We start from the raw sequence: 115,343 nt of genomic DNA, 5'->3' as shown, positions 1-115,343 counted from the left end.
TTTACTTTTGACATTATTTTCAAAAACAAGTTTTAAAGTTTTTTCTCTTGGAATTGACTTAATTTGTTCGATTGAAGGTAATTCCTTAATTGAATTTATTGAAATTATGTTTGTTTTTCTAATCAAAGTTATCGGGTTTGTATATGACGAGCAACATTTTATGTGTATGTTTTTTTTTGCAGTTTTTCTGTAAATTTAATAAAAAGCTTTGAGTTTGAAATAAGATGATTTAGTTTAAAATATTTAGTATTCGGTAACTAAATATACATGATGTTATACCTATTTTATATCTTCTTTTAGTAATTCTTTTAAAAGTTTTTCTAGATGTACTCCATAGTTTACATCTACTTCTTGTTCATTGTTTTCATCATTCAAATTAGAAGAATATATTTTCATTCGATTATTACCCAAAAAAAATATACCTATATGTGGAGTATTATCATTTATGATGTGTCTTCGTGTTCTAGATAAAATCAACCAAGACAATCGAGTACCTATTCTTAATGATTCATTAAGTCCTTTCTCTCTCATTTCGTTAATTAATTTTATTGCTTCTTTGTCAGAAGGATATTTAATTGGATTAAAATGAGTTTCTTGAGTATCATTCCAACTCTCAATGAACTCGCCTTTTATCCCATTTCCATTTTCATAATATTTTGCGAGTTTGTTCAATTCTATTTCAGGAAACTGAATTTGTATTTCTGAAGGCATGCTTCTGCTTAATATCCAGCTTTTTATAATCTCAACTTGCCTTTTAACATCATTACTTGATATTTTAAAAAGAGGACAGTCATCCCATTCGAACTCATATTTAGGTATTTCGCTTAAATGGTATGGGTATATTCTGCAACCTCTGTCTTTGTCTTTTAGTTCAATATGGTTTTCAAAGTTAAAATCAGGTATAATGTTTATTTTTTTAGTACCTATTTTTAGTAATTCATCACAATTATTAAAGATTTCTGATTGCAATAGTTCTAATTCCTTAATCATTTCAATCTTGATTTTTCTTAATTATGTATAACATTTTATGTGTGTGTTTTTTTTGCAGTTTTTCTGTAAATTTAATAAAAAGCTTTGAGTTTGAAATAAGATGATTTAGTTTAAAATATTTAGTATTCCGTAACTAATCTTATACTTTGTTCTATGGTGTTTTTCATTTATTGATTATAGTCAATGAAAAGTTTTTATTTCATTGTGACCTTTGCCTTAAAATTAAAAATTATGCTTACAAAAAATGATTCTATAAAAATCACATTATCATTATTATGGACAGTTGTAATGTTCTTTATGGTGTTTGCTGATATTTTCTCCATAATAGTTGAGATAGAATTAGGAAATACAATTCAAATTCCCATTGAGGTAAAATCTGCAATGCTTATAGCTGCTTTTATGGTGGCGATTCCGATTTTAATGATAATTATGTCTTGGGTTCTAACTTATAAATTTAGTCGTATATCAAATATTATTACTGGAATATTTACAATACTTTTTGTGATTGGAGGAGGTAGTATAATGCCCTATTATTTGGTTATTGCAAGTTTTGAAGTCTTGTTGCTTATTACAATAATTATTATTTCTTATAAGTGGTCCGAAAAATCATAATTAATCTGATAGTTTGTTAGCTATTCGGTTGCGAATTCTACTTAATGCTTCTGGTGTTATCCCAAGATAACTTGCTATTTGATATTGGGGTACTCTATTTAGTAGTTTTGGGTTTTCTTGCTGTAATTTTTCATAGCGTTTTTCAGGCTTTAGTATTATGAATTCATTTAATTGATTCTGTTTAACTCCCATCATTTTTTCCATCCCTATCCTACAAAACGTCTCAAATCTAGGATGCTTATTGTATAATTCCTTTTCTTTTTCGGTATTTAGAACAGCCAGAGTTGTCCGTTCCCCACAAACGAAATTTATTTTTGATGAAGTTTGATTGGCAAGACTATTAAAATTGATAGCAGATTGATTTTCGAAGTAAAATGCGGTAGTTTTTTCTTCTCCATCAACGATTTCATATTCGCGTATAAATCCCTGAATCACATAATAAGCATTTCGAACAATTTGTCCTTCTCGTATCAAAAATGTTCCTTTTTCATAAGTTTCAATTGGAAAGCTACTTTCAATATCCATTTTTTCATTTTCAGAAAGAGGAGTCAATTCAGACATTAATTTTACAAGAATATGATTCATTTATTTTCAGTGTTTATAAAATTTACCAACGTTTTGTATATTGTTATTTGCGCTTTTTGTTTTAAAGTTAATTGAATATGATGAGCTTTTTGTTTTGCGAGATTTATTCCGCAGGATTAAATCCGCAACGCAAGCAATTAACTATACATTATGTTATACACTTTACTTCACTCTATTTATTAAAATCAATCATTCGAATAAAGAATCGAATTCATCTTCTTCATAATTATACTCATTAAAAATTATTTTTTGAGCTAATAATTCATTCGTAACTTTTTCAAGGTATCCGTCGTATTCTACTTTTAATTCATGAGTGGTTTCGATTTCATTTATACTTGATTTAACACTCATTTTATTTTCTCCTAAGAAAACTATTTTCAAATGAGGTTCTTTATCAATCCCATGAAACCTGTTTCTTGAGAGTAATAAAAACCATAAAGATTGTCCTGCTCTTAATTCTTCATCAAGTCCTAAACGTCTCATTTTTTTAATCAATTTTAGAGCGTCCTTTGTGAATGGTTCTTCTTTGTCCGGATATCTACGATAAAACTGTTCTATTAAATCCCAGCTTTCAATAAAGTCGTTTTTGTAATCATTCTCTATTTTCATTTTTTTGAAATTAATTAAAAACTATAAAAGGTATTGTGTACAATGTTTTGGTGTATGTTTCAGTTGCGTGGTTTAAGCACTAAATTTAGCAAATAATCACTGAATGGAAAATCCGAGAGGATTTTCCAAAGTAGGCTAGAAGCTAGCAATTATTTTTACACTTTGTTAGGCAACGCTTTTTATTTAAATAGATTTTTAATTCCGTTCCAAAGTCCTTTTTTCTTAGGGAGAACTTTTGTTTCTGCATTCTGATTTTGTTCCGCGTACTTTTTTTGTTTTTCCAGTTCTTTTATAAAATCAGGTGTGTCTGCTAATAACATTTCTTTTGAGTAAGCTATTTCGTCATCCAAATAATAAATTAGTGCATTACACTTTTCAATTAACGCAACAGAAATAAGCCCGATTGACGCTCCAGCCGCAAAGTCCGCACCCCAAATAAAAGAAACAACAGTGTCTTGCTCAGTTAAATCCCTTTTGATAAAGTCAAAATCTGTTGTTATTTCGTTCGGTTCTTCAAAATAGATTTCAAAAAAGGTTTTCTGTCCATTTATTTTGCATTCAAGTCCGTCAATTCCATAAAAATTTTCAAAATCGTCAAGAATTTCGAATTCATATCCGAGTTCACGAATAGTTTTCTCTATTTCAATTTTGTTTGGTAGATCAGCTTTCTTTAAAAAAGCTGCTTGTGTCATTGACATATGCGTTCTGTTTAAATGTTGCCTAACGTTTTGTGTATGATTTTTTGCGGGAAAGGACGCGAGTTCTTTTCCGTTGATGTGGAAAGATAATTAATAAGATTGAATTTCTGGTGAGGAAATTCAGCCGCAATTAATTATATACGTTGTTACCCAACGTTTTTTATTCGGTTTCTGTATTTCCATTTCAATTGGATTCTGTTCCAAAATGAGTTCCATTCGTGTCTTATTCCGCCAAGTTCCCAATTCACGTCATATTTTTTTGACTTGTCACTTGCATAAGGTGGAATTCCAACTTTGCAATGTAGCATTGGCTCATTATTTTTTACTTTTTCGTAATAGTCAGATTTAAGTGCTGATTTCGGATAATATCTAATGTCAACAATAGTTTTGTTTTTTCGACTTTTATAAATTTCCAGATTGATGTCGTACAGGTTTTCGTAAATCGATTTTAATTCAGTTGTTGCGTTTTCCAGTGTTATAGGTTTCTTTTTCTGATTCGATTTGTTCCTCTCAAGTTTTTGGATTTTAAAATTTCGAGAGTCATTTTTGATTTCCGAAATTATGTAGCTCGTATTTTCCGAAATGTTATTCCAACAAGAGCTTCTTGCCATTTCTAATAGAGTAGAAGTAGCCTCTTTTAAATTCAATTCAAGATTATTTCTCGTGACGTTCTTCAAAATGTTGGGTAACAAAATGTATTGTTATTTGCGATTTTTTGATTGTAAAGTTAATTAAAAGTGATGAACTTTTGGTATTGCGAGATTTGTCCGAAGGATAAATCCGTAAGCAATTAATAATACATTTTGTTACCCAATGTTTTTATTCAGATTCAGTTAATTTATAAAAATCAGTTTCTTTTTGAATATCAGATATAGATTTGTTGAATTTCTTTTTTAGATGTTTATCTATTAGTTTATTATAACATTCCATTTCTGACCTTAAAATGCAACCCATTGAATAGTATTCAATATCATATTTCGATCCCAAAATTTCATCCATTCCTATAATAGAGCCAATACCAAAATGAAAGTATTTTAATTCACCCTTTTTTAAGTCAATAGAGAATCTATTTTCCATTTTTTCACAAGTATCTAATTCATAATATTCAGTAAGTCTCTTTTGTTTTTGTAAAGATTTATAATATTCAGTCCATAAATGTAAATTTAAAACAAAACAGATTCCAAATGTGCCAATCATTGTTTTTGTCAAGAAATTCCGCCAATCTTTAGCGAGGGAATAAAGTCCAACACTTATAAAACCTATAAAAAATAAAACTTTTGAAATTGTCAATTCCAACTTTACATTGTACCAATATTGCATTTTTACTGAATTAAAAATTAATAAAGTAAATGTGATAATTGATAAAATTAGAAGGATGTATTTTGTTCTTGTTTTCAATTTATTGTAAATGTTGGGTAACGTTTAGTATATGAAAAGTAGGCGGTTACGAAGCACGAAATTTTCAGCTATGCACCAAGTTTGATACGTGCGAAAAGCCATGATTTTACTACTATTTCGCCTATTTTTTATATACATTGTTAGCATTTCGTTTTTATTTTTCAGGGTCAACATCTTCATATTTTATCGAATTGGTGCATAATTCTTTATCATTCAGATATCCCCAAAAGGTTTCATTTCTGTTTTTGTCAGTTATGTATTCCAAATAGTTCACACAGTCCGATGGATTAAATTCGAACCATACTTTTCCCTTCGTGTAGAGTTTTAAGTCGCAAGCACCATAAGGAAAGTAAATTGAAGTGTCCAACCAATATTTCAAGCATTCATCATCTATCTTGTCAATATTCCATTCCCTTTTAAAAGTCTGATTTTCTCCATTTTTGAGTTTCACGAAACTACCTTTGTCATAAGGTGAAATCTCAATCTTACCCGCAACAACATTTTCAAAAGTGATAGTTGAAAATCCTTTGATTGTGAATCGTCCAGATTTGGTATCAAGAGCTTTAATTAAGTTTGGAAAGTCACTAAGATTCAAATACTGATTCCAGTCAAACTCTCTATCTATATCGGCACCCCAGATCTTAAATGAAACCGTTTCAGGCAATTCGTTTGTTGGTTCGAAGAATATTGTTTTGCTATCGTAAAAATCAACGATATCGCTATCTACAATATCTACTCCTGATATGTCTAATTTTAGTTTCATCAAATGAATGCTAACGTTTGGGGTATGGTTTGTTGTGGTGTTTGGCTCTAAATTAATAAATAAAACCTTAACTCTGATTAATCCATTTCATTTCTAAAAATAACTTATAACACAATAAACTATAACCTTTGTTGGTAGTAGTTAAATTTCATCATTTTGTTAGTTTGTTTAAAAAAACATCTAACGTCCCTTCATTTTTTAGTTCACAAAAAAAACAATCTTCATTTGTGCTATAAACAAGAGGATTTTCAATATTTTTATCGGATGTACACAAGTAATAATAAATACCTTCAGTATAATTTTCTTTATTTGTATAACAAGAATAAAATATTTCTATAAAGTCTGGATATGGTTACCTGTCGCATTAATTACTTCTTTCAAACATTCTTCATCAAAGCTATCACTCCAATACATCTGCTCGTAGTCTTTAGTAAATTCGTTCATTGGGGTAAATAAGTTACCTACCCATTTTAATTGTCCACAACATTCATTATCAATAAAATAATTTGCAGACTTTGATTCAATAGCTGACCATGGGAAATATTCAGGTCTGTAAAATAGCTCATTGTCAAGCTTAATCGACAAAGTAAAATCTTCTATATTTTTACTTTTAGGATTACTAATTATTCCTCCAAAAGACTCAATTTTTTCTATAATTGTCTTTTTAAACATTTAACTTTATCATTATTGTCTAATTACTACCAACGTTTTGTGTATGTTTCAGGTGCGTGGTTCAAACTCTAATTTAGCAAATAATTACTGAATTGAAAATTCGCGAGGATTTTTCCAAGTAGGAAAGAAACAAGCAATTGAATATACACGTTGTTAGCACCTGTTATTTTTCATAATATTCAATTTTCCTTTCTTTTCTAATCTTGTCACTTTCAGATTTCACCCAATTTTTTTCTAAATCTAGTTCGTACTTATAATTTTCAGTTTCTGTTATTTTTCCTTCGTAATATTTTTCCTTTTTAATAATATTTCCTTCGCTATTATGATACAAGATTTCTCCAAATTCAGTTTTTGGAAAATGACTTTTTTTAAATACTCTCTTTTTATTTTGTTTAGGATAAATTTTTATTTCAGTTGTTATATCTGGATTTCCTCTTAAAAACTCCTTTGTTATTGTTGTTAAACTATCAGGATAATAGAATTTAAAAGTTCTCAAACCGTCAGAATTCACATACTTAAAATTTTTTTCAATGATTTTTCCAGAAGAATCTATTTTAAAATTAGTTAAGCAATGAAGTTTGTTCTCATAATATTCTTCTTTTTTTAATAAACCAAGATTATTATAAATGTACAAATTCGTATTAGTTGTATCTCCGTCTGAAATTATTATTTCTTTTTCTAACTTATTTTTCTTGTTGTATTCATAAATTGTTTCTCCATATGATAAATTTGGCTCAAAACGGAATTTACTTTTTTCTATAAATCCGTCTTTTCTATAGGTTTTCAATTCTACTGATTTTAGCGTGTCATTTTTAAAAGTTTTTATCTCAACACTTTTTACTTTTCCAAATAATTTATTTTCAATAAATCCCGAATTCGTATTTTCAGTTTTTTTATTGCAAGAGTATAATACCCCAAATAAAAGTAGAAACTTTATTAAAAAACTCGATTTCATAATTGGTGCTAACGTTTTATGTGTATGTTTTTTTGCGCTTTTTCTGTAAATTTAATAAAAAAGCTTTGAGTTGGGAATAATATGATTTAGTTTAAAAAAGTTAGTATTCCGCAACTAAATATACACACTGTTATTTGCTGGCTCTTTATTAGTTGAAAAATAAGGACTACATATTTTCAATAGCGATTATTTAAAGATGTTCTTTTATGTCGAGGTTTGTCTAAGCGCGGACTTTACTAAATAAATTGACTGTTTTGTATTTAAGTCGCCATTATGATAAATAATGCTGCTTGCATATAACGGTTAGTATAAGAATAGTAGCCGATTCCGTAGCACTTTCTTTTCAAACTGCACAAAAGTTGAAGCGGGCTACGGCTATTGAATTTACTACTGACTCAGCTATTATTTTTATACATTGTTAGGTGCTTTTATTAAATTTTCCAATTGATTCACAATAGCTTCTTGTAGATATTTTTCAACGTCCTGTCTTATTAAGAGCAACTTCTTTAAATCGCCTTGATTTACTAAATCACCATATAGAGAACCTACAAGTAAATTACTTTCTTCCTTTTCTTGCTTAATCAACCTTTCAACAGTCTCTAAATACGTTTGGCTAAACAATGGCTTTGCTTTAAAGTAAACACTAATCAACCTATGGTATCTGTCAGTTTGTTCTGAAACGACTTTAGCAAGTAATTCTTGACTCTGCACATATTTACCACCCTCTTCTTGCTCTAAGTAATTATAACTAATAGCTGGCAATTCATTCAACTCAATATTTATATTATATAGACTCGTATATCTAAATGCTTGAATTGAATTATTTACTTTAAATTCTTCTATTGATTTTAACCTTTTATTTGTGTTATTAGAAGTTATCAATCCGAAAACAGACGTAAAGATTGAAGCAACAACTCCAGAAGTCAATATTATAGTCAATGTACTTGTTTCCATAACCTCTAATTTAATTCTTATCAATCGTTCTAATTGCACCTAACGTTTGTATATACTTAAATGCAGTATATCTGTATTTATATTGTTTTTGTTTAAATCTCTGTTTTTTAGTGTTTTATATGTGTTTTTTTGACTGGATTACTTCTTTGTTTTTGCAAGGAAAATATTTTATATTTCTTTATAGATTTCATTAAAAGGAATTCTAAATCGTTTTCCGTAAACGCCTTCTGGTTTTCTTATTCCACAAGAAATAATCATATTTATTTCAGCTCCTAAAGGTAATCCTAAAACTTTTTTAACACGCCAAGTGTCTGATCCTTCCATTGGACAAGTGTCGTATCCTTCTCCTGCCATACTTAGCATAAATGTTTGTGCTGCTAATCCAGCACTTTTATGAGCTATCAAGCGTATGTCTTTACTTCTTACTTCTCTATAAATAGGTTTAAATAATCCAGTTATTAAAACAGTCAAATACTTAAAGAAACCAAAAATACCTAAAAAGTCATTGTAAACAAAAGGGATGAGTTTTTTGTAGTAGTTTTTTGCGAATTTTTCTCTGCTAGATTGTTCTGCCTTAGGTTTTGAAGGATATACTTTGTCTAAATATTCCAAATTAGCTTTAGCTCTTTTTTTCCATAAGTCTTTGCGTACTGTTACAATAACAAGTTGCTGAGCTGTTTTGGCTGCGTTTTGATTAAAACATAAAGGAATCATTTTATCAATTATAGATTGAGATGTAACATGGTAAAATTCCCATAATTGCATATTGCTGCTATTTGGTGCTAAAACTGCATGTTCAATACATTTTTTTACAATTTCAGTTTCAATTTTTTGCTCGTTATCATAAACACGAACAGATCTTCGGTACTTAATAGCTTCATTAACGGTTTTCTTGCTCATGCTTTTATCCGAATTTTAGTAAGGTTTTTAATTGTTTTAATTTTCCTTTATATGGAGCATATCTAGTAGGTACATCTAGCCAATTTCCTCTAGTAACAACTCCTTTTTTATGGCAAAAAGTTTCAAATGTGCGTTTTCCATGGTATCCGCCAATTCCACTTTCACCTACACCTCCAAAAGGTAAATTATGATTGGCAAAATGAACGGTAGTATCATTAATTGTCCCTCCACCAAATGAATATTGTTGAATTAGTTTCTTAGCAAAGGATTTTTTGTTGGTAAATACATAAAATGCAAGTGGCTTATCATAACTGCTAATAATTTGATCTAATTCTTTTTCGTTCTCATAAGAAATAAGTGGTAAAATCGGGCCAAAAATTTCACTTTGCATTACTTCACTATCTAATTTCGGTTCGTCAATTAGAGTAGGAGCTATATATCTGTCATCTCGATTTGTTTTTCCTCCTGTTAAGAAAACTTCACCCTGAAGCATTTGGTTTAATCGATCAAAATTTTTGGTATTTACAATTCTTGGGAAATCTTCTGAAAGTTCTGGGTTTTCTCCATATGCTTTTTTAATTTCTTCTTTAAATTCTTTTACAAATTGCTCTTTTACTTTTTTCTGGATTAATAAGTAATCTGGAGCAATACATGTTTGTCCTCCATTTAAAAACTTTCCCCAAACTATTCGTTTTGCAGCAAGTTTTATTTTTGCAGTTTCATCTACTATACATGGACTTTTTCCTCCAAGTTCTAAAGTAACTGGAGTTATATATTCGGCAGCAGCTTTTGCAACAATTTTTCCTACAGGTACGCTTCCTGTAAAGAAAATATAATCCCAACGTTGAGCTAAAAGTTCCTGAGATTCAGGAATTCCTCCTTCAATTACAGCTACATGTTTTTTATCAAACACAGTTTCTATAATTTCTTTACAAATTGTGCTTGTATGTGGTGTGAGTTCAGATGGTTTTAAAACAACAGTGTTTCCCGCTGCAATTGCACCAACTAAAGGAGCAAAAGCTAATTGATATGGGTAATTCCATGGAGCTATAATTAATACAGTTCCATAAGGTTCTGAATGAATTTTTGCTGATGAAGGGAAATTTAAAATCGAAGGAAAAACACGTTTGGGTTTTGCCCAAGATTTTATGTTTTTTATCATCATTTTTAATTCGGAAATAACAATACTAGTTTCTGTCATTACACCTTCATATTCCGATTTTTTAAAATCATTATATAAAGCTTTTAAGATGTCATTTTCACGTTTCGTGATTTCCTTAAGTAACTTTTGTAAACTCTTTTTTCTGAAAGAAATATCTTTTGTTTGTTGAGTTGCAAAAAAACGACGTTGTTTCTGAATAATTTCAGGAATTGCTTCAGTAGTTACTGTATCGATCATAAATTATATTTCTTGTAGTTTTTTATTCATTAATTTGAACCAAATTGGCGGAATAAGTGATAAAAGCATCATTCCTGGGTAGCCTGTTGGCATTTGTGGACTTTCTGGAAGTGATTTTAAAATTTGATAATGTTTACTTCCGTTATAATGATGGTCTGAGTGTCTTGATAAATTAAATAAAACTAGTTTTCCAATAACGTGATTAGAATTCCATGAATGTGTATGCTTAACACGTTCATATCGACCAAATTTATTTTTCTCGCGTAATAATCCGTAATGTTCTATGTAATTTACAGTTTCTAATAATAAAATTCCAATTGTGGCTGCTGCTAAAAAATACAGCATTACTATAAATCCAAAGAAAAAATAAATAGAACAGAGTAGAATTATATGTGCAGCTGTATAAATAATCATTCTGTTTTGGTAATGAAACCAAGTTCTGTCAGATGTTTTTAAGCGTCTGTTTTCAATTTTCCAAGCTTCTATGTAGCTCATAATTTGAGATCTTACCCAAAAAACATATAATAATTCATTTTTTTTAGCTGTAGCAGCATCTTCAGGTGTAGCTACGTTGAAATGATGACCAGCATTGTGGTAAGGGAGAAAGTGAGTTTCTAATGAAGTCAACAATAAAATTTCACCTAATAACTGTTCTAAACGATTCTTTCTATGTCCTAATTCATGTCCAACATTAACTCCTACAACGCCACACATTATTCCCATAGCAGAGATTCTGCCAATTAAATCAATTGTATCTGAAGTGTCTTGGATTACGAATAAAAACCACACTAAAAAAAAGATTTGTGTTGGTAGTGTTAAGTATAAAATTAAAGAATAAAGCTTATTATTTTTTTCTATTTCTTCTTGTTCTTTGCTAAAATTTACAGCATCAACCTTTAAGAAAAAATCAGCAAGAGGTACAATTCCAAAAACATAAATTAATGTCAGAAAAGTAATCCATCCAGTAGATGTGAAAGAGATATAAACAGTTAAAGGAACTGAGAATACCATTAAATATTTTAAAGATTTCATGATGTATAGAGGAATTTGTACTAAATATACAAATTAGTTACAAGCATCCCAAATGCTATCATTGGTTGGGGTAGGGGCGTTAATTGTAATTTCTTCTTTGTTTACAGGATGTGTAAACTGAATTTTTTTAGCGTGTAAATGGATGCTTCCGTTTTTGTTGCTTCTTGGGAATCCGTATTTTAAGTCGCCTTTTATAGGGTGTCCGATATTGGAAAGTTGACATCTAATTTGATGATGCCTACCAGTTTCTAAATCAATTTCTAATAAAGAATAACGATCGAGTTTTCTTAACACAGTATAATGTAAAACAGCTTTTTTACTTCCAGAAATTTCATTTTTGTATGCTTTAGATTTGTTGTTTTTAGGGTTTTTCTTCAGGAAGTTTATTAAGGTGTTTTGATTGTTGGTTAGATGTCCTTTTACAACTGCCCAATATGTTTTTTGGATTTGCTTTTCTCGAAGCATTTTATTTAAACGCTCTAAAGCTTTAGAAGTTCGGGCAAAAATTACAATTCCAGAAGTGGGTCTATCAAGTCTATGAACAGTTCCTAAGAATACATTTCCTGGTTTGCTGTATTTTTCTTTGATATATTCTTTTACAACATCACTTAAAGGTTTGTCTCCAGTTTTGTCACCTTGTACAATGTCACCAGATCTTTTATTGATAATAATGATATGGTTGTCTTCGTGAAGAACTTGAAGATTGTCTTTTGTAGAATGCATCAGATTATTTTATTTAAAATCGTCAGCTACATCTTTGTTTACTTGATCAATAAAATTTAAAACTTCCTCTCTTCCAAGTTTACTACTTGATGAAGTTAAAAAATTGACAGGTAAACTTTCCCAATGTTGAAGTAATTTTCTTTTATAAGAAAGTAGTTGCTTGTTTAATTTAGAACTAGGTAATTTATCTGCTTTGGTGAAGATAATAGCAAAAGGAATACTGTTTTCTCCAAGGAAACGCATGAATTCTAAATCTATTTTTTGAGGGTCATGTCTGCTATCAACTAATACAAAAGCACAAACTAACTGTTCTCTTTCTTTAAAGTAGTTTTCAATAAAATATTGAAAAATTGTTCTTTTTTTCTTTGAAACTTTAGCGTAACCATAACCTGGTAGATCAACTAAAAACCATTCGTCGTTTATTTTGAAGTGGTTTATAAGTTGGGTTTTTCCTGGTGTTCCAGAGGTTTTGGCTAATTTTTTTCGCTCCATTAACATGTTAATTAATGAAGATTTACCAACATTAGAACGGCCAATAAAAGCGTATTCTGGGATGCTGTCTTTTGGTGCATTTGTAACATTACTGTTACTCATTACAAACTCAGCAGATTTTATTTTCATCGCTTATATATTTCGTTCTTTAAACCAGTTTTCTAAAATTTCATTAAACTCTTCTGGGTGTTCCATCATGGCTGCATGTCCACATTTATCAACCCAAAATAAATCACTATCAGGTAAAAGTCTATGGAAGTCTTCTGCTACGTCTGGTGGAGTAACGGTGTCGTTTTTTCCCCAAATCAAACAAGTTGGCTGTTCCATGTTTGGTAAGTCGTTAGCCATATTATGACGAACTGCACTTTTTGCAATTGCTAATGTTTTAACAAGAGTATTTCTATCGTTAATAACATCATAAACTTGATCAACTAATTCTTCTGTTGCGATAGATTTATCGTAAAAAACTTCTTGTGTTTTTGTTCTAACAAAGCCCTTGTCGCCTCTTCTAGGGTAATTATTACCTAGAGAGTTTTCATACAATCCAGAACTACCTGTTAAAACTAAAGCAGTAACATCTTGTGGGTAATGTTTTATATAGTATAAAGCAATGTGTCCACCAAGAGAATTACCTAACAATACAACGTCCTTTAAGTTTTTATACTCAATAAAATCGTGTAAAAATTTCGCTAAATTTTTAACATTAGTTTTTATAATAGGTAATGTGTATAGAGGTAATTCAGGAATTAAAACCTTGTAACCTCTTTCGGAAAAATGATTAAAAGTATGATTAAAATTACTTAGAGCACCCATTAAACCATGCAAAACAATGATAGGCCTTCCTTCACCGGCTTCTGCATAAGTAAATTTATCTTCTTTCTTTAAAAAATCAGTCATTAGCGAACATTTGGCTAATCGCAAAAATAAACCTTTTTTGTTACAAGTCAATTTTCTTTTTTCTGAGTGGTTATTAATGCAGCTGTATTCTTAAAATGTGTATGGTTTTATTTAAAGTGGTATAAGTTATTAACAATGTGGTAAAATGTGGTAAAATGTGGTAAAAAATTTATATTTTTGAATATTACTTTATAAATAAATGTGGTAAATCTTATTGGAACATATGAGTGTAAAGCTGATGCTAAAGGTCGGCTTATGTTGGCTTCTGGTTTAAAAAAGCAGTTGTCGCCTGTGTTGCAAGAAGGTTTTGTGATTAAGCGTTCTGTGTTTCAGGCTTGTTTGGAGTTGTATCCAATGCAAGAATGGAATGTAATGATGAATAAAATCAATAAGCTAAATCGATTTGTGAAAAAAAATAATGATTTCATAAGAAGATTTACAGCTGGTGTAAAGATTGTGGAAGTTGATGCTACGGGTAGGGTTTTAATTCCGAAAGATTTGTTAGTGTTTGCGGGTATTAAAAAAGAAGTGGTTTTTTCTAGTGCGGTGAACATTATTGAGATTTGGGATAAAGAGAAGTATGAGAGTGTGATTGAGGATTCAGTCTTGGATTTTGGAGATTTAGCGGAAGAAGTAATGGGAAATATAGATATAGATGAATAGTTATCACGAGTCGGTGTTGTTGAAAGAGAGTGTTGATGCTCTTAATATAAAGGAAGATGGTGTTTATGTGGATGTCACTTTTGGTGGAGGTGGGCATTCTAAAGAGATATTAAAACGCTTAGGTGAGAATGGGAGGTTGTTTGGTTTTGATCAGGATGCTGATGCGACTAGGAATTTAATAGATGATGATAGGTTTGTTTTGATTGAAGAGAACTTCAGGTATATAAGTCGTTTTTTAAGGTTTTATGGAGTGAAGAAAGTGGATGGTGTTTTGGCAGATCTTGGTGTTTCGTCTCATCAGTTTGATGAAGCTGAAAGAGGTTTTTCTACGAGGTATGATGGGGAATTGGATATGAGGATGGATCAAACTGCGAAAATTTCAGCGAAGGAGGTTGTGAATGATTACGAGGAGTCTAAGCTTGCGGATGTTTTGTATTATTATGGTGAGTTGAGGAATGCTAGGGCTATTGCAAAAACTTTGGTAGCTTCTAGAGTTAGTAAAAAGATAGAAACTAGTTTTGAGTTGAAAGAGGTGTTGAAGCGTTTTTTGCCTAAAATGAAAGAGCATAAGATTTTGGCTCAGATTTATCAGGCAATAAGAATTGAGGTCAATGAAGAATTGGAGGTTTTGAAAGAGTTTTTGAATCAGATCCCTGATTTGCTGAATGATGATGGTAGGTTGAGTGTGATTTCATATCATTCTTTAGAGGATCGTTTAGTGAAGCGTTTTATTAGAACAGGGTTGTTTGAGGGAGAACCGGAGAAAGATTTTTATGGGAATATTAGTGTTCCGTTAAAGAAAGTTGGAAAGTTGATTGTGCCAACAAATGAGGAGATAGCTCAGAATAATAGAGCTAGAAGTGCGAAACTTAGAATAGCAACAAAAGTATAATTATGGCAGAAAGTTCAGGTGGGATATATGATGTGTTACGTGGTAGTTTTTTGACTGATGATTCAGCGGCGAAAAATTGGAAGATTATCATATTTATTGTAGGGCTTTTGTTGGTAATGATATGGAGTGCGCATTCGATAGATGAAAAGGTGGTGAAGATAGCGGAGTTAAATAAGAAGAAAAGGGAGCTTCGGGCGGAATATGTAGATACAAGTAAAATTCTAATGAGAATGAAGTTGGAGAGTGCAATTAGAAAAAAGGTGATTCCTGCAGGTTTAGAGCCTGCGCAAGAGCCACCGCAGAAGATTAAGGTAATAGTAAAGTAAAATATTAAGATTTGTCAGTAGTTAAAAAAAGCATATTAAACAAGTTGTACGTGGTTGCGGTGTTGATGTCGCTTTTTTTGTTGGTTATAGGGGGTAAGGTTTTTGAACTTCAATATGTGAAGGGTGAGCGTTACAAAAAGATGGCGATAGAGAAGAATATTAAAAATGATACTATTGCTGCTAATAGAGGTAATGTTTATGCTTCGGATGGAAATCTTTTAGCGACTTCAGTGTCTAGTTATACAGTTCGAATGGATCCTGTTTCGGTCAGGAAAGGGGATTTCGAAAAGTATATTGCTGCTTTAACTCAAGAACTTTCTAAAATGTTAGGCAAAACTCCTCAGTATTATGAGAAGAAAATCCGTGATGCTAGAAATAGAAAAAATAAATATTTATTGATAGCAAGGGGTTTAGGTTATAATGATTATGCTAAAATGAGGGGTTTTCCAATGTTTAGATTGGGGGTTTATCGTGGTGGTTTTATAGCGGAACAAAAAACGGTGAGGGAACATCCTATTGGTAAGATAGCGGAACGTACAATTGGTTATAATGATCATAGAGGTGGTGCGGGAATAGAAGGTGCGTTTTCTGAATATATGAAAGGAGAGGATGGATGGAGAGTGAAGCAGAAAATAGCTAAGGGACAATGGAAGCCGTTAAGAGATATTAATGAAAAAGAGCCAGAAGATGGTAAGGATGTGATTACTACGATTGATGTTAATATTCAGGATATAACGCATTATGCTTTGTTGAAGCAGTTAGAGTATTTTGAAGCAGATCATGGTTGTGCTGTTGTAATGGAAACTGCAACTGGAGAGATAAAAGCAATATCAAACCTAGGAAGGACTTCTAGTGGGAAGTATTATGAAAGAAGGAATTATGCGGTTTGGGAAAGTCATGAGCCTGGTTCAACTTTTAAGTTGGCGAGTTTAATGGCGGCTTTAGAGGATAATGTTGTAGATACTGCTGATGTTATAGATACCGAAAAAGGAAGGATTTATATAAATAATAGAAAAGTTGAGGATAGTAATTGGGAAGGTTACGGGAAAATTTCTTTAGCTAGAGTTTTTGAAGTTTCTTCAAATGTTGGTATTGTAAAAGCTATTCAGAAAAACTACGACCATAATCCAAATAAATTTATTAAACGAATTAAGCAATTTGGTTTAGATCAGAAGACGGGTGTGCGAATAGTTGGTGAGGGGAAGCCAATAATTCCGTTGCCAAAAACAGATCGTTGGAATCCGATTGCCTTAGAGTGGATGGCTTGGGGTTATGGTGTTTCTTTGACACCTTTGCAAGTATTAATGTTTTATAATGGCGTGGCGAATAATGGAGAGTTGGTTAAGCCAAGGTTTGTTAAGGAGTTGAAAGTTGGTGGAGAAACTGTAGAGGAATTTGGTAAAATTGTCTTAAAGAAAAGAATTGCAAAACAATCTACTATAAATAAGGTGAAGAAGATTATGGAGAATGTAGTTAAAAAAGGGACTGCAGAAGAGATTTATTCTCCAAATTTTTCAATGGCAGGTAAAACAGGTACGGCAAAAAAATGGATTCCGAGAAAAAAGAATAAAGAAGGGAAATATGAAGGTGGTTATTATTCGAATAAAAAATATGTTGCTTCTTTTGCTGGTTTCTTTCCTGTAGATAAACCTAAATATTCTTGTATAGTTGTTGTGCATGAGCCCGATCCTTTAAAAGGTTATTATGGGGCTAAAGTTGCAGCGCCTGTTTTTAAAGAAATAGCACATAAAATTTATACGTCAACACCTTCAAGTGTGCAAAAGGTAACGGATTCTGTTGTGACGGCTTCTATAAGTAAAGATTACAATAAGTATTATGATGTTATAAACAGGTATAAAACAATTATGCCTAAAGTAGTAGGGATGTCGGCTATGGATGCGATTTCAATTTTAGAAAATATGGGTTTAAAAGTAAATGTTTCTGGAGTTGGAAAAGTAAAAGAACAGTCGATAAACAAGGGAGTAAAAGTTCGAAAAGGAGCAACAGTATATTTAAAACTATCATAATTGAAAATAGTTAAAGACATATTATATAAAGTAGGAGTGAATTCAGTATTTGGAGACACAAATATTGAAATCTCTAATGTGGTTTTTGATAGTAGGAAGGTTGTTGAAAACGATTTATTTGTGGCGCAGCGTGGAGTAAATGTTGATGGTCATAAATTTATAGACAAGGCAATTAATTTAGGTGCAAAAGTTATTGTTTGTGAGGTTTTACCGGAAAATAAAAAAGAGGGAGTTGTTTATGTTGAGGTTGATGACGCAAACAAGGCGTTGGCAAACATTGCGGCAAATTATTATGATAATCCTTCAGGTAAAATTAAATTAATAGGAGTTACAGGAACTAATGGAAAAACCACAGTTACAACGCTGTTGTATCAGTTGTTTAAAAAGTTAGGGTATTGTGCAGGATTGCTTTCTACGGTTAAGATAATGGTAGATGAGGTGGCGTATAAAGCTACACACACAACTCCAGATTCATTAACGATTAACAAATATTTGTCGGAAATGGTGAATCAAGGTGTTGAGTTCTGTTTTATGGAAGTGAGTTCACATGGGATTCATCAGCAGAGAATAGAAGGATTAACTTTTGAGGGAGCTGTGTTTACAAATTTATCTCACGATCATTTAGATTATCATAATTCGTTTGCGGAATACAGAGATGTGAAAAAATCTTTTTTTGACGGTTTGTCTAAAAACGCTTTCGCGCTAACAAATATAGATGACAAGAATGGTAATGTCATGCTTCAGAATACTAAGGCAAGTAAGAAGTCGTATGCGCTTAAAACACTAGCTGATTTTAAGGCGAAGATTTTAGAGAAAAGTTTTTCTGGTTCACTAGTTACTATTAATGGAATTGAAGTTTGGTCAAAACTTATAGGTGATTTTAATACATATAATCTTCTGGCAATTTATGGAGTTAGTGAGTTGTTAGGTTTAGATAAAATAGAGGTTTTACGAGCGATTAGTGAGCTTCAAAGTGTGAGTGGTCGATTTGAATATATCGTATCTAACGATAAAATCACGGCGATAGTAGATTATGCGCATACGCCTGATGCTTTAAAAAATGTCTTAGAAACGATTAATAATATAAGAACGGGTAATGAGCAAGTAATTACTGTTGTGGGTTGTGGTGGAGACAGAGATAAAACAAAGCGCCCTAAAATGGCAAACATTGCTTCTTTATTGAGTAGTCAAGCGATTTTTACTTCAGATAATCCTAGAACAGAAGATCCTCAGGTGATTATAGATGAAATGGAAGTGGGGGTAACTCCAGAAAATTATAGAAAAACAATAGCTATTGTAGATAGAAAGCAAGCGATAAAAACCGCTTGTAAGTTAGCGCAGTCAGGAGATATAATCTTGATCGCAGGAAAAGGACATGAAAATTATCAAGAAGTGAATGGTGAGCGTCATCATTTCGATGATTTGGAAGAAGTGAAACAATGTTTTAATCAACTAAAAAATATATAAAGAATGTTGTATTACCTATTTGAGTATTTAGAAAGTGAATTCAATCTAACGGGAGCAAGTGTGTTTCAATTTATCACATTTCGTTCGGCTGCAGCATTTATATTGTCATTGTTGATTTCTACAATTTTTGGTAAAAGAATTATCAATTTCTTGAGAAGACAGCAGGTTGGTGAAAGTATTAGAGATTTAGGTTTAGATGGGCAAATGCAAAAAAGCGGAACGCCTACAATGGGTGGTGTAATCATCATTATGGCGACGTTAATTCCAGTATTATTGTTAGCTAAGCTTGAAAATATTTATATAATCATTTTACTCATAACAACTGTTTGGATGGGATTCATTGGATTTGCTGATGATTATATAAAAGTCTTCAAAAAAGACAAAGCTGGATTGAAAGGAGTTTTCAAGGTTGTTGGTCAAGTTGGATTAGGACTTATTGTCGGAGCGATTTTATACTTCAATGATGATGTAACTATAAAAGAACAATTGCCACAAGAGCAACAAATAGTTATGGAGAATGGTAAGAAGAAAGTTTTTAGTGATGCACATAAGTCAACTAAAACAACTGTTCCATTCTTAAAAGATAACGAATTAGACTATGCGAAAGCTTTAAGTTTTTTGGGTGAAGGTTATGAAAAATACGCATGGTTAATTTTTATTCCAATTGTTGTTTTTATTGTAACAGGTGTGTCTAACGGAGCAAATTTAACAGATGGTATAGATGGTTTAGCTGCAGGTTCTTCTGCAATTATGGTCGTTACTTTAGCTGTTTTCACATGGGTTTCAGGAAATATAATTTTTGCTGATTATCTAGATGTAATGTATATACCAAATTCTGGTGAAATGACGGTTTTTGTTGCTGCTTTTGCTGGGGCGCTAATAGGTTTTTTATGGTATAATACTTATCCAGCTCAGGTTTTTATGGGTGATACTGGGAGTTTAACAATTGGTGGAATCATAGCGGTGATAGCAATTGCAATTCGTAAAGAACTATTGTTGCCAGTTTTAGCAGGGATTTTTGTTGCTGAAAATCTATCAGTGATTTTACAGGTTTCATATTTCAAATACACGAAGAAAAAATATGGTGAAGGAAGACGAATTTTTAAAATGTCGCCTTTACATCATCACTACCAAAAGTTAAACTATCACGAAAGTAAAATTGTAACTCGATTTTGGATTGTTGGGATTTTACTAGCTGTGTTTACAATAGTAACATTGAAATTAAGATAATGAAAAGATTGGTTGTCTTAGGAGGAGGGGAAAGTGGCGTAGGAACGGCTATTCTAGGGAAGAAAAAAGGTTTTGATGTTTTTGTTTCAGATAAAGGAACAATAGCAAAGAAATATAAAGAAGTTCTTGAATATAATGAGATAGATTTTGAGGAAAATCAGCATACAGAGAGTAAAATTTTTAATGCTGATGTGGTTATGAAAAGTCCTGGTATTCCAGATAAAGTGGCTCTAATTCAAGAGTTATTATCAAAAGGAATTAAAGTGATTTCAGAGATAGAATTTGCAGTAAAATATACAGATGCAACTATAGTTGGAATTACAGGTTCAAATGGAAAAACAACCACAACAATGTTAACGCATCATATTTTAAAAAATGGTGGTTTAAATGTTGGAATGGGAGGAAATATCGGAGACAGTTTTGCAAAGCAAGTTGCAGAGCAAAATTATGAGAATTACGTGTTAGAGTTAAGTAGTTTTCAATTGGATGGAATCGATTCATTCCGTTGTCATATTGCAATGATTACTAACATTACTCCAGATCATCTCGATAGATATGAATATGATTTTAATAAATATATAGCTTCAAAGTTCAGAATAGCAATGAATCAAACGAAAGATGATTTTTTGATTTATGATTCTGATGACGAAGTAATAGTGAATTGGTTGGATAAACATCCTGTTCAATCAAAATTAGTTCCATTTTCAATCACCAAAGAATTGAAATATGGAGCATTTATTAAGGGTGATACAATAATAATTAGAATAAACGAAGAAGAATTTATAATGGATAAATCTTATTTAACGATACAAGGAAAGCACAATACCAAAAACGCAATGGCATCTATGTTGGCATCTAAATTATTACAAGTGCGTAATAATAGGGTTTCAGAAAGTATGTCAAGTTTTGAAGGGGCTGAGCATCGTTTGGAAAAAGTAGTTAAAATTGAAGGAGTTACTTATGTTAATGATAGTAAAGCAACAAATGTAAATGCAACATTTTATGCTCTAGAATGTATGGATGCTCCAACAGTTTGGATTGTAGGAGGTGTAGATAAAGGAAATGATTATACAGACTTATTACCTTTAGTTAGAGAAAAGGTAAAAGGGATTGTGTGTTTAGGTCTAGATAATCACAAGATTATTGAGACATTTCAAAATGTTGTGGATATTATTGTGGAAACAGCGGGAGCTCAAGAAGCAGTAAAAGTGGCTCATAAAATAGCGCAAAAAGGTGATACAGTTTTATTATCTCCAGCATGTGCAAGTTTCGATTTGTTCGAAAATTATGAAGATAGAGGTCGTCAATTTAAAAGTGCAGTAAGAAGTTTGTAAAATATTGAAAACAATATTTAAACATATAAAAGGAGATAGAGCCATTTGGGCTATAGTTGCAGTTTTAGCAATTCTTTCTTTCATGCCTGTATATAGTGCAAGTACAAACTTGGTGTATGTGGTTGGTAATGGATCAACAACAGGACATTTAATTAAACACATTGTACTGCTGCTTATGGGGTTTGGTATTTTATACGGAGTTCATAAAATTCCGTATCGATATTTTAGTGGAGGTTCTGTATTGATGTTACCTATAGTTTTGCTCTTGTTAATAGTTACAATAGCTCAAGGAACAACAATTGGTGGCGCAAATGCAAGTAGGTGGATTCAAATTCCTTTTGTAGGAGTTGGTTTTCAAACTTCAACTCTTGCAGGTCTTGTGGTGTTAGTTTATGTTGCACGTTATTTAGCAAAGAATAAGGAAAAGAAGATTGTTTTTAAAGAAAGTTTATTGCAGTTGTGGTTGCCAATAGGTTTAATATTAATGTTAATATTACCTGCAAACTTTTCTACTACAGCTATTATATTTTCAATGGTAATTATGCTAACTTTTATTGGGGGATATCCAATAAAATATATAGCAAATATTTTAGGGATTGGTGTTGTAGCATTAGGGCTCTTTATTTTGGTGATAAAAGCTTTTCCAGAAGCCATGCCAAACCGACTAGCAACTTGGGAAAGTAGAATTGATGGTTTTTTTAATTCAGAAAATCAACCTGAAAATTATCAAGTTGAAAAAGCTAAAATAGCCATTGCAACAGGAGGTCCTTTTGGGAAAGGAGCTGGTAAAAGTGTGCAGAAAAATTTCTTACCACAGTCTTCTTCGGATTTTATTTATGCAATTATTGTCGAAGAATATGGAATGATGGGAGCATTATTGGTCATTTTTATGTATTTCTTGCTGTTATTCAGGATAATAATAGCTGCAAAAAAAGCGACAACAATTTTTGCAACTTTATTGGTAATTGGCGTAGGTTTGCCGATCATTTTTCAGGCCATTATTAATATGGCTGTAGCAGTAAATTTATTTCCAGTTACTGGGCAAACTTTACCACTAATTAGTAGTGGAGGAACTTCAATTTGGATGACTTGTTTTGCTCTAGGAATGGTCTTAAGTGTTAGTGCTTCGAAGAATGATACAGAAGAATCAATTTTAGATGATAATCCGTTAGATATTTTACATGAAACCATATAAATTTAAGTGACAATGGAAAAATCAATAAATGTAATAATAAGTGGAGGTGGAACAGGAGGTCATATCTATCCTGCAATTGCCATAGCTAACGAAATAAAGTTACGCTATCCAACTGCGCATATTCTATTTATTGGTGCCAAAGGTAAAATGGAAATGGAAAAAGTACCCAAAGCTGGTTATGAAATTAAAGGGTTGTGGATTTCGGGTATTCAAAGAAAATTAACATTACAAAACTTAATGTTTCCATTAAAGCTAATAAGTAGTTTATGGAACGCAAGTAAAATTATAAGAAAATTTAAACCAGATGTTGCAATCGGAACAGGCGGTTTTGCAAGCGGGCCAGCTTTAATGATGGCAAATAGAAAAGGAATTCCTACTGTGATTCAAGAGCAAAATTCTTATCCAGGAATTACCAATAAATTATTAAGTAAAAAAGCAAAAAAAATTTGTGTTGCTTACGATAATTTAGAGCGATTCTTTCCGTTAGATAAAATCGTGAAAACGGGTAATCCTGTACGACAAGATTTGTTGTTGATACATACAAAAAGGGAAGAAGCACAAGAGTTTTTTGGTTTAAATACGGCTAAAAAAACAATCTTAGTTATTGGAGGGAGTTTAGGTGCAAGAAGAATTAATCAATTAATAGCTACTGAACTTGATTTCTTTAAAAAGCAAGAAGTACAAGTAATCTGGCAGTGCGGAAAACTGTATTACGAAGAGTACAAAGAGTACGGAAATGATAGTGTTCAGATTCATCAGTTTTTAAATCGAATGGATTTAGCTTATGCAGCAGCTGATTTTGTAATATCTAGAGCAGGAGCAAGTTCAGTATCTGAATTGTGTATTGTTGGAAAACCTGTATTGTTTATTCCTTCACCAAATGTGGCAGAAGATCATCAAACTAAAAATGCAAAGTCTATTGTAGATAAGCATGGGGCAATAATGTTGCGTGAGAGTGAATTACATACTTTTCCCGTAGTTTTTGAAACATTACTTAGAGATAAAGGCAAGCAAGAAAGTTTAAGTGAAAATATAAAAGAGTTAGCATTACCAAATGCTACAAATCATATAGTAAACGAAATCGAAAGATTAATAAATTAGTGAATTTAAAAGATATACATATTATCTATTTTATAGGAATTGGAGGTATTGGAATGAGTGCCTTGGCTCGCTATTTTCATGCAAATGGAAAACAAGTTGCAGGCTATGATAAAACTCCTTCTCCTATTACTGAGGATTTACAATCTTTAGGAATAGAAATTCATTTTGAAGATGATATCAATCTAATTCCAAAAGAAGTTTTTGTAAAAGAAAATTCACTTGTGGTTTACACACCTGCTATTCCAAAAATACATACAGAGTTGAATTATTTTAAAGATAATGACTTCGAAGTATTGAAAAGAGCAGAGATTTTAGGTAGAATTACGAATGATACTTATTGTTTAGCGGTAGCAGGAACTCATGGGAAAACCACAACTTCTTCAATACTTGGTCATATCATGCAACCTGAAGAAGCTACAGCTTTTTTAGGAGGAATTGCTGAGAATTATAGTTCAAATTTAATTCTAGGAAAAGATAAAATTTCTGTTGTTGAGGCAGATGAGTTTGATCGTTCTTTTTTACACTTATCTCCAAATATTGCGTGTATTACATCTATGGACGCAGATCATTTAGATATATATGGAGAATATCAGGCACTTTTAGATTCTTTTAAAGCATTTTCTAATAAAGTTTCTGAGCAGTTAATCGTTGCAAAAGGATTACCTATTGAAGGTTTAACATATGCTATTGAAGAGGATGCTGATTATGTTGCTTCTAATTTAAGAATAGTAAATGGAGTGTACGTTTTTGATGTTAAAACTCCTAAAAATAATATAAATGATATTGAGTTTTCTTTACCAGGAAGACACAATATTATGAATGCTCTTGCAGCATTAGCTTTAGCTGATGTTTATGGAGTGAGTTTAGATAAAATTAAAGAACAATTAGCTAGTTTTTCTGGAGTACAGCGTCGTTTTGCTTATAAAGTAAGATCAGAAAATTTAGTGCTAATTGATGATTATGCGCATCATCCAACTGAGATCAATGCAGTAGAAAGTGCAGTTCGAGAAATGTATCCAAGTGAAGAAGTTTTAGTGGTTTTTCAGCCGCATTTATTCACTAGAACAAGAGATTTTGTAGATGATTTTGCATTATCGTTATCTAAATTCGATCAAGTCATGTTGCTAGATATTTATCCAGCAAGAGAATTACCAATTGAAGGTGTTACTTCAAAATGGTTATTAGATAAAATTACAGCTGAAAAAAAACAGTTGTTGTCTAAAGAAGAGATGATTAAGCAAATTAAACTGACTAATGCTAAAGTGATAGTAATGTTAGGAGCAGGTGATATTGGTTTAATGGTAAATGAAGTAAAAGATGAGTTAATAAAGGAATACAATTTGTAGTGATTAAAAAAGTAACAAAATATTTTGTATTCATAGGTTTAGTAGCAGGTTTACTAGTCCTGTATAGTTTTACAAAAAAGCGAAATCAACAAAAAGTTGTTGACGCAATTGTTGTAGAATTTAACGAAGGATCTAATCCTTTTTTAACTCACGAGTCGGTTAATAAATTGTTAATACAAAGTCAAGTGACAGTTAAAAACCAACCCAAAAGTATATTAGATTTACATCATCTAGAAAATAGGGTAGCGTCAAATCCATATGTAGAAAAAGCGAGAGTTTTTATAACGCTTGGGGGAGTGTTAAAAACTCATATCACACAAAAAGAGCCTATCGCTAGAGTTATTTCTGATGGCGAGATTTATTATATTGATAAAGAAGGGGTTAAAATTCCGTTGTCGTCAAATTTTTCAGCTCGTGTACCTGTAATAAATGGGAGTAATCTATCTGGTATGTTAGAAGAAATAACGCAGTTAGTACTGTTTATTTCCAAGGATGAATTTCTTCACAAAGAAGTCACAGGAATTCAAGTATTAAACACAAATGAATATAATTTTACAGTCAGAAGTGGAAATTATAGAGTAGAGTTTGGTAAATATGAAGATGTAAATTTGAAATTTAAAAAATTGAAAGCTTTTTATAACAAAGCAATCAAAGATAAAACAATAAATAAGTATAAAACTATAAACCTTAAGTATCACAACCAAGTGGTATGTACAAAAGAAAATCAAGATGGAGAACAATAAAATCGCAGTTGGTTTAGATATTGGTACAACCAAGATTGTTGCCATGATTGGTCGTAAGAACGAATATGATAAAATTGAAGTTCTTGGCATTGGTAAAGCAAAAAGCTTGGGAGTGAAAAGAGGAGTGGTAAATAATATTACACAAACAATTCAGTCGATACAGCAAGCTGTAGATGAAGCAGAAAGTGTGTCAGGACAAAGAATTGATAATGTAGTAGTAGGAATTGCAGGTCAACATATCAGAAGTTTACATCATAGTGATTATATCACCAGAGATAATGCAGATGAAGTTATAAAAGATGAAGATATAGATAATTTAGTTAACCAAGTACATAAATTGGTGATGTTGCCTGGAGAAGAGATTATTCATGTTTTGCCACAAGAATTTAAAGTAGATAGTCAGCCAGATATAAAAGAGCCAATAGGAATGTATGGAGGAAGGCTTGAAGCTAATTTTCACGTTGTTGTAGGACAAGTTTCTTCTATTAGAAATATTGGAAGATGTGTGAAAAGTGCAGGTTTAAACTTATCTGATATCACGTTAGAGCCTTTAGCTTCGGCTTCTGCAGTTTTAAGTCAAGAAGAGAAAGAAGCAGGAGTTGCTTTAATTGATATAGGAGGTGGTACAACAGATTTAGCCATTTTTAAAGATGGGATTATTCGTCATACTGCTGTTATTCCTTTTGGAGGAAATGTAATTACAGAAGATATTAAAGAAGGATGTTCAATAATTGAAAAGCAAGCAGAATTATTAAAAATAAAGTTTGGTTCAGCTTGGCCAGGAGAAAATAAAGAAACTGAAATTGTTTCTATTCCTGGTTTAAGAGGAAGAGAACCTAAAGAAATTACTTTAAAGAATCTTTCAAAAATAATTCACGCTAGAGTTCAAGAAATTATAGAACATGTGTATTTAGAAATTAAAAATTACGGACACGAAACTCAAAAAGGAAAACTAATTGCTGGGATTGTTTTAACAGGTGGCGGATCACAATTAAAACATTTAAGACAATTAGTAGAATATATTACAGGAATGGATACTCGTATTGGATATCCAAATGAACATTTAGCTGGAGGAAGTGATGATGTTTTGTCAAGTCCTTCTTATGCAACAGCTGTTGGATTATTAATGGAAGGTTTAGATAAGTATAATAAAGAGGAACCAGTAGTAGTTGTAAATGAAGAAGAGCCTGAAGTAATTAATGATGAGGGAAATTTGTCTGAACAAGAACCAGAAATTGTTCAACGAGAAGAACTTAAACAAAAAACTAAAGGAAAATCGTTTTTAGAAAAATTTACAGAACGATTTAAAGAGTTTTTAGATAACGCAGAGTAAGGAAAGATAAAGAATATATAGGGATTAATTAACAAAAAGAAGAGTTATTATGAGCGCAGAATTTGATAACATTTCATTTGATATGCCAAAAACACAATCGAATACGATTAAAGTGATTGGTGTAGGTGGGGGAGGAAGCAATGCTGTAAATCACATGTACAGTGAGCAAATTCACGGAGTAGATTTCGTAATTTGTAATACAGATGCACAAGCATTGGAAAACAGTCCAATACCAAATAAAATTCAACTAGGAGCACATTTAACTTCTGGTTTAGGAGCTGGTGCTAACCCAGAAATTGGAGCACAAGCAGCAGCAGAAAGTATACAAGAAATTCAGCAGATGTTAAACACTCAAACAAAAATGGTGTTTATTACTGCTGGTATGGGTGGAGGTACTGGTACTGGTGCTGCACCAATTATAGCAAAAATTGCTAAAGATATGGATATATTAACGGTTGGTATCGTTACTATGCCATTTCAGTTTGAAGGTAGAATGCGCTCAAAGCAAGCTCAAAAAGGAATCGATGAGCTTCGTAAAAATGTAGATTCATTAATAGTAATTAATAATAATAAACTTCGAGAAGTTTACGGAAATTTAGGGTTTAAATCAGGTTTCTCAAAAGCAGACGAAGTATTAGCAACTGCTGCTAAAGGGATAGCAGAAGTAATTACACATCACTATAAACAAAATATCGATTTACATGATGCTAAAACAGTATTAGCGAATAGTGGTACAGCAATAATGGGATCTGCAAAAGAATCAGGAACAAATAGAGCTAAAAATGCGATTGTTAAGGCGTTAGATTCGCCATTATTAAATGATAATAAAATTACAGGAGCTAAAAATGTATTGTTATTAATCGTTTCTGGTACTAATGAAGTTACTTTAGATGAAATTGGAGAAATCAATGATTATATCCAAACAGAAGCAGGTTACGATGCTAACATTATTATGGGAATAGGAGAAGACGAGAGTATAGAAGAAGGTATTTCTGTTACTGTGGTAGCTACAGGATTTGCTCAAGACCAACAAAATACCATTAATAATACAGAAACAAAAAAGATTGTTCATACTTTAGAAGATGAACAGAAAGCCACTTATGAGTTTGATAACAGATCAGTGGTTAAATCTACTCCAATAGATGAGCCTATTGCCTCAACAAATCAAAAAGTAGTTCATGTTTTAGATTTAGAAGATAAAGAAGAACCAAAAAATCAATTAATTCAAACAACAGAAACTATTAATAGTATAGATGTTACTTTTGAGGAGGTGAGTTATAATGCTATCGCAGAAGAAGAGTTTGTAATTACAAATATGACACAAACTCATGTTGAAGAAAAAATAGAAGAAGCGCCAATTCAACAAAATTTATTGTTTGATTTACCATTAAATTCATATGAAGAAGTTAAACCGACTTCAACAATAAAAAATGACTTAATTGAAACTACAAATTCAATTAGGAATATTGAAGTTGAATTTGAGGAAGTTAAACCTAGAATTGAAAAACGTTTTGTATTAGAAGATTTTGATATAAAACCAACTATAGGTAAAAGTTCTACACCTGCTATTGAAGTTGAGGAAGAAGAAGCTTTAAGATTTGAAGTAAGAACTAAGACTGAAAAAGAAGTTGTTGAAGATGATAGTGATGCTTCTCCTTTAAGTTTAACAATTTCTGAGTTACAAAAAAGAGCTCAAGAAAGAAGAGATAAGATGAAAGGTTTTAATTATAAGTTCTCTGACAAAGTGAATAAAAATATTGACGAAATTGAAAAACAACCTGCATATAAAAGGTTAGGAGTAGATTTAGATGTTAATACTAAGATTAGTGAAAAGAAAACACCTTTAAATACAAATAACGATGAATTTTTACGTTCTAATAATTCATTTCTACATGATAATGTAGATTAGTATCTGTAAAATAACAACTAAAAAAAATCCTGAGAAATCAGGATTTTTTTATTATTATATTTGAAAAAAGAAAACTCATGAGTGTACAACAAGAAGTAATGAACAAAATGAAAGAAGCTATGAAATCTAAAGATACTGTAGCTTTAACTGCTTTAAGAGCTTTAAAATCGGCTTTTATGTTAGCTAATACAGAAGCTGGAGCTGGAGAATTATCAGAAGAACAAGAATTAAAAATTATTCAGAAGCAAGTAAAGCAAAGAAAAGATAGTGCAGAAGTTTTTATTAGTCAAAACAGACAAGATTTAGCGGATCCTGAATTAGCAGAAGCTAAAGTTTTAGAGCAATTTTTACCTGAAGCTTTAAGTGAAGATGAAATTGTAAAAGTAGTTGTAGAAGTAATAGTACAAGTAGGAGCAGAAGGAATGAAAGATATGGGGAAAGTAATGGGAGTAGTTTCTAAAAAATTAGCTGGTAAAGCTGATGGAAAAACGATTTCTACAATTGTAAAGCAAAAATTAGCTTAATCAAATAAAGACTTGGATTTCTTTTCAAACGATTTTAAATATCCGTTTTTAAAAATAAATTTTATTGATATCACAATACCATAAATGAAATCATTTTACATTTTAAAGCTAACCTTTTATTTGGTTAGCTTTCTTGCTTTTTTATTAAATGTAGTTGAACGTGTTTTTGTTTTTTTGTTTAATAAACCTGTTCTAATTCATACTTATTTAGTAAAAAAGAAATTACCAAAGCATAAGAAAGAATTTTTAGAATCAAGTGTTCTTTTTTATCAGAAATTAAACGACAAGCAAAAGGTGTATTTTGAGCATAGATTGGTGAGATTCTTCAGAAACTATGATTTTATAGAAAGAGATGGTTTTAAAATGACATCTGAAGCTAAAATTTTAATGGCTTCTTCTTATATAAAATTAACCTTTGGAATGAGAAAGTATTTAACATCAACATTCAATAAAATTATAGTTTATCCTACTTCGTATTATTCTTTAATTACAAAACAATACCATAAAGGAGAATTTAATCCAGGATTAAAATTGATTATATTTTCTTGGGAAGACTTTTTACTTGGGGAAATGGTATTAAATGATAATTTAAACCTAGGAATTCATGAGTTTACACATGCTTTAACTTTTCACGGGAAACAATCAAAAGATGTTAGCGCAAGGATTTTTTATAGAACATACTTAGAAATTGTCAAGTTTATGAGAAATCCAGATAATTCAACAGAAGTTATCGAATCAGGATATTTTAGAGATTATGCAAATACAAATGCATTAGAATTTGTTTCTGTAATTATGGAACATTTTTTTGAAACTCCTGAAGATCTAAAACAGAAGTTTCCTAAATTATATTTTAAAATAGAGCGTATGCTGAATTATAAAAAAGTGATGTTTTAAAACATCACTTCTAGTCTAAATAATTCTTTTAATGACTTAATGTGTTTTATTTAAGTTGTTTATAGCTCCAATGATTGTAGTTGAAATTTTATTCTGACCTTTTTCAGTAGTTAATAAATCATAATCTTTTTTATTCGTTAAATACCCTAATTCAATTAACATTCCTGGACATTCAATATGTTTTAATAAATGAGAGTTCATGTTTTGAATTGTATTTACCTTTAGTTTTTTAGAAATACTTTTCACAAATTTTTCAGTAATAGTAGTAGATTCTTTCTTTAATTTATTTTTGTTATTCGTAAAGAAATTAAAGCCATTCATATCTTCTAATCCACTACTCGCAATATGTAATGAAATAACATAATCAGGTTTTAATGCATTTATAAACTCGACTCTTTTATTTAATGTGATAAATTCATCTGAAGATCGTGTTAAAAAGATTTCGATATCTTCATTTCCTTTTGAAAGTGTTTTTATTTTATTAGCAATTTGAAGTGTGATTTCTTTCTCTTGAAAACCTTTAGAGAAACTACCATCATCTCTTCCACCATGACCGACATCTAAAACTATAGTTTTTCTTAGACTTCCCGTTCCGAAAGGAGAAGAAGAGTTAATGTCATAATCGCGATAGAAACCATATTTTCTACTGCCGTTTAAATAATTTGTGAAAAAATAACCATTAAATCCATCATTACAATCTACAAAACAACCAATAGCTTGGAGTTTATTGTTTTTATCAAATTCTATTTTTTTATATTCAACAGTAATTCCTTTGTCTAGTAAATCTTTTTTTATTTGAGTTAAATCCTCAAAAGTTAAATCGTTAGTAAAGGCAATTTTTACTGGTGTTATTAATTCACTTTCACTAGTTATTTTTAGTTTGCGTTCGAACTGCTTTGAACTTTGAGCATTGCTTTTATAAGTAAATAGAAATATAGAAGTGGCAATAAGAAAGCAAAAACTACTAAGGATAGATACTTTTTTCATTGTATTTGTTTTTAAATTGAATAAATCTTTTACAAATCCAATAGAAGTTAGAAAGTTGTTTTTAGTTTTTTCTTCTGTATAAGTATCCGGATCATCATATACTTTAAAAAAATCAAAACCTAGTGCTTCAGAAATTTGTTTGATAGTATATGCTCTTGGAGTCACTGTTCCTGATTCTATTCTTTGAATAGTGCGTAATGAGATATTACATAAGTTAGCAACTTCAGTTTGCGTTAAACCTCTAGAGGTTCTTACTTCAATTAATTTTTCTCTGAAACTTGTTTTTTTCATTCCATTGAATTTTCTACAAGATTAAATTCATTTGAAAACAACTCAAAGTTTTTGCGTTGTATTTTGTGCGACATTCATATGTCACTTTGTTGTAATTATTTGTTAGTTAGTGTTTTGTTGAAAATGAAAAACACATAATTAATAATTGATATTCAACTATTAATTATGTGTTTTAAATATAATTATAAAAGAAGTTAGTTACAAATTCCTTTTAAATCTGTTATTGTATTTGTTGGATTTTCACTTTTAAAAACAAAACTTCCTGCAACTAAAACATCTGCGCCAGCTTCTGTTAGTTGTTTTGCATTTTTACTTGTAACTCCACCATCAATTTCAATTAAAGTGTTAGCATTAGTTTCAACAATTAATTGTTTTAATTGCTTTACTTTTTTGTAAGTGTTTTCAATAAAAGATTGCCCGCCAAACCCAGGATTTACACTCATAATACAAACTAAATCTAAATCTGTAATGATATCTTCTAAAACAGTAATTGGAGTGTGAGGATTTAAAGCAACACCTGCTTTCATTCCATTTGCTTTGATTGCCTGAATTGTTCTATGTAAATGAGTACAAGCTTCATAGTGTACAGTTAAAACATCAGCGCCTAAATCGGCAAAAGTTTTGATGTATCTATCAGGATCAACAATCATTAAATGTACATCGATTGTTTTTTTAGCATGAGAAGCAATTGCTTTTAAAACTGGCATTCCAAAAGAAATATTTGGAACAAATACACCATCCATAATATCTATATGAAACCAATCTGCTTTACTTTCGTTTACCATCTCTATATCACGTTGCAGATTTCCAAAATCTGCAGCTAGAATAGAAGGAGCTATTAATTTATTCATTTTGTTGTGTTGTGTTTGTAATTGGCTGCAAAAGTAGGTAATAAAAAAGAAAACTCTCTTTAAATAAGAGAGTTTTCGATATATATGTAGTCAGTTTATTACTAATTACCCTAAGTACGTCATAAGAATTTTACTTCTAGAAGTGTGTTTTAATCTTCTAATAGCTTTCTCTTTAATTTGACGAACACGTTCTCTTGTTAAATCGAAAGTTTCTCCAATTTCTTCAAGAGTCATCGGTTGGTGCTCACCTAAACCAAAATATAATCTAACAACATCAGCTTCACGTGGAGTTAATGTTTCTAAAGCTCTATTGATTTCTATGCGTAAAGATTCATGTAATAATGTTTTGTCTGGATTTGGTGATTCACCAGAGTTTAATACATCATATAAGTTAGAATCCTCACCTTCAATTAAAGGAGCATCCATAGAAACATGACGGCCAGAATTCTTCATAGATTCTTTAACGTCACTTACGGTCATATCTAATTTCTTTGCAATCTCTTCAGCACTTGGAGGTCTTTCATTCTCTTGCTCAAGGAAAGCATACATTTTATTGATCTTGTTTATAGAACCAATTTTGTTAAGCGGTAAACGAACAATACGCGATTGTTCTGCTAAAGCTTGTAAAATTGATTGACGAATCCACCATACTGCATAAGAAATGAATTTAAAACCTCTTGTTTCATCAAATCGCTTAGCGGCTTTAATTAAACCTAAGTTTCCTTCATTAATTAAATCAGGTAAAGTTAATCCTTGGTTTTGGTATTGTTTAGCAACCGACACCACAAAACGTAAGTTTGCTTTAGTTAATTTTTCTAAAGCTCTTTGGTCACCAGCTTTAATACGCTGCGCTAACTCTACTTCTTCATCAGCAGTAATTAAATCTACCTTACCAATTTCTTGTAAGTATTTATCTAAAGACGCAGTTTCTCTGTTGGTTACCTGTTTTGTAATTTTAAGTTGTCTCATACACGTTTAATTTTACTTTATCTATTCGTTCCATATACTTATACGCATGATTTCAAATAAATGTTACAAAAAGTTTATTTTTTTTTCGAAAAAAGTTTTCAATTGAATTTGAAGTGTTAATTTTATATTTGAATTGATTAAAATGTGACCTTACTTTCTTTTTTGTGTCTCAACATAATAGACCCAAACTTTTAGTAAGAAATAAAACTATTGAAGACTAACAACGTTAATAAATTAAGCGACGAAGAGCTCGTAAAAAAAATCGTAGAGAAAAACGATACGCACTTGTTTGCTATCTTGTATGATCGATATGCAGGATTAGTATACAATAAGTGTTACGGTTTCTCTAAGAGTAAAGAAGAGGCTCAAGATTTAACACATGATGTGTTTGTTCGCTTGTTTGTTAAATTGAGAAGTTTCAAAGGACGATCTAAATTTTCAACATGGTTATATTCTTTTACTTATAATTTCTGTGTGAATTATGTACAAAGGAATACAGCCAAGAAGAATGAAAAAGTAACTGTAGTAACAGATGTAATAAAAGATGAAGATGCTGATGTAGATGAAATTGATGATGCATCTTTATTTGAACTAAAATCTGATAAGCTAGCGAAAGCTCTAGAAATCATAGATGTTTCTGATAAAATGATTTTATTAATGAAATATCAAGACGATATGAGTATTAAAGATATTCAATTGGCCTTAGATTTAGGAGCAAGCGCAGTAAAAATGCGATTAAAGCGTGCAAAGGAAAAAGTAATTAAAGCGTATAACGATTTATAATAATTAATGGATAATCCGTTTAAGAAAATATTGACCCATGAAGAGTTGCCTGAGGTACTTAAAAAGAAAGTACTGAATGATGTAGCTATGATAAAGCTGTCTATAGATATGGCGGATTTATTCGTGGTGAAATATCCTAGCGCTATCGGAGATTTATTATCAGGTGGAGGAGTAGATGAAGTTGCAGAAAATAAGAAGGAAAAGAAAAAAACAAAAGAAGACAACCAAAACGATAAAGAATAAATACACTAACTAAAACTAAAGTTATGCAAGAACAAGTTGAAGATGTAATTACTGAGGAAGTAACGAAAAAAGCTGAAGCAGGTATAGATTTATTAAAACCTTTTCAAGATATTTTTGAAGATTTAGTACAATCTTTGCCTAAAGTAGCAGGCTTTATTGGCTATGTGATTTTTGTATGGATTTTTATTAAAATCTTCTTGTATGTTATAAGAAAAATTCTTGCTAAAACTAACATAGATCAATGGTCTGAAAAATTAAGTGAAACAAAAATATTTGGAGACAGTACAATAAATATTGTTTTAACTAATGTAATATTAGGTGTTTTAAAATGGTTTTTGATACTTGTCTTTATAATGGCAGGAGCCAGTATTTTTGGTTTAGATGGTGTGTCTAGAGGGATTGCTAGTTTCTTCTCGTATTTACCAAACTTAATAACTGCTCTAGCTATTTTTGCTGCGGGTGCTTATTTAGGGACTATGGTAAAGAAAGCTATCCAGGGAATGTTTAAATCTCTTGAGATTAGTGGAGGAAATTTAGTAGGAAATATCGCTTTTTATCTAATTGTAGTGTTTCTTTCTATAACGGCTTTAGATCAGGCTGGCGTAGATACTTCAGTAATAAAAAGTAACTTAACCTTGGTGATTGGTTCTGTACTATTAGCATTTACAATTGCTTTTGGTTTAGGGGCAAGAGATGCTGTTAGTAGATTACTGTTCGGATATTACACAAGAAGAAATATAGCAATTGGATCTTCAGTTAAAGTTGGAGATGTAGAAGGGGTTGTAATAGCAATAGATAATATTTGCGCTACTATTACTACAGAAGCTGGTAATGTAATTTTACCAATTAAAGAAATAGTTGATAATAAAATAATTATTAAGAAATAATTATTTTTTAAACAATTTTAAATATATTTGCTAAGTTAAGTTTATAATACTTTCTTAATAGAGCTTATCTCTATAAGAAAATTTGATATAAATTATTTGGTAGATTTCGGGGGACTTCTATCTACAGATTTGCGTAGTGAGCAAATCGTTAAAAGGACTAGTTTATCTAGTCCTTTTTTGTTTTGTAAAAAAATATTTTAATAAATTAAAAATATAAATCCCTGTAAACTAGGGTTTAATTAAAAAATAACTCTAAAAAGAGTTCTTTTTTAATTTTTTTTGTGACTTATAAATTAAATATGTGTCTTACTAATATGTAGGATGAGGTATCGGGGGGCACCTATTCCTAATTATCAAATGAGAGTTGCGAAAGCAACTCTTTTTTTATTCAAATGATAAGTGAAGAAAAATACCTCTAGTTCCAAAGAAATCTATCGGGTCTGTCCATTGACTTGGTCCTCTATTATCGTATTTGATTTCGTTATTAATGGCAAAAATACCACGGATAGATGGAGAAAATTTGAAATATGGTAAATAAAAATCCATACCTATACCAACTTCGTACATAAATACACTTGAATTTTGTCTAAATTGACCTGAAAAGTTATCGTCTTGATTCTTTTCGTTACTTGAAAAATTGTAATCGAAAGAAGCTCCAGCTAAAACATAAGGACGAACATTGTTAAGCCTATTAGTGCTAAACTTAAATATTAAAGGTAAATGTAAATAAGTGTTACCAACTTCTCTAGTTCCTTGGGTTTCATTAGCTACGTGTGTAAAACGAAGTGTTTTAGTGTTAGAAATAAGACCTGGCTCGAATCGAAGATTTACATTGTTATGTAATTTCATATCTCCAATTAAACCAACGTTAAAACCTACATCAGAAACTACGTCGACTTGAGCATTTGGAAAAGCACTAGGTTTGTAGGAAATTTTAAATCCATTTGTGTTTAAACCAAGGTAAAATCCATAATGAATAAAACGTTTATCAAAATTTGGTAAATTTTCGATACGTTCTCTTTGAGCTAAAGCATTAAAAGTTACAATTAATAGTAAACTAGAAACTAAAAGTCTTCTTAACATATTACTTTGTTGATGTATAAATTGAAGCTACCCCAAATGTAACAGGTAAACTATTCACATTCTTAAACCCATTTTTTCTCAAAATATTGTTGAATGCTTCACCGTAAGGAAAAGAATTTGCACTTTCCGATAAATAAGAGTAAGCAACTTTGTCTTTTGAAAATAATTTTCCAATAATTGGTAAAAAAACTTGAGTATGTAACTTATAAAGTTGTTTAAAAGGAAACTTAGTTGGATTAGAAGTTTCGAGAATAACAAATTTTCCATTTGGTTTTAAAACACGTAAGATTTCTTTTAAACCTTTGTCTAAATTTTCAAAATTGCGTACACCAAAAGATACAGTGATAGCATCAAAAGTATTGTCTTCAAAAGGGATGTTTTCACTATCTCCGATAACCATATCAATTTTGTTATCAAAGCCAGCTTTTTTTATTTTTTGCTTCCCTACTTCTAACATTCCAGCAGAAATATCTAAACCAACAATTTTTTCAGGATTTAATTTAGTCATCATCATAGCTAAATCTCCAGTACCAGTTGCGATATCTAAAATTGTTTTAGGATTATTTTCTCCAATTAATTTTACAACTTTTTTTCGCCAACTAACATCTATACCAAAAGAAATTACACGATTCAACCCATCATAATTGTTTGAAATATTATCGAACATTTGGGCAACTTGTTCTTTTTTGCCTAATTCTGAACCTTTATATGGTGTTACTTGTTTATCCATTTATAGCGATTACTTCATTAATTTGATTTGGAAGCATTTCTTTTAAAAGAGCTTCAATACCGTTTTTTAGTGTAATTGTAGATGATGGACAACCGCTACAAGCTCCTTGTAAAATAACATTTACTTGTTTGTTTTCTGGATTATAGCTTTTAAAAGCTATATTTCCTCCGTCTGATGCTACTGCAGGTTTAATATGTTCCTCTAAAATTTCTACAATTTTAGTTGAAGTTTCATCTAGGTTTTCTACTTGGATTTGATTTTCTTCTTGAGCTTTTTTCTGAGGAATTTCAGATAGAATTACTTTGTTGTCCTGTAAATAAGTTCTAATAAAAGTTCGCACTTCCTGATATACTTCATTCCATTCTACAACGTCATATTTTGTGATTGAAATATAATTTTCTGAAACGAAAATTTCTTTTACAAAAGGAAAGTTAAATAAGGCTTTTGCTAATGGAGAATATAAGCTAGCTTCTTCTATATTTTTTAATTCAATATCAGATTGAGTTAAAGCTTTATTTGTTCCAAACTTCATTACAGAAGGATTTGGAGTTACTTCAGCATAAACTTCAATAGCTTCCTTCTTTGTGTCGTTGTTTTCTTCTATTACTTTTTTACCAGTATTTATATAAGCTTCGATTTGTGATCTAACTTCTTCTTGAACATCTTCCCATTCTACGATATCGAATCGTTGAATAGCAATGAAGTTAGCTCCAACAAAAACTTTTTTTACAAAAGGTAAGTAGAATAATTGTTGAATAAAAGGCGCTCCTTTTGCTTCGTCTATATTGTTGTACTCATAGCTTCCTCTGTTTACTATAAGTGTGTCACTAACAAACTTAATTATAGTATTGTTAGTAGTGTTTTCTATTTTAATATTGATATTTTCCATACTAAGAAATGAGAATACAAAATTACAGTAAAAAACTGATTAAATAAAAAGACCTCTTAGTTCAGTTTTAATTAACTTTACTAAGAGGTTCTTTTAAAAATCCCCAATAAAAATTTTATAAGCTGAAAGTTATACTGGCAGCTATTCTTGAAGTAGTATTATTTATATTAATGTCTCCTACATTATAAAGAGAATAAAATTCATCGTTTAAAGAACGTAAGTATGAAAGTCCGATTTGAGTATTTCCAAAATTATACCCTAAACCAGCAGTAAAGCCTCTGTAGTTATCTTCATTTGTATTTCCTCCTTCTCTTAAATTTGGATTCTGTTCATAGAAGTATCCTCCTCTTAAACTAACTCTATCGAATCTCCATTCTCCACCTAAATTAAATGCATGTGTAGCTCTAAAGTCTCTAGAGAAAAACTGATTAGCATCTTGTAAAAGAGGATCACCGTCGTTATATCTGAAGTTTGAGAAATCTCTATAGGTATAGTCTAAACTAATTAATCCTTGTTTTCCAAAAACTAAAGCTCCACTTGCTGTAAGTTTACTTGGAGTTCTGAATCGTAGAGAAAATGGTCCTTGTGCAACTCTGTCTTCAAATAATAGGGCAGGAGTTGTATTATCAGTTGTGTCAAAAACAGCAAAATCATTTAAGTTCTCTTCAAATACTTCTCTGTACCAAGTAGGAGATTCATAAGAAGCGCCAATTCGGATAAATTTATTTAATTTGTAAATAAATCCAAGGTTAAAAGAAAATCCGGTTCCATCAACAAAACGCTCGTCAATTTCATCAAAAACAATTGGAGATCCATTAAATTCATTATTGTCTTCAATGTTAAGAGTTCTTTCTCTGTACTCTATGCTGTGAAATTTTAAAGAAGCACCAATAAATAACTTGTTGTCATGTACTGCTGAAAAGCCCATGTTAAATACACTATTTAAACCACTAGTTTCTTTTGAGAATTCTTGTTCAAAAGGAGTGTAAAAAGTGTTGTTAGGTCGTTCTGTGCGATTAAAATTATCGTCATAAAAAGTTAAACTACTATTCCCTTTACCATTATAAAAATTATCGAAATCAGCCTTTACTTTATAATTGAAAGTAACAGCAAATCTATTCCAATTCGAGTTATTACTTCCATCGAACACAAAAATGGCCCCAGCTTGACTTAAGTTTATTCTTTCATCCTTAATATTATTACTATTTCCATAATAATTCAAGTCAAAATTAGTACTCGTTCCTTCAAAAGTAACTGCAACTTTACTGTTTCTAGCAACAGCAGCACCTGCTGGGTTAATATCGGTTGAAGAAATATCGCTTCCTAATGCCCCAAAAGCTCCAGCCATTGCGTTAAATCTTGCCGTACCTGTTCTCTGATCTCTAGAGAATAAAATTCCAAGATCATTATAATCTGTAAATTGGGCATAAGAGGTACTTATTGTAGCTATTGTTGCTACAAGTAATATAATTTTTTTCATACTTTCAAAATTATAGCTAATTGTAAATACTATAGATTTTTTTTAGTGTTTTATCTTCTAACTCTTGAAGAGCTTCTACTTGAACTTCTAGATGACGACCCGCTTGATCTACTTGACGATGATCTAGAGGGTGAGTAGCTTCTTGACCTTGAGGATGATGATCTTGTAGAATAGCTTCTTCTTGATGATGAACTTCTATTAGCTGAACTTCTTCTTGATGAATTTCTATTAGGAGAGTAAGATCTATTGTTTCTTCTTGAGGAATTATTATTGTAACTTCTAGATCTAATGCTTCTAGAATTTCTATTTATACTTCTTGAATTAGAATTTCTTCTTATTGTGGAGTTGTTTCTGTTTCTGGAAATACTTCTATTGCTTCTGTTTATAGATCTATTATTTCTTCTATATACATTTGATGAACGTCTTGATGTTGCTCTAGTATTGTTTCTAGCATATCTTCTATTGGTAGAGGCAAAAGCACCTCTTCTATTGTATATTCCTGAGCGATAAGCTGTTCTGTAAATACCTCTATTATTACGGAATCTGAAATTTCTATATGCTCCATAACCTCTATAAGCTCTGTTTCTACCGTATCTATAATATCCAGGAGGGCAAAAAGGATCGTAAATTCCACCAAAGCCTAAATATATCCCGGCATTCCAATTGTAAGGTCCATGGAAAGGATGCCAGTAAGGATCATAATACCCCCAACGATTACCGAAACGACCACGCCATGGATAAGACCAAAAAGGATCGCCCCAAAATGAATTCCAATAAGGACCGTATACGCCCCAGTTATAACCATTACCAAAAGTATTGATGTTTATTACTACATCCGAATTTTTATCAAATCCCCATGGTTCTCTATTTGATAAAATTTGATTTTCATTGACTAATTCATCTTCAGAATCATTATCAAAAGAGTAATCTTCAGAACTATAACTTTCAATATCCGTTATTATGTCTGTACCATTTAAATTATCTAAACGTTCAACTTCTTTTGTAAAGTAATTTTCATTGTAATCGTTATAATCTCTTTCATTCATTTGAACCACTTTTCGTTGTGGTTTTTCAGTATCATCTGCATAAATGCCATCATCATTACCAGAAACCGTTTGAGCAGCTCCACAGGAAAGTAGAGTAGTTACCACGATTAATGACAAGAAATATTGTGGAAGTTTGGTTTTTGTGTAATATGATTTCATATTCTTATCTTTTTATTAAAATTAAATAATTTTTAAAATTATAAGCAAAAAAAAACAAGTTTATTGCGGTAATTACGAATTTAACGTAGTTTTGTTGCTGTAATTTACATTAAAAAATAGCAATTTTTGTGCCAAACTATCAATTATGAGTAAACATTTAACAAAACGAGCTGAGAATTATTCACAATGGTATAATGAGCTTATTGTTAAAGCTGATTTAGCTGAAAATTCAGCCGTGCGAGGGTGTATGGTTATTAAACCTTATGGGTTTGCAATTTGGGAAAAAATGCAAGCAGAATTAGATAGAATGTTTAAAGAGACAGGACATCAGAATGCTTACTTTCCTCTTTTAGTACCCAAAAGTTTATTTGAAGCTGAAGAGAAAAATGCAGAAGGATTTGCTAAAGAATGTGCAGTTGTAACACATTATAGATTGGAAACTGATCCAGATAACGAGGGGAAATTACGTGTAGATCCTAATGCAAGATTGCAAGAGGAATTAATTATACGACCAACTTCTGAAGCTATAATATGGAATACATATAAAGGCTGGATACAATCTCATAGAGATTTACCATTGTTAATCAACCAATGGGCTAATGTTATGCGTTGGGAAATGCGAACTAGACCTTTTTTAAGAACTGCTGAATTTTTATGGCAAGAAGGTCATACAGCTCATGCTACTATGGAGGAAGCATTAGCTGAAGCAAGGCAAATGCAAGAAGTTTATGCAACTTTTGCAGAAGATTTTATGGCTATGCCTGTAATTAAAGGAGCTAAATCTGAAAGTGAACGTTTTGCTGGAGCCGATGATACTTATACTATTGAGGCCTTAATGCAAGATGGAAAAGCTTTACAAGCAGGTACATCTCATTTCTTAGGACAAAACTTTGCTAAAGCTTTTGATGTTAAGTATACTTCAAGAGATGGTAAGCAAGAATATGTATGGGCTACTTCTTGGGGAGTTTCAACTCGTTTAATTGGAGGTTTAATAATGACGCATTCAGATGATGCAGGTTTAGTATTACCACCTAAATTAGCTCCTATACAAGTTGTAATTGTACCTATATATAAAGGAGAAGAACAATTGAATTTAATCTTTGATAAACTGAAGCCTATAATTGAAGAATTAAAATCAAGCGGTGTTTCTGTAAAATTTGATGATAGAGATACAATGAGACCAGGAGCAAAGTTCGCAGAATATGAATTGAAAGGAGTACCTGTTAGAGTAGCTATTGGAAAAAGGGATTTAGAAAATGGTACAGCTGAGGTAGCAAGAAGAGATACTTTTGAAAAGAAAACTGTTGAACAAGATAATTTAGTAACGTTTATTAAAGAGTTATTAGATGAGATTCAGAAGAATTTATTTACAAAAGCATTAAATTTCAGAGAGACACATTTAATTAAAGTTGATACTTTCGAAGAGTTTAAAGATATAATAGAAAATAAAGGAGGATTTGTATCTGCACACTGGGATGGAACAGAAGAGACTGAAGATAAAATAAAAGAGTTAACTAAAGCAACAATACGTTGTATACCTAATGATGCTGAGAATGAAGAGGGTAAATGTGTGTTAACAGGAAGAAAATCTTCAAAAAGAGTACTTTTCGCAAAAGCATATTAAAAATAATCTAAAAAAGTTTGGTGTATTTCAAAAAGAGTTATATATTTGCACCCGCAAACTAAAAGATTGTTTTGCTCCGTTCGTCTAGGGGTTAGGACGCCAGGTTTTCATCCTGGTAACACGGGTTCGAATCCCGTACGGAGTACAAAGCTTCGAATTTAATTCGAAGCTTTTTTTATCGAAATTTTGAGATAAAAAAAGTTGTAAGTATAGAAAAATAAATTTATATTTGCACCCGCAATCAAGAAAAGATTGTTACTGCTCCGTTCGTCTAGGGGTTAGGACGCCAGGTTTTCATCCTGGTAACACGGGTTCGAATCCCGTACGGAGTACAACGTTTTTATAACAATATAAGATTTTATAAAATGGCAAATCATAAGTCAGCATTAAAAAGAATAAGAAGTAACGAGACTAAGCGCTTAAGAAATAAATATCAGCATAAAACTACACGTAACGCTGTAAAAAAATTAAGAGCTACTACAGATAAGAAAGAAGCAGAAGGAATGTTATCTACTGTTGCTTCAATGCTAGATAAATTAGCTAAGAATAATATTATTCACAAGAATAAAGCAGCTAATTTAAAATCAAAACTAGCTAAGCACGTTGCAGCTTTATAAAAAAAACTTTAAAGTTAGTTAATATTTAACACTTCGATTATATCGAGGTGTTTTTTTGTTTTAAGAAAAGAAAAGTATTTATATGAAAAAAGGAGATATCGGATCATTCTCAATTGTTGTGGTTATGCAAAAATCTGAGTTAATCTGTATAAGAAGAATTCTACATTTCTTACGCCTCTAAATTGTGCTCTAAAGGCTTTTATTTTTGCATTAAAAGATTCCGCTGATGCGTTTGTACTCCTGTTATCAAAATAATTAAGAATTGATTTATAGTTTATCCTAATGGAGTTTGCTACAATATTAAACGCTTTAAAGCCTGAGTCCTTTACTTCTTTAAACCACTTCGCTAATTTTGTATAAGCAATTCCTTTAGTTATGGTTTTGTTATTAAAAAGGTTTCTGAGTTTTTGACATATTCCATATGCTTTTTTAATATCTGGATATTGTTCAAACAATATATCTGCTCTTTGTTGTTGTTTTTGTGTCCAATCTACTTTTGTTTTATAAAGTAAGTACCTACTTCTAGCCAATAATTGTTTTAAAGAATCGCCATTTGCAAAAGTTTCGGGCTGATATATTTTGTTATTATTCTTAGCTTCTTTGATTTGATTATTCTCTTTATCAATAGCGTCCCAACGATGTTTTATTCGAATATCTTGTAAAGCATCCAGAGCTAGTTTTTGCACATGAAACCTATCTGTTACTTGTATTGCTTTAGGAAAACATCTTTTAACAATTAGCTTCATTGAGTTAGCCATGTCTAAAGTAATTTCCTTAACCTTATTTCGTTTTGAGCTTGGGATTTTAAGCAGTCTATCTATTACATGTTCAGCTTTAGTCCCTGCGATTATAGCTACAATACTTCCTGCTTTTCCTTTGGCTTTCTTATTAGTGACAATGGTATATAGCTCTCCTTTAGACAAAGTAACTTCATCTATAGAAAGTCGCTTTCCTATATTTTCAGGAAAAAGTAACCAGTCTTTAGCATGTGACTTTTCTTTCCACTGTTTAAAATCACTTAAATAGTCTTTAAATTGGCGTTGCAACTTTTTACCATTTAAACCATAAAAACTAGCTATGGTATGACAGTCATTGGCTTTAGTACTGATCAAGTGATTTTAAAAAAACAGCAAACTCAACGGTCATTCGAGTTCCCTGTGCTACTAAATTCCAGTTTCTATAAACAACTTTATTACTTGTTTTATTCAACCATCTTCTGCGTTTAATATGAAGTAGCACAACTTTACCTCTTAAAGGAAAATCTTCTACCATAATTTCTTTATGAAAACCGTGAGATATCACGATATCTTTAGAAAACTCTTCTGGAATACCTTTCTTCTCTTCAAAGTAAAGATGCAAGTCTTTTCCTTTTAATTCATGTTTGGTTAAATCAAAATGAGTAATTAATAACTCTGGTAATATAAATTTTAAAAACTCTAGTGATAAGTCCAAGTAATCTCTTTTTTTGCAAAAATCAACATTCTATTTCAATTAACACACAACTTTTGGGATTGCCCCATTAAAAGAACAATTATCGAATTAGATAAACAAGATCAATTATATGAAATGACAAAAAAGTTGTAGTTTCAGAAAAGCTTTACAATAAATGACACTAATAGTCATATTTTTTATGAGCATCTAATCTTATAAAGATAAAAATAAGTAAAGTAAACCCCCATAGAGATGATCCTCCGTAACTAAAAAAGGGTAGAGGTATACCAATTGTTGGCAAAATACCTATAACCATTCCTATATTTACTACAACATGGAAAAACAGTATTGAAGCTATTCCGTATCCATAAATTCTTGCAAATTTATTTGTTTGGCGTTCTGCTAAAAATATTATTCTATACAATAAAGCCATAAATAATAGTATAACGATGGAAGTACCTAAAAATCCCCATTCTTCTCCAACAGTACAAAATATATAATCTGTGTCCTGTTCAGGTACAAAATTACCTTGAGTACGATCTCCTTGTAAAAAACCTTTTCCGAAAAAATTTCCAGATTTAATAGTTAATTCTGCTTGGTGTGTATTATAGCCCAAGCCTTTTTTGTCTTCTATTTTGCCTAATAAGATATCAAATCTGTTTTTCTGATGTTGTTCTAATATATTAGTGTATGTGTAACCTGCTGCAGAAATAAATAAAGCAGAAATAATATATGTAACTAGTATCACTGGCCAGTTAAATCTAAAAAATTGGTTATTTCTATAAATAATGTAAGTAAATACGAAGGTTAAAGCTATAAGTGTTCCAATAAGAACTTTAGAAGTACCATAATTAACTGTTAGTAGAAATAAAACGACAGTAATAACGCCAAGAATAAAATACTTTAAAGTTAATCCTTCTCTATTCAGCACAAAAAAGAATGAAAAGTAAATTAAAACGGATCCCATGTCTGGTTGCAAAGCAATAAAAAAAGCAGGTAAAAAAATAATGACAAAAGCTTTAATTTGGTTTTTAAGCAAGTCTAAATTGTATTGTCGATCACTCATTAATTTAGCTAAAGCTAAAGCAGTAAAAGCTTTGGAAAACTCTGAGGGTTGTAGTCCGATTCCGCCAAAGTTATACCAAGATGTAGCTCCATTAATTTTTTTTCCAAAAACTAAAACACCAGCTAAAAGAAGAAGAGAGAATAAATAAATTAAACTCGAGAATTGTTCATAAAATTTAGAATTCAGAAATAAAATAAAAACTATTAAAGGGAAACTTAAAGCTATAAAAATTAATTGCTTACCATATCTAGTGCTAAAATCGAAAAGTTCTTTTTCTGTTCCAGTAGAGGAAGCAGCATAAATGTTAACCCATCCGAATGCCACTAATAATAGAAATATAATTATAGTTATCCAATCGATATTTTTAAATATGTTATTTTCTAACTGTCTCAATACTGTCTTTTTTTACAATTAATTTGTCGTATTCTTCTTGTAAACTTAAATTAATCATTCTTTCCTCTAAGTCTTTTCTTAATACTTCACCATTTAGGTATTTTTCAATCATTAAACTAGTGATTGGAGCTGCTATAGATGAACCAAAACCTCCATTTTCAACAAAAATAGCCATGGCTATTTTAGGATTTTCTTTTGGAGCAAAGGCAATAAGTATAGAGTGATCTTCTAATTGAACTTTTTCTCCATTAATTCTTGTAAAGTTTTCTACAGTTCCGGTTTTACCGCAAATATCTATGCCTTTTACTCGGCTATATTTTCCAGTTCCTGTTTTGAATACTTCATGCATAGCATCTATAACTACAGGGAAATGTTCTTCGTTTATCAGTGTTTGCTTTTTAGTTGTAAACTTTGGATTTTTTATGTTTTTTCCATCAATTTGCTTAACAATATGAGGAGTGTAATAAAAACCTCTATTAGCAATTGCAGCAGTTGCATTAGCTAATTGAATAGGGGTTGTTTGAATTTCTCCTTGTCCAATAGCATTAGAAATATTTGTGGTAGCTCCCCATCTAAAATCATAACGATCATCATAATATTTAGCATTTGGTATTAACCCAGGTAAACCAACATTTAAATCATAGCCTAAGAAATTTCCTAATCCAAAGCTTTTGATTTGATTACTCCAGTTATCAAATCCAACTTTGGTATTTTTAGGTTTGTCTATAATTTTACGATAAACATCAGAGAAATAACTATTACATGAATTAGCGATCGCTTTTTTTAATCGAATTGGTCTACCATAAATACCACAGTGACATTTCATAAATTCGTTTTTTCTTTTTCCATAGCGATATCCTCCGTAGCAATAAACATAAGATTTCTCATTAATAACACCTTCTTGTAACCCCACTAAACCATTTAAAATTTTAAAAGGAGATCCTGGCGGATAAACTCCTTGCAAACCTCTATCATAAGTAGGGTTATTTATACTGTCATTAAAGAGTATGGTAGAATGCTTGTATCGTTTTCTTCCTACCAAAACATTAGGATCATAAGATGGAGCAGTAACTAATGCTAGTATTTCTCCAGACGATGGTTCAAGAACAACTATACCACCTCTTTTACCAGTCATTAATTTCTCTCCATACTTTTGTAAATCTAAATCTATTGTTAATAATAAATCTTTTCCTGGAACAGCTAAAGTATCATATATGCCATCTTTATAGTTACCAGTAATTCTCATTAAGTTGTCTCGGTTAAAGTGTTTTTTACCTTTATTCCCTCTTAAGGCTTTTTCATAATAATACTCTACTCCAGATTTACCTATAAGTTCTCCGTTTTCATAATCAGGATTATTTTTAGCTTGCAATTCATTTACTTCAGATAAATAACCTAAAACATTTGCAGCAACTGGTTCGGGGTAATTTCTAATAGTTCTTTTTTGAATGTAGAAACCTTTAAATTTATGAAGTTTTTCTTGTAAGAAGGCGTAATCTTTTTTTGCGAGATGTTTTATAAAAACAGCTGGAAGCCAAGGAGCAAATTTTCTTGGGTTTTTAATTTTTTTAACCTTTTTGATGTAATCTTCTTTGGAAATTTTAACTAACTCGCAAAATTCTAGCGTATCTATAGTTTTTAATTCCTTAGGAATAGCCATTACATCATAAGATACTTCATTTGCAACCATTAGTTTATTGTTACGATCATATATATAACCACGTTCTGGATAATCGTATTCGATTTTTATAGTTGCACTACTTGTTGGACTTGATTCATGTCCTTCAATAACCTGTAGTTGGAATAACCTACCTATATAGATTAATCCAACAAGAGTAATTAAAAAAATTAATAAAAAACTTCGCTTCACAATTATTGTTGTTTTCTAGTTAAAATAAAGTTTCCTAGAAAATATAAAATTAACGAAAATATAGCCGATAAAATTGTGTTAATTAATACTGAAATTAAATTACTAAAACTAAAGTTTACCAGTAGAAAAACGACAAAATGATGAATAATTGTTAAAGATGCTACAAAGTTAAATATTTTCCCAAACGACTCTTGATTCATTTGGAAGAACTCGTAGTCAACTTCAGTTTTTTGAAAAAATGTTCTAAAGAAACTAGGTCTAAGATAAGCAATTAAAGTAGTTGCCATTGCATGTATACCTCCAGAGTCTGCAAACATATCCACCAATAATCCAAGTAAAAAAGCTAAAGATATTATTGGAAAACGATTGGTTTTATAAGGGTAAACAAAAATAAAAGCAATGTAAATGTAAGGGTTTACATAACCTAAAAATCTAATATTATTTAAAACTAATACTTGTATTAGAATTAAACTCACAAAAACTATAGCTAGATAGAAAGGTTTTCTACTCATTATTTACGTTTTCTAAAGCTTTGATTTCTTTTTGATGAAAGTTTTTAATGATATATACATTTTCAAGATTACTCATATCATTAAAAAGTTTGATGTTTATTCCATTGGTTTTGTCAATAACAGTTCCTATTAAAATTCCTTTCGGGAAAATAGTTGAATTACCTCCAGTCATTATTGTGTCACCTAAATTTATCTTGGCTTCCCTAGGAATATCATGTAATTGAACAATGTTGTAATCTTTTCCATCCCAACTTAAAGATCCAAAATAAGGACTACTTTTTAGCCGTGCATTAACTTTACTATTCCTATTTAGTATTGATCGAATTCTAGAGTAACTATTTGAAGCAGCGTCAGTAATACCAATAATACCTTTATTGTTAATTACTGCCATTTCCTTTTCTACGCCATGTTTTAAACCACGATTAATAGTAAGGTAATTATAAGGTTTATGGAATTCGTTTTTACTAATTTTACCATCAATAAATTTAAATTGCTGATTAAAATTATTAGTGTCAATAACAGTCTTCGCATAAACACTATCTAAAAAATATTCTAACTTAGATAATTTGTTTTTTAATGCTAAATTTTCTTCAATTAAAATCTGGTTTTCGTCTTTTAAGTTTAAGTAGTTTCTAAGATTACTTTTTTTCTCATAAACACCACCAGTAATAGTATTTGCAGAACTAATAAATTTACTTCTATGATAGCTATGATTATTGATTGTTAAAGTGAAACCAATAATTTGTAACAGCAAAAGAAACAGAAAGTATTTGTATTTCTGAATAAAATAAATAAGCTGTTGCATAACTTTTTAGCTAACTAATACGCTCTTGTATTTATTTAAATTCTTTAAAGCAATACCTGTTCCTCTTACTACAGCTCTTAAAGGATCTTCAGCTACATAAACAGGTAAATCAGTTTTTCTTGACAATCTTTTATCTAATCCTCTTAACATAGATCCACCACCAGCTAAGTAAATACCAGTATTGTAAATATCAGCAGCTAATTCAGGTGGAGTTTTCGAAAGAGTTTCCATTACAGCGTCTTCTATTCTTAAAATAGATTTATCTAATGCTTTTGCTATTTCTCTGTATGAAACTTGTACTTGTTTCGGCTTTCCACTTAATAAATCACGACCTTGAACCATCATATCTTCTGGTGTTTCGTCTAAATCTTCAGTGGCTGCACCTATTTGAATTTTCATTTTTTCAGCAGTAGTTTCTCCTACATATAAGTTATGCTGAGTTCTCATGTAGTACATGATATCACTAGTAAATAAATCACCAGCAACTTTTACAGATTGATCACATACAATACCAGCTAAAGCTATGACAGCGATTTCTGTAGTACCACCTCCTATATCAATGATCATGTTACCTTTTGGTTCCATAATATCTACCCCAACACCAATTGCAGCAGCCATTGGTTCATAGATTAGATAAATTTCTTTGGCATTCATATGACGAGCAGAATCAATTACAGCTCTCTTTTCTACCTCAGTGATTCCAGAAGGAATACAAATAACCATTCTTAGAGAAGGTGGGAATATTTTTTTTCTAATTGCAGGAATTTGTTTTACAAATTCCTTAATCATTTCTTCAGAAGCTTGAAAGTCGGCAATCACACCGTCCTTTAATGGACGAATTGTCTTAATATTTTCATGGGTTTTACCTTGCATTTGTTGGGCTTCTTTACCCGTAGCAATAATTTTTCCATTAACTCTATTTCTCGCAACAATCGAAGGACTATCGATAACTACCTTGCCATCATGTATGATAAGTGTATTCGCAGTGCCTAAATCGATTGCGATATCCTCCGTCATAAAGTCAAAAAATCCCATAAAAAATATTTAAAAGTGTAACCCGTTTATGTATTCTCACAAATCTAATAAAAAAAACGTTAGAAAATACACCTTAAACATTAATGTTTAAAGTGTCTTGTTCCTGTAAACACCATCGACAATCCATTGTCGTTACAGTAGTTTATACTTAATTCGTCTTTTATAGAACCTCCAGGTTGTATAACTGATTTAATTCCAGCGTTATCTGCGATTTCTACACAGTCAGGGAACGGGAAAAAAGCATCACTTGCCATCACAGCATTTTCTAAATCAAAACCAAAACTTTTTGCTTTTTCAATTGCTTGTCTTAATGCGTCAACACGACTTGTTTGTCCAGTTCCACTAGCACATAATTGCTTGTTTTTAGCTAAAACTATAGTGTTTGATTTCGTATGCTTACATATTTTAGAAGCAAATAATAAATCTTCTATTTGTTCTGATGAAGGTTTAGAAGAAGTAGGGTATGATAAATCTTCTATGCTATCTGTTTTTGCATCTTTATCTTGAACTAATAATCCATTTAAAGAAGTTCTTACAATTTGATTTGGTAAAGCCACTTCTTTTTGAGCTAAAATAATTCTGTTTTTCTTTCCTCTTAATATTTCTAAGGCATCATCGTTGAAACTTGGAGCAATAACAACCTCACAGAATAATTTATGAATTTCTTCAGCAGTTTCTTTGTCTATTGTAACATTAGAAATTAAAATTCCTCCAAAAGCAGAAACAGGGTCTCCAGCTAAAGCATCTACATAAGCTTGGTATACAGTTTCTCTTTGAGCAAAACCACAAGCATTGTTGTGTTTTAAAATAGCGAATGTAGGAGCTTCTCCTTTAAATTCGTTGATTAAGTTTACAGCGGCATCTACATCAAGAAGGTTGTTATAACTTAATTCTTTACCATGTAATTTATCAAACATAGCATCTAAATCTCCAAAGAAATATCCTTTTTGGTGTGGGTTTTCACCATATCGTAAAGTTTTAGCTGTGGTTTCACTAGCTTTAAATACAACTTCATCTTCATTAAAATAATTAAAGATAGCTGTATCGTAATGTGAAGAAATATTGAATGCTTTAGCAGCAAACTTTTTTCTGTCAGCAATTGAAGTTTCTCCGTTGTTTTCTGAAATTAAGTTTAAAAACTCATCATATTGTTCCATTGAAGAAACAATTACGGTGTCTTTAAAATTTTTTGCTGCAGCTCTGATAAGAGAAATTCCTCCGATATCTATTTTTTCGATAATATCTTGCTCACTAGCGCCAGAAGCTACAGTTTTTTCAAAAGGATACAAATCAACGATTACTAAATCGATTTGTGGAATATTGAATTCTGAAAGTTGAGCTACGTCACTTTCATTTTCTTGTCTATTTAAAATTCCTCCAAAAATTTTAGGGTGTAATGTTTTTACTCTCCCTCCTAAAATTGAAGGATAATCTGTAACACTTTCTACAGGAACAACATCGATACCTAATTCAGTAATAAATTTTTCGGTACCACCAGTAGAGTATATCGTTACTCCTAACTCATTAAGTTTTTTTGCTATAGGTGCTAATCCATCTTTATGAAAAACAGATATAAGTGCAGATTTAATTGTTTTATTGCTCATGTTTGTTGTGTTGTTAATGAGCGCGCAAATTTACTAAAACTTGAATTTTACTGCAATTGTTTGAAGAGGGATTTTAAAAGAAAAACCGGAAAAACTTGTTAATAACTTAAAAGTTTTTCCGGTTTAAAGTTTTTTATTGACTTTTTATTCTGCGTTTTCAAGGAAATCTCTTACCCAAAGAGCTATTCTTTCCAGTAAAGTCAATTTTCCGGCATCGGTAGATTTACCCAAGCCTTCATAATTAGGGATATTTCTACTCATCATTAGGGGATTTAAAGATTAGTAATAAAATTGTTGATAACTTTTTACAAATCTATACAAAAAAACTTTATAACCAAGGGATTAGCTGTTTTTTTGTAAAAAAAACGAAACTTTTTCGCAAATAAATTCTAAAAGTTCTTCGTCTTTTTTAGAAAATGGATTAATTGTATGAGAATCAATATCTATTTGACCAATATTTTCTCCATCAACAAAAATTGGAATTACGATTTCAGATTTTACTTTCCATCCACAAGAAATATAATTGTCTTGTTCTGAGACATCTTGAACAACAAAGTTTTCATTACTAATTGCAACTTGTCCGCAAATACCTTTTCCAAAAGGAATAATTGTATGCTCTGTTGGTTCACCTGCAAATTGAGCTAGTTTTAATTCTTCTTTATCTCCATTTTTAAAATAAAAACCAACCCAATCATAATATGATACTTCTTTTTTTAAGTAATCGCATATGTTTTGTAGTTTTTCTTCTAAAGTAACTTCATTATTAAAAATAGCTTCAGATTTAGCTTTTAAATTTTCAATATTCATTTTTATAACATCTTTAGGTTGTTAACTTCTTGTTGTGTTAAAGTTCTGTATCTACCGCGTGGTAAATTTTTCTTTGTTAATCCAGCAAAGATAACTCGATCTAATTTTACAACATGATAACCAAAGTGGTCAAATATTTTTCTTACAATTCTATTTCTACCTGAGTGAATTTCTATTCCCACTTCTGTTTTCTTTTCACCTTCAACATAAGAAACAGCGTCAATAAAAACTTTACGACCTTCAATTACTACATCACCTCTTAATTTTTCTAGATCAGATAGTGTTAACTTTTTATCTAACGAAGCATGATATAGTTTTCGTACATTATGTTTAGGGTGAGTTAATTTTTTAGCCAATTCACCATCGTTAGTAAATAATAATAATCCTGTTGTATTTCTATCTAATCTACCTACTGGATATATACGTTCTTTAGTCGCATTACCTATTAATTCCATTACAGTTTTTCTTCCACGATCATCTTCCATTGTGGTAATGTAATTTTTAGGTTTATTTAATAAAATATATTTTTTTTCTTCCATAGAAATTAAAGTTCCATCAAAACGCACAGCATCATCAGGTTGAACTTTATATCCCATTTCAGTAACTAATTTTCCATTTACGGTAACACTTCCATGTTCGATAAATGTATCAGCTTCTCTTCTTGAACAAATTCCAGAGTTAGAAATAAATTTATTTAAACGAATTCCTGTGTTTTCCTCTTTTTTAGGAGTATTATTAGTTTTCTTTACAGGTTTTCTGAAATTTGATTGTTTTCTTGAGCGAGGATTGCTGTTCTTTCCAGCTTGTCGTCCTCTCGACGAGTTATTTTTATTCATCTTATAATGATTTTTAAAACGGGCGCAAATATAGTTTAAATATTTGATTTTCAGTGTAAGTTATTGTGAAATTAATTTGGGTTTTAATCTTTGATATTTAATAGATTAAGGAATGCTTTTGTTTGATTTTTTTAGTAGTAGGAGAAGTTTTAATTGAGTTGATTGATAACTTTATCTAATAATAAAGATTTATCAATTAGTAATAAACTAAACACACCAATTAAAAGTAGTATTTTTAATACATTATGAATTAATTGATATTGCTTTTTTGTGTTAGATTTCCAAATGAAAAAACCAATTATTAATAAAGAGATTCCTGCTAAATAAAAATAGTATTTCATGTAGTGAATGGCCGGATAATCAAATAAAATAATAACAGGAATTAGAGTTAAACCTAATAATAAGAAAATAAATTTTTTAGTTTTTTTTTCACCATATACAATTGGAAAGGTGTTGTAGTTGCTAACTATTGCTCCTTTAATGTTTTCTAAATCTTTGATGAGTTCCCTTACGGCTATGACTAAAAATAGAAAAAATGCATGAACAAAAATCACCTTAGAAAAATTTTTGTAGTGAACAAAAATTACAAAAAAAGGTAAGATAGTTAAAATAGTAACGCTTAATAATCCGATTAAAGGATATTTTTTTAGTTTATGAGAATATAACCAAATTCCAAAAATATAACTAGCGAAAAAAAATGCTGCTCTCCATGAAACTAACCAACCAAATGTGAAGCTAGCGAAATTTAATAAAAAGTATAAAGAAAGTTTTGTTTCTTGTTTAATCTTTTCATCTAGTGTACTTTTTATAGGTTTGTTAATTCTATCTGCTTTTACATCATAAAAATTATTAATGATATAACCTCCAGCAATAACACAAACAGTTGCAAGTACTAAGTATAATAAATGCCAATCTAATAAAACGTGTTTTAACGATCTGTTTTCTGAGAAAATGAAAATAGCCGCAAGATATTGAGCGGCTATTAATACTAATATGTTATATCCTCTTACAACAGATAAAAGGCTTAATAGTTTTACCAATAAATTTCTGTCGTAAAACTTCAGGTTCATAGGTGTTTAAAATCGGTATACTAGCTCAAGTTTATAATCTTTTAAACTAGTTTTTGCTTTTTCATAGTCTTCAGTAAAACCTAAAATATAGCCTCCACCACCAGATCCACATAATTTTAGGTAATAATCGTTGGTTTGTATTCCGTTTTCCCAAACTTTATGAAAAGCATTAGGAATCATAGGTTTAAAGTTGGTTAAAACAACTTTTGAAAGTTGTTTCACGTTTGAAAATAAAGATTTTACATTTCCTTTTAAGAAATCCTCAATACAAGCGTCTGTGTAGGTAGCAAATTCATCGCTTAACATTTTTCTGAAACCTTCATTTTTCATTTTATTCATGAAAAGGCTTACCATTGGTTCTGTTTCACCAACTTGTTCTGAATCTAATAAGAAAACAGCTCCTTTTCCTTCTTTTTGTGAAGGGATTCCAGTAGCTTCAATACTTTCTTTAGAGTTGATAAGGATAGGCAAGCTTAAATAAGAATTTAAAGGATCTAATCCTGAGCTTTTACCATGAAAGAAAGATTCCATTAAAGAGAAAACTTCTTTAAGCTTTAATAATTTATCTCTAGTTAAATTTTCAAGAACCGTTATTTTATCATTAGCATATTTGTCGTAAATAGACGCAACTAAAGCTCCAGAACTTCCAATTCCATAACCCATTGGTATAGAAGAATCGAAATACATTCCAGAATCGATATCATTTTTTAATTCAGCTAAATTAAATGAAACTATTTCAGTTTCTAATTTGACTAAATATTCGTAAAAATCTTGTAAACACTCGTTTGATTTTAGTGCTTGACCAGATAAATTTTTAGAAACTTTTAAAGCTCCCTTGTAAGAGTTAAAAGGAATTGCTAATCCTTTTGAATCTTTGATGATACCGTATTCTCCAAAAAGTAGAATTTTAGCGTAAAATAAAGGTCCTTTCATTTTTCAGAATTCTTTCTAAACACAAAGATACTCAATATTTAATAAACATTTTTGTAAAAGGTTTTCCAAACCCCAACTTTTTCTCCGTCTTTGTATTTTCCTCTAGTTTTTATTTTTCCGTTTTTGTAAAAAGTTTTCCAAACTCCATTTTCTTTTCCATTTTTAAATCGTCCTAAAGATTGGAGTTCACCAGTTTTAAAATAAGTTCTCTTAGGGCCGTTTACAATACCATTTTTATAACTTACTTTTTTAGAAAGTGTACCATCAATATCATAGTAATTAACGATTCCTTCGAATAATTCATTGTTGATTTTAGAATTACTACTGTAGCCTTCTAAATATCGATTTCCATTTTTGTAAAACTTTACAATCCAATATCCGTTTTTAACCTTCTTAGGCATTGGAACATAAAAATAAGCTTCAGTTTGTTTTACTTCTTTCCAGTTATTATCGTACCATGTAGTTTTTTGAGCAAAAATATTAACCGAGAAAAAAACAAAAAAAAGGATAAATAAAGTTTTCATAAAGAATTAAATTAAGACTGCTCCATTTCCTGAAAAATCATGAATATATTGACCTTTTTGACAATATTGAGAAAGTTTTTGGTCTATAAAACTATGGATTTTTTCTTTCTCGTTATTAGGGTACAATAAGTGAACATTTGCACCAGCATCTAAGGTGAAACAAACATTACTATTGGTTTTGGTTCTATATTCCCAGATTTCATTAATAATCTTTAAAGTATTAGGTTTCATTAAAATGAAATAAGGATCGCTAGTAAGCATCATTGCATGTAAAGTTAAGGCTTCACTTTCTACTAGTTTAATGAACTCTTTGATATTACCAGTTTGTAAAATTTTAGAAATTTTACTCAAATTGTCGTTTGCTTGTTTGAAACGATTTTCTGCATAAGGATGATCGAACATTAAGTTGTGACCAACAGTGCTCGAAACTTGTTTTTCTCCTTTGTCAACTAACAAAATAGTATCTTGATAGTTGTTGAAAATAGAGTGTATATAATGAGGGAATTTTACACCATATAAATCAGAGCTTGTTTCAAAATCATCATGTTTTCCCCAAATTACTAAAGGTCCTTCAATACTTCTACTTGCGCTACCCGAACCTAAACGAGCTAAGAAAGAAGCTTTTTGGTTGAAAAAATCTTCTGAAATTGTATTGTCTAATGATTTTTCTAAACTCATTAAGCATGCAGCTATAGCACTCATTCCACTTGCAGAAGAAGCAATTCCGCTACTATGAGGAAACGAGTTCTCTGAATGAATTTCCATTTTATATTCTAAAATATATGGACAGTAGGTAACTATTCTTTCAAAGAAGGTAGCTATTTTAGGTTTAAATTCATCTTTCTTTTTTCCTTCGAAAAATAATTCAAAATCAGCTTCTTTTACTTTTTTAATTTTGGTAAAAGTAATTTTAGTTTTTGTATAACAATTACTTAAAGTGAAACTTATTGAAGCATTTTTTGGTAGTTGAGGATTGGTTTTTCCCCAGTATTTAACTAAAGCGATATTACTTGGGGTTTTCCAAGTTACAGTAGTTTCTTTGATTGAAAAATCTAATTCTTTAGGAATAAAAGAAGTTGTATTAATACTCAAATCTTTAATTTTTGTGTAAAGATAGCTTTTCACTTAAATATCTGTCAACTTTTGTAGTGTACTTTCTTTATAATTTCGACTTATAGGAATTGCTTTGTTATTTATTTCTATAAATTCATTTGTGTAAGCATCTATAAAATGAACAGCTACGATAAAAGATCTATGAACTCTAATGAACAGTTTTTCTGGTAATTTATTTTCTATATTGCTTATAGTTTCTCTTGTAACTATTGTTTTTTCTTGAAGATGAATTTTAAGATAATCACTTAGACTTTCAATATAAATGATGTCTCTATAGTTAACCTTTACCATTTTCCTTTCAGATCTAACAAATAGAAAATTTTCATTATTATTTTTATTTTCTGTCTTTTGAATGATTTGTCTTTTCTGAGGTATTTTTTTTATGGCTTGTAAAAAACGATCGAATGCAATTGGTTTTAGTAAATAATCGATTACGTTAAGGTTAAAACCATCAATAGCATAATCGCGATATGCTGTAGTGAAAATTATATGTGCATCTGAATTTACAATTTTAGCTAAGCTTAAACCGTTAATCTCAGGCATATTAATGTCTAAAAAATACACATCTGCTTCGTTTTCTTGAGCAAACTGAATGGTTTCTAATGCATTTGAAAAACTAGCAGCTAAAGATAAATTGGGTGTTTTTTGTATAAAAGATTCTATGATTTCTCTAGCAACAGGTTCGTCATCAACAACAACACAGGTAAATATATTATTCATTTCTAGCTGGTATTTTTAGTTGTACTTCGTAAATATTGTCTGACGATTTAGTTTCAAGAGTAAAATTATTTTGAAATAACATCGTGAGTCTTTTTTTAATATTGGTTAATCCAATTCCTTTTTTTGATTTCATAAAATTCTTATGAGAATTTGAAATTGAAAAGTCGATTGAATTTTCTGAAGTTTTAATATTAATATCAATAGTTAAAGTTCCATTAATCTGCATTCCATGTTTAAAAGCATTTTCTACAAATGGAAGGAAAATCATAGGAGAAATTAAAAGAGAATCTTTGTGTATTTCTTTTGAAAATTTAATATCTAAACTATCTTGAAATCTCATTTTTTCTAAAGAGATATAATCTTCAATATGTTGTATTTCGTTTACAAGAAGTACTTCAGGTTTTTCAACTTGGTATAAGATATAATCTAAAAGACTCGAAAGTTTTAAGATCATATCCGGAGCTTCGTCTGCTTTTTTAAGAGCAAAACCATATAGTGTGTTTAGTGTATTAAACAAGAAATGAGGATGAATTTGCATTTTCAAATACTTTAATTCTTGTTCTTTTAATTGTAGTTGTGTTTGTAAAAATTTGTTTTTTAAATCTTCGTCTCTTAAGGTTGATTTATAATTTTGAATAACAAGACCAATAAAAATTATTATTAATATGATAAAATATACACCAAAAATGATGTACGGAATTGTTTTGGTTAATGGAGGAGTCTTTCCAGAGCTTAAATGACTAGAAGAAATCATTCCGTAAAAAATTGAAAAAGCAATAAAGAAGAAGGAAATAATAAATGTATAAATTGAGTATAAAATAAAAAAGAAGTGTTTTTTTACTAACAAGTATTTTGGTATCAGAAAATATAAAAAGAAATATCCTATGCTAATAGTTATTGGCATTAGATAATAGGTGAATTTATTGATATACTCAATGTTTGTACTTCCGTAACCTAGATAATAAGTGTAAAAAAAATAAACTCCTACCCAAAAAAGTAAATGTATAATTCCTTTAATAAATATCCCTAAAAACACTTTTAAGTTTTCCATCATTGCAATATCAACTTTTTTAAGTGAAAAAATAATATCTAGCGATGAAATTCAAAAAAAGTAAGGGTTTTAACAGATTTGTTAAAAGTCATTAATATTCTGTAGTCTTTATTACTAGATTTGTTATTCGTCGAAAAGAGTAAAAACTAGTTTGTCTTCCAAATACATTTGTGAGTGTATTAACTTTAAAACAAAATACTTATGAACTTTTTAATCTTAGGAGAATTATTTAAAAGAATGAACGAAGGAGGACCTTTTTTTATGTACCCTATTTTTTTGATGCTGCTAATTTGTATAGGTTTAATCGTTTTTTCTTTTTTAAAACAAGACTTGGAGAATAAATTAAAAGAGCTGATAAGCCATGTTAGTTTATTTGCCTTAGTATGGGGGTTTTTGGGAATGATGATTGGTTTAATTACTGCCTTTGATGCAATTTCTTCAATTGAATATGATGTTGCTACTCAAGTTTTAGCTGGGGGCTTAAAAATAGGATTGCTATCTCCAACTTTCGGTATTTTTACTTTTCTAGTTGCACGTTTTGGTATTATAGTACTACATTTAAGAAAGAGCAAAAACGCTTAGTCTAATCCATTTAATTTATAAAAATTCAATAAAATGAAAAAAAGTATCTTTTTTTTAGCGGGATTTCTATGCGTATTTTTTACCTGGAGTCAGAGTGAAAATTTAGCAGAAATCGATAAATTATTTACCGATTTGGCTTTAGAAAATAAAGCCATGGGAACGATATCTATTTTTAAAAATGGAAATGAAGTGTTCAATAAATCTACAGGTTTTATTTCTGTTGAAGATAAATTAGAAGCGAATGCTTTTTCCAATTACAGAATCGCTTCAATTACTAAAACTTACACAGCAACCATCATATTGCAATTAATAAGCGAGAAGAAATTAACTCTTAATACAAAGTTGAGTGCTTTCTTTCCTAAAGTGCCAAATTCAGAGAATATCAAGATTCAAGATATGTTGTATCATAGAAGCGGATTGTTTAATGTTACTGAAATTGAAGGTTTTTCAACTTGGATAGCAGATTTCAGAACTCGTGAAGAAATGTTAAAAAAGATTCAAGGAACTACATCTGTTTTTAGTCCAGATTCAAAAGCTTCATATTCAAATACGAATTTCATTTTGCTGTCTTATGTTGCTGAGGAGATTGAAAAGAAACCGTACGCTGAGATTTTTCAGGAAAGAATAGCTGATGCTTTAGATTTAGATCATACTTATTTAGGAAAAGATATTGCAGTAAAAGATAATGGAGCTAAATCGTATTATTTTGAGAATGAAAAATGGAATCCAGTTGAATTAATTACAAATATTAATGGACCAATTGGAGCTGGAGGAATAGTTTCAACGGCTACGGAAGTGAATATTTTCTTTGATCGTTTATTTTCTGGAAAATTATTGTTTGATAATTTTTTAAAACAAATGATAACAGCAAAAGAAGGTTTAGGAATGGGACTTTCTATTTTTCAATACCGAGGAATGAATTTGTACGGACATAATGGTTCTATTGATGGGTTTCGATCGATAGCAGGATATATTCCGAGTAAAAAACTTGGTTTTACCATAACTTGTAACGGAGTTAATAACGTAAGTTTATCAAATCTTATTTTTAAAGTTTTAGATCTTTACTTTAAAAATGATCCATCTATGCAGAGTAATTCTTTAGTGAAATTAAAAGCTAAAGATTTAGATCCTTTTTTAGGAGTTTATGGAGGTTCAACTTTTCCTTTCAAAATTACATTCACTAAAGAGAAAAATATTTTGATGGCTCAAGCTACGGGGCAGCCAGTATTCAACTTAATAGCGTTAAAGAAAAATGTATTTAAATACGATGCTATGGGAATTCTCTTCAATTTTAATAAGAAAGATAATACAGTACTAGTGAAGTTTCAGGGGAAAGAGCATTTATTGAAAAAAGAAAAAGTATGAGAAGTTTGTGTATAGTTGTGTTTACTCTCTTTTTCGTGAGTTTGTTTTCTCAACAAGAAGGAGATAAATATAGAAGAGAAGGAGAGTTGGAAAAATCAATTCAAGCTTATAAAATTGCATTTGATAAAGATTCAACTAATTCAAAAAACACCTACAATTTGGCCTGTGCTTATGCCTTGTCTCATCAAATAGATAATGCGTATCGTTATTTACTCAAAGCTTTAAAAGATGATAGTTCATTATGGGTTTTGGCTGATAATGATTTGTTATCATTGCATGATGATATTCGATGGAAAACTATTGAAGCAAATCAATTGGATAAATATCAAAAAGAAAACGGAAAATTAAAAAAGCCAGAGTACGCAAGAAAACTTCTTAGGCTAATTGTTAGAGATCAGATGTTTGATTATCATATGGATATGGCGAAACAGTTTTTTGTGAAAAATGGGAAAGCGCCACATTGGTATTATCCGTTAACATTTATCAAGAAGCAAACAGCTAAAGAAAATTTTATCAAATTAGAAAAGTTGATAAAAAAATATGGCTGGCCTACATATGAAGATGTTGGGAAACTAGCTGCAGATGGTCCTTTGTTGGTTATCAATCATCATGAAAAAGAAGCAATTAGAATAAAGTATTTACCAAGAATAAAAGAAGCTTGTGAAAAACAACAAGGAAGTTGTGTAGAGTTTGCAAAAATTCAAGATAGAATATTGGTAAATACAGGTAAAAATCAGTTGTATGGAATGCAGTTTGCTTACGATTTAAATCATAAGTTAGAGCCTTTGCCAATTTTTGAACCTGAATATGTAGATCAAAGAAGAGCAGAAATAGGTTTGCCGCCACTTAAAGATTATCTCAAAAGAAAAATTAACTATGATTTTAATGTAAAACAGAAAAGAAAATAGTTGAATAATTGTATTGGTATATTAAATACCCTTTTCAAATTAGAATTGGGTATTTTTGCATTATGAGTAGAAAAATAAAATTGATTTGGGATTTTAAAGGTCCTGATGCTTTAGAAACAGCAAAACATCATTGTATACATTTAAAAGAATTTGCTCAAATAGAAAGCTTAGATGTTTATGAAATTGATCATAAAGAAATCAATGAAATGTATACGTTAGCTTTTGTAACTGTAGACGAATCTATAATGAAAATATTTCGAGATGCATTAAAACCACATCGAGGAGAATTGGCTTAATTTACTTCTTTTTGAGTTGTTTCTTCAAAAGTAATATTGTAATCTTCTCTAATTGTTCCCATTATTCTATCCCAGAATAGGAAGTATAAACCATAATTACCATTAAATCGTTTGTGATGTAAGTTATGAGCGGTGGAGGTATTAATCCATTTTCCAATAAATGTTTTATGAAAATTTTTAGGGTATAACTCAAAACCTAAATGACCGTAAACATTATATATAATTTGGAATAAGAAAAATAAACCGAACGCAGAAATATGAACAGGTAATGTGAATGCAATTAATGGAGCAATTAAAGATTCAATAAATCCCTCTAAAGGATGAAAAGCATAAGCTGTCCAAGGAGAAGGATTTGTAGATTTATGATGTATTAGGTGCACTTTTCTGTATAACTTGGGGTGATGCATTAATCGATGTGCCCAATAAAAATATGTATCATGAAGAAAAAGCATCCAAGCCCAACTAAAAATATAGTATCCAATACTATATTCATTAAAGTTAAAATAAATATTGGTGTAGGAAATTAAATAATAAAAGATAATTAAAGAAATCGTCGAAAATATTAGTATAGAGATTAAAGAATAACGAATATCTCTTTTGTAATCTTTTAGTTTAGGTAGTTTTTTCTGAATTTTCCTAAACCATAAACTGTTTTTAAAAATCTTATAAAATAGAAAGAAAGCTATACTGGCTGTAATTAAATAACGAATCAAAATCTTAAAAGCACCATTAGCCCAAAACTCTAAAAAACTATTGCTATTTGTCATACTTTAAATGTAGTATAATTTAAAATGCATTCAAAACGTTTACGTTGTACTAAACTTAAATGAGTTTATATTAATATTGTATATTTAAATAGAGTAGAAATTGATTATGGGGCAAAAAATAACTTTAATAGTATTTCTTTTTTTGAGTTTAATAATAAAAGCTCAGCATCAATATATTACTACTAAAGGTCATGAATCATTAGAAAAAGCAATATATGTAAGCCATGAGATGATAGAAGGAAGAACAGCTTATTTTGAAAGACAAGCAGAAGAAAAACCATTAATGTTTCAAAAAACTAGAGTTTTAATTGGTGAATTAAATAGGTTGTCTAATAATGTGAAAAGTTATATTGATACTATTCAAAGAGAAGTAAATACAGAGCGAGTTGTTTACGATTTGTTAGAGAAAAATTTCTATAAAAAATTATTGTTTACACACCAAGGAAAGCTAACTAAAAGGGCAAAACTATTAAAAGTTAAAATTGATAGTTTGTATAATTTTTCACTAAAAGTTAATGTGCATAGATTATCTCAACTTGAGAATTTTTCAAAAGAACATTTTAAAACCGATAATGAATATTATGATTTCGAAGAGAATAAGCTGACTTTTTTCGAGCATTTATTTTACGATAAAACGAATTATGGTATTATGATGTCAATGTATTATCTTACCTTAGATGTACAAACATTTCAGTTATTGTATTACGGAACAGTAATGAGTTATTAACTAAAAAAAAAGAATAAGTTATGTATTTAATTAATTTACATGCAGTACCTAAAAAGGGAACAGAATATTTTGAAAAAGTAGTAGGAGCTTATGTGAGCGTTTACATAGATTATATAGATGGAGAAGGAGCTATTCAGTTAGCAAAGTACTATACAGAACAAGAAGGTTGGCTAGTTCAAAATGTGGAAGATGATTTTTTTGAGATTGAGGACCCTGAAGAATTAGAAAAAGACTATAGAGATTATTACGATGAAGCTAAAGAGTATGGTTATACTATGGTTTTTAATTGTTATGAATCTGTTGAAGAATAGTTTTTCTTTAAACCGGAATCTTAAAGTTTAAATTGGTAGTTAGTAAAGTGTTTTACTAGCTACTAATTGCATTGGCACAGATAAAACCTCCTGTCCAAGCATTTTGGAAATTAAAACCACCAGTAACCGCATCGATATTTAGAATTTCACCAACAAAAAATAAATTTTGATGTAATTTACTTTCAAAACGTTTGAAGTTAATTTCTTTTAAATCAATTCCTCCAGCTGTTACAAACTCATCTTTAAATGTAGATTTTCCTTCCGCAAAAAATACAGCATTTGTTAACTGGTCTGCCAACTGAGAAGTTTGTGTTTTTGTAATATTAGCCCAATTTTGTTGTAATTCAATATGAGAAGCATTTAAAAATCGTTCCCATAAGCGTCTAGGAATTTCACTAAAAGGAGATTTTAATCCAATTTGTTTTTTTGCGTTTACTTTCTTTAAACGATTTAATTCTTCTGTAATTTGATTGGTTGATTTAGATAACCAATTTACAGCAACTTTATAACTGTATTTTTTTTCTGCTAAAATTCGCGCTCCAAATGCAGATAGTTTTAAAACCGCAGGTCCACTTAATCCCCAGTGCGTAATTAAAAGTGGTCCGAAGTTTTCAAGTTTACTGTCTAGAATTTTTACACTAGCATTGGGAACAGAAATTCCACCTAAATCTTTAATTCTTTCATCTTTAATATTGAAAGTGAATAGAGAAGGAACAGTGTTAATGACAGAATGCCCCAGTTCTTTAGAAAGCTCCCAAATCTTCTTGCTACTACCAGCAGCTATAACTAATTTATCAGCAGTAAAAGAATCATTTTTTGTGTTAATAACCCAATTACTTTCTTGTTGATAAAATGAAGTTACATTTTGACTTGTTAACACTTTGATATTTAGTTTTTCAACAGCTTTTTGAAAACAGTCGATAACAGCCTGAGAAGTATTAGCTTCAGGAAAAACACGATTATCATTTTCAATTTTTAATGGAACACCTCTGTTTTCAAACCATTCAAAAGTATCACCAGTCATAAATTGATGGAAAGGACCTAAAAGTTCTTTACTTCCTCTTGGGTAAAATTTTATAAGTTCTTTTGGCTCAAAACAAGCATGAGTAACATTACAACGTCCTCCACCAGATATTTTTACTTTTTGTAATACATCTTTACCTTTTTCAAGGATGGTAATATCTAAGTCAGGATTTAATTCTTTTGCATTAATTGCTGTGAAAAAACCAGCAGCTCCACCGCCTATAATTACGATTTTATTCATAAAACCATTTCGTTGTAAGGAATGATAATTTCAAAACCTTTGTTCTTAAAATATTCAGGAGTTTCATTATTTCCTGTAGCTAAAACAAAATCTCCACCCCAAGCACCTAAACTTTTTACAGTGCCAAAATAATCTGAAAATAGTCTATCTTTTACTTTGGGTAATTCGATAATAGAAGAAACTAAATTTTCGTGAGTTTTTAGTAAATCTTCAAAATCAGATAAGTTTTTCGATGTAATTAAATCTTTAGAGATTTGAGAAATAAGTTGAATTTCGTTTTCTAACTTATGTCTTTTTTCCTTGTATCTTTTTATACCCTCTCTACTGTTTTGTTTTTGGTTTAAAAAAACAAAATACAAATCGTTTGAAAAAGTAGGAGAGAAGTTTACTTCTGTAATAGTTGGCTTTTTATCCTCTAATTGATAAAAAATAGGCGAATCGTGTTTTGCACAAGCAATATCATAACCACTGCCAGAAAAAGCATTCCAAAGTAAAGTGAAAGGGTTTACTTTTGCCCAAGAAGCTATGTTATTGATTAATGTTGATGAGCTTCCTAATCCCCAATTCTGTGGAAAAGTTAAACGAGTTTTTACAACATAACCTTGATTAGAATTTAGAAAATCTGGATTTAACTTTCTGGCTTCTTGTAAAATATTTTGTAAAGTTTCAGCTATTTGATCAGAACTTCCTTCTTGATCTGAGTTGAAAGTAGCAGAGGTTAAACGAAGTTTAGGTAAATCAAACGAAGCTTCAAACCAACATTCACCAGTATTAGTAAAACTTCCCCAAATTAATTCAGGTTGATCGATTGGTGTTACCGTTAAATCTTGTCCATATTTTGTTGGGACAGCTAAAGAAGTTGCTCCGTCTAAAACAAGATATTCTCCTGTTAATAATAATTTTCCGTTACTATAATATTTATCCAAAATCAATATTAGGTCGTATGCAGCCTAAACCTTTTTATAATTTAATTGTTACTCGACTGCACTCAAGTAAATTTTGTCTTTTGATATTTTATAAATTCGTTAAAACTTTTAGAGAAACAAAAAAACAATATTGCTATGCAATAAATAACAATATTAAAGTTTGGGCTATAGTTGTAAGTAATTCTACCTGATAAGTTATTTTTAATAGAATAAAACCATGAAATATTACCTAAAGCATAATATATTTTATAAGAGAAAAAGCTAATTAAAAAATACATAGTCCATTTATGTCCTTTGTATACTGTAATTAAAGAATATAAAACTATAGCTAAATAGAAAATCTCCAAAACTATTTCAGATTTGATATAATTTAAATAATAGCTGTGTAAAGTGCTGTAATAAATATAAATACCAATAGTGTATAGTGAAGCTAGAATGATAAAACTAGATACTATAAAGAATTGTTTTCTTCCTATATTTATTAAAAAACTATTCATTTTATACCAATCCAAACTGTTTATAATGATGTGTAAAATGCTTTACTTGAAACTTTTTCCAATATTCAAAATCAAGTTCACCGAAAAAAGGATGTACTACAGTTCTAGTAGTATCTTTTTCAAAGACATCGAAAAATAATCGAAGTTGTATGATTAAATCATCTATAGCTTCATCAATAGAGTTAAATTTAGTTGGTGTTGGAGTGTCAGATAAAAATGAGGCTCTAAAACCAGGTTGTATTTCGTTATTGGTATCTAAAAATGGTCTTCTACGAGCTGCTTTATCATCATCAACAAAAATATCTATCTTCCAATTTCCATTAGGGATTTGAGTTACAGTACTTAAATGTTCAACCATTTGTTGAGCATTCATCGTTCCAAAGACAGGTTTACTTTCTTTAGATAATTTTCCAAGAGTTTCCTTTATTTCTGTTTCGTTAGTAATATCTACCCAATTTATTTTTGGCTTACGCAATTCTTCTAATTTTTCTATAACAGCACTATGCGAAACTGTTTTGTTTTCGAAAAAAGAACTAATACTTTCTTTTTCTTGAGCAGTTGCATTGTGTTGGTTAAGAATATTCATCAAATGCATTTTCATATGCCCATGCTGAATCCCTTTTGTTGTTAAGGCTCTTAATGCAGCAAAGTTTTGTGCTAAACCAGCAGCAGCTATAATTTGCATTAAATCTCTAGCATTTGGTTTTTGCATCATGTCTAAAGATAATCTTGCCATTGGATGCAAAGCGGTTAAACCACCAACAGTTCCTAGAGCTAATGGAATTTCAATCCAAAATTTAAAAATACCATCTTTAACTTCACAGTGTGTTAAACTAGAGTATTTTCCATTTCTAGCAGCATAAGCATGTGCACCAGATTCTATAGCTCTAAAATCATTTCCAGTAGCTAAAACAACAGCATCAATTCCATTCATAATTCCTTTATTATGAGTAACTGCTCTGTAAGGTTCTATTTCTGCGATTTTAACAGCTTGTTCAAATTTATGAGCAAACTTTTCTGGATTTTCTCCTCCTAAATCTTCAATAGGGCAACTCACTTCTGCTTTTACTATGCACTCAGGTACATAATTAGAAAGAATACTCATGATAATTTCGATATCTTCTTTCTGAAATTTTTTAGCAATAGCTTCTAAACAAGAGTTGATAAAGTTTGCACCCATACTATCTTTTGTCTCAAAAGTGACATGAAGTTGATAGTAATTTTCTAAATCAGCCGTTTTATCTTTAAGTTCAATATCTAAAATACCACCACCACGCTTTTCCATATTTCTAGTGATAGAAGCAGTAGCGGCATATAATTCTGTTTTGTTTAGGTTGAAATAAGTCTCTAAATCTTTTTTATTTCCGGCATAAATAAAATGTACTTGTCCGATTTTAGTAGTAGAAATTACTTCTGTTTTAAATCCTCCTCTTGTACTCCAATATTTTGCAACCTTTGCAGCAGCAGCTACAACAGAGCTTTCTTCCACAACCATAGGAATAACATACTCTTTGTTATTAATTATAAAGTTAGGAGCAACACCATAAGGCATGTAAAAGTTAGAGATAGTATTCTCAATAAAATCATCGTGGAGCTGTTGTAATTTCTCGTCAACATTCCAATATTGTTTTATTGTTTGAATAATTTCAGGTTGATTATTGAAGTAGTTTTGAGCTAACCAATCTATTTTTCCTTCTTTAGTTAGCTTAGAAAAGCCAGAAATAATCTTCGACATTCATCTTATTTTTAAAACGGAACAAAGATAATTCTTTCCTTTAAATCAAAATTTATAATTGTAGTTTTCTGTTAAATTGAGGTAAAATTTATTATTTTTTCGTAAACTTGGCAGTCGTTTTATTAAATCATCAAATAAATAAGATACTTCATGAAAAAAATATGCTTTTTAGCAATTTTGGTGACTTTTTTTTCTGCTAAAAGTCAATCGACTACAAATAATTTAAAAGAAATTACATTAGAGGAGATTTGGAATGGATCGTTCTCTGCTGACAGAATGAATGCCTTAAAATCTATGAACGGAGATTTTTATACGGTATTAGGTTTTAATAGAGAAACAAGAACTACTACAGTAGATAAGTATAGTTACGAAACACAACAAAAAGTAGAAACAATTGTTGATGGAAGAAACTTACCGAACTTAGATTATTTTAGTTCTTATTCTTTTAATGATAATGAAACAAAATTGTTGTTAGGAACTAACTTCAAACAAGTTTATCGTCATTCATATAAAGGAACATATTTTATTTACGATATAGCAACGAAAGATTTAATTTCTTTAGGAGAAGATATTCAAGAGCCAACTTTTTCTCCAGATAGTAAAAAAGTGGCGTATGCAAAAGATAATAACTTATATGTTAGAGATCTTGAGGCAAATAGAGAAATAAGAGTAACAAATGATGGAAAAATAAATGCTATCATTAATGGTACAACTGACTGGGTGTATGAAGAAGAATTTGCATTTGTAAAAGCTTTTGAATGGAGTAAAGATAGTAAGCATGTTGCTTTTTTAAGATTCGATGAAAAAGAAGTTGCTCAATTTTCAATGAATGTTACAGGTAATGAGTTATACCCATCATCGCATACATTCAAATATCCTAAAGCAGGAGAAAAAAATGCGGTCGTAACTTTAGAATTATTTAATGTTGAAAAAAGGTCTGTAAGTGGAGTAGACCTAGGAAGCTACGAATATATTCCAAGAATTCAATGGACAAACAAACCAGAGGTTTTATCTATCACAACTTTAAATAGACATCAAAATGATTTAAAATTATTTTTCTTCAATGCTAATACAGGTAACTTAAAAGTAATATTAAACGAAAAAGATGAAGCTTATGTAGATGTACAAGATAATTTAACGTTTTTAGATGATAATAGTTTTATTTGGACTAGTGAAAAAGATGGTTTTAATCACATTTATCATTACAATGAAGATGGTACGTTAAAAAATCAAATAACTAAAGGAGATTGGGATGTTACAAATTACTATGGATTAAGTAAAAGTAACAATAAGATTTATTATCAATCTGTTGAAAACGGATCAATTAATAGAGGAGTTTATGCTATCGGTTTAGATGGAGCTGGTAAAAAATTACTTACAGACAAAAGTGGACAAAGTAGTGCTTCTTTCAGTAAGAACATGAAGTACTTTATCAATACACATTCTTCTGCCACTGAAGTACCAACGTACACTTTATACAATGGAGAGGGACAAAAAATTAAAACTTTAAAGGATAATATCGATCTTCATGTAAAAATGAAAGGATATAAAATGAGTAAAAAAGAATTCTTTACTTATAATATCAATGGAAATGATTTAAACATGTGGATGATTAAACCTGCTGATTTTGATCCTACAAAAAAATATCCATTATTATTATTTCAATACTCAGGTCCTGGTTCTCAGCAAGTGGCTAATAGATGGAATTCTAGTAACGACTATTGGCACCAAATGTTAGCTCAAAAAGGTATAATTGTTGCATGTGTAGACGGACGTGGAACTGGATATAAAGGAAGAGATTTTAAGAAAGTTACTCAGAAAGAATTAGGTAAATATGAAGTAGAAGATCAAATAGCTGTTGCTAAATTTTTTGCAGGAGAAAATTATATTGATGCAAAAAATATTGGAATTTGGGGTTGGTCTTACGGAGGTTTTATGAGTACAAACTGTATTCTTAAAGGTAATGATGTTTTCTCTATGGCGATTGCTGTAGCACCTGTAACCTCTTGGCGTTTTTATGATACTGTTTATACAGAACGTTATATGACAACTCCGCAAGAAAATGCATCAGGATATGATGAGAATTCGCCAATAACTCATGCAGATAAGTTAAAAGGAGATTATTTATTAATTCATGGATCAGGAGATGATAATGTTCATGTTCAAAATACAATGAGAATGGTAAATGCTTTAGTAGCAGCAAATAAACAATTTGATTTGTTTATCTACCCAGATAGAGCACACGGAATTTACAGAGGAAAAAATACTAGACTTAATTTATTTACAAAGATGACCAACTTTGTATTAAAGAGTTTAAAAAACTAAATAATTACTAAACATTATGAATACTTCACAAAAGGATATATTGGGGCATCCTTCAGGACTTTTTTACCTGTTTTTTGCTGAATTGTGGGAGCGTTTTTCTTTCTATGGAATGAGAGCTCTATTAACCTTATATATGGTTAATGAAATTTTTAAGGCATTATCAGAAAGAGATGTGGCTGCTGCTGCTGTTTATGCATCTTACGGTTCGTTAGTTTATGCTTCAACTGTAATAGGAGGAAGAGTTTCTGATAAAATATTAGGAATGCGTCAATCTATATTCTTAGGTGGGGTTTTAATGGCTTTAGGTCATTTTGTATTGGCAATAGAAAATGATATTGCATTTTTCTTAGCTTTAGCTTTTATTGTAGTTGGTAATGGGTTTTTTAAACCTAATATATCAACATTTGTGGGTTCTTTATATGAAGATGGTGATAAAAGAAAAGATTCTGGTTTTACCATTTTTTATATGGGAATAAATATTGGAGGTTTTATAGCTCCATTACTTTGTGGATGGTTAGGAGAAGCTTATGGTTGGCATTATGGATTTGGTTTAGCAGGATTCGGAATGTTATTAGGTTTAATTTTCTTTTGGAGCGGAATTAAAAAGAACGTTTTTGGAGATAAAGGCTTACCACCTAATGAAGAAGTTTATAATAAAAAAGTTTTAGGATTGCCTCAAAAAACATTAGTTCCTGTTTTAGCTTTTCTTTCTGCACCTTTAATAGCTTATTTGTTAGCAGAATATAAAGCGATAGGTAATGGAGAGACTTTTTTAGGAGATCAAAATATAGTTAATATACTTTTTAAAGTAGTTGGAGTTATTGTTTTATTATATTTAGGTAAAATAATGATGGGAGCTACTGTAGAAGAAAGAAAAAAATTGTTTATGGCAGTTTTAATTACTTTCTTTATGACGATTTTCTGGGGTTTTCATGAGTTATCTGGAAGTGTAATTACACTTTTCGCAGATAGAAATGTTGCTCTTGATGGTGTGATGAACGCAGGTCAGACAAACTCACTTAATTCACTTGTAATAATATTATTGTCTATTCCGGTTTCTTTATTATGGACATATTTGTCTAAGAAAAAATTAAACCCAAGAACACCATATAAATTTGGTATGGGATTATTATTAGCAGGTATTAGTTTTTATATTTTGTCGTTGAGTAAAGGAGCCGCTAATGAGGAGGGAATGGTACCGTTCTTTTATTTATTAGCAATGTATTTTGTGTTATCTATAGGAGAGCTTTTCATGTCTCCAGTTGGGTTATCAAAGATAACAGATCTTTCACCTAAAAGAATTATTGCTTTTATGATGGGGATTTGGTTCTTGTCTTCTACTTATGCTTTTCAAATTGTTGGATTTATTTCAAAGGAATTAGCTGTAGAAAGTACTGAAACTAACATTGGAGGCTTGCAAACATTAGCTCTTTATACAGATGGATTTGGATTAATCGCTAAATATGCAATAGGAGCAGGAGTGTTAGTTTTATTAACTTCTCCTCTAATGAAAAAGTTAATGGGTAATGTTCACTAAAATTAAATAAACTAAGTTTTTATATGAAGAATACAGATATCGAAAATCTATTTAAAGATACAGTGTTAGGACATCCAGCAGGGTTGTTTGTGCTTTTCTTTACTGAAATGTGGGAACGTTTTTCTTATTATGGAATGCGTGCCTTATTTGTTTTATTTTTAATTAGTTCAATTACTGATGGAGGTTTCGGATGGGCTAAAGCAGATGCTTTATCATTATATGGTACCTACACTATGGGAGTGTATTTAACGCCTGTGTTTGGAGGTTTAATCGCAGACAAATTGTTAGGGTATAGATGGGCAGTAATTTTAGGAGCTTTAATAATGACCTTAGGTCATGCTGCAATGGCTGTTGAAACTCCTTTGTTCTTTTATATTGGTATTGGATGTTTAATGGTCGGTAATGGTTTATTTAAACCAAATATGACATCTATAGTGTCTTATATGTATAAAAATCATGAAGAGAAAAAAGATGGTGCATATTCTATCTTTTACATGGGAGTAAATGCAGGGGCGTTTTTAGGTATCATGTTATGTGGTTACATTGGAGAGAATTATTCTTGGTCTTGGGGATTCGGATTAGCTGGAATTTTCATGTTTATAGGTATGTTGCAGTTTTATTTTACTCAAAATATATTTGGAAACATAGGCTTGTCTCCAAAAAAAATGAAGGAATTAAACTTGAGTACTATAGGAAAAGATGGTGATCAAGATTTTGTAGAAGAAGCCTCTGAAGAAGAAGTTTCATCTAAAGTTGTTTTTGATAGATTAATAGCTGTAGGTGTATTCTGTGTTTTCACTGTATTCTTTTGGGCAGCTTTTGAGCAAGCAGGAGGTTCAATGACAATTTTTGCTGAAGAATATACACAGAGAAATTTAACAGGTATTAATAGTACGATATTTAAGTATGTAGATGCTTTATTAACAATACTACCTTTAGGGATTATAACTTATGTATTATATCTTTTGTTTAAGAAAACGTTTACAAAATTTGCTATAGGTAATATCATATTATCTATAAGTTTTGTTATTATTTGGGGAATTGTAGGATGGAAAATATATAGAGATTTTTCAAATGATAGCATAGAAGTAAATGCTACTTGGTTTGGAATTTTAAACTCTTTATTTATAATTACTTTGGCTCCGTTCTTTTCTAAATGGTGGGAAAGTAAATATAATTTATCAGGAACAATGAAATATGCTTTAGGTCTTTTACTATTGGGGCTTGGTTTTGGCTTTTTAGCAATGGGATCACAAGGAATTGTTGCAGGTGAACCAGTGGTTAAAGTAAGTATGTTTTGGTTAATTGCCGCTTATTTGTTCCATACCATGGGAGAGTTATGTATCTCGCCTGTAAGTCTTTCTTATATTAGTAAGTTAGTGCCTGCTAAATGGATAGGATTTATGTTTGGAGTTTATTATTTATTTATAGCAATGGGTAATAAATTAGCTGGAACAGTAGGAAGTTATATTGAAGAGATAGAAAAGGCATATTCAATTTCAGGTTTCTTTTTAATTTTTACAATAATACCTATCGCAGCTGGTTTAATTATAGCAGGATTAAGTCCTGTAATGAAAAAATTAATGCACGGAGTTAAGTAAACAGATTTTACTTAGAAATAATAAAATAAACCTACCAAACACAACTTGGTAGGTTTTTTTGTAAATTTGGAATACTTATTGAGACATATAGAGTATGAAAAATATTTTTTTAGTAGCTGTTTTTGTTTTATCAGCAGTAACAGCAAAAGCACAAGACGTAAACTGGATCTCTTTTGAAGAGGCATTAGAATTAAATAAGACTACCCCAAAGCCTATTTTAGTTGATCTATATACAGATTGGTGTGGATGGTGTAAGAGAATGGATGCTACTACCTATAAAAATGAAGTAATAGTGAAGTTTATAAATAACAATTACTACGCCGTAAAAATGGACGGTGAAGGGAAAAAAGATATTACTTTTAAAGGAAGAACATTTAAATTTATACAACAGGGTAAAAGTAAATATCATGAGTTAGCTGCTGCTATCATGAATGGTAAAATGAGTTATCCTTCTACAGCTTTTTTTAATCCAGAAGAACAATTAATCCAAACAGTTCCTGGGTATTTACAAAAAGAAAGATTTGAAAAAATATTAGCTTACTTTAGCGGAGAAGCCTATAAAAGTACGCCTTGGAAAGATTTTGAAAAGAACTTTAAAAGTTCATTATAATTAGAAAAATTACTCTTTTAAAATATAAGCGCCATTTTCATATGTACAATGAAATGGCGTTTTTTCTTTTTTACAAATATTTTTCCATTGTTTTATGTAGCTTTTGTAATTAGAACCGTCTGCAATAACCAATTTTGGTTGTACTATTTTTAATAATCTTGCCATGTTTAACTTAGGAGAATGTTTTAATATAATAATAGAGTTTTTTAGTTTTTTGTTAGGATATACAGCCATACTATCAATAGATATAATAAAATGATCAGAGAATTTTAGAACATCATCTTTTGCTAGAGAGTCAATTTTATTAATATTTTCTTTAGTAATATAATTTTTTAAAAACGTAGTATTACTAAATTCAGAACCTTTGTAATTTGTTAATTTCAGGGTATTTTGATTTCTAATTCCTATTACTGAGTTTTTATTTTTATGAAATACAATAAATTCTTTTTTTGATTTAATATCCTGTTTCTGATATATGTAAAAAGATTGAAGTATTAAGATGGTAAATAGTGCTTTAAATAATGTTTTCAGTTTAAATTTTTCAAATAGTAAAATTGTAAAGAGAATTAATATGTAGCAAATAATCATATTAGAAAAAGGCATGTTGATTTTCGTTATAATAAACTCTTCCTGAGAAGCGATTTTATGAATAACAAAATTTATAGTATCTATTGTTTTACCATAAAATGTAACTAAGAATTCAGGAAGAATATTAAGAAAAGCTAAAGCTAATACAATGAATCCAAGTATTAGAATAAAACTTATAAAGGGGATAATTAATAAGTTAGCTAATAAAAATAATCCAGGAAATTGATGAAAATAGTATAAGCTAATTGGTAATGTGCTTAACTGTGCTGCGATAGAAACTGTCGATAATTCCCAGAATTTATTAAAGAGAAATGATTTAGGAGTCCAAAATTTAAAAAGAATGGGTTGTATCCAAACAATTCCAAACACAGCTAAATAACTTAATTGAAACCCTAGATCAAACAAAAACATTGGTTTTACTAAAAGAATTAGTAGCATGGAGCTAATTAAAGAAAATTCAATTGGCTGATTCCTATTGATTAGCTTTCCAATTATAATAAAGGTAAACATTGTTGTAGCTCGAACTACGGATGGTGATAAGCCTGTAACAAAAGCAAAAAACCATAAGAATGTTATTATAATTAGAGCTCTTGTTTTATTTCCATTTTTAAAATATAATAATGGTTTAAATAAAAAATTTAGTAAATAATATATAATTCCAATATGTAAACCTGAAATCGCCAAAATATGAATCGCACCAGCTTTTGTGTAACTTTCTTTTAATTCAGAAGAAATTTCTTGTCTTTGTCCTAATAGTAAGGCGTTTATAACGCTAAGCTGATCTTTTGTAAAAGAATATTGTTTTAGTTTTTTTTGTAAAGTGTTTCTTATAGTTAAGGCGAACTTTGAAAATGAAATACTATAATTCTTGTCTATTATGAAGTTTTTATCGTTTAAATATAACTGGTGAATTATTCCTTTTTTTTTCATGAATTCGGCATAATCAAAATCATGTGGGTTTTTAGCTTTAGATATTAAGTTTAATTTTGGGTTAGGAATGATTAGTCTATTAAAAAAAATAGAATCAGTTCTTATCGAATTGTCTACATTAAAAATCAGTTTTCCACAAGAATTATTTTGATCTATTTGATTTACTTCAGCAATAAACCTCTTATGATATTTATTTTGTTTTAACTCCTCATTAATATCTATTATAATAGTGCTTTTAAGAGAATAAAAATTCATGTAGAATTTTTTTGAATTCATGTTATTTGAAACAAATTCACAAGTGATTCCTAATATTATAAAAAGAATTATTAAGCAAGACTTAAAAAAAATAACTTTTTTTAAGGTGTTAAAAACAATAATAAAAATGATGATGAGAATTGTTATTCCCAAACTAAGAGATAAATAATTAGAAGATAAAATAGTATAAGTATGTTGTATGTATATACCTAAAACAACACATAGCAAAATGTGCATAGGTATGTACCTAAGTAATTTTTTCATAGCGGGGTAAAGTTAATAATTTAAAATGAAAAGATTTCTTTGTTAATAAAACTTCTTTTCGAACTATTATGACCTGATGATGAAAAAATGTTTACTTATTAAATGAATACTATTAATATATTTTTTAAAAAAAGAGCAACCAAATTACTTTGATTGCCCTTTTTATATTTTTTACAATTTTATTTATTCATCTTCTAAAGAAAATTCTATAGGGAATTGATATTTTGTATTTACTCTTTTATAGTCTCTGTAACCTGCTTTTAATTTAGGTAATTTTTCAACAAGTTTTTTTGCTGCAATCTCTAAAACTTCACCGTCTTTTGGTCCTTTTGCTTTTATATTAACAACATCTCCTTCAGAATTTATAATAAAAGAAACGTATACTATTCCTTCAATATTATTATCTAAAGCATCTACAGGATATGCAAAGTTTTTTATAACATGTTTTTTTAATTCATTGGCAAAACAATCAAAAGAATCATCGAAGTTTGAAAAACACTCTTTAAAAGTTGGAGTTCTTTCTAGTTCATCAAAAGTGTAAACTTCATCAAGGTCTATTGTATTAACTTTCTTTCTAATGTTTGTTTTTTTTACTCCAGGTATATCAAACATTATTTTTAAAGTATATTGTACGTTTACTTTTACTCCACTTTGTTTTCCGGGGATAAATTTAGGTAGTTTATTAACGATTCTGTTAGCTTCGTCTCTTAGTTCTTCGCCTTTATAAGGGAATAAAGTATTGGTAATTTTTGAGTTTCCTTCTTTGTCAATAACAAAATTAACTAAAACTCTTCCTTGAATTCCTTTGTTGTAAGAGCTATTTGGGTACTGAAAGTTGTTTTTAATATGTTCTGTGATTTTGCTTTTAAAACATTTATTTTGTTTCATTATTGCTACATCTTCACATGATTCAAATAAAGGGATTTCATCAACATTAAAAAAAGAAATAGCATTTGAAACGTTAGTTCCTTCAAGAGTTAGACTATTAACAATTTGCGTTTTCTTTTTTACTTCTGAAATTTTTTTAGAAAAATTATTATTAACACCTTTTACCAAATCTTTTTTTCTTCTAATTCTTCTTCTTGATGTTACTTGAAAAGATACTTTTTTGTTTTTCTTTTTATCATTACTCTTTTCAATAGTACATTTAGTGATACTATTTAAATCTAAAGCAGGTTCGTTTTCTGGGGTATCACAAGTTTGTGATTGTTGAGCATAAAAAAATGATGAAAAAAATAATAAAAGAGCCGAAAATTTTGTTTTCAAAATAATCTAAATTTAGGGGTTGGGGCGGCAAATATATAAGTTTTTTTTTGTTAGATTTTAATTTTCAATATCTTAATGTTTTTTTAAAATACCAAAGGTAAAAATTACATAAAATTAACATTTATGTTTAAATAAAAAGGAATAGCCCTTTGTGAGAACTATTCCTTTTTTGAATATTTGTGATTTAAAAATTAGGCTAAATTTACAAATAAACCTTCTTCAGTTTTTTCAACTTTTGCCAGATTATTTTTAGTTAATCCTTTTATTGTTTTATCCCATTTCTTATTGCTTAAACCAGATTCAGATTTAAGATCGTTTAAAGCTATTTTTTCTGCTTTTTGTAGAATAGCAAGAACGGCTTTTTCATCATCATTTAACTGAACTGTTGGAGCTTTTTTCTCCGGTTTCATTTGTGGGAAAAATAATACTTCTTGAATAGAAGGATTGTTTGTTAAATACATGATTAAACGATCCATTCCAATACCTAGCCCAGAAGTAGGAGGCATACCATACTCTAATGCACGGATAAAATCTTGATCAATAAACATAGCTTCATCATCTCCTTTTTCAGATAGTTTTAATTGATCTTCAAAACGTTCACGTTGATCGATAGGGTCATTTAATTCAGAATATGCATTTGCAATTTCTTTACCACAAACCATTAATTCGAAACGCTCAGTTAATTCAGGATTATCTCTGTGTTCTTTACAAAGAGGTGACATTTCTTTAGGATAATCTGTAATGAAAGTAGGTTGAATGTAATTTCCTTCACATTTTTCACCAAAAATTTCATCAATTAATTTTCCTTTCCCCATGGTTTTATCAACCTCAATACCCATTCCTTTAGCAGCTTCGAATAATTCTTTTTCAGACTTGCCGTTAATATCAAAACCAGTAAAGTGTTTGATAGAATCTGCCATAGTAACACGTGCATAAGGAGCTTTAAAATCTACTTCATGTTCTCCAAAAGTAGCTTTCGTAGTTCCGTTTACAGCAATAGCACAATGCTCTAATAATTTTTCAGTAAACTCCATCATCCAGTTGTAGTCTTTATACGCTACATAAATTTCCATTGCAGTAAATTCAGGATTGTGAGTTCTATCCATTCCTTCGTTACGGAAGTTCTTTGAAAATTCGTAAACACCATCAAAACCACCAACAATTAATCTCTTTAAATATAATTCGTTAGCAATTCTCATGTATAGAGGAATGTCTAAAGAATTATGGTGTGTAATAAATGGTCTTGCAGCTGCTCCACCTGGAATTGGTTGTAAAATTGGAGTTTCTACTTCAAAATAACCAGCATCATTAAAAAACTGACGCATAGCATTAAAAAGTTTAGTTCTTTTTACAAATACTTCTTTTACATGTGGATTAACAGCTAAATCAGCATAACGTTGACGATAACGCATTTCTGGATCTGTAAATCCGTCGTAAGTATTTCCTTCAGCATCAACTTTAGGTAACGGCAAAGGTTTTAAAGCTTTACTTAATAATTTAAAATCTTTAACCATTACAGTAGTTTCACCTACTTGAGTTTTAAATAACTCTCCTTCAATTCCTACAAAGTCACCAATATCTAATAACTTTTTATAAACTTCATTATATAAAGTTTTGTCTTCTCCAGTACAAATTTCGTCACGGTTAAAATATACTTGAATTCTTCCGTTACTATCTTGCAATTCAGCAAAAGAAGCTTTTCCTTGAATACGACGAGACATTAAACGTCCAGCGATAACAACCTTTTTTCCTTCTTCAAATTTCTCTTTAATTTCCTTTGAATTAGAATCTAATGGAAATAGATCTGCTGGATATGGATTAATACCTAACTCACGTAATTTAGTTAGCTTTTCTCTACGTACAATTTCTTGTTCTGATAATTGCATTGATATTCGTTTTATATAATTGAAATTAAAGGCGCAAAGATACAATCAATTGTAGTATTAAACAATTTAGTTTTTTGTGATTTGAAATTTTTTTAAAAAAAGTTTTGATATATAGTTTGAAAGTATTTATATTTGCAGGCTGTTTTATTTTAAAGCAGCGTTTAGTTGTGTTGTTCGGCAAGAAATTGCCAAGGTTTTGTTAACCAATGGAAAGCTTCCCTGAAACGGGTTGCTTTTTTTATTTGTACTAAAATGTAAAAATAGCAGCTTTATATTCCCAAAGTTTCACAAAAAACAAGACAAAGAAAATTGATGCAGCTATAAATTTAATTCCTGTTGAAGCTAAGAAACCTAAAAATGCACCGAATGATGCTTTTAGAGCTTTATTAGTGTCTTTTCCATCAAAAACTACTTCACCTAGAAATGCTCCACTAAAAGCTCCGATTAAAATTCCGAAAGGAATAGGAGATAGTAAGCCTACAATTAATCCTATTGTTGTTCCGTAGGCACCGTATTTAGATCCACCAAATTTTTTAGTACCTAATGCAGGTATAAAATAATCTAAAATAAAGATAGCTAATGCTACAAATAATGTGATACCAAGAAATGTCCAGTTTTGAGGAATCGCTTTAGTTAAATGTAAAAGTAATAATCCGACCCAACCTGTTACAGGACCTGGTAGTACTGGTAAAAAGGAACCAATTATTCCTAAACAAATAAAAATGAATCCTAAAAAAGTTAATAAAATATCCATCATTGTATATGACGACATTATTAATGAAATGTTACTATATAACTAAAAAATTAGTTTAAACTAATTTTTTAGTTATATTTGTAGGGGTCAAATAAAAAATTGATATGAAGCGAGTTGTGTTTTTATTAAGTGGAATAGTTCTTTTTATTGCTTGTGGTAACGATTTAAACAGAGTGGTAGGAGTACATGATAAAATAAACTTTGAAAAATTTAAAAATCAAGAATTAGATAAATCCTATAAGAATTTATTGAATCCTAATAACACAACTGAAGAAGAATATATAGCTGTAATAAATTCATGGAAAGAGTATCACACAAAAGTGAGTTCAATTTTACAAGAGAATAATTTTTCGTGGGGAATAAAAGATTCGTTGATTACGATATTCAACAAAATTTATTTTAATAAAAAAGGTAAAGTAAATCACATTTTAGTTAATGTAAAAAATGAAAAAATAAGTGATGAAACAAAATCGGCCTATATAACATTACTTAGTAACCATATAAATGAGTTATCAATAAACATAAAAAGAGCAAATCACTTTGCACAATGTGGCAAGATAAAATATAAGAATTATGAGTAAACAATTAACTAAAGCAGAAGAACAAATAATGCAAGTTTTGTGGGAATTAGAAGTTGCTTCTGTTAAAGAAGTTATTGAACAATTAACAGAACCAAAACCAGCTTATAATACGGTTTCTACAATTATAAGAATTTTAGAAACAAAAGAATTTGTAGGCCACAAAGCTAAAGGAAGAGGTTATGTTTATTATCCGCTTGTTAAAAAAGAAGACTATAGTAACCAGAGTATACATAAATTAATGAATGGGTATTTTGGAGGGTCATTTAAGAGTTTAGTTTCATTTTTTATGAAAGAAAATAAAATGGATCTTAAAGAATTAGAGAGTATTTTAAAAGAGGTAGATAAGAATAAAAAACAGTAATCATGCTTACATACATCATTCAAGTAGTTTTATTTCAAGCTTTATTTTTAGTTATATATGATTTTGCTTTTAGTAAAGAAACATTTTTTACTAAAAATCGATGGTATTTAATTGGTACGATGATTTTATCTTTTTTGTTACCATTAATCAAAATAACAACAGTTAAAGAAACTATTACAAAAGAATATTTAATCTTGTTACCAGAAATAATTCTATCGCCAGAGAGTGTAATAGAAAAACAAGAATGGTATCAATCTATCGATTATTTAGATTTTGTTTTTTGGGGAGGATTACTGTTGTTTCTCACTATTTTTTTAATCAAAATAGTACAGCTGATCAACTTAGTTTATAAAAATAATGTTATAAAAAAAGAAGGTTACAGTTTGGTTTTAATACCTAAGACTACAAAAGCATTTTCGTTTTTCAATTTTATATTCTTAGGAGAAAAAATTTCTGATGAAAAAAGAGAAAAAATCATAGCACATGAGTTGGTGCATATCAATCAAAAGCATTCTTTGGATTTACTCTTTTTCGAAATTTTAAAAATCGTAATGTGGTTTAATCCTATAGTAAGAATTTATCAAAAAAGAATCACATTAGTTCATGAGTTTCTGTCAGATGAAATTGTAAGTAAAACTGCAAATCAAGGCAACTATATCAATAATTTATTATCTGAAGTTTTTCAGGTACAAGAGATGTCGTTTGTCAATCAATTTTATAAAAATTCATTAATAAAAAAGAGAATAGTTATGATGACAAAAAGTAGATCAAAACAAAGTAAGCAATTAAAGTATTTAGTTTTAATACCTGTTTTAATAAGTATGTTGTTTTATACTGCTTGTTCAGAAAAAGAAAGTATATCTATTACACCAGTTTTAGAGACTCAGAAAATATTTACAAGTTTAGATAAAGAACCTGTAGAAACAGATCGACTAAGTTATATGGATTTTTATATGGGTGATAAATTACCTAATACAAAAGAATATTCAATAGAAGAATTGATAGAGGAAGAAAAAGAAGAGTTTTTAGCAATGACAGAAAAATTTAAAGATAATAGCACTATAAAACTAAAAATTTTCGAAGGATTAAACCATAGAAAAGTAGTAGCACTTTCACTTTTTATTAAAAAATCAGAATTAGGAAAGTATGAAAGAAAACAAGGAGATTTAGTTCCTATGGCTGAGTTAGATGTTTATCCTACTTTTCCTGGTTGTTCAAATGGGGATAAAGATTGTTTTACAAAAAGTATGATCTCATATGTGAAAGAAAATTTTGATGTTTCACTAGCCGATAATTTAAATTTAAAAAAAGGAAGACAAAGAATTTTTGTGAAATTTAAAATTTCAAAAACTGGTATTATAGAAGATATTAAAGTAAGAGCTCCACATCCAGATTTAAAATCTCATGCAGAACAGTTAGCAAAAAATCTTCCACAAATGAAACCAGGAATGAAAGATAATGAAACTGTAAATGTAGGTTATGTTTTACCAATTACATTTAATATTCAATAAGATGAAATTGGGGAAATTTTTACTGTGTTTTTTATGTAGTTTTTATATTAATTCACAACAAATTCCAGATAGCTTATATGTGCCAAACATAACTAAAGAAAAGAAAAATACAATTGTGTATGTAGATGCAGCTCATAATAATTTTCATACAATAAGTAATCGATTTTATCCTTTTGCTAATGTTTTAAGAAAATCAGGATATAAAGTAGAATCCTTTACAGAGAAGTTTTCTAAAAAGTCATTGGCAAATATCAAATTGTTAGTTATTTCAAATGCATTGCATGAAAATGCAAGAGGTCCGTTTGTAATTCCAACACCAAGCGCTTTTAGCAAAGAGGAAATAAATACGATTAAAGATTGGGTTAAAAAAGGAGGAGCTTTGTTTTTAATTGCAGATCACATGCCTTTTGCTGGAGCAAGTGAAGAATTAGGTAAAACATTCGGGTTTCATTTTTATGATAGTTTCTTATTGGATGAAGATATGAGAGGTATTTTCGATTTTAATAAAGAAAATAAGATGTTAGCAGATCACGATTTAACTAATGGAACAGGGAAATTTAAAAAAGTAAAGTCTATAAGAACTTTTACTGGTCAAGCATTTAAAATTCCAAATAAAGCAATTTCAATTTTAAAAACTACTGAAAAGCAAACTGTTTTTTTACCAGATACAATGTGGAGATTCAATAAAAATACCAAACGTTTTCCGGCAAAAGAACTATCACAAGGAGCTGTTATGAACGTAGGAAAGGGTAGAATTGCTGTTTTTGGAGAAGCCGCAATGTTCACCGCTCAACTTGCAGGAAGAAATCGTTTTAAAGTAGGAATGAATTCACTAGAGGCATCAGAAAATTATAAATTATTGTTGAATTTAATCAGTTGGTTAGCAAAAGAATAATAAGGTGTTTCACATTATAAATTTATTAAAGTACATGAAAAAGAGAGTTTTAATTGTTTTAATTGTTATGCTATTTACAAAAGCTGAAGCACAGACTTCAGCTTTTGAAACAATAGATAATTTAATAGAATTAGGTAGATATAAAATTGCATTACAAAAACTAAAAAGTTTACCATCGTCATTTGAAAAAGAAACTAGAATGGCTAAACTATTTGATGTTTTAGATGATTACAATAAGGCGATATTACATTACAAAAAAGCCTTAGCAATAAAAGAAGATTATAAGATTAAAGTTAAGTTAGGAAAATCGCTTTTAAAGGAAAAAAGAATAAAAGAAGTCGTAACTCTTTATGAGGAAATTTGTGAAAAAGATCCTGAGAATTTGATAGCAAAATATACTTTAGGAAAAAGATACATACAATTAAGAAAGTATGAAAAAGCCAAAACTATTTTCGAAGATTTAATTGAAAAAGATGGTGAAAATCCTAATTATTACTACCAATTGGCATTAACTACGCCCGAGTATAAGAAAATTTTTAAACGAATAGATAATTATTTAATGGCATATAAATTAGATAATTCGCATTTTAAATCAATAGAAAAATTAGCTAAAGGTTTTACAACAATAAAAGATAGAGACTCAGCAATGCTTTTTGTGAACAAAGGATTGAAATTAAGACCCAATCATATCGATTTAAATCGACTTAAAATTAATCGATTATTTGCTAAGAAAAAGTATGATAAAAGTATAGCTTTATTAAATCATATCGATAGTGTTCAACCTAAAGAACGATATACTCATATTATGTTGGGAAGATGTTATTTTAATCTTGAAAATTACGATGAAGCAGAAAAGCATTTCAAATTAGCAAGTAATTTAGATGATGAAGATTTTAAAAGTTCAATTTACCTTGGAGATATTGCCATGATTAAAAAAGATACAAGACAAGCAATGTTTCATTATATAAGTGGTACTAGTAGAGGAAAAAGAAAGAGAGATAGAGCTTATATGGGGTTAGCTAATGTTTTTACAGAAATGAAAATGCCGAAAAAAGTATTAGACGCTTATAAAAATGCTGTGAATGAAAATCACAAAAATTATAAAGCACTTTTTGGGTTAGCCAAACAATCTGATTTGTATTATAAAGACAAAAAGATAGGCTATAAACTCTACAAAAGATATCAAGAAAGATTTGCAGGAAAAGATACGATCGCAGATAATTATATAAAAAGTAGATTAAAAGAGATAAAAAAAGAGTATTTCTTAAAAGGAGAAGAAATAGAATAGCTATTTTTTCCTATTTTCACTCTAAAATTCTTAACGAGTGATTTTTAGAACCATTATTTTTTTTGCGATCATGTTGTGTTGTATTTCTTGTGAATACATATCTGGTGGTAAAAAAAATGATGGTGTTTTAAACGATACTATTGTCGATTTTTCTACCGTTGATGTTTCTCCGGCTTTTAAAGAATGTGAAAGACTTTTAGATAGTGATAAAACAAACTGTTTTCGAGCTAATATCAGACAAAAGTTTACCAAAGCATTACAATCATTTAATATATCTACTCACGATGAAATAAATGAAACGATTACTGTCGTTTTGGTGATTGGAAATACAGGTAAGATGGAAATCAGTGATATTTATATTTCAGAAGTTATCGAAGAAAAATTACCTGAATTACCTCAAATATTAGATTCTATAATAACTCAAATGCCAAATTTACTTCCAGCAACAAAACGAGGAATTCCTGTTACTACTCAGTACGAATTACCTATAGAAATTAAAACAAAAGAATAAAATGCTTTTTTTTGAGTTATAACTACAAAAATTGATGTAAAGAAAGCAGATATACATTTTTTAAAAGAATTTGTAGTCAGTTCAATTACATTTGAATTAAAATTATACTGATGAAATTATTTTGGAAAACTACATTAGTGATCATTTTCATGATTTTAGCTGTAAGCTGTAAAACTAAAGAAGCTAATGCTAATGTGAATTTAAGTCTTAATACAGATATTACAACTAAACTTAAAGAGAGAGTAAATAAAGAAATTGAAAAAGAATTCGATTCAAAATTTTTATCTAGAGGTGAATTAGTCATTAAAAAAAAGGAAGTATTAATTTTCGATTTCAATGAAGATGATCTATTAGATGGTGTTGCGTTTCTAAGTTTTTTTAGTGCAACAGATAATTCTTTTAAGAGATCTATTATCATGTATTATAAAAATGATGGAAAACAACTTATTTTAAAAGATAAAATAAAGAAAGATTACTGTGTGTTTCCAGAAAAAAATGCAATAAAAAATATTCAATTTGAAGCAACCCCAAAAATATATGCAAGTCAAGTTAAACCTAATGAATTAGGTATAATTGATGAGTCTTTAAAACAAGAAAGTATTATTTCTTTAACTAATGAGAAATTAATTTACGGTGAAGTTATAAGTTCAGATCATTATGATGTTAATAATTCTCATAAAGTAGAGCAAGAAAGTTATTATAAATATACTTCAGCAGAAAGCGGACTTATATATAGAGATAAACCAGATGGAAAAGTATTAGGAAAGTTTCCTTACGGAAAAGAAGTTCATGTGATTGGAAAAACAGGGTTGAAAAAGACAATTTATGATCAAGGAAAAGAAGTAGAAGGTGAATGGGTTGAAGTTGCATTGGATGAATATTCTGAAAAGAAAGCTTTTGTATTTGATGGTTATTTAAAAGAAATACATGAATTAGATCGACAAAAATTGATAAAAGTTGCACCAGTTGTATTCGAAAAGAATCGAAAAAAAGGGTTAATCCTTCCTGGAACATACAAGGTTTTTAATCAAAAATTAAAACATACAAGCGATATTACTTTAGATGGTATAAGTGAAGTTTATGTGATTAAAAAAACAAAATATAAACGTCCTTTACAGTCGAATCAAAAGTATTGTGAATGGGCAAATTATGTAGAGGTCATTTTAGCAAGAGAACATTTTATTTTATTTGGCGAAAATATCATCTCAATATCTTCAACTGAAGAAATTGAACTTTCCGAGAATAAAAAAGTTGCTTTAGTATTGGGTGAAAATTACACAATTGGAGCTTCAGACGAAGATGGACTTACAAGCTGTGATGATTATAGTAATGTTTTTTTAAAAACTGGAAATAGGTACGAAGTACTGTATCATAAACCTGAAAAAGTAGGGGATAAGTTGGTTGCAAAAGTATTTGTTCATGATGAAGGTATGGGTGAACGAATATCTGAAATCAAAGTAGAAGACAATACTATTCTTTTGCATATAGCGCAAGGTTTCCAAGAAGGAACAGGTTCTTATAAAATGAAAATTTTCAAACAAGATAAATGGTACTGTACAGAAACCGATCATAAAAGAGAATATTAATAAGGAAAATAGATTGTACTTAAAGCAATAAGTAACATAAAAGGTCCAAAAAAGAAAAGCAAAGCGATAGTTAACCAAATTATCAGCTTTGTTTTACTGAAATTTGATGGATTATTTTTCAAAAGCAATTCGTTTACTTCATCAAGAGATAAATTCATAATACTTTCTTTAGAGATATTTTGATCAATCAAGCCATGATATTTTAATCCTTTTTTATAGCCTTTAATAACTTCTTTTGGATGGATTAAAAAACTAAACCCCATTGCCCAAATACTCATAATTCCAATAGGAAAGTGTTTCCACATTCCAGTAGCAATTTCCCAGCCAGCAATATAAGCTTCACCTTTCCATGTCGTATCACAATCAAATAAAACATGTTGAATATCGTGTATATAAATAACTTTTTTTCTAAAATCTGAATTAGGTAATTTTAAAGAGAAATATTTGAATTGAAGTGAGAAAAAATCTTCATTTTCACCACCTTTTTCTGCTAAATTATTTTCAGTATAAAATCGATCTAATTTTTGAGCAACTGTCATAGTTATGAAACTTTTAATGTCGTGTTTATAAACTATAGTAAAGTTATATATCGTAAATGAAGAACATCTTGACAATTATCAAGAAATTAATTTAAAGTTATGATGTGTCAAAACAATTTAATGTATTAGTTTTGAGCTCAATTAACTCAAATTTAAATTATGAAAAGAATTGCTTATTTACTATTAATTGCCTTAACTCTAATGTTTTTAACGAGTTGTGAAGTTGAATGGGAAACAAAATTCAATAAAGATGGAGGTGGAAAATATAGTATGATTATGGATATGTCTGCTATGATAGAAATGACAGCTGGAATGCAGAGTAACAAAAAAAAGAAGGAAAATGAATTAAAAGATACTGTTATCGACTTTTCTAAAATTTTGTTAGAGAAAAAGGATAGTATAGCAAAACTTCCTGCAGATGAACAGAAGAAATTAAAAGAATTAGAAGATTTAAAAATTACTATTGATGCAGATACAGCGATTAATAAAGCTATTGTTAGAATCGATTATGATTTTGATGATTTAGAAGATTTAAAATCTGTTGGAAAAAAAATGAGATTAGCAGACCTTGATAAGTTTGTTAAAATGGGAAGCAAAGGAAAAGCGAAGAAAGAAAAGGAAGATGAGGTAGAAGAAAAAGAAGATGAAAAATTTCCAGCAATTACTGATATGCTAAATATTGAGTATTCGGATAAAAAATTCGTTTCTAAATTATCTGAAGAGGCTTCAAAAGAGATAAAGAAAAATTCTGGTGATGATAATCCTTTTGCAAGTTTAATAAAGTTTAAGGTTAGGTATATTTTCCCTCATAAAATAAAGAGTGTAAGTAACGAAGACGTTAGAATTTTATCAAGTTTTAAAGGAATAGAATTTAATGTAAGTGTTGCAGATTTAAGTGAAAATCCAGATTACTTAAATGTCGAGGTAGAGTTCGAAAAGTAATACAACTATAAAACCAAAATATTGAAAGACCTGTGATGTTATAAAATTTCACAGGTCTTTTTATGTTCCAATAAATATTGTTCAAGTTATTTTAGCGATTCTTATTTAGCTGATCTCTTTGTGTTTTGCATTCTATAATTTTTTTAATCGCATTATCATTATTCGGATTTAAGCTTAACGATTTCGCGTAATTTTTTATGGAATTATTCCAATCTTTTTTATCAAAATAAGCTTCTCCTAAGCTATCATAAAGATCAAAGTCATTAGGCATTAATGAAATCCCATAGTTAAAAATTTTAATAGCTGTTTCTGGATCTTTTTTGTCTTTTAACCATTCATACCCTATAACGTTTATTCCCCAATTTAATCCCTTGTTTTTTAATTCTTCTTCAGAATACTGTTCAGGATTCATTTTTTCTTGAAGGAATAAAACAGGATTTTTAGCATCATTATATTTGGTATAATGTTTATAAGCTATCGATTCTTTATTCTTCTTAAATAAGTCAATCATCATTGTTTTATGATTTCCTTTTTTTAATTCCTTTTTCAAATCTATTTCTACATATTCACTAAAATCAGTGTATAAATAAACTCTAATTTTAAGTGAAGTTAAATCATAAATTGTCGAAAACTGTGTGGCAGTAACTTCCGAACTTTCAGTTTTCATATGATTCATAACCTGACTACAATAATCTAAATTGGCTTTAGCTTCTGTTGTTTTTAAAAATTCTAAACCTTTCTGAAACCTAGGAATATCAACTTCTTCAACAGACTTTATTTGAGAGTAGTAAAAGTTTGAAAATGATTTTTCTTCATCATCTCCTATAATTAATAATTCGCCTTCAACAATTAAATATGTTCCAGATTGATCTACAAAAACTAACATACTGCTAGAAAGAAAGCTTAAATCGATAGTTTCTAAGTATTCTTTAACTTCTTCAACATTGGCCATAGTTTGCATGATATTTCTAATGGCTTTAACAATTGATAGTTTAGTTTTTCCTTCGGTATTTGTAATAGGTAATTCTGAATTTGCAAAGCCATCAAATACTAAACCAGCTTCATTTATAGCGCCTTGAGCAAAATTATTGATTCTACCCATGTACATTACGCCAAACTTTTTATCTCCAGCGTTCTCAAACCAAAACTGATTATTCGGACTTAGAAAATCTTCGTTATTACCAACAAATGTTTTTCCGTTTTTAGTTATTTTATACATACTACATGTATGTCCAATACTGGGATATAATAAAACACTAATTAGTAGAGTAAGAATGAATTTATTTTTCATTTGGTAGTCTTTGATATAAAGACTACGCTTTTTTTTAGTTGTTACTCTTTTTCAAATACTGAGATTAAATTTTATAAAAAGTACGGGCACCCCACACCAAAAGTGTGGTTTACCCGTACTATATTTTAAGCTGATAATTATATTTTTATTTCAAAACTGTCTATGAAGAAGAATGCCATTTTGTTATTTATTTTTTTAAAGTCGATAATAATATTTTCGCAAGAGGAAAAGGAGAGTGTTTTTCTTTTTTTTGATAAAAATGATAAAAAAAAGTGTGCCATAGAAGGAGAATCTACCTATAAAAATCCTAAAGGAAAATATTTAGCAAACAAATTTGAAAAGAAGAAAGAAAAAAAGAGAATACTTTTTAATATCTGTGATGAGAGATTTTCTTTTAATAGAAATTCAAAAATAGACACATGTGATATCAAAAACTTGAATGAGCTAAATATTAAAAGTTTAGAATACATAAAAAACAAGTACAACAAAGGAAGAGAATTTAAACATCATGTATTTGAAAAGATAAATATTGTAGAGAAAATTTCTGATACGAAAATAGTTAAATATTATGATGTTTATTGGATTGGAGCTTGGGTAGAAGATTAGCAAATTTTAAGTTAACTAGAGGTATTATTTAGGATGATATAATTAAAGTATGAGACAGTTTTTTTGTTTTTTGTATTAATAAGTTAATATAAGTTTAGCACAAACCAAGTATATCTTATTTGAAGGTAATTCCAAAGAGTATTTTGTAAAAGAAGTAGGTAATGGAAAAACAGCAAGCGAACTAAAATTCAGAAAAGAAGTGAAAAGTAAAAATGAGATACATTTTTATATTAAAAAGGCAACTGTTTATTTTTAAAGGAGAAGAGAAAGGTTTAAGTATGTTAAATAAAGAAGATTTTAGTAAAATTAAATTTGATAATTTTTAAGAGCTTAAAGAAAAGGTTGATTATAATAATCTATTATATCCTTATAAAGTATTTTCTGATATTGAACTTGTAGAGAATGAAAACTTTTTGATAAAAAATACAAAGTGAAATGGAAGTATTATATAGAATAACAAATAATATTTTCGATAAAGAATGTAATTAGATGGGTAAAAATATTTTCATAATACTGGTTTGTATTTTATTAAGTTGTTGTAAATCCTCTTTCGATTACAAAGAAGCAGATAAAAATACATTATTTGTACTTTTTGAAGAATCTGTGGAAACAACTAAATCATATTCGTTGTTAAAAAATGAAAAGAAAGAAGTGTTTAAAAACCCTTTGTTTAATTATTCATTCAGAAATACTAAAATAAAAGACTTTACTTTAAACTGTCCTGCGTTTTTTTCATTTGATGATATGTTTAACAATACTAATAAAAGCAAGGTTTTTACCATACATAAAAGTTTTTTGAGAAATAATTTTATTATTGATAGAGACTATATTAATACTTTTGGTTTAGACAAGGTATTTGACATGTTAGCAAAAAGTTGCACAATTTTTGTAATAGATAAATCAGAAATTAAAGACAACAAAATAACTTTAAGGGAAGCTAAATTAATTTATCCTGTTGAAGAATAATTACGTTTTAAAGTTCATTTTTAAAGCAGAATAAAACTCTTTTTTATTTGCATTCTCTGGTAAACCTGCTACTTGTCCGTCACCCAATTCCATGATAATCCATTCACCAGTTTTCTTTTGTGCTATATCCATAGTAAAAAAATTACTTTTAATCTTTAGAGCTAATTTTTTAAATTCATTAAAATCAATTTCTGAAGTTCCATAATCGCCTTCATCCCAATAATTAAAAACTTGAATCATCTTTTTATTTCCGAAGAAAATTCGAAACTCTTTTGTTAAAGGCATTCCACTTTTAGAATGTTCAGTTAAAAACTCTAATTCTTTAAAAGCTCTAAATACGATACCTTCATTCAAAGTATTTCCTCGCAGTTTTATAAAATTATGTACAATAGTTTTAACGTTGTTTGAATCGGAAGCATTAGGAATAAAACAAGCATCTTCCCAATGATGTTTTTCAGATTTTACATAATCTTTTACAATAATTGGTGATTTATCAAAATCTTGTGCTAGTTTTAAAATAGATACATCAGTGAGATCTGTCGTCCAATTAGATTTTGGAGTTTTCGTTTTTATAATGTCATATGAATTCGGAAGGTAATGACAATGTTTATAAGATTCTGGATCATTAATAAGTTTTATATTTTTCTTTAAAAGTCCTTCATACAGATTTTCATATTGTTGTGGAGTTATCATCCAACCTCTGTAGAAAGCTGTTTCTATTTTCTCTTGGTTTGGAACGAATTTTAACGCTGTATTTAATTCATTTTCTACTAAAGCCTCATAGCTAATTAAAGAAAAATTAAAGCCTAAATCTACAGCTATATTTTTCTCTTCTTCATAATCTGGTTCTATAGTTTTAGAATCGAAAACAGCATCACAAAATATAATTCTCATAACTGTAAATTCAATTTATAGTTCTGCTTGTAGATTTTTTAATCTTGATAGATCATCAAAACTTGCAATAATTTTTTTTCCATTTCTAGAAGCTATAATTGTATTGTTTTCTGATGAAATATCTAACTTTCTACTTTCCATATAGCTAATGAAACTAGCTTTATGATCTAATTCTATAGCTCCAATAAGTTGAGGAAAAGTAGTTGGTATTTTTTCTAATTGATCAAATTCAATTTTAGGTATTGTCTCAGAGTTTATAGCAATAACCATTGTTCCTTGTCCGTAATTCGCACAGAAATAGGCGTCAGCATTTAAAAGACCGACAGCAATCATTCCCATTTTGTGTTCAAAACCTTCTTCAACATAAAAATGACCATCGGTAAATTCTTCTATTTGATGCTTTTCTCCGAAGCTTTTTAATTCATTAGCTTTTACTAATAAATTTTCTGGAATTCCACTTTTAGTATTAGCCCAGCCCCACATCCAAGAATAATCATTAAAAGAAAGTGAACCAATTACTTGAATAGGAAAGCTAAGTTCACCAAAAAATAATTTACCTTCATTTAAGTTGATGTTCCAAGAAGAACCACCAGTAATTTCATTAAAAATAATTTGCTTTTCGAAAGATAAACCAGCATTCTCATGAAGTAAATCAGTAAAACTTATACCATTTTTTTTATGTGTATTTTCAGTTTCTAGTTTTGGAGTTTCAGTTGTTTCTTTTTTACCGAATAATTTTTTAAATAATCCCATGATGTTACGTTAATACAGTTTCATAATTATTTCCCTCTAATTCTACTAAAAGTTTCTGGAGTCATGCCTAAAAAAGAAGCCAAATGTTTGGCCGGAACTCTATTAAATAGTTCTGGTTTTTTGGCAAATAAATCGTCATGTCTTTCTTGAGAAGTATGTAATAATAAACTATCTAAACGTTCTGCAAGATTTATGTATAGTTTTTCTAAAAACAAGCGACCTAAATGCTCTAACTTATGACTTTTAGCGGAAAGTTCTTCTAAATCTTCTCTGGCCACCATAAAGCAAGAAATGTCTTCAATCGCTTCAATGTTGTATTTGCTTTTTTTACGTTGAATAAAACTATCTATCGCAGTGATACTTTCTTGTTCAGAAGCAATATGAACAGTAATGTCTTTTCCGTCTCTAAAATAAAATACACGACCAATTCCTGATATCAGAATGTAAAAGTGCTTACAAATACTATTTGCAGGATGAATTAACTCCCCTTTTTTAAACTCTTTATAAACTGCAATTTTCTGTAAAGCATCAGTGATTTCTCCGTGTTGTAATAAGAATTCAGCATTTTTAAGAAACTCTTCCATAGTTATAGCAATTCATTTAATTCTTCTATAAAATCACGTTTATTAGATAATCTAGGAACTTTATGTTGTCCACCTAACTTACCTTTTGTTTTTAGCCAATCGTAAAACAAACCTGTACGAGCTTGGTGAACTTTAGGCATATTCAAAGTCATGTTATTGTATCGTTTTGCTTCGTAATCTGAATTACAATTTTTTAAAGCATTGTCTAGAATTTCAGTAAAAAAATGTAAATCTTGAGGTTGTTTTTCAAACTCAATAATCCATTCGTGTCCTCCATTTTTATTTCCATTCATGTAAATAGGAGCAACGGTGTAATCTTTTATGCTTGAATTTGTTTTTTCACATGCTGATTTTAATGCTTCTTCTGCGTTTTCAATAATTAATTCTTCTCCAAAAACATTAATATGATGTTTGGTTCTACCTGTGATTTTAATTCGATAAGGATCAGTAGAGGTAAATTTAACTGTATCACCAATTAAATACCTCCAAAGTCCGCCATTTGTAGTAATTACAACAGCATAGTTTACATCTTTTTTAACGTCTGAAAGAGGAATAGCTTTTGAATTTTCATCGTCATATTCACTCATAGGAATGAACTCATAAAAAATTCCATAATCTAACATTAACAAAAGTTCATCAGAATTATTTCGATCTTGAATAGCAAAGAAGCCTTCAGAAGCATTGTAAGTTTCGTAATATCGAAAACTTTTTTTAGGAATTAATTTTTTGAATTGCTCTCGGTATGGATTGAAGTTTACACCACCGTGAAAATAAACTTCTAGGTTAGGCCAAACTTCTAAAATATTATCTTTCCCCGTTTTTTCTAAAACTTTATTTAACAATACTAACATCCAAGAAGGAACTCCAGCTAAACTTGTAATGTTCTCTTGTATAGTTTCATCGATAATTGCTTCCATTTTAGTTTCCCATTCACTCATTAAAGCAACTTCTTGCTTAGGAGCAGAACTATAATCAGCCCAAAACGGCATATTCTCAATAATTATAGCAGATAAATCACCAAAATAAGTATCGTTATCTTCATAAATAGCAGAGCTTCCACCTAATCTAAGCCCTTTTCCTGTGAATAATTGTGTTTCTTCATTGTTATTAATATACAGGCCCAACATGTCTTTTCCAGCATTGAAATGACATTCTTCTAAGGCTTCATTACTAACAGGAATAAACTTACTTTTAGCATTAGTTGTACCGCTCGATTTGGCAAACCATTTAATTTTTGTTGGCCAGAATAAATTTTGTTCACCTTTTCTACAACGTTCAATTAAAGGTTCTATAGTTTCATATTTTTGAATAGGAACTGAGTTTACAAAATCTGTATAATTTTTTATTTTAGAAAATTTATGAGTCTTTCCGAACTCAGTGTATTTGGCAATAGTAATTAAATCGAATAATAGTTCTCGCTGAACATCAGTTGGATACTTTATAAAGAGTTCCATTTGATGTTTTCTTTTTTTTAAAAACCAAGTGATAATAGAATTTATAAACTGGAACGGCATTTTTGAGTTCGAATTTGTAAGTTTGTTCTTGGCTAAAAATAGTAAATTTTACAACATGCAATACAAGGGCGTTTTAAAAAAAATGGATACAGAAAACCTAGATAAAGTACAGTATTATTTAGATATGAATTCTGATTTTATAAATGTAAATCAATTACTTAATAAAACTGTTACATTGAAGTTTGAAACGTACGAGTGTTTATCTTGCAGATTAGAAAAACAAATTTATCGTCAAGGATTTTGTAAATCATGTTTTTTTGAAACACCAAATGCCGGAGATTGGATTATGCGACCTGAATTAAGTAAAGCGCATTTAGGAGAAGAAGATAGGGATTTAGAATATGAAAAGAAAGTTCAATTACAACCTCATATTGTGTATTTAGCTAATTCTAGTAATGTAAAAGTAGGAGTGACTAGAAAAACGCAAGTTCCAACACGTTGGATAGATCAAGGTGCGCACGAAGCCATTGAAATTGTTGAAGTACCAAATCGTTATTTAGCAGGTATTACTGAAGTAGCGCTGAAAGAACATGTAGCTGATAAAACGAATTGGCGTAAAATGTTGAAGAATGATATAGAAGATGAAGATTTAATGAAATGGCAAGAACGTTTACGAGCTTTTATTCCAGATGAAGTACAAGAATATTTTATTGAAAATAATAAAGAAACTATAATTAATTTTCCTGTAGAGAAATATCCTGAAAAGCCAAAGAGTTTAAATATTATAAAAGAAGGAAGTTATTCAGGAAAATTGGTAGGGATTAAGGGGCAATATTTTATTTTCGAAGACAATACAGTTTTTAATGTAAGAGCAAATGAAGGGTTGGTAGTAAGTATATCTGTTGCTGTGTAGTTTAAATCTTAAAAAAAGTATTTTAATATAAAAAAAAACCGATCCTTTAAGATCGGTTTTTAATTTTATTTTTTAACTAACTCGTAGTTGTTTTTCATTTTTAATTGACTCAATACGTTTAAAGCTTCATCTAAATAAATATCTTTTTTAAGATTTTTATGCCAAGCTATTCTTTTGTCTTTTAAAACAGTATCTTTTTTAAATAAAGGAATTTCATACTTAGGAGAAGAGAAAGTCAGGTCAGATTTAAATTTAAAAATATCTTTAAATTGCTTGGCTTCTTTTACACGTTCTTCAGACTCTTTTTTGTATGTACTGTAGTTTAAAGAGAATGTGTTGTCATCTTGGTTTTTCTTTAACCATTTAGCGTACTCATTAATTGATATGAATTTGGAATTGCTATTAATTCTTTCTTTACTAGCACTTACAACTTCGCCAAAATTACTATAAGTATCAGTTTTTGTGTAATTAGCCGGTTTTACACTGTCCCAAGGTAAAGCTCCATCTAAATCACGTTCACCAAACTCCATGTAACTATAACGATCAGGCATAGCAATATCAGAATATACTCCTTCTATTTGAGTAGATCCACCATTAATTCTATAGAACTTTTGAATTGTCATTTTTAATGCTCCTAAATCTCCTGGATATTTTTTCACATAATAATTTAGAGGTAGTAAGTTTTGAACAGTTCCTTTGCCATAAGTTTGTTTACCTCCCATAATAACACCACGTCCATAATCTTGCATAGCGGCAGCAAAAATTTCAGAAGCCGAAGCCGACATTTCATTGACCATTACTACTAATGGACCATCCCATTCAACACTACTATCAGTATCATTTTTAATATTAGCTGGTTCACCTCTATATTTAACTTGTACAATAGGTCCTTTTTCTATAAATAAACCACCAATGTCGATTACTGTTTTTAAAGAACCACCACCATTGTTTCTTAAATCGATAATTAATCCGGCTACATTTTCTTTCTTTAAACGTTCAATTTCAAGTTTCATATCACTAGCAGCGTTTCTTTGCTTAGTGTCATTAAAATCAATGTAGAATTTCGGAAGATTAATAATACCATATTTTTTTCCGTTCTTTTCTACAATACTAGATTTAACAAAAGTTTCTTCCAATTCAACAATATCTCTAATTATAGGAATAACTTTTGTAGATCCATCTAACTTTTTCTTTACAGTTAATCGAACTTCTGTTCCTTTTTTTCCTTTTATGAAGGTGATTGCATCATCTAAACGCATTCCTGTAATATCAAGAGGCTCTCCATCTCCTTGAGCTACTTCTAAAATAATATCACCTGGTTCTAAATCTCCTTGTTTCCATGCTGGTCCACCAGAAATTAATTCTACAATTTTAGTGTACATACCTTCGCGTTGTAAACGTGCACCAATACCTTCAAGTTTTCCAGACATATCTTGATCGAATCTAGATTTGATTCTAGGAGACATATATGTTGTATGTGGATCAAAACCACCTACTACGCTATTTAAAAATGTTGAATACCAGTCAGAATTTTCTAATTCCTCAATTCTAAGATATAAATCATCCATATTCTTTAAAACTTCTTTACGAGCTTCTATCTCAAGAGTTTTAAAAGATTTTTTCTTGTAATTTTTATCTTTTTTGATTTTGTCTTTCTGCAAGTCTTCAAGATCATCAATTTTACTAATCACTTGAAGTTTTAATTGTTTGCGCCAATGATCTAATAAACCAGCTTCATCTTTAGCAAAAGGTACCTTATCATAATCAACATCAATATCTTCATTTTTATTGTAGTCGAAAGGTTGCTCAAGTAAAGCCTTGTAAGTTGTTTTAGCAGTTTTAATTTTTTCTAAAAATCGACCGTAAACAAGTTTATAAAAACGAATATCAGATTTTCTTAATTGATCATCTATTTCATATTTATATTGAGAAAATTCTCTTAAATCTTCTTGTGTAAAATAACGTTTACTAGGATCTAAACTAGTAATAAACTCATTATATACATGTTCAGAAAAATTATCATTTAAATCTTTTTGGACATAATGACCTCTAGTAAGTAGGTTTTTTAATACATAAATTATGAGTTTGTCTTTTTCAGGATCGTTCTTTTTAGAAATAGGATTTCCATATGTGGTGCTACTAATTAAAAGTGCAACGAATAATGGGATAAGTACTTTCATCTTCATATATCTTCAGTCGTTTAAATAATTTTAAAATTACTGGTATTTGCTAAGCTACTAAAATAATGCCAATTTTACTAGCTCTTTTTTCTTTTGTATATGCCTTTAAAGGCTTCTTTAATTAATTTGTGATCAGGACTCAAATATTGCCATATTTGAGTAACAGATCCATCATTGTTTTTTTTCCAAATGATTTTGTTATAGTATGGTTGCTTTTTATTTTGAACAATTTCACTCGTTAAAATCATTTCATTATTCTTATAACTTCCATTGGTTTTAAGAACAAAACCTTTATTGTCTATCCATAATTGATGCCACTTTTTATCTGAAATATCATAATAACTATAACTTGTTCCTAATGAGTTTCCATTAGAAGAAGTCCAATTTTCTTGAATAGCACAAGCGTTAGGCATAGATTTTATATGATTTTCTCCAATTAATTTTCCTTCAGAATTAAAAACGTCCCAGTTACCAATCCAAAAATCAAATTGATAGTAAGCTGTATCTGTGCAAGGTTTTGTATTCAAGTTTTGAGCTTTTATACTAAAAAATAGTAATGAGATAAAATACAGAAGTAATAAAAGAATAAACCTTAACATAAAACATAACCACTTAATGTTTTACAAGTTTAGGCATTAATTCGACATAATTATCTTTACGAAATGTTAAAAAGAATAGCTAATTTTTAATGTATATTTGTTATTAATAAATAAAAAACAATGCAAGAGAAACCTTTGATTTTAGTGACTAATGATGATGGAATTACAGCTCCTGGTCTTAGAATGCTTATAGATATAATGAATGAAATTGGTGAAGTGATTGTAGTTGCACCAGATAGTCCACAAAGTGGAATGGGACACGCAATTACAGTAAATAACGTATTGCATTGTAATCCAACTTCAATTGATGATGGTCCACAGATAGAATATAGTTGTTCAGGAACTCCTGCTGATTGTGTTAAAATGGCAAAGAATAAGATATTAAATCGAAAACCAGATTTATGCGTTTCAGGAATTAATCATGGTTCAAATTCATCAATAAGTGTAATTTATTCAGGTACAATGAGTGCAGCTGTCGAAGCTGGTATAGAAGGAATTCCCGCAATTGGTTTTTCATTATTAGATTATAGCTGGCATGCTGATTTTCGTTCATCAAAAGAGTTTATAAAGAAAATAGCACTAAATGTTTTGTTAAATGGTTTACCTGATGGGGTTGTGTTAAATGTTAATATTCCGAAGTTAAAAAAGGATGAAATTAAAGGTATAAAAGTTTGTAGACAAGCAAATGGTTATTGGAAGGAAGATTTTGATAAACGTAAAAGTCCTACAGGTAAAGAATATTATTGGTTGTCTGGTGAGTTTATAAATAACGATAAAGGTCAAGATACTGATATTTGGGCTTTGGAAAATGGGTTTATATCTGTTGTACCAGTTCAATTTGACATGACAGCACATCATGCTATTCAAAAATTACATTCATGGGATTTATAAATAAAGATGTTATAATTGGATTTTTAGTCTCAATTTTCGCTACATTTTGTGGATTCTTCATTTATGTACAATATGTTTCTCGTTTTGGTTTTTCAGAGACTATAGAAATGTTACAACAAGGAGGAGTATTTGGACCAGTGATAGCTTTGGCAGCCTTACCTAACTTGTTCGTTTTTTTTATTTATTTAAAAAAGAAACAAGATTTAAGAGCTAAAGGAGTGTTATTGGCTACAATTTGTACAGCCATATTTACTTTCATATTAAAGTTTATATAGTATTATGAAATATTATATTGTTGCAGGCGAAGCTTCTGGAGATTTACATGGTTCTAATTTAATGAAAGAACTATTTAAAAATGATAAAGAAGCAGATATACGTTTTTGGGGAGGTGATTTAATGAAAGCAGTTGGTGGAGAGTTAGTTGTTCATTATAAAGATAGAGCAATAATGGGCTTTATTGAAGTAATTTTGAATTTAAGAAAGGCACTTGGTTTTATTAAGTTTTGTAAAAAAGATATTAAAGAGTTTCAACCAGATGTTGTCATTTTTATAGATAATTCAGGATTTAATTTGCCAGTAGCTAAATGGGCCAAAGAGAATGGGTACAAAACTAGTTACTATATCTCTCCTCAGGTCTGGGCTAGTAGAGCAGGACGAGTAAAATCAATAAAAAGAGATGTAGATCAAATGTTCGTTATACTTCCTTTTGAAAAAGATTTTTACAAAAAATATAATTACAATGTTGAATTTGTAGGGCATCCTTTAATAGATGGTGTAGCTGGAAGAGAACAGGTTTATGAAGATGATTTTAGAAAAAAATATGATTTAGGAGATAAAGAGATAATAGCCTTATTACCTGGTAGTCGAAAACAAGAAATTACAAAGATGTTAAATACCATGCTACTTATGGTTGATAGGTTTCCAAATTATCAATTTGTTGTAGCTGGGGCTCCAAGTCAATCAAAGGAATTTTATGATTCTTTTTTGAAAGATAAAAAGGTAAAGTTTGTAAATAATAAAACATATGATTTATTAAGTATTTCTTATGCAGCTTTAGTTACTTCTGGCACAGCTACTTTAGAAACTGCTTTGTTTAAAGTTCCACAAGTTGTTTGTTATAAAGGAAGTTGGTTATCATATCAAATAGCAAAGAGAATTATAACTTTAAATTATATTTCTTTAGTGAATTTAATTATGGATAAAGAAGTGGTTAAAGAATTAATTCAAAATGAGTTTAATGAAACTAATTTAGAGCAAGAATTACAATTGTTACTAAATGAAGATAAGAGGAAAACACTCTTTCTAGATTATTTCGAATTAGAAGAGAAGTTAGGAGGAAAAGGTGCATCAAAAAAAGTAGCAACTTCTATCATAGAAAGTCTAATGTAAAAGTACATCAGTGATAAAAAAAATACCCCAAATAATATTGATTTTATTTTTAGTGTATGGATGTTCTTCATCTAAAAACGTTAGTACATCAAAACACTATAAATCTAAAAAAAGAGTAGTTACTAATAAAAGATCAATAAGAGTTAAAGACGTTTCTAAGGTAGTAGATAAAATAATTGCTACAGCATATTCATATAAAGGAACACGTTATAAATATGGAGGAGTAACAAGAAGAGGAATGGATTGTTCAGGTTTAATTATGACTTCATTTAAAAATAATGGTGTCTCATTACCTAGAACATCACAAGATATGTCTAATCAAGGAAAACAAATCTCTTTAAAAGATGTTAGAAAAGGAGATTTGTTATTCTTTAAAACAAACCCAAGAAAACCTCGAAAGATTAGTCATGTAGGTTTAGTAACTTCAATAAAAAACGGGGTAATTTATTTTATACACGCTTCTACAAAAAGAGGAGTAACTGTAAATAATATGTCTCAAAAATATTATAAAAGGAATTTTGCTAAAGCTAAAAGAGTATTGTAAAATTCTTTTTTTACTGTAGTGAACTTTAGAATTAAATATTATTTTTGCCAAAAAAATTAATATGAAATTACTAGAGAAATCAACTTTTCTACTATTAACATTATTTTTAGTAGCTTGTTCTACAGAGAGTACAGTTGTTGAAACTAATTTATCCGATTTTGAAATTACAATTCTTTCTACAACTTCTAATTCTATAGAATTGAAATGGAGCGAATCTTTTCATTCTAAAGGAGAAAATGTTTTTTATTCAGTTTATTTAGATTCAAATTTATTAAAAGAAAAAACACAGGAAAGAAGAATAATTTTAACCGATTTAAATTCCAATAATGAGTATAAGTTAAAAATTGTGGCTTTTGATGAAGAAGAAAATTTTAAAGAGATTACTGAAAAAATTTCGACTTTATCAAATCAAGCACCAAGATCATTTAAAATTGAAAATGCAAATCCTGAAAATATATCAGTAGCGCTTTATTGGCAAAGAGCAACAGACCCAGATAATGATCAAGTTAAATATAATGTTTTTATAAACGATGCTATTGTTTTTCAAAATTTAGAAACTACATATTGTAAAATTGAAAACTTAACACCAAACACTTCTTATGAAGTTAAGGTTGTTGCATTCGATAGTTTAGGGAACGAAACTTATGATGAGTTAACTTTTTCTACAAAAGATGGGGTTTTTAAAGATTCAATAGAATTTAATACACAAGCTTCTTTAGATGCTTTTGGATCAAAAGGATATATTGAAGTTGATGGAAGTTTAACTATCACAGATGGAACTAGTCCTAGTGATCGAATTACAGATCTTACTGCAATAAAAAGTTTAAAAAAGATTCGCGGAAATTTTATAGTTAGGCTAACTAGAGATTTGTTGACTTTAAAAGGTATAGAAATAGAGGAGGTTAGAGGGAGCTTAATTGTAGAAAACAACCACTTCTTTGAATCCATAGAAGGGCTAGAAAAGGTTAAACATATTTACGGAGATTTAATAATCAAAGAAAATGTTAGATTAAAAACCTTTATTCCTTTTGATAATTTAACACAAATAGGTAGAATTCTTACTATAGCTAATAATGGTGTAAAAACTATTGAAGCATTTAAAAATTTAGAAGTTGTTAATCATATTTATATAAGAAATAATTGGTATTTAGAAAGTTTGATAGGATTTCATAAGTTGAAAAAAATGGAAGAATCCTTGAGAATTAACGATAATACAGAACTAAGTTATATTGAAGGTTTTACCAATCTTGAATCTGTAAATAATTTAACACTAAGTGATATTAAGGCTAATGAGCTTTTCAATATGACAAAATTAAAAGTTGTAAAAGGAAGTTTATCTATTTCAAATTTACCAAATATTAAAAATTTAATTGGTTTTAGTGCTTTAGAAGAGATAAGGTATAGTGATTTGTCTATAGGAGGAAATAAAAGTTTAGAAAGTTTAGAAGGCTTAAATAATTTAAAAAGTATAGGGAATAGATTTTCAGTTAGTAATAACGAAAAGTTGAATGATTTTTGTGCTTTAAAGTTAGCACTTCAATCTTATGATGAAAATTACTATACAATAAGAGGAAATATGTTTAACCCAACTATGGAAGAAATTTTAAATAATGATTGCAAAAACTAAATTACTTTCAATCTATACATTAGTATTATTAATATGTATAGGATGTACAAATGAAGAAGAAATAAACTCAAAACCATCAAATTTTACTGTTCAAACAGAGAATATAACTTTAAATTCGGTTAAAGTTTTTTGGACAGAATCAAAAGATAATGATGGGCAAGCAGTTTTTTATGATCTATTTTTAAACGAATCTAAAATTTTTGACAATAAACAAGTTTTAGAATATGTTTTTAATGATTTGGAATACAATAAAAACTATAAAGGAGAAATCATAGCATCTGATCCAGATGGAAATACTGTTTCAAAACAATTTGATTTTACAACGGGAGATAAACCTTTACCTTCTAATTTTAATGTATCAGTAGTAGAAAAAGATGCTTATTTTTCTAAAATAGAATGGACAGCTTCTTCGGATAATTCATCAAATGATGAAATTTTATATGATATTTATTTAGGTAATGAATTATTGGAAGAAAATAGATCAGAACTTTATTTTTATTTCCCTGAATTAAAAGGGTTGCAAGGTTATAGTGGTAAAGTAGTAGCCAAGAATTCACAAGGATTTACAATAACAAGAACTTTTAGTTTTACTACTAATTTAAAGGTTTACGATAATACATTAAGTATTTCTAGTCAATCTGATGTTAATGAATTTATTAAAGGAGGCTATAATATAATTGATGGAAGCCTATTTATAGGAAATAGTTCTGGAATAGCTACTGATATTAAAGATATATCAGGATTCAAATCTGTTAGAGAAATAAAAGGAGAACATATTAGAATTCAGAATACGATATGTGAATCATTAAAAGGATTAGAAAATGCGAAAGCTTCTAGAAGGTTTGTAAGAATAGAAATTACAGATAATGAAGAATTAGAGCATATTAATGAGTTTTTTTCTGTAGACTATGTTACTTACGCATATGTAGCGGGAAATTCAAAAATGAAATCTATTGATGGTTTTAAAAAAATAAAATATTTATCACAATTAAATTTAGTTTTAAACGAATCACTTACATCTTTGAGTGGTTTAAGTAATTTTGAAAGTTTTAACTCTTTAACTATAACAAATAACGAATCGTTAGAGAATTTGAATGGTTTAGAAAACCTTAAAAGTGTCTTTGATGGATTCGGACAATTTACAATAACAGACAACGATAGTTTAGTTAACCTTAATGGTCTTGAGAATTTTAAAGAAGCAAAACTTTTAGTTATAGGAGATAACAAATCATTAGAAGACTTAGAAGCACTTACAGTATCTAATATTAATAATTTAGTAATTAGAAATAACGATAAGATAACAAGTTTGAAAGGATTAGAAACTTTAGAGAAAAATATTTATTTAACGATTAGAGATAACGAGAATCTTGTAAATCTTTCCGGATTAGAAAATATTAGAAATATAAGGGATAGCTACGATCATGAGTTAATTATTATTAATAATAAAAAACTTGAAAATTTAGATGCTTTAGCTAATTTTTGGTTTGTTAAAGGAAGGTTATTGGTAGAGGATAATGCATTGTTAAATGATTTATGCGGAATAACAAAACTAGCAAAAGAAGGTGAAGAATTTGGTTATTTTACAATTATTGATAATTTATTTAATCCTACAAAACAAAACTTAATAAACGGAAACTGCTCACAATAAGATAGAATTAATATTATATCTATAAATTAGTAATTAAAATAACTTATAATTTATAGAAGTGCAGAATAATAAATTTACCCTTGTAATTTTAATATTTCTTTTAAGTTTTATTTTTTTTAAGGTTAATAAAAACGAAAAGTATAAAACGGAAGAAGTTAAAACGGTAGACAAAGCATTAATATATTTGGGTACACCATATAAATTTGGAGGAACAACTTCAAAAGGAATGGATTGCTCAGGCTTAGTGTATACTGTTTTTAAAGATGAATTAAAGATTACTTTACCACGTTCATCTAGCTCTATGAGTTCGGTTGGAAAAAAAGTGAATTACAAAGAAATAAAAAAAGGAGATCTTTTATTTTTTGATATCGCAAGATTAAAAGGAGATATAAACCATGTTGGATTAGTAACCTCAGTTACTTCAGAAGAAATAAAATTCATTCATTCAAGTACATCAAAAGGAGTTGTAATTACTTCAATGAATGAATCTTATTGGAAAGATGCTTTTGCTTTTGCAAAGCGAATTAATGTTGATTATTAATTAAGTTTAGACCAAAGTTTATCTTTTAATTCCATTAATCCCATCTGTGCAACAGAAGAAATAAATAAAGTTTCTATACCTTCAGGTAATTCTTGTTTTATTTCGTTTTTTAATTCATCATCTAACATATCAGATTTAGAAATAGCTAATAAACGATCTTTGTCTAATAATTCTGGGTTGTGTTGTTTTAATTCATTTAAAAGAATTTCATATTCCTTTTTGATATTATCACTGTCTGCAGGAATTAAGAACAATAATAAAGAGTTTCTTTCTATATGTCTTAAAAAATAATGTCCTAATCCTTTTCCTTCAGCAGCTCCTTCAATAATACCAGGTATATCTGCCATTACAAAACTTTGGTGATTACGATATTCTACAATACCTAAGTTAGGTTTTAAAGTTGTAAAAGCATAATCGGCAATTTTTGGTTTAGCAGCTGTTAAAACAGATAAAAGAGTTGATTTTCCTGCATTAGGAAACCCTACTAAACCGACATCTGCAAGAATTTTTAATTCTATTCTAAACCAAGCTTCTTTACCATCAATTCCTGGTTGAGCGTATCTTGGAGTTTGATTAGTAGGTGATTTAAAATGCCAGTTTCCTCGTCCTCCTTTACCACCTTCAAGAATAATTACCTCTTGTTGATCATCAGTAATTTCATATAGAATTTCATCCGTATCAGCATCTCTAATTATGGTACCTAAAGGAACAGGAACTATAATATCCGTACCGTCTTTACCGGTACTTCTACTAGAACCTCCATCACCACCACCTTCTGCTCTAAAATGACGTTTAAACTTTAAGTGAAATAATGTCCACATATTTTTATCTCCTTTGAAGATCACGTGTCCGCCACGACCTCCATCACCACCATCTGGTCCACCTTTAGCAATATATTTTTCACGATGCAAATGTGCAGATCCACGTCCTCCTTTACCAGAAGAAGCATATATTTTTATATAGTCAACAAAATTTCCTTCAGTCATTTCTTAAAAATTAATATTCCCGCCTAAGCGGGAATGATTTTATAATGTATCAAAAACGTCTGCTAAACGTTTTGTAATATCTTCAATAGATCCAACACCATCAACACCATAGAAATTACCTTGTGCATTGTAATAATCTTTTAAAATGGCTGTTTTGGTATTGTATTCGTTAAATCGATTTCTGATTTTTTCTTCATCAGTATCATCAGAACGCCCACTAGTTTTTCCTCTTTCTAAAATACGCTCAACTAACAAATCTTCTGGAACTTCTAAAGCTACCATTCCATTAATTCTTTCGTTCTTTTCAGCTAAGAATTCATCTAAAGCTTTAGCTTGATCTTCTGTTCTTGGGAATCCGTCAAAAATAAAACCATTAGCTTCTGTATTTTTATTAACTTCAGCTTTTAGCATATTAATAGTAACTTCATCTGGAACTAACTCACCTTCATCGATATATTTTTTAGCTAGTATTCCTAAGTCAGTTTCGTTTTTAATATTGAATCTAAAAACATCACCAGTAGAAATATGTACTAAGTTATACTTTTCTTTAAGCAATTCAGCTTGTGTTCCTTTACCAGCACCAGGAGGTCCAAATAATACTATGTTTTTCATTTTAGGTTGTGTTGTTAATTGATAAATAGCAGGTAAGTTTCTACCTAAACCATTATAATCTAAACCATATCCTACAATAAATTTATCTTCTAAATTTTTTCCAATATAGTTAATATGTAATTCCTTTCTGTACACATCAGGTTTAAAAAATAAGGTTGCTATTTTAAGTTCTTTAATATTTTTATTTCTAAAGATTTCGTAAATCTCTTGTAATGTATTACCTGTATCAATAATATCTTCTAGTATAATAACTGTTCTACCAGAAATATCTTCATTAATACCAATTAATTTTTTTACAGATTCACCAGAGGTAGTACCTTCATATGAAGCCAATTTCACGAAGGAAATTTCGCAATCTTGATCAAATTCTCTGACAAAATCAGAGGCAAAAACAAAACATCCATTTAATATCCCTATAAATAAAGGAACCTCGCCTTGTGGTAAATCATCTTTTACTTTTTTAGCGAGTTGTTTAACTATATTAGAAATTTCTTCTTTTTTAATTAATTCTTTAAAATATAAATCGTGAAGCTGTTTTATTTTCATATAGGTAAATATACTAATTAAATAAAAAAACCGTCTTGTTTAACTGATGTATCAGCAGGAACAAAACGGTAGTTTTATAGTATTCTAATGAATTTATTTTTGAGTTTCTTTATTCTTGGTAACATCAAACATAATCGGTGTAGCTACGAATAAAGATGAGTATGTACCAACAACGACACCTACGATTAATGCAAACATGAATCCTTTAATACTATCTCCTCCAAAGAAGAAGATAGCTAACATTACTAATAATGTTGTTAAAGATGTATTTATTGTTCTTCCTAAAGTACTACTTAAAGCTTTGTCAACTAAATTAGCAGTAAAAGAACTACTATTTTCTGCATATTCTCTAATTCTATCGAATATTACTACGGTATCATTCAGTGAGTAACCAACTACAGTTAAAATTGCTGCTATAAATGATTGTCCGATTTCCATATCAAATGGCATGAATTTATATAAGATAGAGAAGATTCCTAATACGATTAAAACATCGTGGAATACAGCTGCAACTGCACCAATAGAATAAGAAACTTTTCTGAATCGTAACAAGATGTATAAGAAAACAACAAGTAAAGATCCGAATACGGCCCAAATAGCTGCTTGCTTGATATCATCTGCAATAGTTGGATCAACTTTTCTTGCACTCATAATACCTTGTGCATTTTCACCTTTATCAAAACCAGGTTTAAAGTTTTCGTAACTTAAATCTGTTAAATATGTTTTTAAACCATTGTATAAAGTATTTTGAACTAATTCGTCTACTTCTTTACTCTTTTCTTCTATTTTGAAAACAGTTGTAATCTTTAATTGATTAGAAGCACCGTAAGTTTTAACTTCAGGAGCCGTTCCAAAAACTTCTTTTAAAGAATTAGCAACTTCATTAGCTTTCATGTCTTTATCAAAACGAACGACAAAAGACCTACCTCCTTTAAAATCTACACCTTGTTTTAAACCAATTGTAGAAATCGAAGCTAAACCGATAATGATTAACCCACCAGAAATGATATAAGCGATCTTACGCTTTCTTAAGAATTCAATACTGATGTTTTTAAACCAGTTTTTAGAAATATTTGTATTGAATGTTAAATTACTTCCTTTAGTTACAGCTCCATCAACAAATAAACGAGTTATGAAAATTGCTGTAAATAAAGATGTAGCAATACCAATCATTAACGTTAATGCAAACCCTTTAATTGGACCTGTACCGAAAACGTATAAGATAACACCAGTTAAGAATGTAGTAATATTAGCATCAAAGATAGCAGATAAAGCTCCTTTAAAACTAAATCCTTCATTAACTGATTCGAATAAACTCTTTCCTGAATTTAAGGCTTCTTTAATTCTTTCGAAAATAATTACATTGGCATCTACGGACATACCGATAGTTAATATGATACCTGCAATACCTGGTAATGTTAATACAGAATTAAAAGATGCTAATACTCCAAAAATGAATAAGATGTTCACTAATAATGCAATGTTAGCATATAAACCAGCTTTTCCGTAATATAATACCATCCAAACTAATACTAGTAAGATAGCTAAAGCAAAAGACCAAATACTTGCATTAATTGCTTCTTTACCTAATGATGGCCCAACTACTTCAGATTCAATAATTCTTGCAGGAGCAGGTAATTTACCTGCTTTTAATACAGTTGCAATGTCTTGAGCTTCCTCTACAGTCATAGCACCTCCAGAAATTGAAGATGTACTTCCTAATTTTTGTTTGATAATAGGAGCAGAGTACACGTAATCGTCTAACACAATAGCAACATATTTATTAATGTTTTTTTCTGTTAAGCTACTCCATAATTTAGTTCCTTTAGTATTCATAGTCATGCTTACTTCAGGTTTACCTAACTGATCAAACTGTTGAGATGCATCTGCAATAACATCTCCTTCAATATTTGCTATTCCATCTCTATTAGATTTAATAGCGTACAAACGAATATAACTTTCTAAGTCGTTCCCTGATTCAGTGTTTTGATTATCAGATTTGTAATCCCATAAAAACTTAGTGTTTCTTAAATTAGCTGGTAATAAAGCAGTAATTTGCTTATCTCTTAATAAGCTCATTACTTTTGCTGTATCTTGAATTTTAGAATATCCTACAATCGAATTGTATTGCTGTTGATTTGGGATTAAATAGTTAAATAACATTTTTGAATCAGCTACAGAAGTAGAGTCACTGCTATCATTTAATAAATCATTAATATTACTTTTCTCTGTACTATCTTTCTTTTCTGAAACTTCTTTTTCAACAGATTTCTTTAATAAATCAATTGATTTTAAATTAGCTTGAGATAAAAATGGTAAAACTTCGGTGTTAGCATACACTTCCCAGAATTGTAATTTAGCAGTGCTTACTAATAACTTCTTTACACGCTCAACATCTTTAGCACCTGGCAATTCAACTTGAATTCTACCAGAAGTTCCAATTCTTTGAATATTAGGTTGAACAACTCCAAACTTGTCAATACGGCTTCTTAATACTTGAAAAGCAGTTCCTATAGAGCTGTTTATTTCTTGTAATAAAACAGTTTTTACTTCGCTGTTGGTTTTATTGAAGTCAATTTTCTCTCGTAATAACTTATTACCAAAGATTTTTGGGTCGCTTAATTTTATTGCTCCCTTACTAGCTTTTTCAAATTCTGTATAGAATAAATCGATATAATCATCTTGAGAATCTTTTTGAGCTTCATCAGCATTAGCTAAAGCTGTTAAGAAAGTTTCATTTTTAGATTCGTTAGATAATCCTATTAAGATATCCTTTACTGATACTTGTAAAATAGCATTAATACCACCTTTTAAATCAAGACCAAGATTCATTTCTTTGTCTTTAATGTCATTGTAGGTGTTTCCTAATACTACTTCTTTATTTGCAACACTATCAAGATATTTTCTCTCAAGTCTAGCTAATTCTTTACCTGTTTTATTTTCTCCAAGATTGGCTTCAGCATATGTTTTTGCTTCGTTTTCAACCTTGTTTCCAAAAAACGTAAATGATAATTGGTATAAGCTTACTAATCCGAAAAGGATTGCAAATAATCTGATTAGACCTTTGTTTTGCATTTTCAATAATTTAGACTGACTTCTTTTTTAAAACGTGCAAATATAGTATAACATAAGTAGAAGAAAAAAGAAAACCCTAATTTTTACGAGTTAGGTTTGTTATAATCTTTAAAAATTATTGTATTCATAACGAATTCTTCACTTTTTTAAATTGAATAGTTTGATATTTTTCAACGATTTTCTGTATATTTATGTCATAATGCAATTCGGGGAGAAAGTTAGAGACCGCTAATAGAAATGTTATGTTATTATTCCGAAAAACATTATTTAATTTTTTTTCTTCAAGAAAGTATTATACTTCTTATTATAAAAGAACTATAAATAAGTATAAGTATCCTGAGGCTTATTTAAAATTATATACTTCTCTTAATTCATTTAATAAAACTTTAGAAACTGAAGTGAATATTTCTTTTCTAGAGGGAATAGGGTTTGGTGCAAATTTACATAAGGTAAAAGCTAAACTTAGAAATTCTTACAGAGTAGTTAATGAGTTAAAATCTATCGTTATTTTGTTTACTGAAGTAAAAATGCTAGGTTATAAATTTATTATTGAAATGCATTTTTTTAAACAAAAATTAGTGTGTTTTAAATATGTGTTTAGAAATGAATTAGATAAAACAAGGTTAAAGAATATGATTGCAGAAAAATATTTGAAAGAGCTTAATATTAGTGATGATTTAATAGATTATTGTATTAAAGATGTAAATGAAAATTATATTTTTTTAATAGATGAAGTAAGTTTGTCTATTAACTACATGAGTTACAAATATGGTTTTTATAATCATTTATCACAACTAAACACTGAAAGAGAAATTAAAGAATTATTAAAGCGAAAAAAAGAAACTATTGAACTATATAATAGATTATAAAAACAAAGAGAAGTTTTTAAACTCCTCTTTGTTTGTTAATTTCGTCTTGTAGTTGTCTTCTCAGTTTTTGTTCCTTTTCTAAAGATTTTTTTCTGAAAGATTCAAATTCATGTTCTATTTCAACTAAATTACTTTTTGCTTTTTTAGTTAAAATATTACTGCTTTTAAATTTAGAAAAGAAGAAAATTAAAGCTAGCAATAATACTCCAATAAGAGACCAAGTAAACATATTATAAGTAGTCTTGTTTGTAGCAATTCCTAAAACATTAATCTGATTTTCTTTGTCTTGTGAACTAGTTAGATTATTAGAAACTTTATTAATCTTTTCATTCAAAGAAGCTATTTCTTTCTTTTGAGAATCTACTATGTTTTGTCGAGCAACTATTTCTTTTCTTAAAATAGCAACACTATCAAGTACATTTTTTTGGAAAACTAAAAATTCATTTCTAGGTATCATTTTATACTCTTTCCAAGTATTCGATAACTCGTACGCTTTTTTAAATTCATTTTCTATAGTATTTGGTAATTCTTTAACTTCTTTTTTAGTCAATTTTACTTGTGCTAATAATGAAGTTGAAAAAAACAATACAAATAAAAAGTTAATAGTTTTCATTAGATATATTTAGATTTCGAGTTGATTTAAAAAAACCCAAACGAAAAAGTTTGGGTTTTTAGTATAAGCAAGGTTATTAAACTTATTTTACTTTATCTACAATTGCCTTAAAAGCCTCTGGGTTGTTCATAGCTAAATCTGCTAAAACCTTACGGTTTAATTCGATGTTGTTAGCTTTTACTTTACCCATAAACTGTGAGTAAGACATTCCGTACTGACGAGCTCCAGCGTTAATACGTTGAATCCATAATGAACGGAAGTTTCTTTTCTTGTTTTTACGGTCACGGTAAGCATATTGTAATCCTTTCTCAACCGCGTTTTTAGCTACTGTATAAACGTTTTTTCTACGTCCGAAGTAACCTTTAGCTTGCTTCAAGATTTTTTTTCTTCTATTTCTTGAAGCCACAGAATTTACTGATCTTGGCATAATTTTCTTGTTTTTGTAGTAGGCGACTAATTAAATAGTTCTTTATTGAGCCTAACTCCATGGTTAATAATTTATTTTACTACCTAGCAAATTATTATTTTAATAATAATTGTTGCTTAATATTACTCTCATCAGATTTGTGAACTAACGTAGAGTGTGTTAATGCAAGCTTACGTTTCTTAGACTTCTTTGTTAAGATATGACTCTTAAACGCGTGCTTTCTTTTAATCTTTCCAGAACCAGTTAACTTAAAACGTTTCTTGGCACTAGATTTAGTTTTCATTTTAGGCATCTTCTGCTATCGTTTTTATCTTGCTTATATATTTTTACTCTTCAAAAAAGAATATAATGTTTTATTTTATTTTCTTAGGAGCAATAAACATAATCATTCGTTTACCCTCTAATTTTGGCATTTGCTCCACCTTACCGTATTCTTCTAATTCTTGAGCTAATTTTAACAATAAAATTTGCCCTTGTTCTTTAAATATAATAGAACGTCCTTTGAAGAAAACGTATGCTTTTAATTTAGCTCCATCTTGAAGGAACTTAATTGCATGCTTCTTCTTAAATTCGTAATCATGCTCATCTGTCTGAGGGCCGAAACGAATTTCCTTAACAACCACTTTTGTCGCTTTTGCCTTTAAGGCTTTTTCACGTTTCTTTTGTTCGTAAAGAAACTTTTTATAATCTATAACTTTACAAACAGGAGGGACTGCTTTAGGAGATATTTCAACTAAATCTAACTCTTGTTCTTGAGCTATTGCTTTAGCTTTTGCAAGTGAATACACACCTACTTCAACATTTTCGCCTACTAAGCGAACTTCATCAACATATTTAATTTTATCATTAATTCTATGTTGATCTTCTTTAATTACTCTCGCGGGTCTGCGACCACGTTTTCTTCTTATTGCTATGGCTTATGCGTTTTTAAATTGTTATTTTAATTATTTGTGTTAAACGTTACTAACGTTTTCTGAACTTCTTTCTGTATTATCTGAATGAATTCTTCTATGGTAAATGTTCCTATATCACCTTCACCATGTTTCCTTACAGATACTGTGCCATCTTGTTCTTCCTTCTCTCCAACAATAATCATGAAAGGGATCTTGTTTACTTCTGCGTCTCTAATTTTACGACCAGTCTTCTCATTTCTATCGTCTACGAGGGCGCGAATTTCGGAATTTTCTAACAAAAGTAAAACTTTTTCGGTATATTTTTCATATTTCTCACTGATTGGCAATATAATAACCTGCTCAGGAGTTAGCCAAAGAGGGAAGTTACCTCCTGTGTGTTCTAGTAAAACTGCGATAAATCTTTCCATTGATCCGAAAGGAGCTCTGTGAATCATTACAGGCCTATGTAGTTGATTATCGCTGCCTTTATAACTTAGATCAAAACGTTCAGGTAAATTGTAATCAACTTGAATGGTACCAAGTTGCCAACTTCTACCTAAAGCATCCTTAACCATGAAATCTAATTTAGGACCATAGAAAGCAGCTTCTCCAGACTCAATTACATAATTTAAGCCTTTATCTTTTGCAGCATTTATAATTGCTTGTTCTGCTTTTTCCCAATTTTCAACATCACCGATGTACTTTTCTGGTTTGTCTAAGTCTCTAACAGAAACTTGAGCTGTGAAATTTTCGAAACCTAAAGATCCAAAAACATATAAAACAAGATCTATAACGTTTTTAAATTCTGAATCTAATTGCTCTGGAGTACAGAAAATATGAGCATCATCTTGAGTAAAACCTCTAACTCTAGTTAATCCATGTAATTCTCCACTTTGTTCATATCTATAAACTGTTCCAAATTCAGCAAATCGCTTTGGTAAATCTTTGTATGAATATGGTTTGTAATTATACACTTCGCAATGGTGAGGACAGTTCATGGGTTTTAATAAAAACTCTTCATTGTCTTTTGGAGTATTTATAGGTTGAAAACTATCTTCACCATATTTAGCATAATGTCCAGAAGTAACGTATAATTCTTTTTGACCAATGTGAGGAGTCATTACCATTTCATAACCTGCTTTCTTTTGTGCAGCTTTTAAAAAATCTTCAAGTCTACCTCTTAAAGCAGCGCCTTTAGGTAACCACAGAGGTAAACCTTGTCCTACCTTTTCTGAAAAAGTAAATAATTCAAGTTCTTTGCCTAGTTTTCTATGATCTCTTTTTTTAGCTTCCTCTAATAACTCTAAATATTCAGTAAGCATTTTTTGCTTAGGGAAAGAAATACCATAAATACGAGTTAATTGATTGTTTTTTTCATCTCCGCGCCAGTAAGCTCCGGCAACGTTCATTATTTTAATGGCTTTAATTATTCCTGTATTAGGAATATGTCCTCCACGACATAAGTCAGTAAAGTCACTATGATCACAGAATGTAATATCACCGTCTTCTAAACCTTCTATTAACTCTACTTTGTATGAATTGTTTCTTTCTTTATAATAAGATAAAGCTTCTGCTTTGGTAACTGAACGCATTTTGAACTCTGCTTTTTCACGAGCTCTTTCTAAAAACTTCTTTTCTATTGAAGCAAAATCTTTTTCAGATATTGTTTCGTCACCAAAATCAACATCATAATAAAATCCAGTGTCAATAGCAGGTCCTATAGTAAGTTTAGCGTTTGGGTGAAAATCTAAGATTGTCTGAG

Annotated in this window: 116 protein-coding genes, 2 tRNA genes and 1 pseudogene (2 of these 119 only partly in view); 52 read left to right on the top strand and 67 right to left on the bottom strand. The window is 29.6% G+C overall.

Going from position 1 to position 115,343, the window contains the following annotated elements; all coding sequences use genetic code 11:
- Both AC2TEO_RS06885 and AC2TEO_RS06880 read right to left on the bottom strand, forming a co-directional pair.
- A protein-coding gene (locus AC2TEO_RS06885) for a DUF6896 domain-containing protein (protein ID WP_442267394.1) crosses the window boundary here: on the bottom strand, nucleotides 1-126 show its start. It extends 678 nt beyond the left edge of the window; 126 of the gene's 804 nt are visible here — the first part of the coding sequence; it begins with the start codon at nucleotides 124-126; the stop codon falls past the left edge of the window.
- 153 nt (nucleotides 127-279) lie between these two features.
- A complete protein-coding gene (locus AC2TEO_RS06880) occupies nucleotides 280-990 on the bottom strand; it encodes a hypothetical protein (RefSeq protein ID WP_442267393.1) in 711 nt (236 codons plus the stop codon).
- Nucleotides 991-1,221: 231 nt separating this feature from the next.
- Here AC2TEO_RS06880 and AC2TEO_RS06875 point away from each other — a divergent pair, with 231 nt between their 5' ends.
- Nucleotides 1,222-1,602 (top strand): DUF6326 family protein, encoded by a 381-nt coding sequence (locus AC2TEO_RS06875; protein ID WP_484730886.1) that lies wholly within the window; start codon nucleotides 1,222-1,224, stop codon nucleotides 1,600-1,602.
- Here AC2TEO_RS06875 and AC2TEO_RS06870 read toward each other — a convergent pair whose 3' ends face one another.
- The 15 genes from AC2TEO_RS06870 to AC2TEO_RS06800 all read right to left on the bottom strand — a co-directional run bounded on the left by AC2TEO_RS06870 (nucleotide 1,603) and on the right by AC2TEO_RS06800 (nucleotide 13,679).
- Complete coding sequence (locus AC2TEO_RS06870) at nucleotides 1,603-2,187, bottom strand: Crp/Fnr family transcriptional regulator (protein WP_442267391.1); 585 nt, start codon at nucleotides 2,185-2,187, stop codon at nucleotides 1,603-1,605.
- 189 nt (nucleotides 2,188-2,376) lie between these two features.
- Nucleotides 2,377-2,796: a hypothetical protein gene (locus tag AC2TEO_RS06865; protein ID WP_442267390.1), complete on the bottom strand. Its 420-nt coding sequence runs from the start codon at nucleotides 2,794-2,796 to the stop codon at nucleotides 2,377-2,379.
- Nucleotides 2,797-2,975: 179 nt separating this feature from the next.
- Nucleotides 2,976-3,494, bottom strand: coding sequence for a hypothetical protein (locus AC2TEO_RS06860; RefSeq protein ID WP_442267389.1), 519 nt, complete (start codon nucleotides 3,492-3,494; stop codon nucleotides 2,976-2,978).
- A 146-nt stretch (nucleotides 3,495-3,640) separates the two neighbouring features.
- Nucleotides 3,641-4,171 carry a hypothetical protein gene (locus AC2TEO_RS06855; RefSeq protein ID WP_442267388.1) on the bottom strand — a complete coding sequence of 177 codons (531 nt, stop codon included), beginning with the start codon at nucleotides 4,169-4,171 and terminating at the stop codon, nucleotides 3,641-3,643.
- A gap of 142 nt (nucleotides 4,172-4,313) precedes the next feature.
- On the bottom strand, nucleotides 4,314-4,691 hold the full coding sequence (locus tag AC2TEO_RS06850) for an FEKKY domain-containing protein (RefSeq protein WP_442264545.1): 378 nt from the start codon (nucleotides 4,689-4,691) through the stop codon (nucleotides 4,314-4,316).
- 355 nt (nucleotides 4,692-5,046) lie between these two features.
- Nucleotides 5,047-5,655, bottom strand: a complete 609-nt coding sequence (locus AC2TEO_RS06845) for a hypothetical protein (RefSeq protein WP_442267387.1) — start codon at nucleotides 5,653-5,655, stop codon at nucleotides 5,047-5,049.
- A 333-nt stretch (nucleotides 5,656-5,988) separates the two neighbouring features.
- Nucleotides 5,989-6,327, bottom strand: a complete 339-nt coding sequence (locus AC2TEO_RS06840; protein WP_442267386.1) for a hypothetical protein — start codon at nucleotides 6,325-6,327, stop codon at nucleotides 5,989-5,991.
- A 163-nt stretch (nucleotides 6,328-6,490) separates the two neighbouring features.
- Entirely contained in the window at nucleotides 6,491-7,282 is a 792-nt protein-coding gene (locus AC2TEO_RS06835; protein WP_442267385.1) for a hypothetical protein, read from the bottom strand.
- A 408-nt stretch (nucleotides 7,283-7,690) separates the two neighbouring features.
- A complete protein-coding gene (locus tag AC2TEO_RS06830; RefSeq protein WP_442267384.1) occupies nucleotides 7,691-8,221 on the bottom strand; it encodes a hypothetical protein in 531 nt (176 codons plus the stop codon).
- A gap of 183 nt (nucleotides 8,222-8,404) precedes the next feature.
- Nucleotides 8,405-9,136, bottom strand: a complete 732-nt coding sequence (locus AC2TEO_RS06825; protein ID WP_442267383.1) for a nitroreductase family protein — start codon at nucleotides 9,134-9,136, stop codon at nucleotides 8,405-8,407.
- Nucleotides 9,137-9,140: 4 nt separating this feature from the next.
- On the bottom strand, nucleotides 9,141-10,535 hold the full coding sequence (locus AC2TEO_RS06820) for an aldehyde dehydrogenase (RefSeq protein WP_442267382.1): 1,395 nt from the start codon (nucleotides 10,533-10,535) through the stop codon (nucleotides 9,141-9,143).
- A 3-nt stretch (nucleotides 10,536-10,538) separates the two neighbouring features.
- Entirely contained in the window at nucleotides 10,539-11,567 is a 1,029-nt protein-coding gene (locus AC2TEO_RS06815; protein ID WP_442267381.1) for an alkane 1-monooxygenase, read from the bottom strand.
- A gap of 33 nt (nucleotides 11,568-11,600) precedes the next feature.
- A complete protein-coding gene (locus AC2TEO_RS06810; protein ID WP_442267380.1) occupies nucleotides 11,601-12,290 on the bottom strand; it encodes an RluA family pseudouridine synthase in 690 nt (229 codons plus the stop codon).
- A 9-nt stretch (nucleotides 12,291-12,299) separates the two neighbouring features.
- Nucleotides 12,300-12,911: a ribosome biogenesis GTP-binding protein YihA/YsxC gene (yihA, locus tag AC2TEO_RS06805; protein WP_442267379.1), complete on the bottom strand. Its 612-nt coding sequence runs from the start codon at nucleotides 12,909-12,911 to the stop codon at nucleotides 12,300-12,302.
- A 3-nt stretch (nucleotides 12,912-12,914) separates the two neighbouring features.
- Nucleotides 12,915-13,679, bottom strand: a complete 765-nt coding sequence (locus AC2TEO_RS06800; protein ID WP_442267378.1) for an alpha/beta fold hydrolase — start codon at nucleotides 13,677-13,679, stop codon at nucleotides 12,915-12,917.
- Between the two features lie 201 nt (nucleotides 13,680-13,880).
- Between AC2TEO_RS06800 and mraZ the strand changes: the two genes are divergently transcribed.
- The 15 genes from mraZ (at nucleotide 13,881) to AC2TEO_RS06725 (ending at nucleotide 30,663) form a co-directional block, all read left to right on the top strand.
- Entirely contained in the window at nucleotides 13,881-14,342 is a 462-nt protein-coding gene (gene mraZ, locus AC2TEO_RS06795) for a division/cell wall cluster transcriptional repressor MraZ (protein ID WP_442267377.1), read from the top strand.
- Nucleotides 14,335-15,234, top strand: a complete 900-nt coding sequence (gene rsmH, locus AC2TEO_RS06790) for a 16S rRNA (cytosine(1402)-N(4))-methyltransferase RsmH (RefSeq protein ID WP_442267376.1) — start codon at nucleotides 14,335-14,337, stop codon at nucleotides 15,232-15,234. Before mraZ ends, rsmH begins: the two co-directional genes overlap by 8 nt.
- Before the next feature lie 2 nt (nucleotides 15,235-15,236).
- Entirely contained in the window at nucleotides 15,237-15,560 is a 324-nt protein-coding gene (locus AC2TEO_RS06785) for an FtsL-like putative cell division protein (protein ID WP_442267375.1), read from the top strand.
- A 65-nt stretch (nucleotides 15,561-15,625) separates the two neighbouring features.
- Nucleotides 15,626-17,587, top strand: coding sequence for a PASTA domain-containing penicillin-binding protein (locus tag AC2TEO_RS06780; protein WP_442267751.1), 1,962 nt, complete (start codon nucleotides 15,626-15,628; stop codon nucleotides 17,585-17,587).
- Nucleotides 17,588-19,054 carry a UDP-N-acetylmuramoyl-L-alanyl-D-glutamate--2,6-diaminopimelate ligase gene (locus AC2TEO_RS06775; RefSeq protein ID WP_442267374.1) on the top strand — a complete coding sequence of 489 codons (1,467 nt, stop codon included), beginning with the start codon at nucleotides 17,588-17,590 and terminating at the stop codon, nucleotides 19,052-19,054.
- A gap of 3 nt (nucleotides 19,055-19,057) precedes the next feature.
- Nucleotides 19,058-20,284, top strand: coding sequence for a phospho-N-acetylmuramoyl-pentapeptide-transferase (gene mraY / locus AC2TEO_RS06770; RefSeq protein ID WP_442267373.1), 1,227 nt, complete (start codon nucleotides 19,058-19,060; stop codon nucleotides 20,282-20,284).
- Nucleotides 20,284-21,618: a UDP-N-acetylmuramoyl-L-alanine--D-glutamate ligase gene (gene murD / locus AC2TEO_RS06765; protein ID WP_442267372.1), complete on the top strand. Its 1,335-nt coding sequence runs from the start codon at nucleotides 20,284-20,286 to the stop codon at nucleotides 21,616-21,618. The genes mraY and murD overlap by 1 nt, the downstream gene beginning before the upstream one ends.
- Before the next feature lie 4 nt (nucleotides 21,619-21,622).
- Nucleotides 21,623-22,813, top strand: a complete 1,191-nt coding sequence (locus AC2TEO_RS06760) for an FtsW/RodA/SpoVE family cell cycle protein (protein WP_442267371.1) — start codon at nucleotides 21,623-21,625, stop codon at nucleotides 22,811-22,813.
- Nucleotides 22,814-22,825: 12 nt separating this feature from the next.
- Entirely contained in the window at nucleotides 22,826-23,914 is a 1,089-nt protein-coding gene (murG, locus tag AC2TEO_RS06755; RefSeq protein WP_442267370.1) for an undecaprenyldiphospho-muramoylpentapeptide beta-N-acetylglucosaminyltransferase, read from the top strand.
- Nucleotides 23,914-25,260, top strand: coding sequence for a UDP-N-acetylmuramate--L-alanine ligase (gene murC / locus AC2TEO_RS06750; RefSeq protein WP_442267369.1), 1,347 nt, complete (start codon nucleotides 23,914-23,916; stop codon nucleotides 25,258-25,260). Before murG ends, murC begins: the two co-directional genes overlap by 1 nt.
- On the top strand, nucleotides 25,260-26,003 hold the full coding sequence (locus AC2TEO_RS06745) for a cell division protein FtsQ/DivIB (RefSeq protein ID WP_442267368.1): 744 nt from the start codon (nucleotides 25,260-25,262) through the stop codon (nucleotides 26,001-26,003). The genes murC and AC2TEO_RS06745 overlap by 1 nt, the downstream gene beginning before the upstream one ends.
- Nucleotides 25,990-27,336, top strand: a complete 1,347-nt coding sequence (gene ftsA / locus AC2TEO_RS06740; protein WP_442267367.1) for a cell division protein FtsA — start codon at nucleotides 25,990-25,992, stop codon at nucleotides 27,334-27,336. Before AC2TEO_RS06745 ends, ftsA begins: the two co-directional genes overlap by 14 nt.
- 49 nt (nucleotides 27,337-27,385) lie before the next feature.
- Complete coding sequence (ftsZ, locus tag AC2TEO_RS06735; RefSeq protein ID WP_442267366.1) at nucleotides 27,386-29,245, top strand: cell division protein FtsZ; 1,860 nt, start codon at nucleotides 27,386-27,388, stop codon at nucleotides 29,243-29,245.
- A gap of 77 nt (nucleotides 29,246-29,322) precedes the next feature.
- Nucleotides 29,323-29,769: a GatB/YqeY domain-containing protein gene (locus tag AC2TEO_RS06730; protein WP_442267365.1), complete on the top strand. Its 447-nt coding sequence runs from the start codon at nucleotides 29,323-29,325 to the stop codon at nucleotides 29,767-29,769.
- An 84-nt stretch (nucleotides 29,770-29,853) separates the two neighbouring features.
- On the top strand, nucleotides 29,854-30,663 hold the full coding sequence (locus AC2TEO_RS06725) for a zinc-dependent peptidase (RefSeq protein ID WP_442267364.1): 810 nt from the start codon (nucleotides 29,854-29,856) through the stop codon (nucleotides 30,661-30,663).
- A gap of 36 nt (nucleotides 30,664-30,699) precedes the next feature.
- Here the strand turns inward: AC2TEO_RS06725 and AC2TEO_RS06720 are convergent, their stop codons facing one another.
- The 3 genes from AC2TEO_RS06720 to AC2TEO_RS06710 form a co-directional block, all read right to left on the bottom strand.
- Entirely contained in the window at nucleotides 30,700-31,941 is a 1,242-nt protein-coding gene (locus AC2TEO_RS06720; RefSeq protein WP_442267363.1) for an N-acetylmuramoyl-L-alanine amidase, read from the bottom strand.
- 194 nt (nucleotides 31,942-32,135) lie between these two features.
- Entirely contained in the window at nucleotides 32,136-32,792 is a 657-nt protein-coding gene (gene rpe, locus AC2TEO_RS06715; protein WP_442267362.1) for a ribulose-phosphate 3-epimerase, read from the bottom strand.
- Between the two features lie 105 nt (nucleotides 32,793-32,897).
- Entirely contained in the window at nucleotides 32,898-33,761 is an 864-nt protein-coding gene (locus AC2TEO_RS06710; protein ID WP_075341103.1) for a sigma-70 family RNA polymerase sigma factor, read from the bottom strand.
- 210 nt (nucleotides 33,762-33,971) lie between these two features.
- Here AC2TEO_RS06710 and AC2TEO_RS06705 point away from each other — a divergent pair, with 210 nt between their 5' ends.
- From AC2TEO_RS06705 to AC2TEO_RS06695, 3 genes are all read left to right on the top strand, one after another.
- Complete coding sequence (locus AC2TEO_RS06705) at nucleotides 33,972-34,544, top strand: RNA polymerase sigma factor (RefSeq protein ID WP_442267361.1); 573 nt, start codon at nucleotides 33,972-33,974, stop codon at nucleotides 34,542-34,544.
- Nucleotides 34,545-34,631: 87 nt separating this feature from the next.
- Nucleotides 34,632-34,787, top strand: a complete 156-nt coding sequence (locus AC2TEO_RS06700; protein ID WP_484730885.1) for a hypothetical protein — start codon at nucleotides 34,632-34,634, stop codon at nucleotides 34,785-34,787.
- A 23-nt stretch (nucleotides 34,788-34,810) separates the two neighbouring features.
- Nucleotides 34,811-35,674 carry a mechanosensitive ion channel family protein gene (locus AC2TEO_RS06695; protein WP_442267359.1) on the top strand — a complete coding sequence of 288 codons (864 nt, stop codon included), beginning with the start codon at nucleotides 34,811-34,813 and terminating at the stop codon, nucleotides 35,672-35,674.
- A gap of 384 nt (nucleotides 35,675-36,058) precedes the next feature.
- On the opposite strand, the gene porT is transcribed toward AC2TEO_RS06695, so the two are convergent.
- The 5 genes from porT to AC2TEO_RS06670 all read right to left on the bottom strand — a co-directional run bounded on the left by porT (nucleotide 36,059) and on the right by AC2TEO_RS06670 (nucleotide 41,061).
- Nucleotides 36,059-36,757, bottom strand: coding sequence for a type IX secretion/gliding motility protein PorT/SprT (gene porT, locus AC2TEO_RS06690; protein WP_442267358.1), 699 nt, complete (start codon nucleotides 36,755-36,757; stop codon nucleotides 36,059-36,061).
- A gap of 1 nt (nucleotide 36,758) precedes the next feature.
- On the bottom strand, nucleotides 36,759-37,487 hold the full coding sequence (gene ubiE / locus AC2TEO_RS06685; protein ID WP_299673618.1) for a bifunctional demethylmenaquinone methyltransferase/2-methoxy-6-polyprenyl-1,4-benzoquinol methylase UbiE: 729 nt from the start codon (nucleotides 37,485-37,487) through the stop codon (nucleotides 36,759-36,761).
- Entirely contained in the window at nucleotides 37,480-38,376 is an 897-nt protein-coding gene (locus AC2TEO_RS06680; RefSeq protein WP_442267357.1) for a NifU family protein, read from the bottom strand. Before AC2TEO_RS06680 ends, ubiE begins: the two co-directional genes overlap by 8 nt.
- A gap of 115 nt (nucleotides 38,377-38,491) precedes the next feature.
- Nucleotides 38,492-39,856 (bottom strand): OmpP1/FadL family transporter, encoded by a 1,365-nt coding sequence (locus AC2TEO_RS06675; protein WP_442267356.1) that lies wholly within the window; start codon nucleotides 39,854-39,856, stop codon nucleotides 38,492-38,494.
- 50 nt (nucleotides 39,857-39,906) lie between these two features.
- The gene (locus AC2TEO_RS06670; RefSeq protein WP_442267355.1) at nucleotides 39,907-41,061 is read right to left on the bottom strand and encodes a hypothetical protein; all 1,155 of its coding nucleotides are present in this window, start codon (nucleotides 41,059-41,061) and stop codon (nucleotides 39,907-39,909) included.
- Between the two features lie 145 nt (nucleotides 41,062-41,206).
- Between AC2TEO_RS06670 and proS the strand changes: the two genes are divergently transcribed.
- From proS to rpsT, 4 genes are all read left to right on the top strand, one after another.
- Nucleotides 41,207-42,685 (top strand): proline--tRNA ligase, encoded by a 1,479-nt coding sequence (proS, locus tag AC2TEO_RS06665; protein WP_442267354.1) that lies wholly within the window; start codon nucleotides 41,207-41,209, stop codon nucleotides 42,683-42,685.
- A 73-nt stretch (nucleotides 42,686-42,758) separates the two neighbouring features.
- A tRNA-Glu gene (locus tag AC2TEO_RS06660) sits at nucleotides 42,759-42,830 on the top strand.
- A 115-nt stretch (nucleotides 42,831-42,945) separates the two neighbouring features.
- Nucleotides 42,946-43,017: transfer RNA gene (locus AC2TEO_RS06655), tRNA-Glu, on the top strand.
- 33 nt (nucleotides 43,018-43,050) lie between these two features.
- Nucleotides 43,051-43,302, top strand: a complete 252-nt coding sequence (rpsT, locus tag AC2TEO_RS06650; protein WP_442267353.1) for a 30S ribosomal protein S20 — start codon at nucleotides 43,051-43,053, stop codon at nucleotides 43,300-43,302.
- A gap of 122 nt (nucleotides 43,303-43,424) precedes the next feature.
- Here the strand turns inward: rpsT and AC2TEO_RS06645 are convergent, their stop codons facing one another.
- The 16 genes from AC2TEO_RS06645 to AC2TEO_RS06570 all read right to left on the bottom strand — a co-directional run bounded on the left by AC2TEO_RS06645 (nucleotide 43,425) and on the right by AC2TEO_RS06570 (nucleotide 59,075).
- Nucleotides 43,425-44,414 carry an ISAon1 family transposase gene (locus tag AC2TEO_RS06645; protein WP_442267352.1) on the bottom strand — a complete coding sequence of 330 codons (990 nt, stop codon included), beginning with the start codon at nucleotides 44,412-44,414 and terminating at the stop codon, nucleotides 43,425-43,427.
- Nucleotides 44,401-44,754 (bottom strand): ISAon1 family transposase N-terminal region protein, encoded by a 354-nt coding sequence (locus AC2TEO_RS06640; RefSeq protein WP_442267351.1) that lies wholly within the window; start codon nucleotides 44,752-44,754, stop codon nucleotides 44,401-44,403. The genes AC2TEO_RS06645 and AC2TEO_RS06640 overlap by 14 nt, the downstream gene beginning before the upstream one ends.
- A gap of 160 nt (nucleotides 44,755-44,914) precedes the next feature.
- On the bottom strand, nucleotides 44,915-46,192 hold the full coding sequence (rodA, locus tag AC2TEO_RS06635) for a rod shape-determining protein RodA (RefSeq protein ID WP_442267350.1): 1,278 nt from the start codon (nucleotides 46,190-46,192) through the stop codon (nucleotides 44,915-44,917).
- Complete coding sequence (gene mrdA, locus AC2TEO_RS06630) at nucleotides 46,173-48,062, bottom strand: penicillin-binding protein 2 (protein WP_442267349.1); 1,890 nt, start codon at nucleotides 48,060-48,062, stop codon at nucleotides 46,173-46,175. Before mrdA ends, rodA begins: the two co-directional genes overlap by 20 nt.
- A gap of 2 nt (nucleotides 48,063-48,064) precedes the next feature.
- Nucleotides 48,065-48,574: a rod shape-determining protein MreD gene (gene mreD / locus AC2TEO_RS06625; protein ID WP_442267348.1), complete on the bottom strand. Its 510-nt coding sequence runs from the start codon at nucleotides 48,572-48,574 to the stop codon at nucleotides 48,065-48,067.
- Complete coding sequence (mreC, locus tag AC2TEO_RS06620) at nucleotides 48,567-49,379, bottom strand: rod shape-determining protein MreC (RefSeq protein WP_442267347.1); 813 nt, start codon at nucleotides 49,377-49,379, stop codon at nucleotides 48,567-48,569. Before mreC ends, mreD begins: the two co-directional genes overlap by 8 nt.
- A 6-nt stretch (nucleotides 49,380-49,385) precedes the next feature.
- Nucleotides 49,386-50,414 (bottom strand): rod shape-determining protein, encoded by a 1,029-nt coding sequence (locus AC2TEO_RS06615; protein ID WP_095070021.1) that lies wholly within the window; start codon nucleotides 50,412-50,414, stop codon nucleotides 49,386-49,388.
- An 80-nt stretch (nucleotides 50,415-50,494) separates the two neighbouring features.
- Nucleotides 50,495-52,018, bottom strand: a complete 1,524-nt coding sequence (gene purH, locus AC2TEO_RS06610; RefSeq protein ID WP_442267346.1) for a bifunctional phosphoribosylaminoimidazolecarboxamide formyltransferase/IMP cyclohydrolase — start codon at nucleotides 52,016-52,018, stop codon at nucleotides 50,495-50,497.
- 342 nt (nucleotides 52,019-52,360) lie between these two features.
- On the bottom strand, nucleotides 52,361-52,825 hold the full coding sequence (locus tag AC2TEO_RS06605) for an XrtF-associated fRMsr-like GAF protein (RefSeq protein ID WP_442267345.1): 465 nt from the start codon (nucleotides 52,823-52,825) through the stop codon (nucleotides 52,361-52,363).
- Nucleotides 52,826-52,827: 2 nt separating this feature from the next.
- Entirely contained in the window at nucleotides 52,828-53,661 is an 834-nt protein-coding gene (locus tag AC2TEO_RS06600) for a pseudouridine synthase (RefSeq protein WP_442267344.1), read from the bottom strand.
- 149 nt (nucleotides 53,662-53,810) lie between these two features.
- Nucleotides 53,811-54,731 (bottom strand): geranylgeranylglycerol-phosphate geranylgeranyltransferase, encoded by a 921-nt coding sequence (locus tag AC2TEO_RS06595; RefSeq protein ID WP_442267343.1) that lies wholly within the window; start codon nucleotides 54,729-54,731, stop codon nucleotides 53,811-53,813.
- Nucleotides 54,732-54,737: 6 nt separating this feature from the next.
- A complete protein-coding gene (locus tag AC2TEO_RS06590; RefSeq protein ID WP_442267342.1) occupies nucleotides 54,738-55,664 on the bottom strand; it encodes a mevalonate kinase family protein in 927 nt (308 codons plus the stop codon).
- Between the two features lie 38 nt (nucleotides 55,665-55,702).
- Nucleotides 55,703-56,188, bottom strand: a complete 486-nt coding sequence (locus AC2TEO_RS06585; RefSeq protein ID WP_442267341.1) for a toxin-antitoxin system YwqK family antitoxin — start codon at nucleotides 56,186-56,188, stop codon at nucleotides 55,703-55,705.
- A 6-nt stretch (nucleotides 56,189-56,194) separates the two neighbouring features.
- Nucleotides 56,195-57,274, bottom strand: coding sequence for a diphosphomevalonate decarboxylase (gene mvaD, locus AC2TEO_RS06580; RefSeq protein WP_442267750.1), 1,080 nt, complete (start codon nucleotides 57,272-57,274; stop codon nucleotides 56,195-56,197).
- A gap of 39 nt (nucleotides 57,275-57,313) precedes the next feature.
- Entirely contained in the window at nucleotides 57,314-58,021 is a 708-nt protein-coding gene (locus AC2TEO_RS06575) for a LytR/AlgR family response regulator transcription factor (RefSeq protein WP_442267340.1), read from the bottom strand.
- On the bottom strand, nucleotides 58,014-59,075 hold the full coding sequence (locus AC2TEO_RS06570) for a sensor histidine kinase (protein ID WP_442267339.1): 1,062 nt from the start codon (nucleotides 59,073-59,075) through the stop codon (nucleotides 58,014-58,016). The genes AC2TEO_RS06575 and AC2TEO_RS06570 overlap by 8 nt, the downstream gene beginning before the upstream one ends.
- Before the next feature lie 198 nt (nucleotides 59,076-59,273).
- Here AC2TEO_RS06570 and AC2TEO_RS06565 point away from each other — a divergent pair, with 198 nt between their 5' ends.
- The 4 genes from AC2TEO_RS06565 to AC2TEO_RS06550 all read left to right on the top strand — a co-directional run bounded on the left by AC2TEO_RS06565 (nucleotide 59,274) and on the right by AC2TEO_RS06550 (nucleotide 62,223).
- Nucleotides 59,274-59,654: a MotA/TolQ/ExbB proton channel family protein gene (locus tag AC2TEO_RS06565; RefSeq protein ID WP_442267338.1), complete on the top strand. Its 381-nt coding sequence runs from the start codon at nucleotides 59,274-59,276 to the stop codon at nucleotides 59,652-59,654.
- 33 nt (nucleotides 59,655-59,687) lie between these two features.
- Nucleotides 59,688-61,019: a serine hydrolase domain-containing protein gene (locus tag AC2TEO_RS06560; RefSeq protein ID WP_442267337.1), complete on the top strand. Its 1,332-nt coding sequence runs from the start codon at nucleotides 59,688-59,690 to the stop codon at nucleotides 61,017-61,019.
- Between the two features lie 35 nt (nucleotides 61,020-61,054).
- Nucleotides 61,055-61,927, top strand: coding sequence for a DUF6624 domain-containing protein (locus AC2TEO_RS06555; protein ID WP_442267336.1), 873 nt, complete (start codon nucleotides 61,055-61,057; stop codon nucleotides 61,925-61,927).
- Nucleotides 61,928-61,989: 62 nt separating this feature from the next.
- On the top strand, nucleotides 61,990-62,223 hold the full coding sequence (locus AC2TEO_RS06550; protein ID WP_299673669.1) for a hypothetical protein: 234 nt from the start codon (nucleotides 61,990-61,992) through the stop codon (nucleotides 62,221-62,223).
- Here the strand turns inward: AC2TEO_RS06550 and AC2TEO_RS06545 are convergent.
- A complete protein-coding gene (locus AC2TEO_RS06545) occupies nucleotides 62,220-62,990 on the bottom strand; it encodes a sterol desaturase family protein (protein WP_442267335.1) in 771 nt (256 codons plus the stop codon). The two genes, AC2TEO_RS06550 and AC2TEO_RS06545, sit on opposite strands and share 4 nt — an antisense overlap.
- A 142-nt stretch (nucleotides 62,991-63,132) precedes the next feature.
- Here AC2TEO_RS06545 and AC2TEO_RS06540 point away from each other — a divergent pair, with 142 nt between their 5' ends.
- Complete coding sequence (locus AC2TEO_RS06540) at nucleotides 63,133-63,717, top strand: hypothetical protein (RefSeq protein WP_442267334.1); 585 nt, start codon at nucleotides 63,133-63,135, stop codon at nucleotides 63,715-63,717.
- 20 nt (nucleotides 63,718-63,737) lie between these two features.
- On the top strand, nucleotides 63,738-64,028 hold the full coding sequence (locus tag AC2TEO_RS06535; RefSeq protein WP_442267333.1) for a hypothetical protein: 291 nt from the start codon (nucleotides 63,738-63,740) through the stop codon (nucleotides 64,026-64,028).
- A 55-nt stretch (nucleotides 64,029-64,083) separates the two neighbouring features.
- Here the strand turns inward: AC2TEO_RS06535 and AC2TEO_RS06530 are convergent, their stop codons facing one another.
- The 5 genes and pseudogenes from AC2TEO_RS06530 to AC2TEO_RS06515 all read right to left on the bottom strand — a co-directional run.
- Entirely contained in the window at nucleotides 64,084-65,292 is a 1,209-nt protein-coding gene (locus tag AC2TEO_RS06530; RefSeq protein ID WP_442267332.1) for a BaiN/RdsA family NAD(P)/FAD-dependent oxidoreductase, read from the bottom strand.
- On the bottom strand, nucleotides 65,289-66,218 hold the full coding sequence (locus AC2TEO_RS06525; RefSeq protein WP_442267331.1) for a GYDIA family GHMP kinase: 930 nt from the start codon (nucleotides 66,216-66,218) through the stop codon (nucleotides 65,289-65,291). Before AC2TEO_RS06525 ends, AC2TEO_RS06530 begins: the two co-directional genes overlap by 4 nt.
- 62 nt (nucleotides 66,219-66,280) lie before the next feature.
- Nucleotides 66,281-66,715: a hypothetical protein gene (locus AC2TEO_RS06520; protein ID WP_484730884.1), complete on the bottom strand. Its 435-nt coding sequence runs from the start codon at nucleotides 66,713-66,715 to the stop codon at nucleotides 66,281-66,283.
- A 1-nt stretch (nucleotide 66,716) separates the two neighbouring features.
- A complete protein-coding gene (locus AC2TEO_RS18070) occupies nucleotides 66,717-67,073 on the bottom strand; it encodes a DUF1569 domain-containing protein (protein ID WP_527252142.1) in 357 nt (118 codons plus the stop codon).
- A 108-nt stretch (nucleotides 67,074-67,181) separates the two neighbouring features.
- Nucleotides 67,182-68,450, bottom strand: a pseudogene (locus tag AC2TEO_RS06515) (hydroxymethylglutaryl-CoA reductase); the annotation flags it as partial.
- Between the two features lie 150 nt (nucleotides 68,451-68,600).
- Between AC2TEO_RS06515 and AC2TEO_RS06510 the strand changes: the two are divergent.
- From AC2TEO_RS06510 to AC2TEO_RS06495, 4 genes are all read left to right on the top strand, one after another.
- Nucleotides 68,601-70,775, top strand: a complete 2,175-nt coding sequence (locus tag AC2TEO_RS06510; RefSeq protein WP_442267329.1) for a S9 family peptidase — start codon at nucleotides 68,601-68,603, stop codon at nucleotides 70,773-70,775.
- A 16-nt stretch (nucleotides 70,776-70,791) separates the two neighbouring features.
- A complete protein-coding gene (locus AC2TEO_RS06505) occupies nucleotides 70,792-72,312 on the top strand; it encodes a peptide MFS transporter (RefSeq protein ID WP_442267328.1) in 1,521 nt (506 codons plus the stop codon).
- A 23-nt stretch (nucleotides 72,313-72,335) separates the two neighbouring features.
- The gene (locus AC2TEO_RS06500) at nucleotides 72,336-73,913 is read left to right on the top strand and encodes a peptide MFS transporter (protein ID WP_442267327.1); all 1,578 of its coding nucleotides are present in this window, start codon (nucleotides 72,336-72,338) and stop codon (nucleotides 73,911-73,913) included.
- Nucleotides 73,914-74,007: 94 nt separating this feature from the next.
- Entirely contained in the window at nucleotides 74,008-74,523 is a 516-nt protein-coding gene (locus AC2TEO_RS06495; protein ID WP_442267326.1) for a thioredoxin family protein, read from the top strand.
- Between the two features lie 9 nt (nucleotides 74,524-74,532).
- Here the strand turns inward: AC2TEO_RS06495 and AC2TEO_RS06490 are convergent, their stop codons facing one another.
- From AC2TEO_RS06490 to AC2TEO_RS06475, 4 genes are all read right to left on the bottom strand, one after another.
- Entirely contained in the window at nucleotides 74,533-76,533 is a 2,001-nt protein-coding gene (locus tag AC2TEO_RS06490; RefSeq protein ID WP_442267749.1) for a ComEC/Rec2 family competence protein, read from the bottom strand.
- A gap of 210 nt (nucleotides 76,534-76,743) precedes the next feature.
- Entirely contained in the window at nucleotides 76,744-77,826 is a 1,083-nt protein-coding gene (locus AC2TEO_RS06485; RefSeq protein WP_442267325.1) for an energy transducer TonB, read from the bottom strand.
- A 191-nt stretch (nucleotides 77,827-78,017) separates the two neighbouring features.
- The gene (gene lysS / locus AC2TEO_RS06480) at nucleotides 78,018-79,712 is read right to left on the bottom strand and encodes a lysine--tRNA ligase (protein ID WP_442267324.1); all 1,695 of its coding nucleotides are present in this window, start codon (nucleotides 79,710-79,712) and stop codon (nucleotides 78,018-78,020) included.
- Between the two features lie 247 nt (nucleotides 79,713-79,959).
- Nucleotides 79,960-80,466 carry a DUF456 domain-containing protein gene (locus AC2TEO_RS06475; protein ID WP_442267748.1) on the bottom strand — a complete coding sequence of 169 codons (507 nt, stop codon included), beginning with the start codon at nucleotides 80,464-80,466 and terminating at the stop codon, nucleotides 79,960-79,962.
- A gap of 104 nt (nucleotides 80,467-80,570) precedes the next feature.
- Here AC2TEO_RS06475 and AC2TEO_RS06470 point away from each other — a divergent pair, with 104 nt between their 5' ends.
- The 7 genes from AC2TEO_RS06470 (at nucleotide 80,571) to AC2TEO_RS06440 (ending at nucleotide 87,199) form a co-directional block, all read left to right on the top strand.
- Entirely contained in the window at nucleotides 80,571-81,047 is a 477-nt protein-coding gene (locus AC2TEO_RS06470) for a hypothetical protein (RefSeq protein WP_442267323.1), read from the top strand.
- Nucleotides 81,040-81,408 (top strand): BlaI/MecI/CopY family transcriptional regulator, encoded by a 369-nt coding sequence (locus AC2TEO_RS06465; RefSeq protein WP_442267322.1) that lies wholly within the window; start codon nucleotides 81,040-81,042, stop codon nucleotides 81,406-81,408. Before AC2TEO_RS06470 ends, AC2TEO_RS06465 begins: the two co-directional genes overlap by 8 nt.
- 2 nt (nucleotides 81,409-81,410) lie before the next feature.
- The gene (locus AC2TEO_RS06460; protein ID WP_442267321.1) at nucleotides 81,411-82,919 is read left to right on the top strand and encodes a M56 family metallopeptidase; all 1,509 of its coding nucleotides are present in this window, start codon (nucleotides 81,411-81,413) and stop codon (nucleotides 82,917-82,919) included.
- A 1-nt stretch (nucleotide 82,920) separates the two neighbouring features.
- Complete coding sequence (locus AC2TEO_RS06455; protein ID WP_484730883.1) at nucleotides 82,921-83,814, top strand: hypothetical protein; 894 nt, start codon at nucleotides 82,921-82,923, stop codon at nucleotides 83,812-83,814.
- Nucleotides 83,815-83,848: 34 nt separating this feature from the next.
- Nucleotides 83,849-85,102, top strand: coding sequence for a tetratricopeptide repeat protein (locus tag AC2TEO_RS06450; protein ID WP_442267319.1), 1,254 nt, complete (start codon nucleotides 83,849-83,851; stop codon nucleotides 85,100-85,102).
- Between the two features lie 37 nt (nucleotides 85,103-85,139).
- Nucleotides 85,140-85,613: a hypothetical protein gene (locus AC2TEO_RS06445; protein WP_442267318.1), complete on the top strand. Its 474-nt coding sequence runs from the start codon at nucleotides 85,140-85,142 to the stop codon at nucleotides 85,611-85,613.
- A 110-nt stretch (nucleotides 85,614-85,723) separates the two neighbouring features.
- Nucleotides 85,724-87,199, top strand: coding sequence for an SH3 domain-containing protein (locus AC2TEO_RS06440; protein WP_442267317.1), 1,476 nt, complete (start codon nucleotides 85,724-85,726; stop codon nucleotides 87,197-87,199).
- Here the strand turns inward: AC2TEO_RS06440 and AC2TEO_RS06435 are convergent.
- Nucleotides 87,196-87,738 (bottom strand): hypothetical protein, encoded by a 543-nt coding sequence (locus AC2TEO_RS06435; protein WP_442267316.1) that lies wholly within the window; start codon nucleotides 87,736-87,738, stop codon nucleotides 87,196-87,198. The two genes, AC2TEO_RS06440 and AC2TEO_RS06435, sit on opposite strands and share 4 nt — an antisense overlap.
- Nucleotides 87,739-87,897: 159 nt before the next feature.
- Here AC2TEO_RS06435 and AC2TEO_RS06430 point away from each other — a divergent pair, with 159 nt between their 5' ends.
- Entirely contained in the window at nucleotides 87,898-88,680 is a 783-nt protein-coding gene (locus tag AC2TEO_RS06430; RefSeq protein ID WP_442267315.1) for a hypothetical protein, read from the top strand.
- 91 nt (nucleotides 88,681-88,771) lie between these two features.
- Here the strand turns inward: AC2TEO_RS06430 and AC2TEO_RS06425 are convergent, their stop codons facing one another.
- On the bottom strand, nucleotides 88,772-89,971 hold the full coding sequence (locus AC2TEO_RS06425; protein ID WP_442267314.1) for a hypothetical protein: 1,200 nt from the start codon (nucleotides 89,969-89,971) through the stop codon (nucleotides 88,772-88,774).
- 162 nt (nucleotides 89,972-90,133) lie between these two features.
- Between AC2TEO_RS06425 and AC2TEO_RS06420 the strand changes: the two genes are divergently transcribed.
- Nucleotides 90,134-90,577, top strand: coding sequence for a hypothetical protein (locus AC2TEO_RS06420; protein ID WP_442267313.1), 444 nt, complete (start codon nucleotides 90,134-90,136; stop codon nucleotides 90,575-90,577).
- Between the two features lie 489 nt (nucleotides 90,578-91,066).
- Entirely contained in the window at nucleotides 91,067-91,543 is a 477-nt protein-coding gene (locus tag AC2TEO_RS06415) for a hypothetical protein (protein WP_442267312.1), read from the top strand.
- Here AC2TEO_RS06415 and AC2TEO_RS06410 read toward each other — a convergent pair whose 3' ends face one another.
- From AC2TEO_RS06410 to AC2TEO_RS06395, 4 genes are read right to left on the bottom strand one after another with little or no spacing between them, the layout of a single operon-like run.
- Nucleotides 91,544-92,437, bottom strand: a complete 894-nt coding sequence (locus tag AC2TEO_RS06410) for an ATP-grasp domain-containing protein (RefSeq protein WP_442267311.1) — start codon at nucleotides 92,435-92,437, stop codon at nucleotides 91,544-91,546.
- Between the two features lie 15 nt (nucleotides 92,438-92,452).
- Nucleotides 92,453-93,190: a DUF6882 domain-containing protein gene (locus tag AC2TEO_RS06405; protein ID WP_442267310.1), complete on the bottom strand. Its 738-nt coding sequence runs from the start codon at nucleotides 93,188-93,190 to the stop codon at nucleotides 92,453-92,455.
- 26 nt (nucleotides 93,191-93,216) lie between these two features.
- Complete coding sequence (locus AC2TEO_RS06400; protein ID WP_442267309.1) at nucleotides 93,217-93,774, bottom strand: Crp/Fnr family transcriptional regulator; 558 nt, start codon at nucleotides 93,772-93,774, stop codon at nucleotides 93,217-93,219.
- A gap of 2 nt (nucleotides 93,775-93,776) precedes the next feature.
- Nucleotides 93,777-95,288, bottom strand: coding sequence for a GH3 auxin-responsive promoter family protein (locus AC2TEO_RS06395; RefSeq protein ID WP_442267308.1), 1,512 nt, complete (start codon nucleotides 95,286-95,288; stop codon nucleotides 93,777-93,779).
- Between the two features lie 55 nt (nucleotides 95,289-95,343).
- Here AC2TEO_RS06395 and AC2TEO_RS06390 point away from each other — a divergent pair, with 55 nt between their 5' ends.
- Nucleotides 95,344-96,141, top strand: a complete 798-nt coding sequence (locus AC2TEO_RS06390) for a DUF2797 domain-containing protein (RefSeq protein ID WP_442267307.1) — start codon at nucleotides 95,344-95,346, stop codon at nucleotides 96,139-96,141.
- Between the two features lie 65 nt (nucleotides 96,142-96,206).
- On the opposite strand, the gene AC2TEO_RS06385 is transcribed toward AC2TEO_RS06390, so the two are convergent.
- On the bottom strand, nucleotides 96,207-98,327 hold the full coding sequence (locus AC2TEO_RS06385) for a carboxy terminal-processing peptidase (RefSeq protein ID WP_442267306.1): 2,121 nt from the start codon (nucleotides 98,325-98,327) through the stop codon (nucleotides 96,207-96,209).
- Between the two features lie 71 nt (nucleotides 98,328-98,398).
- Nucleotides 98,399-98,848 carry a hypothetical protein gene (locus tag AC2TEO_RS06380; protein WP_442267305.1) on the bottom strand — a complete coding sequence of 150 codons (450 nt, stop codon included), beginning with the start codon at nucleotides 98,846-98,848 and terminating at the stop codon, nucleotides 98,399-98,401.
- Nucleotides 98,849-99,040: 192 nt separating this feature from the next.
- Between AC2TEO_RS06380 and surE the strand changes: the two genes are divergently transcribed.
- The 7 genes from surE (at nucleotide 99,041) to AC2TEO_RS06345 (ending at nucleotide 105,560) form a co-directional block, all read left to right on the top strand.
- The gene (gene surE, locus AC2TEO_RS06375) at nucleotides 99,041-99,811 is read left to right on the top strand and encodes a 5'/3'-nucleotidase SurE (protein WP_442267304.1); all 771 of its coding nucleotides are present in this window, start codon (nucleotides 99,041-99,043) and stop codon (nucleotides 99,809-99,811) included.
- Nucleotides 99,799-100,086 carry a hypothetical protein gene (locus AC2TEO_RS06370; protein WP_442267303.1) on the top strand — a complete coding sequence of 96 codons (288 nt, stop codon included), beginning with the start codon at nucleotides 99,799-99,801 and terminating at the stop codon, nucleotides 100,084-100,086. Before surE ends, AC2TEO_RS06370 begins: the two co-directional genes overlap by 13 nt.
- 4 nt (nucleotides 100,087-100,090) lie before the next feature.
- Nucleotides 100,091-101,200, top strand: a complete 1,110-nt coding sequence (gene lpxB, locus AC2TEO_RS06365) for a lipid-A-disaccharide synthase (protein ID WP_442267302.1) — start codon at nucleotides 100,091-100,093, stop codon at nucleotides 101,198-101,200.
- 37 nt (nucleotides 101,201-101,237) lie between these two features.
- Nucleotides 101,238-101,744 carry a C40 family peptidase gene (locus AC2TEO_RS06360; protein ID WP_442267301.1) on the top strand — a complete coding sequence of 169 codons (507 nt, stop codon included), beginning with the start codon at nucleotides 101,238-101,240 and terminating at the stop codon, nucleotides 101,742-101,744.
- 61 nt (nucleotides 101,745-101,805) lie between these two features.
- Nucleotides 101,806-103,371, top strand: a complete 1,566-nt coding sequence (locus AC2TEO_RS06355; protein WP_442267300.1) for a fibronectin type III domain-containing protein — start codon at nucleotides 101,806-101,808, stop codon at nucleotides 103,369-103,371.
- Nucleotides 103,355-105,019 (top strand): hypothetical protein, encoded by a 1,665-nt coding sequence (locus AC2TEO_RS06350; RefSeq protein ID WP_442267299.1) that lies wholly within the window; start codon nucleotides 103,355-103,357, stop codon nucleotides 105,017-105,019. The genes AC2TEO_RS06355 and AC2TEO_RS06350 overlap by 17 nt, the downstream gene beginning before the upstream one ends.
- 58 nt (nucleotides 105,020-105,077) lie before the next feature.
- On the top strand, nucleotides 105,078-105,560 hold the full coding sequence (locus AC2TEO_RS06345; RefSeq protein ID WP_442267298.1) for a C40 family peptidase: 483 nt from the start codon (nucleotides 105,078-105,080) through the stop codon (nucleotides 105,558-105,560).
- Here the strand turns inward: AC2TEO_RS06345 and obgE are convergent.
- From obgE to secDF, 3 genes are all read right to left on the bottom strand, one after another.
- Nucleotides 105,557-106,546 (bottom strand): GTPase ObgE, encoded by a 990-nt coding sequence (obgE, locus tag AC2TEO_RS06340; protein ID WP_442267297.1) that lies wholly within the window; start codon nucleotides 106,544-106,546, stop codon nucleotides 105,557-105,559. The two genes, AC2TEO_RS06345 and obgE, sit on opposite strands and share 4 nt — an antisense overlap.
- Before the next feature lie 39 nt (nucleotides 106,547-106,585).
- Complete coding sequence (locus tag AC2TEO_RS06335; protein ID WP_442267296.1) at nucleotides 106,586-107,704, bottom strand: adenylate kinase; 1,119 nt, start codon at nucleotides 107,702-107,704, stop codon at nucleotides 106,586-106,588.
- A gap of 93 nt (nucleotides 107,705-107,797) precedes the next feature.
- A complete protein-coding gene (gene secDF, locus AC2TEO_RS06330) occupies nucleotides 107,798-110,779 on the bottom strand; it encodes a protein translocase subunit SecDF (RefSeq protein ID WP_442267295.1) in 2,982 nt (993 codons plus the stop codon).
- A gap of 242 nt (nucleotides 110,780-111,021) precedes the next feature.
- Between secDF and AC2TEO_RS06325 the strand changes: the two genes are divergently transcribed.
- Nucleotides 111,022-111,648, top strand: a complete 627-nt coding sequence (locus AC2TEO_RS06325) for a hypothetical protein (RefSeq protein ID WP_442267294.1) — start codon at nucleotides 111,022-111,024, stop codon at nucleotides 111,646-111,648.
- Nucleotides 111,649-111,664: 16 nt separating this feature from the next.
- Here AC2TEO_RS06325 and AC2TEO_RS06320 read toward each other — a convergent pair whose 3' ends face one another.
- The 5 genes from AC2TEO_RS06320 to thrS all read right to left on the bottom strand — a co-directional run.
- The gene (locus AC2TEO_RS06320; RefSeq protein ID WP_442267293.1) at nucleotides 111,665-112,261 is read right to left on the bottom strand and encodes a hypothetical protein; all 597 of its coding nucleotides are present in this window, start codon (nucleotides 112,259-112,261) and stop codon (nucleotides 111,665-111,667) included.
- Nucleotides 112,262-112,343: 82 nt separating this feature from the next.
- The gene (gene rplT, locus AC2TEO_RS06315; protein ID WP_095070111.1) at nucleotides 112,344-112,688 is read right to left on the bottom strand and encodes a 50S ribosomal protein L20; all 345 of its coding nucleotides are present in this window, start codon (nucleotides 112,686-112,688) and stop codon (nucleotides 112,344-112,346) included.
- Nucleotides 112,689-112,782: 94 nt separating this feature from the next.
- Nucleotides 112,783-112,980 carry a 50S ribosomal protein L35 gene (gene rpmI / locus AC2TEO_RS06310; protein ID WP_075341031.1) on the bottom strand — a complete coding sequence of 66 codons (198 nt, stop codon included), beginning with the start codon at nucleotides 112,978-112,980 and terminating at the stop codon, nucleotides 112,783-112,785.
- A 61-nt stretch (nucleotides 112,981-113,041) separates the two neighbouring features.
- Entirely contained in the window at nucleotides 113,042-113,560 is a 519-nt protein-coding gene (infC, locus tag AC2TEO_RS06305) for a translation initiation factor IF-3 (protein WP_442267747.1), read from the bottom strand.
- 68 nt (nucleotides 113,561-113,628) lie between these two features.
- On the bottom strand, nucleotides 113,629-115,343 hold the 3' portion of the coding sequence (gene thrS / locus AC2TEO_RS06300; RefSeq protein WP_442267292.1) for a threonine--tRNA ligase. It continues 238 nt past the right edge of the window; only the last 1,715 of its 1,953 coding nucleotides appear in the window; its start codon lies off the right edge, out of view; its stop codon occupies nucleotides 113,629-113,631.

This window comes from Tenacibaculum aquaeponti, assembly GCF_057221555.1.
This window is presented reverse-complemented; position numbering and strand designations above follow the sequence as displayed.

Excerpts from the sequence above, each read along its gene's own strand:
- AC2TEO_RS06880 (WP_442267393.1), bottom strand. The coding sequence starts at position 990 with ATGATTAAGGAATTAGAACTATTGCAATCAGAAATCTTTAATAATTGT.
- AC2TEO_RS06875 (WP_484730886.1), top strand. The coding sequence starts at position 1,222 with ATGCTTACAAAAAATGATTCTATAAAAATCACATTATCATTATTATGG.
- AC2TEO_RS06870 (WP_442267391.1), bottom strand. The coding sequence starts at position 2,187 with ATGAATCATATTCTTGTAAAATTAATGTCTGAATTGACTCCTCTTTCT.
- AC2TEO_RS06865 (WP_442267390.1), bottom strand. The coding sequence starts at position 2,796 with ATGAAAATAGAGAATGATTACAAAAACGACTTTATTGAAAGCTGGGAT.
- AC2TEO_RS06860 (WP_442267389.1), bottom strand. The coding sequence starts at position 3,494 with ATGTCAATGACACAAGCAGCTTTTTTAAAGAAAGCTGATCTACCAAAC.
- AC2TEO_RS06850 (WP_442264545.1), bottom strand. The coding sequence starts at position 4,691 with ATGATTGGCACATTTGGAATCTGTTTTGTTTTAAATTTACATTTATGG.
- AC2TEO_RS06845 (WP_442267387.1), bottom strand. The coding sequence starts at position 5,655 with ATGAAACTAAAATTAGACATATCAGGAGTAGATATTGTAGATAGCGAT.
- AC2TEO_RS06840 (WP_442267386.1), bottom strand. The coding sequence starts at position 6,327 with ATGTTTAAAAAGACAATTATAGAAAAAATTGAGTCTTTTGGAGGAATA.
- AC2TEO_RS06835 (WP_442267385.1), bottom strand. The coding sequence starts at position 7,282 with ATGAAATCGAGTTTTTTAATAAAGTTTCTACTTTTATTTGGGGTATTA.
- AC2TEO_RS06825 (WP_442267383.1), bottom strand. The coding sequence starts at position 9,136 with ATGAGCAAGAAAACCGTTAATGAAGCTATTAAGTACCGAAGATCTGTT.
- AC2TEO_RS06820 (WP_442267382.1), bottom strand. The coding sequence starts at position 10,535 with ATGATCGATACAGTAACTACTGAAGCAATTCCTGAAATTATTCAGAAA.
- AC2TEO_RS06815 (WP_442267381.1), bottom strand. The coding sequence starts at position 11,567 with ATGAAATCTTTAAAATATTTAATGGTATTCTCAGTTCCTTTAACTGTT.
- AC2TEO_RS06810 (WP_442267380.1), bottom strand. The coding sequence starts at position 12,290 with ATGCATTCTACAAAAGACAATCTTCAAGTTCTTCACGAAGACAACCAT.
- yihA (WP_442267379.1), bottom strand. The coding sequence starts at position 12,911 with ATGAAAATAAAATCTGCTGAGTTTGTAATGAGTAACAGTAATGTTACA.
- AC2TEO_RS06800 (WP_442267378.1), bottom strand. The coding sequence starts at position 13,679 with ATGACTGATTTTTTAAAGAAAGAAGATAAATTTACTTATGCAGAAGCC.
- rsmH (WP_442267376.1), top strand. The coding sequence starts at position 14,335 with ATGAATAGTTATCACGAGTCGGTGTTGTTGAAAGAGAGTGTTGATGCT.
- AC2TEO_RS06785 (WP_442267375.1), top strand. The coding sequence starts at position 15,237 with ATGGCAGAAAGTTCAGGTGGGATATATGATGTGTTACGTGGTAGTTTT.
- AC2TEO_RS06780 (WP_442267751.1), top strand. The coding sequence starts at position 15,626 with ATGTCGCTTTTTTTGTTGGTTATAGGGGGTAAGGTTTTTGAACTTCAA.
- mraY (WP_442267373.1), top strand. The coding sequence starts at position 19,058 with ATGTTGTATTACCTATTTGAGTATTTAGAAAGTGAATTCAATCTAACG.
- murD (WP_442267372.1), top strand. The coding sequence starts at position 20,284 with ATGAAAAGATTGGTTGTCTTAGGAGGAGGGGAAAGTGGCGTAGGAACG.
- murG (WP_442267370.1), top strand. The coding sequence starts at position 22,826 with ATGGAAAAATCAATAAATGTAATAATAAGTGGAGGTGGAACAGGAGGT.
- ftsA (WP_442267367.1), top strand. The coding sequence starts at position 25,990 with ATGGAGAACAATAAAATCGCAGTTGGTTTAGATATTGGTACAACCAAG.
- ftsZ (WP_442267366.1), top strand. The coding sequence starts at position 27,386 with ATGAGCGCAGAATTTGATAACATTTCATTTGATATGCCAAAAACACAA.
- AC2TEO_RS06730 (WP_442267365.1), top strand. The coding sequence starts at position 29,323 with ATGAGTGTACAACAAGAAGTAATGAACAAAATGAAAGAAGCTATGAAA.
- AC2TEO_RS06725 (WP_442267364.1), top strand. The coding sequence starts at position 29,854 with ATGAAATCATTTTACATTTTAAAGCTAACCTTTTATTTGGTTAGCTTT.
- AC2TEO_RS06720 (WP_442267363.1), bottom strand. The coding sequence starts at position 31,941 with ATGAAAAAAACAAGTTTCAGAGAAAAATTAATTGAAGTAAGAACCTCT.
- rpe (WP_442267362.1), bottom strand. The coding sequence starts at position 32,792 with ATGAATAAATTAATAGCTCCTTCTATTCTAGCTGCAGATTTTGGAAAT.
- AC2TEO_RS06710 (WP_075341103.1), bottom strand. The coding sequence starts at position 33,761 with ATGAGACAACTTAAAATTACAAAACAGGTAACCAACAGAGAAACTGCG.
- AC2TEO_RS06700 (WP_484730885.1), top strand. The coding sequence starts at position 34,632 with ATGATAAAGCTGTCTATAGATATGGCGGATTTATTCGTGGTGAAATAT.
- AC2TEO_RS06695 (WP_442267359.1), top strand. The coding sequence starts at position 34,811 with ATGCAAGAACAAGTTGAAGATGTAATTACTGAGGAAGTAACGAAAAAA.
- porT (WP_442267358.1), bottom strand. The coding sequence starts at position 36,757 with ATGTTAAGAAGACTTTTAGTTTCTAGTTTACTATTAATTGTAACTTTT.
- ubiE (WP_299673618.1), bottom strand. The coding sequence starts at position 37,487 with ATGGATAAACAAGTAACACCATATAAAGGTTCAGAATTAGGCAAAAAA.
- AC2TEO_RS06680 (WP_442267357.1), bottom strand. The coding sequence starts at position 38,376 with ATGGAAAATATCAATATTAAAATAGAAAACACTACTAACAATACTATA.
- AC2TEO_RS06675 (WP_442267356.1), bottom strand. The coding sequence starts at position 39,856 with ATGAAAAAAATTATATTACTTGTAGCAACAATAGCTACAATAAGTACC.
- AC2TEO_RS06670 (WP_442267355.1), bottom strand. The coding sequence starts at position 41,061 with ATGAAATCATATTACACAAAAACCAAACTTCCACAATATTTCTTGTCA.
- proS (WP_442267354.1), top strand. The coding sequence starts at position 41,207 with ATGAGTAAACATTTAACAAAACGAGCTGAGAATTATTCACAATGGTAT.
- rpsT (WP_442267353.1), top strand. The coding sequence starts at position 43,051 with ATGGCAAATCATAAGTCAGCATTAAAAAGAATAAGAAGTAACGAGACT.
- mreD (WP_442267348.1), bottom strand. The coding sequence starts at position 48,574 with ATGAGTAGAAAACCTTTCTATCTAGCTATAGTTTTTGTGAGTTTAATT.
- mreC (WP_442267347.1), bottom strand. The coding sequence starts at position 49,379 with ATGCAACAGCTTATTTATTTTATTCAGAAATACAAATACTTTCTGTTT.
- AC2TEO_RS06615 (WP_095070021.1), bottom strand. The coding sequence starts at position 50,414 with ATGGGATTTTTTGACTTTATGACGGAGGATATCGCAATCGATTTAGGC.
- purH (WP_442267346.1), bottom strand. The coding sequence starts at position 52,018 with ATGAGCAATAAAACAATTAAATCTGCACTTATATCTGTTTTTCATAAA.
- AC2TEO_RS06605 (WP_442267345.1), bottom strand. The coding sequence starts at position 52,825 with ATGAATATTGAAAATTTAAAAGCTAAATCTGAAGCTATTTTTAATAAT.
- AC2TEO_RS06600 (WP_442267344.1), bottom strand. The coding sequence starts at position 53,661 with ATGAATAAAAATAACTCGTCGAGAGGACGACAAGCTGGAAAGAACAGC.
- AC2TEO_RS06595 (WP_442267343.1), bottom strand. The coding sequence starts at position 54,731 with ATGAACCTGAAGTTTTACGACAGAAATTTATTGGTAAAACTATTAAGC.
- AC2TEO_RS06590 (WP_442267342.1), bottom strand. The coding sequence starts at position 55,664 with ATGAAAGGACCTTTATTTTACGCTAAAATTCTACTTTTTGGAGAATAC.
- AC2TEO_RS06585 (WP_442267341.1), bottom strand. The coding sequence starts at position 56,188 with ATGAAAACTTTATTTATCCTTTTTTTTGTTTTTTTCTCGGTTAATATT.
- AC2TEO_RS06575 (WP_442267340.1), bottom strand. The coding sequence starts at position 58,021 with ATGAATAATATATTTACCTGTGTTGTTGTTGATGACGAACCTGTTGCT.
- AC2TEO_RS06570 (WP_442267339.1), bottom strand. The coding sequence starts at position 59,075 with ATGATGGAAAACTTAAAAGTGTTTTTAGGGATATTTATTAAAGGAATT.
- AC2TEO_RS06565 (WP_442267338.1), top strand. The coding sequence starts at position 59,274 with ATGAACTTTTTAATCTTAGGAGAATTATTTAAAAGAATGAACGAAGGA.
- AC2TEO_RS06560 (WP_442267337.1), top strand. The coding sequence starts at position 59,688 with ATGAAAAAAAGTATCTTTTTTTTAGCGGGATTTCTATGCGTATTTTTT.
- AC2TEO_RS06550 (WP_299673669.1), top strand. The coding sequence starts at position 61,990 with ATGAGTAGAAAAATAAAATTGATTTGGGATTTTAAAGGTCCTGATGCT.
- AC2TEO_RS06545 (WP_442267335.1), bottom strand. The coding sequence starts at position 62,990 with ATGACAAATAGCAATAGTTTTTTAGAGTTTTGGGCTAATGGTGCTTTT.
- AC2TEO_RS06535 (WP_442267333.1), top strand. The coding sequence starts at position 63,738 with ATGTATTTAATTAATTTACATGCAGTACCTAAAAAGGGAACAGAATAT.
- AC2TEO_RS06530 (WP_442267332.1), bottom strand. The coding sequence starts at position 65,292 with ATGAATAAAATCGTAATTATAGGCGGTGGAGCTGCTGGTTTTTTCACA.
- AC2TEO_RS06520 (WP_484730884.1), bottom strand. The coding sequence starts at position 66,715 with ATGAATAGTTTTTTAATAAATATAGGAAGAAAACAATTCTTTATAGTA.
- AC2TEO_RS18070 (WP_527252142.1), bottom strand. The coding sequence starts at position 67,073 with ATGGTTGAACATTTAAGTACTGTAACTCAAATCCCTAATGGAAATTGG.
- AC2TEO_RS06510 (WP_442267329.1), top strand. The coding sequence starts at position 68,601 with ATGAAAAAAATATGCTTTTTAGCAATTTTGGTGACTTTTTTTTCTGCT.
- AC2TEO_RS06505 (WP_442267328.1), top strand. The coding sequence starts at position 70,792 with ATGAATACTTCACAAAAGGATATATTGGGGCATCCTTCAGGACTTTTT.
- AC2TEO_RS06500 (WP_442267327.1), top strand. The coding sequence starts at position 72,336 with ATGAAGAATACAGATATCGAAAATCTATTTAAAGATACAGTGTTAGGA.
- AC2TEO_RS06495 (WP_442267326.1), top strand. The coding sequence starts at position 74,008 with ATGAAAAATATTTTTTTAGTAGCTGTTTTTGTTTTATCAGCAGTAACA.
- AC2TEO_RS06490 (WP_442267749.1), bottom strand. The coding sequence starts at position 76,533 with ATGCACATTTTGCTATGTGTTGTTTTAGGTATATACATACAACATACT.
- lysS (WP_442267324.1), bottom strand. The coding sequence starts at position 79,712 with ATGCAATTATCAGAACAAGAAATTGTACGTAGAGAAAAGCTAACTAAA.
- AC2TEO_RS06475 (WP_442267748.1), bottom strand. The coding sequence starts at position 80,466 with ATGGATATTTTATTAACTTTTTTAGGATTCATTTTTATTTGTTTAGGA.
- AC2TEO_RS06470 (WP_442267323.1), top strand. The coding sequence starts at position 80,571 with ATGAAGCGAGTTGTGTTTTTATTAAGTGGAATAGTTCTTTTTATTGCT.
- AC2TEO_RS06465 (WP_442267322.1), top strand. The coding sequence starts at position 81,040 with ATGAGTAAACAATTAACTAAAGCAGAAGAACAAATAATGCAAGTTTTG.
- AC2TEO_RS06460 (WP_442267321.1), top strand. The coding sequence starts at position 81,411 with ATGCTTACATACATCATTCAAGTAGTTTTATTTCAAGCTTTATTTTTA.
- AC2TEO_RS06455 (WP_484730883.1), top strand. The coding sequence starts at position 82,921 with ATGAAATTGGGGAAATTTTTACTGTGTTTTTTATGTAGTTTTTATATT.
- AC2TEO_RS06450 (WP_442267319.1), top strand. The coding sequence starts at position 83,849 with ATGAAAAAGAGAGTTTTAATTGTTTTAATTGTTATGCTATTTACAAAA.
- AC2TEO_RS06440 (WP_442267317.1), top strand. The coding sequence starts at position 85,724 with ATGAAATTATTTTGGAAAACTACATTAGTGATCATTTTCATGATTTTA.
- AC2TEO_RS06435 (WP_442267316.1), bottom strand. The coding sequence starts at position 87,738 with ATGACAGTTGCTCAAAAATTAGATCGATTTTATACTGAAAATAATTTA.
- AC2TEO_RS06430 (WP_442267315.1), top strand. The coding sequence starts at position 87,898 with ATGAAAAGAATTGCTTATTTACTATTAATTGCCTTAACTCTAATGTTT.
- AC2TEO_RS06425 (WP_442267314.1), bottom strand. The coding sequence starts at position 89,971 with ATGAAAAATAAATTCATTCTTACTCTACTAATTAGTGTTTTATTATAT.
- AC2TEO_RS06420 (WP_442267313.1), top strand. The coding sequence starts at position 90,134 with ATGAAGAAGAATGCCATTTTGTTATTTATTTTTTTAAAGTCGATAATA.
- AC2TEO_RS06415 (WP_442267312.1), top strand. The coding sequence starts at position 91,067 with ATGGGTAAAAATATTTTCATAATACTGGTTTGTATTTTATTAAGTTGT.
- AC2TEO_RS06410 (WP_442267311.1), bottom strand. The coding sequence starts at position 92,437 with ATGAGAATTATATTTTGTGATGCTGTTTTCGATTCTAAAACTATAGAA.
- AC2TEO_RS06405 (WP_442267310.1), bottom strand. The coding sequence starts at position 93,190 with ATGGGATTATTTAAAAAATTATTCGGTAAAAAAGAAACAACTGAAACT.
- AC2TEO_RS06400 (WP_442267309.1), bottom strand. The coding sequence starts at position 93,774 with ATGGAAGAGTTTCTTAAAAATGCTGAATTCTTATTACAACACGGAGAA.
- AC2TEO_RS06395 (WP_442267308.1), bottom strand. The coding sequence starts at position 95,288 with ATGCCGTTCCAGTTTATAAATTCTATTATCACTTGGTTTTTAAAAAAA.
- AC2TEO_RS06390 (WP_442267307.1), top strand. The coding sequence starts at position 95,344 with ATGCAATACAAGGGCGTTTTAAAAAAAATGGATACAGAAAACCTAGAT.
- AC2TEO_RS06385 (WP_442267306.1), bottom strand. The coding sequence starts at position 98,327 with ATGAAGATGAAAGTACTTATCCCATTATTCGTTGCACTTTTAATTAGT.
- surE (WP_442267304.1), top strand. The coding sequence starts at position 99,041 with ATGCAAGAGAAACCTTTGATTTTAGTGACTAATGATGATGGAATTACA.
- AC2TEO_RS06370 (WP_442267303.1), top strand. The coding sequence starts at position 99,799 with ATGGGATTTATAAATAAAGATGTTATAATTGGATTTTTAGTCTCAATT.
- lpxB (WP_442267302.1), top strand. The coding sequence starts at position 100,091 with ATGAAATATTATATTGTTGCAGGCGAAGCTTCTGGAGATTTACATGGT.
- AC2TEO_RS06355 (WP_442267300.1), top strand. The coding sequence starts at position 101,806 with ATGAAATTACTAGAGAAATCAACTTTTCTACTATTAACATTATTTTTA.
- AC2TEO_RS06350 (WP_442267299.1), top strand. The coding sequence starts at position 103,355 with ATGATTGCAAAAACTAAATTACTTTCAATCTATACATTAGTATTATTA.
- obgE (WP_442267297.1), bottom strand. The coding sequence starts at position 106,546 with ATGACTGAAGGAAATTTTGTTGACTATATAAAAATATATGCTTCTTCT.
- AC2TEO_RS06335 (WP_442267296.1), bottom strand. The coding sequence starts at position 107,704 with ATGAAAATAAAACAGCTTCACGATTTATATTTTAAAGAATTAATTAAA.
- secDF (WP_442267295.1), bottom strand. The coding sequence starts at position 110,779 with ATGCAAAACAAAGGTCTAATCAGATTATTTGCAATCCTTTTCGGATTA.
- AC2TEO_RS06325 (WP_442267294.1), top strand. The coding sequence starts at position 111,022 with ATGTTATTATTCCGAAAAACATTATTTAATTTTTTTTCTTCAAGAAAG.
- AC2TEO_RS06320 (WP_442267293.1), bottom strand. The coding sequence starts at position 112,261 with ATGAAAACTATTAACTTTTTATTTGTATTGTTTTTTTCAACTTCATTA.
- rplT (WP_095070111.1), bottom strand. The coding sequence starts at position 112,688 with ATGCCAAGATCAGTAAATTCTGTGGCTTCAAGAAATAGAAGAAAAAAA.
- rpmI (WP_075341031.1), bottom strand. The coding sequence starts at position 112,980 with ATGCCTAAAATGAAAACTAAATCTAGTGCCAAGAAACGTTTTAAGTTA.